Annotated in this window: 78 protein-coding genes and 1 pseudogene (1 of these 79 only partly in view); 32 read left to right on the plus strand and 47 right to left on the minus strand. The window is 71.9% G+C overall.

Features of this window, described 5'->3' with window-relative positions; genetic code table 11:
- Together ACYQ77_RS39335 and ACYQ77_RS39340 are read right to left on the minus strand one after the other, a co-directional pair.
- Positions 1 to 3,204, minus strand: the 5' portion of a protein-coding gene (locus ACYQ77_RS39335; RefSeq protein WP_459721473.1) for a Pls/PosA family non-ribosomal peptide synthetase. It extends 597 nt beyond the left edge of the window; the window shows 3,204 of its 3,801 coding nt (coding positions 1-3,204); the start codon lies at positions 3,202 to 3,204; its stop codon lies beyond the left edge, outside the window.
- A gap of 163 nt (positions 3,205 to 3,367) precedes the next feature.
- Positions 3,368 to 3,652 (minus strand): DUF2277 domain-containing protein, encoded by a 285-nt coding sequence (locus ACYQ77_RS39340; RefSeq protein WP_459721476.1) that lies wholly within the window; start codon positions 3,650 to 3,652, stop codon positions 3,368 to 3,370.
- A gap of 166 nt (positions 3,653 to 3,818) precedes the next feature.
- Here ACYQ77_RS39340 and ACYQ77_RS39345 point away from each other — a divergent pair, with 166 nt between their 5' ends.
- Together ACYQ77_RS39345 and ACYQ77_RS39350 are read left to right on the plus strand one after the other, a co-directional pair.
- Positions 3,819 to 4,625 carry an SGNH/GDSL hydrolase family protein gene (locus ACYQ77_RS39345; protein ID WP_459721479.1) on the plus strand — a complete coding sequence of 269 codons (807 nt, stop codon included), beginning with the start codon at positions 3,819 to 3,821 and terminating at the stop codon, positions 4,623 to 4,625.
- A gap of 288 nt (positions 4,626 to 4,913) precedes the next feature.
- Complete coding sequence (locus ACYQ77_RS39350; RefSeq protein ID WP_459721482.1) at positions 4,914 to 5,567, plus strand: response regulator transcription factor; 654 nt, start codon at positions 4,914 to 4,916, stop codon at positions 5,565 to 5,567.
- On the opposite strand, the gene ACYQ77_RS39355 is transcribed toward ACYQ77_RS39350, so the two are convergent.
- From ACYQ77_RS39355 to ACYQ77_RS39375, 5 genes are all read right to left on the minus strand, one after another.
- On the minus strand, positions 5,553 to 7,235 hold the full coding sequence (locus ACYQ77_RS39355; protein WP_459721484.1) for an ATP-binding cassette domain-containing protein: 1,683 nt from the start codon (positions 7,233 to 7,235) through the stop codon (positions 5,553 to 5,555). The two genes, ACYQ77_RS39350 and ACYQ77_RS39355, sit on opposite strands and share 15 nt — an antisense overlap.
- Before the next feature lie 196 nt (positions 7,236 to 7,431).
- Complete coding sequence (locus ACYQ77_RS39360; protein ID WP_459721487.1) at positions 7,432 to 9,042, minus strand: ABC transporter ATP-binding protein; 1,611 nt, start codon at positions 9,040 to 9,042, stop codon at positions 7,432 to 7,434.
- A 105-nt stretch (positions 9,043 to 9,147) separates the two neighbouring features.
- Positions 9,148 to 9,294 carry a SapB/AmfS family lanthipeptide gene (locus ACYQ77_RS39365; RefSeq protein WP_459721490.1) on the minus strand — a complete coding sequence of 49 codons (147 nt, stop codon included), beginning with the start codon at positions 9,292 to 9,294 and terminating at the stop codon, positions 9,148 to 9,150.
- Positions 9,295 to 9,318: 24 nt separating this feature from the next.
- Positions 9,319 to 11,916, minus strand: coding sequence for a class III lanthionine synthetase LanKC (gene lanKC, locus ACYQ77_RS39370; protein WP_459721493.1), 2,598 nt, complete (start codon positions 11,914 to 11,916; stop codon positions 9,319 to 9,321).
- Between the two features lie 205 nt (positions 11,917 to 12,121).
- Entirely contained in the window at positions 12,122 to 13,015 is an 894-nt protein-coding gene (locus tag ACYQ77_RS39375) for a LysR family transcriptional regulator (protein ID WP_459721496.1), read from the minus strand.
- A gap of 80 nt (positions 13,016 to 13,095) precedes the next feature.
- Between ACYQ77_RS39375 and ACYQ77_RS39380 the strand changes: the two genes are divergently transcribed.
- Positions 13,096 to 13,977, plus strand: a complete 882-nt coding sequence (locus tag ACYQ77_RS39380) for a DMT family transporter (protein ID WP_459721498.1) — start codon at positions 13,096 to 13,098, stop codon at positions 13,975 to 13,977.
- On the plus strand, positions 13,974 to 14,630 hold the full coding sequence (locus tag ACYQ77_RS39385) for an NAD(P)H-binding protein (RefSeq protein WP_459721502.1): 657 nt from the start codon (positions 13,974 to 13,976) through the stop codon (positions 14,628 to 14,630). Before ACYQ77_RS39380 ends, ACYQ77_RS39385 begins: the two co-directional genes overlap by 4 nt.
- On the opposite strand, the gene ACYQ77_RS39390 is transcribed toward ACYQ77_RS39385, so the two are convergent.
- Entirely contained in the window at positions 14,620 to 15,702 is a 1,083-nt protein-coding gene (locus ACYQ77_RS39390; protein ID WP_459721505.1) for an FUSC family protein, read from the minus strand. The two genes, ACYQ77_RS39385 and ACYQ77_RS39390, sit on opposite strands and share 11 nt — an antisense overlap.
- A 716-nt stretch (positions 15,703 to 16,418) precedes the next feature.
- Here ACYQ77_RS39390 and ACYQ77_RS39395 point away from each other — a divergent pair.
- Positions 16,419 to 16,859, plus strand: coding sequence for a hypothetical protein (locus ACYQ77_RS39395; protein WP_459721507.1), 441 nt, complete (start codon positions 16,419 to 16,421; stop codon positions 16,857 to 16,859).
- On the opposite strand, the gene ACYQ77_RS39400 is transcribed toward ACYQ77_RS39395, so the two are convergent.
- The 7 genes from ACYQ77_RS39400 to ACYQ77_RS39430 all read right to left on the minus strand — a co-directional run bounded on the left by ACYQ77_RS39400 (position 16,844) and on the right by ACYQ77_RS39430 (position 23,812).
- Complete coding sequence (locus tag ACYQ77_RS39400; protein ID WP_459721510.1) at positions 16,844 to 17,476, minus strand: UdgX family uracil-DNA binding protein; 633 nt, start codon at positions 17,474 to 17,476, stop codon at positions 16,844 to 16,846. The genes ACYQ77_RS39395 and ACYQ77_RS39400 overlap by 16 nt on opposite strands.
- A 35-nt stretch (positions 17,477 to 17,511) precedes the next feature.
- A complete protein-coding gene (locus ACYQ77_RS39405) occupies positions 17,512 to 17,874 on the minus strand; it encodes a DUF1304 domain-containing protein (protein ID WP_459721513.1) in 363 nt (120 codons plus the stop codon).
- 9 nt (positions 17,875 to 17,883) lie between these two features.
- On the minus strand, positions 17,884 to 18,147 hold the full coding sequence (locus tag ACYQ77_RS39410) for a hypothetical protein (RefSeq protein ID WP_459721515.1): 264 nt from the start codon (positions 18,145 to 18,147) through the stop codon (positions 17,884 to 17,886).
- A 10-nt stretch (positions 18,148 to 18,157) separates the two neighbouring features.
- On the minus strand, positions 18,158 to 19,846 hold the full coding sequence (locus ACYQ77_RS39415; RefSeq protein WP_459721517.1) for a sodium:solute symporter family protein: 1,689 nt from the start codon (positions 19,844 to 19,846) through the stop codon (positions 18,158 to 18,160).
- 745 nt (positions 19,847 to 20,591) lie between these two features.
- The gene (locus ACYQ77_RS39420; RefSeq protein WP_459721519.1) at positions 20,592 to 20,924 is read right to left on the minus strand and encodes a hypothetical protein; all 333 of its coding nucleotides are present in this window, start codon (positions 20,922 to 20,924) and stop codon (positions 20,592 to 20,594) included.
- A gap of 393 nt (positions 20,925 to 21,317) precedes the next feature.
- Positions 21,318 to 22,511, minus strand: coding sequence for a DNA polymerase IV (dinB, locus tag ACYQ77_RS39425; RefSeq protein ID WP_459721522.1), 1,194 nt, complete (start codon positions 22,509 to 22,511; stop codon positions 21,318 to 21,320).
- On the minus strand, positions 22,502 to 23,812 hold the full coding sequence (locus ACYQ77_RS39430) for an FAD-binding oxidoreductase (protein ID WP_459721526.1): 1,311 nt from the start codon (positions 23,810 to 23,812) through the stop codon (positions 22,502 to 22,504). The genes dinB and ACYQ77_RS39430 overlap by 10 nt, the downstream gene beginning before the upstream one ends.
- 71 nt (positions 23,813 to 23,883) lie before the next feature.
- Here ACYQ77_RS39430 and ACYQ77_RS39435 point away from each other — a divergent pair, with 71 nt between their 5' ends.
- From ACYQ77_RS39435 to ACYQ77_RS39450, 4 genes are all read left to right on the plus strand, one after another.
- Complete coding sequence (locus tag ACYQ77_RS39435; protein WP_459721529.1) at positions 23,884 to 24,774, plus strand: LysR family transcriptional regulator; 891 nt, start codon at positions 23,884 to 23,886, stop codon at positions 24,772 to 24,774.
- Entirely contained in the window at positions 24,771 to 25,907 is a 1,137-nt protein-coding gene (locus ACYQ77_RS39440) for an epoxide hydrolase family protein (protein WP_459721531.1), read from the plus strand. The genes ACYQ77_RS39435 and ACYQ77_RS39440 overlap by 4 nt, the downstream gene beginning before the upstream one ends.
- A gap of 166 nt (positions 25,908 to 26,073) precedes the next feature.
- Positions 26,074 to 26,808: a hypothetical protein gene (locus ACYQ77_RS39445; RefSeq protein ID WP_459721534.1), complete on the plus strand. Its 735-nt coding sequence runs from the start codon at positions 26,074 to 26,076 to the stop codon at positions 26,806 to 26,808.
- Positions 26,805 to 27,209, plus strand: a complete 405-nt coding sequence (locus ACYQ77_RS39450) for a DUF5313 family protein (protein ID WP_459721537.1) — start codon at positions 26,805 to 26,807, stop codon at positions 27,207 to 27,209. Before ACYQ77_RS39445 ends, ACYQ77_RS39450 begins: the two co-directional genes overlap by 4 nt.
- A gap of 385 nt (positions 27,210 to 27,594) precedes the next feature.
- Here ACYQ77_RS39450 and ACYQ77_RS39455 read toward each other — a convergent pair whose 3' ends face one another.
- The gene (locus tag ACYQ77_RS39455) at positions 27,595 to 28,005 is read right to left on the minus strand and encodes a MarR family winged helix-turn-helix transcriptional regulator (protein ID WP_459721680.1); all 411 of its coding nucleotides are present in this window, start codon (positions 28,003 to 28,005) and stop codon (positions 27,595 to 27,597) included.
- A 121-nt stretch (positions 28,006 to 28,126) separates the two neighbouring features.
- Between ACYQ77_RS39455 and ACYQ77_RS39460 the strand changes: the two genes are divergently transcribed.
- Complete coding sequence (locus tag ACYQ77_RS39460; RefSeq protein ID WP_459721540.1) at positions 28,127 to 28,675, plus strand: carboxymuconolactone decarboxylase family protein; 549 nt, start codon at positions 28,127 to 28,129, stop codon at positions 28,673 to 28,675.
- Here the strand turns inward: ACYQ77_RS39460 and ACYQ77_RS39465 are convergent.
- The 4 genes from ACYQ77_RS39465 to ACYQ77_RS39480 form a co-directional block, all read right to left on the minus strand.
- Positions 28,617 to 29,198, minus strand: a complete 582-nt coding sequence (locus ACYQ77_RS39465) for a GNAT family N-acetyltransferase (RefSeq protein WP_459721543.1) — start codon at positions 29,196 to 29,198, stop codon at positions 28,617 to 28,619. The two genes, ACYQ77_RS39460 and ACYQ77_RS39465, sit on opposite strands and share 59 nt — an antisense overlap.
- A 20-nt stretch (positions 29,199 to 29,218) precedes the next feature.
- A complete protein-coding gene (locus tag ACYQ77_RS39470; protein ID WP_459721546.1) occupies positions 29,219 to 29,728 on the minus strand; it encodes a PepSY domain-containing protein in 510 nt (169 codons plus the stop codon).
- Between the two features lie 73 nt (positions 29,729 to 29,801).
- A complete protein-coding gene (locus ACYQ77_RS39475) occupies positions 29,802 to 31,067 on the minus strand; it encodes a sensor histidine kinase (protein ID WP_459721549.1) in 1,266 nt (421 codons plus the stop codon).
- A 1-nt stretch (position 31,068) separates the two neighbouring features.
- On the minus strand, positions 31,069 to 31,752 hold the full coding sequence (locus ACYQ77_RS39480; protein ID WP_459721552.1) for a response regulator transcription factor: 684 nt from the start codon (positions 31,750 to 31,752) through the stop codon (positions 31,069 to 31,071).
- A 92-nt stretch (positions 31,753 to 31,844) separates the two neighbouring features.
- On the opposite strand from ACYQ77_RS39480, the gene ACYQ77_RS39485 reads away from it, so the two are divergent.
- Entirely contained in the window at positions 31,845 to 32,276 is a 432-nt protein-coding gene (locus tag ACYQ77_RS39485; RefSeq protein ID WP_459721554.1) for a hypothetical protein, read from the plus strand.
- Here ACYQ77_RS39485 and ACYQ77_RS39490 read toward each other — a convergent pair.
- From ACYQ77_RS39490 to ACYQ77_RS39520, 7 genes are all read right to left on the minus strand, one after another.
- Positions 32,264 to 32,890 (minus strand): hypothetical protein, encoded by a 627-nt coding sequence (locus ACYQ77_RS39490; protein ID WP_459721557.1) that lies wholly within the window; start codon positions 32,888 to 32,890, stop codon positions 32,264 to 32,266. The two genes, ACYQ77_RS39485 and ACYQ77_RS39490, sit on opposite strands and share 13 nt — an antisense overlap.
- 3 nt (positions 32,891 to 32,893) lie before the next feature.
- Positions 32,894 to 33,598: a Clp protease N-terminal domain-containing protein gene (locus ACYQ77_RS39495; protein WP_459721559.1), complete on the minus strand. Its 705-nt coding sequence runs from the start codon at positions 33,596 to 33,598 to the stop codon at positions 32,894 to 32,896.
- Between the two features lie 26 nt (positions 33,599 to 33,624).
- Positions 33,625 to 34,707 carry an LLM class flavin-dependent oxidoreductase gene (locus tag ACYQ77_RS39500; RefSeq protein WP_459721561.1) on the minus strand — a complete coding sequence of 361 codons (1,083 nt, stop codon included), beginning with the start codon at positions 34,705 to 34,707 and terminating at the stop codon, positions 33,625 to 33,627.
- On the minus strand, positions 34,704 to 35,702 hold the full coding sequence (locus ACYQ77_RS39505; protein ID WP_459721564.1) for an ABC transporter substrate-binding protein: 999 nt from the start codon (positions 35,700 to 35,702) through the stop codon (positions 34,704 to 34,706). The genes ACYQ77_RS39500 and ACYQ77_RS39505 overlap by 4 nt, the downstream gene beginning before the upstream one ends.
- Positions 35,695 to 36,393, minus strand: a complete 699-nt coding sequence (locus tag ACYQ77_RS39510) for an ABC transporter ATP-binding protein (RefSeq protein WP_459721567.1) — start codon at positions 36,391 to 36,393, stop codon at positions 35,695 to 35,697. Before ACYQ77_RS39510 ends, ACYQ77_RS39505 begins: the two co-directional genes overlap by 8 nt.
- Complete coding sequence (locus ACYQ77_RS39515; RefSeq protein WP_459721570.1) at positions 36,378 to 37,202, minus strand: ABC transporter permease; 825 nt, start codon at positions 37,200 to 37,202, stop codon at positions 36,378 to 36,380. Before ACYQ77_RS39515 ends, ACYQ77_RS39510 begins: the two co-directional genes overlap by 16 nt.
- 211 nt (positions 37,203 to 37,413) lie before the next feature.
- A complete protein-coding gene (locus tag ACYQ77_RS39520; protein ID WP_459721572.1) occupies positions 37,414 to 37,809 on the minus strand; it encodes a MerR family transcriptional regulator in 396 nt (131 codons plus the stop codon).
- A gap of 42 nt (positions 37,810 to 37,851) precedes the next feature.
- Here ACYQ77_RS39520 and ACYQ77_RS39525 point away from each other — a divergent pair, with 42 nt between their 5' ends.
- The 6 genes from ACYQ77_RS39525 to ACYQ77_RS39550 all read left to right on the plus strand — a co-directional run bounded on the left by ACYQ77_RS39525 (position 37,852) and on the right by ACYQ77_RS39550 (position 46,829).
- Positions 37,852 to 38,697: an imine reductase family protein gene (locus ACYQ77_RS39525; RefSeq protein WP_459721575.1), complete on the plus strand. Its 846-nt coding sequence runs from the start codon at positions 37,852 to 37,854 to the stop codon at positions 38,695 to 38,697.
- A 46-nt stretch (positions 38,698 to 38,743) separates the two neighbouring features.
- A complete protein-coding gene (locus ACYQ77_RS39530) occupies positions 38,744 to 40,417 on the plus strand; it encodes an ABC transporter ATP-binding protein (protein WP_459721578.1) in 1,674 nt (557 codons plus the stop codon).
- Positions 40,414 to 42,162, plus strand: a complete 1,749-nt coding sequence (locus ACYQ77_RS39535) for an ABC transporter ATP-binding protein (RefSeq protein WP_459721581.1) — start codon at positions 40,414 to 40,416, stop codon at positions 42,160 to 42,162. Before ACYQ77_RS39530 ends, ACYQ77_RS39535 begins: the two co-directional genes overlap by 4 nt.
- A 160-nt stretch (positions 42,163 to 42,322) precedes the next feature.
- On the plus strand, positions 42,323 to 43,366 hold the full coding sequence (locus tag ACYQ77_RS39540) for a LacI family DNA-binding transcriptional regulator (protein WP_459721584.1): 1,044 nt from the start codon (positions 42,323 to 42,325) through the stop codon (positions 43,364 to 43,366).
- An 86-nt stretch (positions 43,367 to 43,452) separates the two neighbouring features.
- Positions 43,453 to 45,279, plus strand: coding sequence for a GH39 family glycosyl hydrolase (locus ACYQ77_RS39545; RefSeq protein WP_459721587.1), 1,827 nt, complete (start codon positions 43,453 to 43,455; stop codon positions 45,277 to 45,279).
- Between the two features lie 14 nt (positions 45,280 to 45,293).
- Positions 45,294 to 46,829, plus strand: coding sequence for an alpha-amylase family glycosyl hydrolase (locus ACYQ77_RS39550; RefSeq protein WP_459721590.1), 1,536 nt, complete (start codon positions 45,294 to 45,296; stop codon positions 46,827 to 46,829).
- Here ACYQ77_RS39550 and ACYQ77_RS39555 read toward each other — a convergent pair.
- Positions 46,808 to 47,590, minus strand: a complete 783-nt coding sequence (locus ACYQ77_RS39555; RefSeq protein ID WP_459721593.1) for an AraC family transcriptional regulator — start codon at positions 47,588 to 47,590, stop codon at positions 46,808 to 46,810. The two genes, ACYQ77_RS39550 and ACYQ77_RS39555, sit on opposite strands and share 22 nt — an antisense overlap.
- Before the next feature lie 30 nt (positions 47,591 to 47,620).
- Here ACYQ77_RS39555 and ACYQ77_RS39560 point away from each other — a divergent pair, with 30 nt between their 5' ends.
- Positions 47,621 to 48,490, plus strand: coding sequence for an NAD(P)H-binding protein (locus ACYQ77_RS39560; protein WP_459721596.1), 870 nt, complete (start codon positions 47,621 to 47,623; stop codon positions 48,488 to 48,490).
- Between the two features lie 626 nt (positions 48,491 to 49,116).
- On the opposite strand, the gene ACYQ77_RS39565 is transcribed toward ACYQ77_RS39560, so the two are convergent.
- Genes ACYQ77_RS39565 through ACYQ77_RS39580 form a run of 4 tightly spaced genes read right to left on the minus strand, consistent with a single transcriptional unit; the run spans position 49,117 to position 54,475 of the window.
- Positions 49,117 to 50,910, minus strand: a complete 1,794-nt coding sequence (locus ACYQ77_RS39565) for an ABC transporter ATP-binding protein (RefSeq protein WP_459721598.1) — start codon at positions 50,908 to 50,910, stop codon at positions 49,117 to 49,119.
- Between the two features lies 1 nt (position 50,911).
- Positions 50,912 to 51,784: an ABC transporter permease gene (locus tag ACYQ77_RS39570; RefSeq protein WP_459721600.1), complete on the minus strand. Its 873-nt coding sequence runs from the start codon at positions 51,782 to 51,784 to the stop codon at positions 50,912 to 50,914.
- 52 nt (positions 51,785 to 51,836) lie between these two features.
- A complete protein-coding gene (locus ACYQ77_RS39575) occupies positions 51,837 to 52,826 on the minus strand; it encodes an ABC transporter permease (RefSeq protein ID WP_459721601.1) in 990 nt (329 codons plus the stop codon).
- Positions 52,823 to 54,475, minus strand: coding sequence for an ABC transporter substrate-binding protein (locus ACYQ77_RS39580; RefSeq protein ID WP_459721604.1), 1,653 nt, complete (start codon positions 54,473 to 54,475; stop codon positions 52,823 to 52,825). Before ACYQ77_RS39580 ends, ACYQ77_RS39575 begins: the two co-directional genes overlap by 4 nt.
- A gap of 151 nt (positions 54,476 to 54,626) precedes the next feature.
- Between ACYQ77_RS39580 and ACYQ77_RS39585 the strand changes: the two genes are divergently transcribed.
- Positions 54,627 to 56,981 (plus strand): beta-galactosidase, encoded by a 2,355-nt coding sequence (locus ACYQ77_RS39585; protein ID WP_459721607.1) that lies wholly within the window; start codon positions 54,627 to 54,629, stop codon positions 56,979 to 56,981.
- Here ACYQ77_RS39585 and ACYQ77_RS39590 read toward each other — a convergent pair.
- Positions 56,962 to 57,942 carry an RNA polymerase subunit sigma-70 gene (locus ACYQ77_RS39590; protein ID WP_459721609.1) on the minus strand — a complete coding sequence of 327 codons (981 nt, stop codon included), beginning with the start codon at positions 57,940 to 57,942 and terminating at the stop codon, positions 56,962 to 56,964. The two genes, ACYQ77_RS39585 and ACYQ77_RS39590, sit on opposite strands and share 20 nt — an antisense overlap.
- Before the next feature lie 1,522 nt (positions 57,943 to 59,464).
- The gene (locus ACYQ77_RS39595) at positions 59,465 to 61,156 is read right to left on the minus strand and encodes a dihydroxy-acid dehydratase (RefSeq protein WP_459721611.1); all 1,692 of its coding nucleotides are present in this window, start codon (positions 61,154 to 61,156) and stop codon (positions 59,465 to 59,467) included.
- A 345-nt stretch (positions 61,157 to 61,501) separates the two neighbouring features.
- On the opposite strand from ACYQ77_RS39595, the gene ACYQ77_RS39600 reads away from it, so the two are divergent.
- Positions 61,502 to 61,723, plus strand: coding sequence for a hypothetical protein (locus ACYQ77_RS39600; protein WP_459721613.1), 222 nt, complete (start codon positions 61,502 to 61,504; stop codon positions 61,721 to 61,723).
- 289 nt (positions 61,724 to 62,012) lie between these two features.
- Positions 62,013 to 63,509, plus strand: a complete 1,497-nt coding sequence (locus ACYQ77_RS39605) for an FAD-binding oxidoreductase (RefSeq protein ID WP_459721615.1) — start codon at positions 62,013 to 62,015, stop codon at positions 63,507 to 63,509.
- Between the two features lie 63 nt (positions 63,510 to 63,572).
- Here the strand turns inward: ACYQ77_RS39605 and ACYQ77_RS39610 are convergent, their stop codons facing one another.
- From ACYQ77_RS39610 to uraD, 8 genes are all read right to left on the minus strand, one after another.
- Positions 63,573 to 65,633 carry a putative bifunctional diguanylate cyclase/phosphodiesterase gene (locus ACYQ77_RS39610; protein WP_459721618.1) on the minus strand — a complete coding sequence of 687 codons (2,061 nt, stop codon included), beginning with the start codon at positions 65,631 to 65,633 and terminating at the stop codon, positions 63,573 to 63,575.
- 288 nt (positions 65,634 to 65,921) lie between these two features.
- The gene (gene pucD / locus ACYQ77_RS39615) at positions 65,922 to 68,210 is read right to left on the minus strand and encodes a xanthine dehydrogenase subunit D (protein ID WP_459721620.1); all 2,289 of its coding nucleotides are present in this window, start codon (positions 68,208 to 68,210) and stop codon (positions 65,922 to 65,924) included.
- Positions 68,207 to 69,565 (minus strand): 8-oxoguanine deaminase, encoded by a 1,359-nt coding sequence (locus tag ACYQ77_RS39620; protein WP_459721622.1) that lies wholly within the window; start codon positions 69,563 to 69,565, stop codon positions 68,207 to 68,209. Before ACYQ77_RS39620 ends, pucD begins: the two co-directional genes overlap by 4 nt.
- Positions 69,562 to 70,035, minus strand: coding sequence for a (2Fe-2S)-binding protein (locus ACYQ77_RS39625; RefSeq protein WP_459721625.1), 474 nt, complete (start codon positions 70,033 to 70,035; stop codon positions 69,562 to 69,564). The genes ACYQ77_RS39620 and ACYQ77_RS39625 overlap by 4 nt, the downstream gene beginning before the upstream one ends.
- Positions 70,036 to 70,887 carry an FAD binding domain-containing protein gene (locus tag ACYQ77_RS39630; RefSeq protein ID WP_459721628.1) on the minus strand — a complete coding sequence of 284 codons (852 nt, stop codon included), beginning with the start codon at positions 70,885 to 70,887 and terminating at the stop codon, positions 70,036 to 70,038.
- 2 nt (positions 70,888 to 70,889) lie between these two features.
- The gene (gene pucL / locus ACYQ77_RS39635) at positions 70,890 to 71,744 is read right to left on the minus strand and encodes a factor-independent urate hydroxylase (protein ID WP_459721631.1); all 855 of its coding nucleotides are present in this window, start codon (positions 71,742 to 71,744) and stop codon (positions 70,890 to 70,892) included.
- Positions 71,745 to 71,747: 3 nt separating this feature from the next.
- Positions 71,748 to 72,044, minus strand: a complete 297-nt coding sequence (uraH, locus tag ACYQ77_RS39640) for a hydroxyisourate hydrolase (RefSeq protein WP_459721633.1) — start codon at positions 72,042 to 72,044, stop codon at positions 71,748 to 71,750.
- A 151-nt stretch (positions 72,045 to 72,195) separates the two neighbouring features.
- The gene (uraD, locus tag ACYQ77_RS39645) at positions 72,196 to 72,687 is read right to left on the minus strand and encodes a 2-oxo-4-hydroxy-4-carboxy-5-ureidoimidazoline decarboxylase (RefSeq protein ID WP_459721636.1); all 492 of its coding nucleotides are present in this window, start codon (positions 72,685 to 72,687) and stop codon (positions 72,196 to 72,198) included.
- Positions 72,688 to 72,867: 180 nt separating this feature from the next.
- Between uraD and ACYQ77_RS39650 the strand changes: the two genes are divergently transcribed.
- Both ACYQ77_RS39650 and ACYQ77_RS39655 read left to right on the plus strand, forming a co-directional pair.
- Complete coding sequence (locus tag ACYQ77_RS39650) at positions 72,868 to 73,908, plus strand: hypothetical protein (protein WP_459721639.1); 1,041 nt, start codon at positions 72,868 to 72,870, stop codon at positions 73,906 to 73,908.
- A 33-nt stretch (positions 73,909 to 73,941) separates the two neighbouring features.
- Positions 73,942 to 75,057 (plus strand): hypothetical protein, encoded by a 1,116-nt coding sequence (locus tag ACYQ77_RS39655; RefSeq protein ID WP_459721642.1) that lies wholly within the window; start codon positions 73,942 to 73,944, stop codon positions 75,055 to 75,057.
- A gap of 36 nt (positions 75,058 to 75,093) precedes the next feature.
- On the opposite strand, the gene ACYQ77_RS39660 is transcribed toward ACYQ77_RS39655, so the two are convergent.
- The 5 genes from ACYQ77_RS39660 to ACYQ77_RS39680 all read right to left on the minus strand — a co-directional run bounded on the left by ACYQ77_RS39660 (position 75,094) and on the right by ACYQ77_RS39680 (position 78,040).
- A complete protein-coding gene (locus tag ACYQ77_RS39660) occupies positions 75,094 to 75,309 on the minus strand; it encodes a helix-turn-helix domain-containing protein (RefSeq protein WP_459721645.1) in 216 nt (71 codons plus the stop codon).
- Positions 75,309 to 75,791, minus strand: a complete 483-nt coding sequence (locus ACYQ77_RS39665; protein ID WP_459721647.1) for a DUF2975 domain-containing protein — start codon at positions 75,789 to 75,791, stop codon at positions 75,309 to 75,311. Before ACYQ77_RS39665 ends, ACYQ77_RS39660 begins: the two co-directional genes overlap by 1 nt.
- 187 nt (positions 75,792 to 75,978) lie before the next feature.
- A complete protein-coding gene (locus ACYQ77_RS39670; RefSeq protein ID WP_459721650.1) occupies positions 75,979 to 76,359 on the minus strand; it encodes a RidA family protein in 381 nt (126 codons plus the stop codon).
- Positions 76,359 to 77,117: an IclR family transcriptional regulator gene (locus tag ACYQ77_RS39675; protein ID WP_459721652.1), complete on the minus strand. Its 759-nt coding sequence runs from the start codon at positions 77,115 to 77,117 to the stop codon at positions 76,359 to 76,361. Before ACYQ77_RS39675 ends, ACYQ77_RS39670 begins: the two co-directional genes overlap by 1 nt.
- Positions 77,114 to 78,040, minus strand: coding sequence for a sugar kinase (locus ACYQ77_RS39680; protein ID WP_459721682.1), 927 nt, complete (start codon positions 78,038 to 78,040; stop codon positions 77,114 to 77,116). The genes ACYQ77_RS39675 and ACYQ77_RS39680 overlap by 4 nt, the downstream gene beginning before the upstream one ends.
- Before the next feature lie 137 nt (positions 78,041 to 78,177).
- Here ACYQ77_RS39680 and ACYQ77_RS39685 point away from each other — a divergent pair, with 137 nt between their 5' ends.
- The 9 genes and pseudogenes from ACYQ77_RS39685 to ACYQ77_RS39725 all read left to right on the plus strand — a co-directional run.
- Positions 78,178 to 79,491: a type III PLP-dependent enzyme domain-containing protein gene (locus ACYQ77_RS39685; RefSeq protein ID WP_459721655.1), complete on the plus strand. Its 1,314-nt coding sequence runs from the start codon at positions 78,178 to 78,180 to the stop codon at positions 79,489 to 79,491.
- The gene (locus ACYQ77_RS39690) at positions 79,491 to 81,062 is read left to right on the plus strand and encodes an N-acyl-D-amino-acid deacylase family protein (RefSeq protein WP_459721657.1); all 1,572 of its coding nucleotides are present in this window, start codon (positions 79,491 to 79,493) and stop codon (positions 81,060 to 81,062) included. Before ACYQ77_RS39685 ends, ACYQ77_RS39690 begins: the two co-directional genes overlap by 1 nt.
- A 38-nt stretch (positions 81,063 to 81,100) precedes the next feature.
- Positions 81,101 to 81,718, plus strand: a complete 618-nt coding sequence (locus ACYQ77_RS39695) for a bifunctional 4-hydroxy-2-oxoglutarate aldolase/2-dehydro-3-deoxy-phosphogluconate aldolase (RefSeq protein ID WP_459721660.1) — start codon at positions 81,101 to 81,103, stop codon at positions 81,716 to 81,718.
- Between the two features lie 85 nt (positions 81,719 to 81,803).
- Complete coding sequence (locus tag ACYQ77_RS39700; protein ID WP_459721684.1) at positions 81,804 to 81,992, plus strand: hypothetical protein; 189 nt, start codon at positions 81,804 to 81,806, stop codon at positions 81,990 to 81,992.
- Positions 81,986 to 82,258: pseudogene (locus tag ACYQ77_RS39705) on the plus strand (GntT/GntP/DsdX family permease); the annotation flags it as partial. The gene ACYQ77_RS39700 and the pseudogene ACYQ77_RS39705, both read left to right, overlap by 7 nt.
- Positions 82,259 to 82,340: 82 nt before the next feature.
- Positions 82,341 to 82,646 carry a GntT/GntP/DsdX family permease gene (locus ACYQ77_RS39710; RefSeq protein ID WP_459721663.1) on the plus strand — a complete coding sequence of 102 codons (306 nt, stop codon included), beginning with the start codon at positions 82,341 to 82,343 and terminating at the stop codon, positions 82,644 to 82,646.
- Positions 82,647 to 83,458: 812 nt separating this feature from the next.
- The gene (locus ACYQ77_RS39715; protein WP_459721665.1) at positions 83,459 to 83,785 is read left to right on the plus strand and encodes a hypothetical protein; all 327 of its coding nucleotides are present in this window, start codon (positions 83,459 to 83,461) and stop codon (positions 83,783 to 83,785) included.
- Positions 83,782 to 84,087, plus strand: a complete 306-nt coding sequence (locus ACYQ77_RS39720; protein ID WP_459721666.1) for a hypothetical protein — start codon at positions 83,782 to 83,784, stop codon at positions 84,085 to 84,087. The genes ACYQ77_RS39715 and ACYQ77_RS39720 overlap by 4 nt, the downstream gene beginning before the upstream one ends.
- A 1-nt stretch (position 84,088) precedes the next feature.
- On the plus strand, positions 84,089 to 84,460 hold a 372-nt coding region (locus tag ACYQ77_RS39725; protein WP_459721669.1), incomplete at its 3' end, for an AfsR/SARP family transcriptional regulator.

An 84,460-nucleotide genomic window follows, 5' to 3' on the forward strand; every position in this document is an offset into this window, starting at 1 on the left:
CATCGGCACGACCCGGCACAGCTCGACCAGCGCACGCGCCACGAGCAGGCGGCGGGCCGGCTCGTAGGTGCGCTCGGCGTCGGAGCGCTCGGCGACGCGCGGCAGCTTGATCGGCGGCATGCCCAGGTAGGAGCTGCCCGCCTTGGCCCGCTTCGGCGCCGCCGACAGCACGCCGACGAGCCCGCGCTTGGGCACCGAACGGCCGGGCGCGGCCATGCCGGAGTTGCCGACGAACGCCCGCTTGCCGACCCGCACGGCCGCGATCCGCAGCCAGCCACCGCCGAGCTCGTAGGCGGCGACCATGGTGTCGTCGGCGAGGAACGCGCCGTCGCCGACGGTGGTCATCGCGGGCAGCGCGACGACGGTCGACGCCTCGACGTGCCTGCCGACCCGCATGCCCAGCGCCCGCAGCCACACGGGCGTGAACAGGCTGGCGTACAGGGGGAACAGCAGGCTCCGCGCGGAGTCCATGAGCCGCAGCGTGGTCCACGCCTGCCACGCGATCCGGCCGCGCACGGGGTGGTGGCCCTCGCGCAGCCCGATACCGAGCAGCCGCACGGACAGCAGCGTCAGCAGCGCGTGCGTGCCGAGCCAGGTCACCGTCACGGCGGGCACGGCGGCGAGCGCGGCACCCAGGGTCGGCGTGGCGCCGAGGAACACGGTGAGCACCCACAGCGCGGGCAGCGCGGACACCACCGGCAGCAGGCCGAGCAGTACGGACGTGACGTCGTAGACGGCGAGCCACGTGCGCGGGCGCGCCGGGCGGGCCTTGGGCCAGCGGTGCGCGGCCTTGCCCTCCTTGACCGCGGGCACACCGGACCAGCGCTGGCCGGTCGGCACGGCGCCGAGCACGCCGGAACCGGGCGCGATCTCGGCGCGCTTGCCGATGCGGGCGCCGGGGAACAGGGTGCTGCGGGCGCCGACGGTCGCGCCGGCGCCGATGCGGATCTTGCCGATGTGGACGAGGTCGCCGTCGACCCAGTGGCCGGACAGGTCGACCTCGGGTTCGACCGCCGCGCCGCGGCCGACCTTGAGCATGCCGGTGACCGGCGGCAGCGAGTGCAGGTCGGCGCCCTCGCCGATCCTGGCGCCGAGCGCGCGGGCGTAGTGGGTGAGCCACGAGCCCGCGAGGTCGGTCGCACCGGTCCGCTCGGCGAGCTGCTCGGCCGCCCACAGCCGCAGGTGGACGCTGCCGCCACGCGGGTAGGTGCCCGGTTTGACGCCGCGCAGCAGCAACCGGGCGCCGCCCGCGGCGAGCGCGAGCCGTCCCGGCGGGCTGAACAGCAGCAGCCAGCCCGCGCCGACGAGCCACCACGAGGTGGTGAACGGGAAGCCGAGGACGTTGCCCAGTGCCGCGAGCACGACGGTCCACCGCAGCCCGGCGATCGTCAGCAGCGGGAGCATCGCGAGCGTCTGGACGACCGCGGCGCGCCGCGGCACGGGCGCGATCTCCCGGGTCGACGCCTGTGTGCCCGCCAGCTCGTCGAGCCGCGCGGCCAGCGCGGCGACGGTCGGGTGGTGGTAGACGTCGCTCACCGACACCGACGGGTGGGTTGCCCGGATGAGCGACACGATCCGGGCGGCGGCGAGGCTGCCGCCACCGCACGCGAAGAAGTCGGCGTCCGGCCCGGCGGGCGGCGCGCCCAGCACCTCCGCCCACCGCTCCCCGAGCCACGCCTGGGTGCCGTGCAGCTCGCCCGCCTCCACCTCGCCGAGGTCCAGCGGCCAGGGCAGCGCGTTCCGGTCGACCTTGCCGGACGTGCGGGTGGGCAGCGTGCCGACGACCGCGAGCCGCGGCACGAGCGCGGCGGGCAGCGCTTCGCGCAGGCGCGTAACCGCGGCGTCGGCGTCGAAGCCGGTCGCGACCACGTAGCCGACGAGCAGCTGTGTGCCGCTCGCGGTGGTGCGGACGGCCGCGGCGGCGCCGCTCACGCCCGGCAGCGCCTGCAGCGCGGCGTCGATCTCGCCCAGCTCGATGCGGCGGCCGCCGAGCTTGACCTGCTCGTCGGCGCGGCCGAGGAACACCAGCCCCTCGGGCTCGGCCCGCACGAGGTCACCGCTGCGGTAGGCGCGGGGCCAGCCCAGCGACGGCAGCGGCGCGTACTTCTCGGCGTCCTTCGCGGGGTCGAGGTACCTGGCGAGGCCGACGCCGCCGATGACCAGCTCACCCGTGCCGCCCATGGGCACGACCTCGCCGGCCTGGTCGACGACCGCCAGCTCCCAGCCCGCGAGCGGCAGGCCGATGCGGACCGGGCCCTCGCCGGTCATCCTGGCGCCGCACGCGACGACGGTGGCCTCGGTCGGGCCGTAGGTGTTCCACACCTCGCGACCGTCCTGGGCGAGCCGCGCCGCCAGGTCGGGCGGGCAGGCCTCGCCGCCGAGGATCAGCAGCCGGACGTCCAGCAGTGCCTCGGCGGGCCAGAGCGCGACGAGCGTGGGGACGGTGGAGACGACGGTGATCTCCTGCTCGACCAGCCACGGCCCGAGGTCGGCACCGGTGCGGACGAGCCAGCGCGGCGCGGGCACCAGGCAGGCGCCGTGCCGCCACGCGAGCCACATCTCCTCGCAGGAGGCGTCGAAGGCGACGGACAGCCCTGCGAGCACGCGGTCGTCGGGGCCGATGGGGTCGTCGGCCAGGAACAGGGCGGCCTCGGCGTCCACGAACGCGGCGGCCGAGCGGTGGCTGACGGCGACGCCCTTCGGCTTGCCGGTGGAGCCGGAAGTGAAGATGATCCACGCGTCGTCGTCCAGGCCGGCGGGCCCGCGCCCGGCGGGTGTGTCCCGGATGACGAGCTCGCGGCCCTCGCCCAGCACCGCGCACACCGCGGCCTCGGTGAACACGAGGTCGGCGCGCTCGCCGGGGTCGTCGAAGTCGACCGGCACGTAGGCCGCGCCCGCGGCGAGCACCGCGAGGATCGCGACGTACAGGTCGGCGGTGCCGGACGGCACGCGGATCCCGACCCGGTCACCCGCGCCGATGCCCTCGGCGGCGAGCTTCTGGCGCAGCTCGTCGACGGCCGCGAGCAGCGCGCCGTAGGTGAGCACGGTCGTCCCGTCGTCGAGCGCGGCCGCCGCCGGGTGGCGGGCCGCGGTGTCGGCGAGGACGTCGTTCAGCGTGCGCGGCCGGGCGGCCGTGGCACCGCTGAAGCGGGCGAGCGGGGTGGTGAGCGTGTCGAGCAGGGACTCGGTGCAGACGGCGGTCATCGACCACCCGCCGGGCACAGGCGCAACGCATCCTCCGTCAAGCAGGCGCTGCGTCCGACGGTGCGCGGGGCAGCGAACCCGCCTGACCAGCAGACGGGCGACCCGCGACTCTACCCCGTGTTCACGCTCAGTACCCAATCACGCCACTCGGCCGTGTGAGACGTCACAGACGGTCATGAGCCGCCCGTGCCGCGATCCGGGCGCGGACCTCCGGCCTGCGCAGCGGCGGCACGGTCGCCGGCGGCTGCTTGCGCGGCGGCAGTTCCGTCAGCAACCGGGTCGTGGTCGCCGAGATCTCGGCCACCGCGCGCTCGATCGCCTCCCGGGTCTTGTCGGTGACCGACGAGACGCCCGCGACCTTGCGGACGAACTGCAGCGCAGCCGCCTGGATCTCCTCGTCGGTCGCGGCGGGCTCGAGGCCGCGCAGCGGGGTGATGTTTCGGCACATGCGCACGACTTTAGCCCGCCACACCGACAGCGACAGAAAGTCGCGAACTCTCTCGAACAGCCGAAAACATTTACCGCTTCGGCCGATTGCCGGGCCGCCGCGCGGGCCAGCACGCTGATCATGTCCGGCCTCCCGGACATTCCCCTGCTACGTGTGGAGGCAGCCCATGCGACACGGAATTCGGCTGGTGTTACCGGCCGCGCTCGCCATCCTGCTCAGCGTCGTCGGCATGACCCCGGCCCAGGCGGCCGCGGGCCCGTACACCGCGCTCGGCGACTCGTACTCGTCCGGCGTCGGCACCCGCACCTACTACTCCGACAGCGGTTCCTGCTACCGGGGCCCCAACGCGTACCCGGTGAAGGTCGCCGCCCGGCTCGGCGCCCCGCTGACGTTCGCCGCGTGCTCCGGCGCGCGGGTGCCGGACGTGCTGAACCAGCTGGGCAGCCTGAACGCGAGCACCGCGCTCGTGACCGTGTCGGTCGGCGGCAACGACGCCGGGTTCGCCGACGTGATCACCCAGTGCGCGCTGCCGTGGCCGTGGACCTGCACCACGGACATCAACAACGCCAACAACTACATCCGCAACACGTTGCCCGGGGCGCTGAACAACCTGTACACGCAGATCCGCACGCGTGCGCCGAACGCGCGGGTGGTCGTGGTGGGCTACCCGCGCCTGTTCAACGGTGAGGAGTGCAACCTGGGCGCGCGGATCAGCCCGTCAGAACAGTCAGCGTTGAACGCAACAGCCGATCTGCTGGCGACGACGATCGCCGGGCGCGCGGCGGCACACGGGTTCCGGTTCGTCGACGTGCGGTCGGCGTTCACCGGGCACGCCGTGTGCGACGACGTCGAGTGGCTCAACGGTCTCTCGAACCCGGTCCTCGAGTCCTACCACCCCAACACCGCCGGGCACGCTTACGGCTACACCCCGTTGGTCGCGAACGCCTTGAGCGCGGCCGCGACTCAGGTCTGAACCACCTGTGAGGACGAGTGCACTGGTGCGGATGTCGTAGTGCATCTGCACCAGATGCACCAAAATTCGTAAATTCAACCGAGTGGGTCTTCGCTACCCCATCCGAGAATTTCGAAACCTATTTTCCGTATCATTACCGCGCCGTATCCACCGTATTGTTTCTCTCGTTGCTCCAAGTGAAGGACGATCTGTAACGGGAATTCGATCCGACCGGACCTACCTGTGTGTGGGGGCGGCGATCGGATGGGGGTCGCCGCACCAGGCTGATTACCGTCCCCAGGAGGAGGCATGGCGCGTCGGAGTTCCGACACCTCAGCGGTACAGGAGGAAGGAAGATCCATCCGGGTGTTGCTGGCGGAGGACATGGACCTCCTCCGGACCGCTCTCGTCAGCTTGTTGTCGGTGGAGGACGACATCGAGGTCATCGCCGACCTGAAATGCAACGAGAAGGCCGTCTCCGTAGCCGTCCGGTTACGCCCGGACGTCGCGGTCGTCTCCGCCGACATGCCGGAGAACAAAGGTCTCACCACGGTGCGCGAGCTGCGCAAGCGGCTACCGGAGTGCCAGATTGTGGCGCTGACCGTGAAGCGCCCGGTCGGGCTGCTGAAAAGACTGCTCGCGGCGGACGTCTCCGGACTGATCGACAAGGACGCGCCGGCCACCCGGCTGCTGCACGCCATCCGCGGTGTCGCGCAGGGCGGCACGGTGATCGACGCGAACCTGGTGATCGCGGCACTGTCGGCGGGCAGGAACCCGTTCACGCCGAGGGAACTGGCGGTGCTGCGGCTCGCCGCGGAGGGCGCGAGCGGCCCGGAGATCGCGAAGGAGCTGTCGCTGTCGCCCGGGACCGTGCGCAACTACCTGTCGAACGCGATGAACAAGACCGGCGCGCGGACGCGGATCGACGCGATCCGCATCGCGACCGAGTCAGGCTGGCTGTGAGGCGGGGGTGCGGCCGGCTTCCCAGTGGCCGAGCAGGTCCCGGTAGAGGGGTGAGGTGCGCAGCAGCGTGCCGTGGTCGCCGACCGCCGCGCCCGCCCCGTCGAGCACGAGCACCCGGTCGGCACGCAGCGCCGAGCTGATCCGGTGGGCGATCACGACGAGCGTCCCCCGGGCCGCGAAGGCCTCCTCGGCACGCCGTTCCGCCGGCGGGTCGAGGTGGCACGTGGCCTCGTCGAGCACGACGAGCGGGGCGGGTGAGAGGTAGGCCCGCACGAGCGCGACGAGCTGGCGCTCGCCCGCGGACAGCTCCGAGGGCGACAGCTCGGCGTCGTAGTCGCCGAAGGTGGCGCCGACGGCGGCGGCCGCCGCGTCCAGGTCCTCCGTCGTCGCGGCCGGGTTGAGGTAGGTGAGGTTCTCGCGCAGGGTGCCGGTGAAGACGTAGGCCTCCTGCGGGATCAGCACCCGCGTCAGCTCGGGCCGCGCGAGGTCGGCGGCGGCCACGCCGCCGACGGTGACCCGGCCGTCGTCCGGTCGCAGCAGCCCGCAGAGCAGGCCGACCACCGTGGACTTCCCGATGCCGCTCGGCCCGACCACGGCGAGGTGCTCGCCCTCCTCGACGACGAGGTCGAGGTGGTCGACGACGGGTTCGGCGTGCGGCCCGTACGCGAAGGTGACGCCGTCGAGGCGCACCGCGTGCCCGTCCGGCACCCCGTCCCGGACCGGCTCGGGGGTGACGTCGCTGGCCGCGAGCACCCGCCCGAGCGTGATCACGAACCGCAGCCCGCTGCCGCCGACCCCGGCGACGAAGTTCTGCAACGCGGGCTGCAACCCGAAGAGGACGTACGTGGCCCCGCCCATGATCGCGCCCGCGGTGTGCCCGCCCGCGACGAGCCACGGCCCCGCGGACAGCAGCACGATCAGCGGCAGCCACCCGCCGACGGCGAAACACGCGGTCCGCAGCGCGGCGACCTTCGCGAGCGCCCGCTCGGCGGCGGCCTGCTCGGCGACGGGCGCGGCGACCAGCGCGGCGGCGCTGTCCTCGGTGCCGCACGCGGTGATGTCCCGGACGCCGGAGAAGACCCGGTCGGCCGCGTCGCTGAGCCGCTCGTCGGCGAGCACGGAGTCGCGCTGCCGCGCGGCGGCGACCCCGAGCACCCCGAGGAACGCGACGAGCCCGAGGAAGAACGGCGGCAGGATCAGCAGCGCGATCACAGGCGCGACGGACAACGACCCGACGACCACGCCGACGACGGTGACGAGGAACCCGCGCACGACGATGACGAGCCCCGCGTAGGTGTCCCGCACGATCTCCACCTGGCGGGTGAGCCGGGCGAGCGCCCCGTGGTCGGGCCTGCCGTCGGCGCCGTTGCGCAGCGCACCCCCGACGACGCGGCGGACGAGCTTGTCGCGGAAGGGCTCGGCGAGGTCACCGAGCCGCCGGAAGACCATGCGCGTCCCGACCGCGCCGACGACGGAGACGAACAGGAGGGACGCGAGCCAGAGCAACCCCACGTCCGGCCGCCCGGCGAGGAACCCGCGGTCGACGGCGTTGGCGATGACGATCCCGGACGCGGCGGCGGGCAACGCCTCGGGCAGCGACCAGACGAGCAGCGCCACCGTCGGCCGGGGAACCAGCGACGTGGCCGCGTACCGGAGTTCCCTTTTCACGTCGACACCCGGCCCCGGCCGACCCCGGACGACAGTCCCATTCGCCCGGCCCGGGGCCCCCCGTTGCCGACGCTACCGGCGGGCACCGACAATCCCCGGCGTGCCGCGCACCGAAGGGCCCCGGCCGGTCGATGCAGGGGTCCGTCCTCGACCCACCCGCCACGAAGGGGTCCTCCACCGACCCGCGCCGCCGTTCTCATCCGAACACCTCGCGGTAGTCGCGGTCCGCCCACAGCTCCTCGTGCGTGCCCACCGCGCGCACGCGCCCGTCCTCCAGCCACACCACCAGATCCGCGCGCGCGGCGGTCGACATCCGGTGCGTCACCACCAACCGCGTCCGCCCGCCCGCCTCGATCATCGCGCGGCTGATGCGCAGCTCGGTCACCATGTCCACACTGGACGTCGCGTCGTCGAGCACCAGCAACCGCGACGCGCCCCACGCCCGCGCCAGCCCCAGCCGCTGCAGCTCGCCGCCCGACATCGGCGCCGACGCCAGCGGTGTGTCGTACCCGGACGGCAACCGCGACACGAACTCGTGCGCGTACGCCGCGCGGGCCGCCTCCTCCGGCCGCGGCCCGATCGCCGCGCCCACGGTCGCGCCGACCAGGTGCGGGCGCTCGAACGCGACCCCCACCGCCGACCGCAACTCCTCGTGCGACAACGCGGACAGCGGCACCCCGTCCAGCAGCACCGTCCCGGACGTCGGTTCCCGCAGCCGGGCCGCCACCTGCGCGAGCACCGACTTCCCGGCCCCCGACCGCCCCACCACGGCGGCCGACGACCCGCCCGGCACCGTGAACGTCACGTCCGTCACCAGCTCGTCGACCGACACCCCGCAGAACGCCAGCCGCCCACGCCCCCACGGCAGCGCCTTGGTCCCGTACGCGACGGCGGGCGCGTCGAGCACCGCACCCACCCTGGTCGCGCCGGCCCGCGCCCGCGCGAGCCGGCCGAACACGCTCGTCAAGTTCCCCAGCCCCGCGCCGAGCATCGCGTACTGCCCGGCCGCGAACAGCTCCCCCGCCGTGATCCGGCCCGCCGACAACGCCCATCCCCCGGTCCCCAGCACCGCGACCAGCACCAGCGGTCCCACCACCGCGCCCTGTGCCGCCGACCCGGACAGCACCCGCCAGCTCCGCATGCCCTGCTCGTGCAGTTCGGGCAGCGGCGCCAGCACCCGGCGCTCCTCGCGGTCGACCGTGCCTGCCGCGGCGATCGTGCGCAGCCCGGTGAGCGACTCCGACAGCCGCGCCGCGATCCGGCCCTGCACCGCCAGGTACGAGGTCACCACGGACGCGGTCCGCAGCGTGAACAGCCGCAGCACCACGGCGACCAGCGCGACCCCGGCGAGGAACGCGACCGCGAGCCAGATGTCCAGGTACGCCAGCAAGAAAAGACTGCCCACCGGTGGGAGCACCGACGTCCACACGGTCACCACCGCGGGCCCGGCGTTCGCGGCCTCCGCCGCGTTGCCCGACACCCGGCTCACCAGGTCGCCGGTCGCGAACCCGTGCCGCGGCCCCGCCGCCAGCACGTGCCGCACCACCCGGTTGCGCAGCCACGCGGTCGTGCCCGCCACACAGGCCGTGCCCGCGAACGCGTCGACCAGATCCGTCGCGATGCCCAGCACGACCAGCCCGGCCGCCAGCCAGAACCACACCGGCGGACCGCCGTAGACGATCGCGTCGACGGCCCTGCCGAGGACCACCGGCAACGCCAGCGCACCGACCGTGCCGAGCAGGGCGCTGAACCCGATCAACGGCAGCCAGCGGCCCGCTTTCCGGACGATCTCACCGAAGGCGGTCACGGGTACCCTTTCCCGCAAGGGTCGCGGCCCCGGACAAACGCCAGTTGTCCGGGACCGCGTCCCGCTACGACGTCCGGACGGACGTCATCCGAGTGATGTCGTCACTCAGTGGCAGATCAGCACGCTCAGGCCGGAGCTGCCGCCGCACAGGGTGACCGACAGGTTGGACGGGCAGGACTGCCCGCTGCTGCTGCTGCCACCGGAGGTGGTCTGCGGCGCGGTTTCCATGCCCTGGAGGTCGAGAAGTGCCATTTTCGGCTCCTTTTTCGGGGGTTTTCACTGACCCACGCCTGCTGGCGTGGGGGTCTGTGGGCTGGCCGGCCGGGACAGGGTCAACAGAGGCGCCTGTACCGGCCGGCCGTGCAGTGCGGCGCCGAGCGCGAGCAGCACGCCCGCGGTCCCGGTCGCGAGGTCCATGGACAGGCGCAGCAGTCCGCTCCCGGGGAACGCCATGCCGTCGCCGTACGGCAGCGCGTGCCACGCGAGGTTGCGGACCTGCCGGGCCACGTCCGGGTCATGAGCAGGGTCGTCGGCGCGGCCTGCCAGGTACAGCAGCACACCGGCGCGACCCGTGAGCAGGCCCGGCAGGATGTACATGGGTGACCGCGCGGTGCGGGTCACGGCCGCCGAGAACTCGGCGAACCGGTCGTCGTGCCGCCTGCGCAGGTACTCGTCGAGCACCACGCCGATGCCGATGCTGCCGCCGTCGAGGTAGGGCATGGACCGCCAGCCCTCGTTGACCTCGACGGTGCCGTTGTCCCGCCACACGCACCGCCGCAGGTCGAACCGCAGCGCGTCCGCGGCGCGGTCGAGGTACGCGGTGTCGCCGGTCTCGTCGTACATGCGAATCAGGAACAGCGCCGCGCCGGAGCGCCCGCGGAACAGGCCGGCCCACGGCTGGCCCGAGCCGCTGACCGGGTTCTCCTCCGGGTTCTCCTCCGGCCCCTGCGCGTCGGCGACGAGCTCCGCCGCCCGGTGCGCGGCCACCCGCAACGCGGGCTCGGCCGTCGAGTCGGCCAGGTGCAGCAGGTTCAGCCCGAACCCGGACACACCGCCGAACAGGTCGTGCCCCATCGACTCCCAGTTCTCGCGCAGGCAGATGTCGACGACGTCGAGCGCCTCCTGCCGGTGACCGAGGTGCGCCAGCGTGAACGCGGCGCCGTGCAGGCCGTCGTAGAGGCCGAGCCTGCTGCCGCCGGGCGGGTTCGTCGCGTGCCGCACCAGCCACTGCTCGTACTCCTCGACCCGGCCGCCACCGGTGACGTCGAGCGCGTACAGCACGCCCGCCGCGCCGTAGGCGAGACCGAGGCCGCCGACCGCGAACTGCTGCGGGTCACCGGGGAACAGCCGGTCGTCGCGTTCGGGTGTCGCGCTCGCGAGGATCGACCGGACCAGGTCGGCACGCAGCTCGGGCCACGCCGCGGGGTCCGGTTCGATGCGGGGGTTCGGCACGTCCGGTGTGCCGGGCGGCACGATCGTGTCGACCGCGGGCCGCAGGAACTCCGGCGGCACCGGGAAGTGCTCGGTGATGATGTCCGCGAAGTGCCGCGCCTTCAACCGGTGCAGGCCGAGCAGGTTGGTCATCGGCAGGAACAGCGCGAACTTCAGGCACGCCAGCGCGTAGAGGTCCATGTCGAACCCGTGCACGTCGCGGGGTGGCGCGAAACCGGGGTTGTTCAGGCCTGGCCGGGTGGCGTCCTCGACCGGTGCGGTCACCTCGTAGTCCAGCAACGCGATCGTGTCGTCGGGGCGCACCACGATGTTGAACAGGTGCAGGTCGCCGTAGACGATGCCGCGGGCGTGGATCTGCGCGATGGTCTCGGTGACCTGGTCGTGGATCTTCATGGCCCAGCGGGTGAAGTCCGCGTAGTCCGCCTCCGTCGACGTCGCGTCGACCAGCGGGTAGCGCAGCACGATCGCCTTGCCGAGCACGTCGCCGTCGACGTGGTCCATGACGAGGAACTGGTGCTCGCCCAGGGTGAACAGGTCGTGCACCGCCGGGACGCCGGGGATGCCCGCGAGCCTGGTGAGCGTCTCGTGCTCGCGGACGAGGCGGCGGACCGCGTCGTGGCCGTAGGTGTCGAGACCTGCGTGCGGGCGCGCCTCCTTGAGCACGATCTCCTCACCGGTGCGGGTGTCGCGGCCCGCGTAGATGCCGCCGCCGTTGGAGAAGTGCAGCACCCGCTCGATCTTGTACGGCAGGTCGGTGACGGTCACCGCGTTGCGGGCGGCGAGGTGCGGCTCGAGGAACGTGGGCAGCGTCACCCACGCCGGCACGTGGAACACCGGGTCGCGGCGGTCGGCGACGAGGTTGCCGTCCGGATCGGCGATCGCATCGACCACCACCCCCGTGCTGTCCACTGTGTACCGGTTGGCGAAGGCGCCGTACCGCACGTAGAGCGGGCCGGTGCCCCAGCGCAGGTCGGAGAGGATGTACGGGCTCGGCTCGCCGTCGAGCCGCGCGCCGAGCTCGGTGAGGATCCGCTCGCACGCGGCGTCGTCCTCGGGGTAGATCGTGACGAGCTTGCCCGCGTACCCGCGGGGCGCGTACTTCGACACCCTGGCGAGCAGTGCGGTGGCGGACCGCAGGAACTTGAAGGAGATGCCCCGTGGGACGCAGTAGTCCCACACCGCGTCGAGGACGCGGTCGGCGTTGTCCTGGGTCGCCGAAGCGTGGATCTTCCAGCCCTGCAAGGGAAGTGACTGCCGTACCGGTGGGTTGATGACAAACCAGTCGTCTTGTTCGCGCAACGTCCACCCGTCAGGCAGGGGTCGCGCGGCGGTCGCGAACGACTCACCCGCGGTGGCCTCGGAGTGCATCGCGTCGTAGAACGACGGATCAGCCATGCAGAACGGCTGGTAGTCCTGGTCCATCCCGGTTCGCTCCGCTCGTCGGTAAGTCAGCCGAGAGCAATCGTTGCGCTACGGAGCGCCCCGGATTAGTGCAAACTGTCACAGCCAGACCACGCGATTGTCACATCACGCTCTGTTTATGGAAGCGTTCCACTATACGGGTGAACCTGGCGTGCACAGGAATCTGCACGGGATTCCTGAATATGGTTGGCGGTTTCTTTCCAACCTATTGCACGGCAGCGTCTCGCAAGGCGCTCAGCAGCCCGGCGAGCGCGGGCTGCGCGAGGGAGGTTTCCCTTACCGCCGCGTAGATCCCGCGGAACGGCTCCGGCTTGCGCACCCGCCGCACGACGACCCCCGGGTGGCGTTGCCCGAGCCCCATGCGCGGAATCAACGTCACGCCGAGACCGGCGGCGACAAATCCCTGCGCGGTGGCGTAGTCGTCGCTCTCCACGACGAAATTCGGGCTGAATCCCGCGGCCGCGCACGCGCTCAACATCAGTTCGATGCACGGACCCGCGCTGAGCTCGTTGTTGACCCACGGCTCGTCGGCGAGGTCGGCGAGGTCGAGCACACGTTTCCCCGCCAGGCGGTGTCCTTTGGGCAGCACCGCGTGGTAAGGGTCGTCGAGCAGGTGCACCATCCGGATGCCGTCGCGGACCTGCTCCCTCGGCGACACCACGATCCCGAGGTCGGCGCGCCCCTGCTCCACCTCGACCATCGGGTCCTGCGGGTCGATCAGCTTGAGGTCGACCTGGACGCCGGGGTGCTCGGCACGCAGCTTCGCCAGCGCGGGCGGCACGAGCGCGGCGCCCGCGGTGGCGAAGTAGCGGATCGCGAGCCGGCCGGTGCGCCCCGCACGCAGGTCGGCGAGCGCGGTCTCGGCCTCGGCGACGTGCGTGGCGATGATCGCCGCGTGCTCGGTCAGCAGCCTGCCCGCCGCGGTCGGGCGCACGCCGCGCCCGATCCGTTCCAGGAGCGGCACGCCGGCCTGCCGTTCCAGCGCGGCGACCTGCTGGCTCACCGCGGACGGGGTGTACCCGAGGTTGGTCGCCGCCGCCGTGACCGAGCCGCTGGTGACGACGGCACGCAGCACCTGCATCCTTCGCACGTCGAGCATGTAGCCCACCTTAACGATTGGTGCAAATCATTTCACTTGTCCTGTCGAATCGTCCGGGAGACCGTGGACAGGTGCTGCGAATGGGTGTGCTCGCCCTCCTGTGGGGCTCGGGGTTCCTGTGGATCAAGCTCGCGTTGACGGGCCTGACGCCGGTGCAGGTGACGGTGCTGCGCTGCGCGCTCGGCGCCGGCGTGCTGGTGGTCCTCGCGCTGCTGGCGCGGCAACGCCTCCCCCGGGACCGCGCGACCTGGCGGCGGCTGGTGATCGCGGCGTTCTTCTGCAACACGCTGCCGTTCGCGCTGTTCAGCCTCGGTGAGCAGACAGTGGACTCCGGGGTCGCGGGCGTGCTGAACGCCACGACGCCGCTGTGGTCCATGCTGGTCGGCCTGGCCCTCGGCGAGCGGTACCCGCGGGTGCGGCTGGCGGGCCTGGGCGTCGGGTTCTGCGGGGTGGTGCTGATCTTCGCGCCGTGGCAGCAGCACGGCCTGGCGAGCTGGGGCGCGCTGGCCCTGCTCGCGGCGGCCGCGAGCTACGCGGTGGCGTTCGCGTACATGGGCAGGCACCTGGTCCACGACGGCGACCCGCTGGGCACGTCGGCGGCGCAACTGCTGGTGGCGACCGGCCTCGCGGCGCTCGCCCTGCCGGCGGACGGCCTCGACTGGTCGGGGGCGACGACCGGGGCCTTGCTGGCGGTCGGTGTCCTCGGGGTCGTCGCGACCGGCGTGACGTTCCACCTCAACAACCGGCTGATCGCCACGGAGGGCGCCACCGCGGCGGCGACCGTCGGCTACCTGCTGCCGGTCGTGTCGGTGGCACTGGGCGCGGTGGTCCTCGGCGAGGACGTCGGCGTGCGGGTGCTGGCAGGCATGGCGGTGGTGCTGGCCGGGGTGGCGCTGACCCGCGGGCAGGCGGGTCACGCCGCCGCGACGACCGCCGACCGGGCCGCTACCGTGCGCCCATGAAGGTGGTGGTCTTCGGCGCGACCGGCATGGTCGGCCAGGGTGTGGTCCGCGAATGCCTGCTCGACGAGGGTGTCGAGTCGGTCGTGTCGATCGGCCGCAGGGCGAGCAAGGTGACCGACCCGAAGTTCCGCGAGGTGGTCACGGACGACCTGTTCGACCTGTCCCCGCACGCGGCGGAGCTGGCCGGTGTGGACGCGTGCTTCTTCTGCCTGGGCGTGTCGTCGACGGGCATGCAGGAGGACGCCTACCGCGAGATCACCTACGACCTGACGATGACCGCCGCGGCGGCCGTCGCCGAGCAGAACCCGACGGCGGTGTTCGTGTACGTCTCCGGCGCCGGCGCGGACGCCGCGAGCGGCACCATGTGGGCACGCGTCCGCGGCGAGACCGAGAACGCGCTGCTCGCCACGTCGCTCGACGCGTACGTGCTGCGGCCGGGGTTCATCCAGTCCCGGCACGGCGCCCGGTCCAGGACGCTGCTCTACCGGGTGGCGTACCCGGTGTTCGCGCTGCTGTTCCCGCTGCTGCGGCGGGTGGCGCCGAAGTACGTGACGTCGACCGAGCAGATCGGCCTGGCCATGCTCGGCATCGCCCGGCACGGGGCGCCCGCACGCGTCATGTACAGCGACACGTTCAACGCGATCACCCCATAGAGGGCAGGAAACCGCGTGCCTGTTCGTGGCTGAGCCCGGTGGCCTGCAACAGGTCGACGGCGATCGACCGGAACTGCGCGGTGACGACGGTGGCCGAGAACCCGGTGTGCTCGAGCCCGTCCGCGTCGACGGCCACCGCCGCGTCCCGGATGCGTTCCCGCACGTCACCGAGGTCCGCGTCGGTCCCGAGCGCCTCGGCGAACGCGGTCGCGGCCTCGGCCAGCTTCCGCAGCGCGACGGGCAGCGCAGACGGGAACGACTCGTCGTCGGAGAGCCCGGCCCTGGTCCGGCGCAGGAGCACCCGGCTGTTGCGCAGTGCGAGGTCGACGGGCTCGGCGGCCTTCGTGTACCGCTCGATCATGGTGCGCTGCCGCCGGTGCAGGGGCGAGATCGCCGCGATTTCCCGCGCGGTGCGCAGGGCGTCGCGGTAGTCGTCCCCCGCCTTCTGCGTGCGGGCGCGGCGCAAGGCCTCCTGGGCCACCGCACGGTCCCGCTCGGTGATCGCGTCCGCGGCGGCGGTGAGCGCGGCACCCAGCTCACCGAGCAGTTCCTGCCCCCGCCGCCGCACGATCTCCGGTGGGTCGCCGGGCAGGAGCGCGATGGCGGCGAGCCCGAGCAGCCCTCCGATCAGCGCGTCGAGCATCCGGTCCAGCCCACCGGTCCCGCCGGGCGGCAACAGGGTGGCGACGAGGATCGCCGACGACGCGGACTGCAACGTGACCAGCGTGCCGCCACCCAGCAGCACGGAGGTCGTCATGGCGAGCCCCAGCACGAGCGCGAGCTGCCACCACCCGGCGCCGATGGCCGAGATCAGCAGGTCCCCGACCCCGATCCCGACGCTCACCCCCACGACCAGCTCGACCACGCGCCGCAACCGCTGCTGCCCGAACCCGACCCCGATGCAGATGACGACCGCGATGGGCGCGAAGAACGGCCGCCCGTGCCCGAACACCTCGGTCGCCACGAGCCACGCCAGCGCGGCGGCGACCGAGCACTGCAGGATGGGCAGCCCCATCAACCGCAGCGCGTGACCGCGCCGTCGCACCGTCGCTCGCACCCTGCTCAGCCGCACGCGGATCACGCTAAGGGACGGCCTGCCGGACCGCATCCATCCTGGGCCGGCGAACGCTCCACCGAGTGCCGTCAGCCGAGCCCTCCCGATCCGCAGGGTGCCGTCACTTTTCTGGGCTTGCCTTGCCTGGAGCTTTCCCTCCGGGGGGTCCTCGCCGGACGGGCTGGTCTCCGGGATGGCGGCGGGTCTTGCACGGGGCTGGGTTGGCAAGGACTGGTGTCCGTGGTGGTGCCTGCCATCCCATCGACCTCCCACGGGCTATCACACCGCGTCAAGGGGGCCCGGCAGCGTGGGCACGGGGTTGCGTCGGGCTTCGGGCCCCCTTGACCCGGTGCGATCGGGCTTCGCCAGGTCGACGGGATGGCAGGCACCCCTCACGGGGTTGATGGGGGCTTCGCCCCGCTTCGCGGGGCCGGGCGCGCAGCGCCCGGAATGCCGGGATCGGCATCCTCATTCCGGGCTCGGGATTCCTCATGCCGGGGGCGGCGTCCTGGGGTCGGCTCACACCGCTCGCGCGCGCGATGGCAACCCCCACCCGATCCCGGGGGCCACCCGCCATGCCAGTCTACCGGTACCCACCGACATTTTTCGGGGTTTGCCGCGAGCTGTGGACAACTGCCCCCGCTGTGGACAACTTCGTCCGTGTTTCGGGGGCGGTGGGGCTGGGTAGCTCAATGGTGGTTGCTGTCATCGGGGACCGACGAGAGGTCAATCCCATGAATTACCCAGTGGATCCGGACAGAACTCGCCTCGATCTCAACCCTGCTGAGGGACCACCGCCGCCCGTCGCGGAGCCGGTGGCCGAGGAGGAGATCGCCGACGCCGACCACTCGCGCAGGCGCACTGTCACCATCGTGAACACGATCATCAACGTCGTGTGCGCGATCTTCGCCGTTGTGCTGGCCGTGCACATCGTGCTGGTCATCGGTGAGGCGAACCAGGGCAACGGGTTCGCCGCGATGATCAACGACTGGTCCAGTGCCGTGTCGCTCGGCCTGCGTGACCTGTTCGTGCCGGACAACCTGAAGCTGCGCACGTTCCTCAACGACGGCCTCGCCGCGATCGTGTGGCTCGTCATCGGCGCGCTGCTCACCTACCTGATCCGCAGGCTGGCGCTGCCCGGTCCGCGCCGCGTGCGGCGCTACCTCGTGCGCTGACGTCCACTGAGGACCGAGGCGGCGGCCCGGAGATCTGCCACCAGGTCCCGGTACGCCGCCTCCCGGTCGTCGGACCGCAGCACCGACGACGGGTGCACGGTGGCGACCGCGCGCTCCGGCCGGTCCGGGATCGCCAGCACCTCACCGCGCTGCTGGGTCACCTTGAACGTGGTGCCCAGCAACGACTGCGCCGCGGTCGCGCCGAGGAACACCACCAGGTCGGGACGCACCGAGTCCAGCTCGGCGAGCAGCCACGGCCGGCACGCCACGACCTCGGTGCGGCCCGGCTTCTGGTGGATCCGCCGCTTGCCGCGCTCGGCGGGCTTGAACTTGAAGTGCTTGACCGCGTTGGTGACGTACACCTGCGTGCGGTCGATGCCCGCCTCGACGAGCGCCTTGTCGAGCAGCTTCCCGGCGGGTCCCACGAACGGGTGACCCTGCCGGTCCTCCTGGTCGCCTGGCACCTCGCCGATCACCAGCACCGACGCGTCCGCGGGCCCCTCCCCGAACACGGCCTGCGTGGCGTCCTTGTACAGGTCGCAGCCCCGGCAGTCGTGGACGGCCTTCCGGAGCTCGTCGATGTCCGCCTTGTCCGGTACGTACTCCTCGGCACCCATGACCGACGGCTACCCGCCGTACGACAGCCGAAAACTCAGTGTGCGACGAGCGTGAGCACCAGCGCGACGGCGGCGGGCAGTGCCTGCACGACGATGATCCGCTTGTTCGCGGTGGCCGCGCCGTAGATCCCGGCGACGATCACGCACGCCAGGAAGAACACGGTCACCGGGAAGCCGACCGCACCGCCGGCCACGATGCCGAAGACGAGACCCGCCGCGAGGAACCCGTTGTAGAGGCCCTGGTTCGCGGCCAGCACCGCGGTCTGCTCGGCCAGCTCCGGCGTCGTGCCGAAGGCCTTGCGCGCCCTCGGGGTACGCCACAGGAACATCTCGAGCACGAGGATGTACACGTGGATCAGCGCCACGAGGGCGACGAAAACCTTGGCGACGACGTCCATCGCCGCACTCTACTGTGGAGTGCCCGCTTCCTCCTCCTCGTGGTGGACCGGGACGCGCAGCGGACGCAGCCGGGTCCACAGCGCGAACAGGAGCGCTACGACCAGCAGCGCGAGACCGGTCCACAGGTTGATGTTCACGCCCGCCGACTTGTCGATCTCCGCGTCCGAGGTGACGAACAGCCCGAGGAACGTCAGCACCAGCCCGTACACCCCGGCGAGCAGGGCGATGATCAGCCGGATGTCGAACGCGGACGTGCGTGTCTGGGTACTCATCGGCCCTCCCTCAGAAGATGATGTTCAGCGCGATCGTGATGACCAGGACGATCCCGGCGAGCAGGCCGGGGTTGCGGTACCAGCCCGCGTCCTCGCCGGTCGCGTCGTGGGTCCGGGTCTCCTTCGGCGTCAACGAGTAGACGAGCCCGGTCAGCTCGGACGCCGGTTTCGGCTGGGTCACCATGGTCACCGCGACGCTCACCGCGATGTCGACCACGAACGCCGCACCCGCGCCGACGAACGCGCCACCCTGCCCCGGCAGGTTCCAGACGCCGCTCTCGGTGAGCACGAACACGGTGATCGCGGACAGCGTGCCCGCCACCAGACCGGTCCAGCCCGCGGTCGGCGTCATGCGGCGCCAGAACATGCCGAGGATGAACGTGGCGAACAGCGGCGCGTTGAAGAACGAGAACAGCTGCTGCAGGTAGTCCATCAGGTTCGCGTAGGTGGACGCGATGAACGCGGTGCCGATGGCCAGGACCGTCGCGATCGCCGTCACGACCCGGCCCACGGTCAGGTAATAGCCGTCCGGCCGGTCCTTGCGCAGGTACGTCTGCCAGATGTCGTAGGTGAAGACCGTGTTGAACGAGCTGAGGTTGGCCGCCATGCCCGCCATGAACGACGCGAGCAGACCGGCGATCGCGATGCCGAGCATGCCGTTGGGCAGCAGGTCACGCATGAGCAGCAGCAAGGCCTGGTTGAACGTCGCCCCGCTGGGCGCGTCGTCCCCGGCCATGAGCGCCGCCTTGTTGTCGCCCTGCAGTTCGGTGACCGCGACCCCGGCGACCATGCCCGGGATGATCACGATGAACGGGATCAGCATCTTCGGGAACGCACCGATGATCGGCGTGCGCCGCGCCGCGGACATGCTCCGGGCCGCCATGGCCCGCTGCACCTCGACGAAGTTCGTCGTCCAGTAGCCGAACGACAGCACGAACCCGAGCCCGAACACCAGGCCGAGCACCGAGAGGAAGTTGTCGGTGAACCCGGTCAGCTGGTTGCCGGGCCAGCTGTCGAGCTGCTCCGGCCCACCCGGCCCGCCCGACACCTTGTCGACGAGCCCCTGCCAGCCACCGACCTTGTACAGGCCGACGATCGTCAACGGCAGCAGAGCGGCGACGATGACGACGAACTGCAGCACCTCGTTGTAGATGGCCGCGGAGAGCCCGCCCAGCGCGGTGTAGCTGAGCACGATCGCCGCCGCGACGATCACCGACACCCAGATCGGCCAGCCGAGCAGCAGGTTCACGACGGAGGCGAGGAGGAACAGGTTCGCGCCCGCGATCAGCACCTGCGCCACGGCGAAGCTGATGCCGTTGACCAGGTGCGCGGGTTTGCCGAAGCGGCGGAGCATGAACTCCGGGACGCTGCGCACCTTCGAGCCGTAGTAGAACGGCATCATCACGACACCGAGGAACAGCATGGCCGGAACGGCGCCGATCCAGAAGTAGTGCGCCGTCGGCATGCCGTACTGGGCGCCGTTGGCGGACATGCCCATGACCTCGATCGCACCGAGGTTCGCCGAGATGAACGCGAGCCCGGTGACCCACGCCGGCAGCGACCGGCCGGAGAGGAAGAAGTCGATGCTCGACGACACATGTCGTCTGGCCATGTACCCGATGCCCAGCACGAGCGCGAAGTAGATCGCCAGCAGAACGTAGTCGACCGCGTTGGCGTCCAGGCGCAGATCCGCCGCCACTGCCTGCAATCCAGTCACCTCCCGATATCGCTGTGTAAAGCAAACACCACAAGTGATCTCCCCGCTTGACGAGCGATTCCCCGGCCCTGACCGGCGCCGACGGCGGCCACCGCCGCGGTGCCGCTCGACGAGCGAACGCCCGACGACGGCCGTCGAGGATCACCGGAAGCGGGCAAGGGTTGTCCGGCGCCGCTGATCTGCCGATCCGGCTCCGGCGGCGAGACGGGAGCTGCGCACGATCGAGCAGGCGTGCGCGGACGTCGGTGATCGCCTGGGTGTGGGTGGCGCCGGCGTTGCCCCAGCCTGCGCGGTCCGGTCCGCCGCCGTTGTGGCGCAGTCGGCAGGTCGACGGGATCCGGTGGCGGGTGCGCACGGGTCGCCGTGGCGGGGTGTGCCGTGGGCTGCGTGCGGGCTGTTCCGGCGGTGGCAGAGGGACAGCATTCCCACCGAGGCCGACCTGGACGCCAACCGTCACCCGCCTTCGACCGCGAGACCTGCAAGCAACGTCACGCCGCCTGGTCAGGCGTGTGATGGGTGGTTGGCCTGTGGTGGCGGAGCGCGGTCGGTGCGGGTGTCGCGTCGCGTGTGGGAGCCGTGGCAGGAGCCGTTGTCGGACAGGACGCGTTCGACGGGGACGCCGTGGTCGGTGATCCAGGTCGGAGCGCGGCGCAGGACGTCGATCGCGGTCGCGGCGGTGGCTGGGCGCTTGTTGCGTGTGCATTGGCACGGGCCCACGTAGCGATGGTCACCACTGTCGGGGGGCCGAACCGGTGGTGATCTGGACAAGCCCCAGCTGCTGCCGCCACCGCAACTTCACGATCCGTCGTGCCACCAGCTCTGCAGTCTTGTTCGGGATGTGGTGCGGACAGGAGCTGCGATCCTTCCTCGCCTCCGCGACCGGCCGGTCCTCCTCGACGCGGCCGCACGCCGGGTGGTGGCGGCGCGGCGGGTCGCGGGTGCGTTGGCGCGGGCCCACGTAGCGGGGGTCGCCGCTGTCGCGGGATGTTGCCGAACCGGTGGTGATCTGGACAAGCCCCAGCTGCTGCCGCCACCGCAACTTCACGATCCGTCGTGCCACCGGCTCCGCCGTCTTGTTCCGGATGTGGTGCGGACGGGAGCTGCGATCCCTTCGCCGCCTCCACGACCGGCCCGTCCTCCTCGACAACCACTGCCGCACGCCGGGCGGTGGCGGCGCGGCGGGGGGTGCGTTGGCACGGGCCCACGTAGCAGTGGTCACCACTGTCGGGGGGCCGAACCGGTGGCGATCTGGACAAGCCCCAGCACCTGCCGCCACCGCAATCCCACGATCCGCCGTGCCACCAGCTCCGCAGTCTTGCTCGGGATGTGGTGCGGACGGGGAGCTGCGATCCTTCGCCGCCTCCACGACCGGCCCGTCCTCCTCGACAACCACTGCCGCACGTCGGGCGGTGGTGGTGTGGCGCGGCGGGTCGCGGGTGCGTTGTCGCGGTGGTCAGTCGGGTAGTAGTGGTACTGACAGGCCCGGGTCTCTGCCCAGCAGGACGGCCCGGGTCACCGCTGCTGTGCCGAAGCGGTCTCGGACGCCGTCCAGCGCGGCGTCCAGTGCGCCCGGTGTCACCTCGTCGAAGGGCAGCATCAGTTGCACGGCGTCCTCATTGTCCAGATTGGCCAGTGACACGCCCACCAGCGTGCAGCCTCGGTCGAACACCATGGGCAGTGCCGCGTGCAGCAGGCCGCGCGCGGTCATCAGCAGCACCTCCGTGTCCACCGTCGGGTGGGGCAGCGTGTGCGATCGCGTCGCGCGCGCGAAGTCCGCGAATCGCAGGCGCAGCACCACCGTCCGGCAGGACCGCTTCGCCGCGCGCAGGCGGCGGGCGACCCGGTCGATCAACTGCGCGAGCGTCGCCTCCAGGTCCTCGACCGGGCGTGGTCTGCTCCCGAGCGCGCGCTGCGCCCCGATGGATCCCCTGCGCCTGCCCACCCGCACCGGCCGGGGGTCCTGGTTGTGGGCCAGCGCGTGCAGGTGCCTGCCCGACGCCTTGCCGAGCATCGCGGTCAGCGTCGACTCGCTCAGCTTCGCCACCTGGCCGACCGTGGTGATGCCGCGGTCGCGCAGCTTCGCCGACGTCACCTTCCCGACGCCCCACAACCGTTCGACCGGCAACGGGTGCAGGAACTCCAACTCCTTGGCAGGCGGCACGACGAGCAGCCCGTCCGGCTTCGCCACCCCGCTGGCCACCTTCGCGAGGAACTTCGTGCGTGCGACACCGACGGTGATCGGGAGCCCCACCCGTTCCAGCACCGCCTGGCGTAATCGCGCGGCGATCACCTCCGGCGGTCCCGCGATCTTCCGCAGACCCGCGACGTCCAGGAAGGCCTCGTCGATCGACAGGCCCTCCACGAGCGGCGTCGTGTCGCGGAACACCTCGAACACGGCCTTGCTCGCCGCCGAGTAGGCCGACATCCTCGGCGGCACCACGACCGCGTGCGGGCACAACCGCAACGCCCGCGCACCACCCATGGCGGTGCGCACCCCGAACCGCTTCGCCTCGTAGCTCGCCGCCAGGACCACGCCGCCGCCCACGATCACCGGACGACCGCGCAGGCCGGGGTTGTCCCGCTGCTCGACCGACGCGTAGAACGCGTCCAGATCGGCGTGGAGGATCGTCGCCGCTGTCACGAACATATGTTCGCATCGTCCACCGACAAAAACACGCCTCGCGGATCGAACTGGGCTTTGACCTGCGCCAACCGCGCCGCCGTCGCCGGGTCGGACAGCGGCGGCAGCGACAGGTCACCGCTCACCGGGCCGTAGCCGAACGTCGCCGCCCGCCCGATCACGTACGGCGCCGCGGCCGCGAACACCCGGTTGTGGACCTCCCGCGCCGCCGCGACATCCCCCGCGGGCGACAGGACCCGCAGGATGTAGGCGGCCTCCCGGAAGGGCACGGCGTTCGGCACCGACGGCGGTCGCGCCATCGCCCCGCCCAGCTGCCGGATGTCGACGACGCAGGGCACGTCCGCGCCTGGTCCGGCGATCGTGCGCACGGCGTCCAGCACGTCCACGGGTAACGAGTCGAGGAGCACGTTGTCGCCGACGTACGCGTGCGGGAAGTCGGGATCGCCGTAGATCGAGCCGACGTCGGCGGCCGCCACCGCGCCCACCCGGTCGGTCAGTGGCCCGATCGCCCGCAGCGGCGCCAGCACGGCCGGGTCGATCGGCACCGTGCTCGCGAGCCGGACGTGCAGGACATGCCTGCCGCGCAACGGTTCGGGGATCGCGTCGACCGGCGGCAGGCCGACCATGCCGACGGACGAGGTCAGGGTTTCCGGCGCCGCCGCCGTCAGCGCACGGAACGCCGCGAGCACGTCTTCCGCGTGCACGGCGTCGAAGTGCAGACCGCCGCCGTACACGACCGGCACCGGCACCAGCCCGATCGTCATCCCCGTCACGACACCGACCGGCGCCCGCCCGCCGCGCAACGCCCAGAACAGGTCCGGCTCCGACTCGTGCGTCACGTGGCGCTGCCGTCCGTCCGCGGTCACGACGTCGAGCGCGGTGACGTGATCGGCGGCGTAACCATAGGTTCGGCCCAGTAATCCGACACCGCCCCCGAGGGTGTACCCGACGGCACCGACGCCCGGCGACGACCCGGCAAGCGGCGCGAGCCCGTGCCGCGCTGCCTGCTCGATGACCGCGGACCAGCGCACGCCGGCCTCGACCGACGCGGTCCGCGCCACCGGGTCGATCCGCACCCCCGCCATGCGCCCGGTCGTGATCAGCACCCCGTCGGCGGGCACGCGCGCACCATGACCGGTCGCCTGCACGGCCACCGTCAGCCCCTTGTCGCGCGCGAGCGCCACCGCGTCGACGACGTCACGCGCGGACGAGGCCGCGACCACGACCTCCGGCCGGTGCCGCACGGCGGTCTGGAACCCGGCGATCTCCTGGTCGTACCCCTGTTCACCTGCGAAGAGCTGCTTCATGACAACCATCATGCGCGCAGGTGTTCGATAAGTCAAAGCACTGGACACGATCGTGTGTATAATCAGTTGTTATGGAGATCCGCCAGCTGCGCTACCTCGTCACGATCGTCGAGACGGGCGGCTTCACGCGTGCGGCGGAACGCGTGCACGTCGCCCAACCCGGCGTGAGCGCGCAGATCCGCCTGCTCGAGCGCGAGCTGGGACAGGAACTGCTCGACCGGTCCGGCCGCTCCGTCCGCCTCACCGACGCGGGCGCTGCCGTGCTGCCGCACGCGCAGGCGGTGTTGCGCGCCATCGACGACCTGCGGGACGCGGCCGACCAGATGGCAGGGCTGGTGCGCGGCCGGATCCGTCTCGGCATGGTGACGTCGTGCGGCGTGCCGGACATGCCCGCCCTGCTCGAACGGTTCCACCGCGCCCACCCGGGCATCGACATCAGCCTGGTGGAGGACAACTCGCACGCCTTGATGGACCAGGTGCGCGACGGCACCCTCGACGTGGCGCTGGTGGCGTTCGGGATACGGGACCCGGAGGGCCTTACGTTGTCGGTGATCGCGGACGAGGAACTCGTCGCGGCGGTGGCCCACGGCACGCCGCTGAGCGAACAGGACACGATCGGCCTCGGTGTGCTGGTGGACCACACGCTGATCACCATGCCCGCGGGCAGCGGCATCCGCGGTGTGCTGGACGAACTGTGCACGGCGGCGGGGGTGAAACCACGCATCCCCTTGGAAGCGACGAACCCGGCGATGATCGCGGACCTGGCCGCCCGCGGCCTTGGCGTGGCGATCCTGCCGGCGTCGACGGCACGCGAGCACGCGGACAAGCTGCACGCGTTGCGGATCCTCCGGCCGTCGATCCGGGGCCGATTAGCCATGGCGTGGCGCACCGAAGGCCAGCGCAGCGCGGCGGCGCGCGCGCTGGTCGACATGATCGAACGGCAACCCGGAGCACGGCTGTGATCCCGTTTCGCATCGACGTCCCCGAGACAGAACTGACCGACCTGCGCGATCGCCTGCGGCGCACGAGGTGGCCGGACGAGGAGCCCGTCGCCGACTGGTCCCAGGGCGTGCCGCTCGCGTACGTGCGTGAGCTGTGCGAGTACTGGGCCACCGAGTACGACTGGCGAGCGACAGAACGGCGGCTGAACGCGTTACCGCAGTTCCGCACGGAGATCGACGGCGTGGGCATCCACTTCCTGCACGTCCGCTCCCCGCACGAGAACGCGCTGCCGCTGATCATGAGCCACGGCTGGCCGGGGTCGGTGCTGGAGTTCGAGAAGGCCATCCCGTTGCTGACCGAACCCGACGACCCGGCGGACGCGTTCCACGTGGTGGTGCCGTCGCTGCCGGGCTACGGCTTCAGCGACCGGCCTGCCGTGCCGGGCTGGGGTGTGCGGCGCATCGCGGCGGCGTGGCGGGAACTGATGGCGCGGCTGGGCTACGAGCGGTACGGGGCGCAGGGAAGTGACTGGGGCACCAGCATCACCACGAGCATGGGCCAGCAGGACACCGGCCGGCTGGCGGGGATCCACGTGATGCCGCCGATCGCCGCGCCGGACCCGGCCACGTTCGACGACCTGACACCGGCGGAGGAGGCGGCACTCGCCGACCTGCGCCACGCGGAGGCGCACGAGTCCGGCTACGCGGAGCAGATGACGACGAAGCCGCAGACGGTGGGCTACGCGTTGACCGACTCACCGGCGGGGTTGTGCGCGTGGGTGGTGGAGAAGTTCGCGTCGTGGACGGACAGCGGCGGCGCACCGGAAACAGTGCTGACGCGCGACGGGATGCTGGACGACATCACGTTGTACTGGCTGACCCGCACGGCGACGTCGTCGGCGCGTCTGTACTGGGAGAGCTTCCGGGAGGTCGGCGAGTGGTTCAGCAAGGCGACGGTCGACACGGTGGCCGTGCCGACGGGGTGCTCGATCTTCCCGAAGGAGATGCCCCGCCCGTCGCGGCGGTGGGCGGCCAAGCGGTACACGGACATCCGGTGGTGGGGTGAGCCGTCCCGGGGTGGGCACTTCGCCGCCTGGGAGCAGCCCGGGTTGTTCGCTGAGGAGTTGCGGGGGTTCTTCCGGTTGGTCCGCTGAGGCGAGGTCGCTCGGCCGGACGGGCCGCCGGGATGTGAGACGCGGCGCGATGTGGTGACGTGCCTGGGGTTTGCACGGGTAAAGTCAGGCGGTGGACATCGATCCCCGCACCAATGTTGTGGTGTTTCAGTTGCGGAGGGGGAAGGAGAGGCACCTCGTCGAGCGGGTGCCCACCCTCGCTGAGGACGGGGTTCGGCAGGCCTGGGACGCGGTGGGGCAGGCGCACCAAGTCCGGGCCAAGCACGTCGTGGGGCTGCACGCCGAGTGGGAGCCCACGCCTGCCGACGCGGAGTTCATCGCCGCGACGTTCCCGGGAGTGGCGGCCACCCACCACTTCGTTCGACCTGGGCCTGGCGGGTGGGATCAGGCGTTCGCTGCTGCCCGGCTCGCGCTCGAGGCTGAGTTGCGGCCCGTGCTCTGGAGTGCGTCCTCGCCGGTTGCCTCGCAGCTCGTCGACGTGCCGCACTGGCCGGTTTCCGGTGGGCGGCTGCACCTCGCCCTTGCCGTGGTCACTCCGTCCGGCACTCATCACGTCAGCCACTCGCAGCTCGGGGACGCCGTGTTCGACGACCTCATGGCGGACGCGTGTCTTCGGGTGGTCGAGGAGCTGTCCGTCGACACCCGGGACGACGGGGTGCTGACCTTGTCCGGGCGGCACGTCGCCGCCGTTGCTTGTTTACCTGACTTCTTCCGGCAGCTGTCCGCCGCGACCGGTGCCGCGCGGTTGGTGGTGGGGCTGCCTTCGTCGGACGTGGTCCTTGTCGCCGCCGCCGGGACCGAGCTCGCCGCCGTGGTCGAGCGGGAGGTGCTTGCTTCCGAGGCTCCGGACGCCGAGTTGGTGCCCTGTGTGCTGTCGGTGGCGGGGGACCTCGTCGACGTTCTTGCTGAGCGTGCCGGGTGACCAGGCCAGACCCCATCCGGTGGTGGCTGTTCCAGTACGGGGTCCGGCTCCCGCCTCGCTACCGCGCCTGGGTGCTCCACGACGCCACCTGCCCCACCTGGCTCCCCCGCGTCCTCCTCCGCACCCTCGTCCAGCTCGCGCCGGCGTTCGCGCTCGTCCTCGTCGTCCTGCTGCGGTTCGACGGGGGGTGGGGCATCGCGCTCGGGGCGCTGCTGCTCGGCGTCCTGGTCAGCTTGCGGCTCACGCTCGCCAACGCCGCCGAGAGCGTGGACGCCCGGCTCGTCCGCTACGGCTTCCCTCCCGGGTACGGCACCGCGCTGCGCACGCAGGCCCACGCGGCCGCGCACGCAGCGGAAGAAAAGCGGTACCGGGACAAGTGGCAGCGGCCGGAATCCACCTGAACGATACCCGCCGCTAGGCCGTTCTCGCGAATCGCGTACGCGACGGGGGCGACTTCGGCCACGCCTGGCTACCCATCTCCAACCGGACCGGGGAAAGACATCGCGACGTGTTGATCGCTAACGTCGTAGGCACTTTCGCAACTGCGAGAGAAACCGCCGAAGGTGGAGGAATACATGATCATCGTGGGTCTTGGCCTCGGAATCTCCCTCTGTTGCGCGTGGTGGTACTGCCACTGACGCCTGCCGTCGAACGTTTCTTCTGATTGCGAAAAGGCGTCCGGGTCGATTGCCCTCGTCGGACCCGGGCGCCCAAAAACCGCATATTCTCCAGCCGCGCGCGGGATAATTCGGGCGCGGCCCTCGTCTTTTTCGCGCGAGCCGAAACTCACTCGGCCGTGAACCACCCGAGGGCGTCCACGCGCAGGCCCGGCGGCACGACCGCGCGCAGCGCCGCCTCGACGGCCGCCACCTGCTCGGACCCCAGCGTCCGCACCCACTCCGCCCGCAGCTCGTCGAAGATCGCCGCCGAGCGGTTCAGCAGGTCCACGCCCAGCGGCGTCAACCGGACCACCTTGGCGCGGGCGTCGGCCTCGGACGCCACCCGCTCGACGTACCCGAGCCGCACGAGCCGGTCGACCGTCTTGCCCGCCGCCTGCTTCGACACCCCGAGCCGCCTGCCCAGCTCCGACGCCGTCGTGCCGGCGGGCCCCACGGCCTGCAGCGCGAACCCGTGCGCGGGCCGCGCGTCCGGGTGCCCCTGCCGCGCCAGCTCCTCGTGCAGCCGGTCGATCAGCATGCGGAAGCCGCCGAACAGCAGCAAGGGCAGCTCGTAGCCGGGGGTCACGCGGCCTATTGTCAACTTAGACAACCTCGTTTACTATTTGGTCAACCACGTTGTCCATCGTAGAGGGAGACCCTTGTTCGTCGACCACACCGCCGAGACCGCACCGGAGGCCGCGCGCCGCACGCTCGCCGCCACCGAGAAGAAGTTCGGCTACCTGCCCACCGCCGTCGCGCGCCTCGCCGAGTCGCCGCAGCTGCTCGACGGCTTCCTCAAGCTCACGGCCATCTTCGACAGCACCAGCCTCGACCCGCTCGCCCGCGAGACGCTGGTCATGACGATGGCCACGCACAACGCCTGCCACCTGTGCGTGGCCATGCACACCGCCGCCCTGGAGCGGCTCGACGCGGACCCGGCACTGGTCACGGCCCTGCGCGAGGACAAGCCGCTCCCCGACGAGCGGTTGCAGGCACTGCGCGACTTCACGCTCACCGTGCTGGCGCACAAGGGGGACGTGCCGGACGCCGACCTGGCCGCGTTCGTCGCCGCGGGCTTCACCACCCGGCAGGCGCTCGAGGTGGTGCTGGGCATCGGCGCCTACACCCTGTCGACGTTCGCGAACCGGCTCAGCCGCGCGCCACTCGACGAGCCGATGACCCCCTTTGCCTGGGAGCCTGCCAGGTGAACAACACCATCGGGTGGTCTTCGACGTCGAACTCGCACTCCTGCCGCCACCCTTCCTGCCGGTACAGGGTGGCGGCGGGGGCGTCGGGGTGGGTCGCGAGCCAGGCCGCGGGCCAGTCCTCGACGTAACGGGTGAGCAAGGCGCGGCCGATGCCGCGCCGCTGGTGCCGTGGATCGACCATCAGTTCCGCGACCACCAGCGCGGGTGCGACGAGCCGTGCGGCCGTGGCCGGGGTGACGGCGGCGGCCAGCGCGTCGTCGAACGGTGAGCCGGACGCCAGCTCCGGCCCGGCGGGCCAGCCGTAGACCGCGCCGACGAGCCCCTCACCGTCGGTCACGACGACGCCGCCCGCACCGGCGTTGGAGAGGTGCCGTTCGAGCCGTCCCCGGAACCCGGCGAGGCGGTCCTCCGGTTCGAACCACGGGGGCGCGGAGAAGCACTCCCGGTAGAGGCGTTCGAGCTCACCGCTGTAGGTGGCCAGCGCGAACGCGTCCACGGAACGGACGGCGATGTCACGGCTCACCCCGGCAGGTTAACGCGGACTCAGTCGTCCTCGTCGTGATCCCGGTGGTCGTCACGGTCGTCGTCGCCACCGTGGCGGCCGTGCCCACCGTCGTCGTCCCGGTCGTCCCGGTTGTCGTCCCGGTTGTCGTCGTCCTGGTCGACCCTGGTGAGGTCGCCGGTCACCGCGTCGACGCGGACGTCGTAGGTGACGCCGTCGCGTGCGGTGATCTCGACCTTCCACTCCAGCCTGCCGTGCTCGACCTCACGCTCGACCTCGTGCACGGTGCCGCCCATGCGTTCCCGCACCAGGCGGGACGCGTCGTCGGCGGACAGTTCGGCCGGTGCGCTGCTCGTCGACGTCGACGTGGTGCTGGTCGGCGTGCCGGACGACGTGGTGCCGGTCGGCGTACGGGAAGACGTGGTGGTCGAGGTGGTCGTCGGCGCCGCGCTGGACGACGGCTGGTCGTCCTGCGACAGCGCGAGCGCGGTGCCCGCCGTGACGGTCAGCGCGCCGGCCACGACGGCGCCCACGAGGAATTTCCTGGTCATGCCGTTTCCTTCCGTCGCTGTTCTGGTACCGCAACGGTGCCGGGCAACGGCCTATGAGCGCGCTTGCGGACGGTTAACGCGGACCTAAGAGATCGACGACCACCCGCAGACCTCCCATACCAGCACGGTCGAAGCGCACCGAGCCGCCGGTGCGTTCCGCCGCCCGCCGCACGATGTCGAGGCCGAGCCCGCTGGAACCCGAGCCGCTGACCCCACGCAGCAACGCGTGCCCGCCGGGCAGGCCGGGACCGGCGTCGTCGACGGTCAACGTGGCGCCCCCCGGCCGGGGCACGAGTGCCACCTGGAACGCCGTGCCGTGCGGGGTGTGCGCGAAGACGTTGCCGAGCAGGGCGTCCACGCACGCCTCCAGGTCCGCGCGCGGCAGCGCTACCGGCAGCGGCCCGGGCACGACGTCGACGGTGAGCTCGCGTTCGGTGTCCTCGGCGAGCACCGCCCAGAACGCGACCCGGTCGGCGACCACCTCGGCCGCGTCGGCGACGGCAGGCGGGTCGCCGCGGCGGCGGGCGTGGTGGATCACGTCGGTGACCACCCGGTTGACGGCGTCGACGCGGGCGCCGATGCGTTCCGCGGCCTCGGGGTCGGGCAGCGCGTCGGCCTCCATCTTCAGCGAGGTCAGCGGGGTGCGGACGCGGTGGGACAGGTCGGCGATGGTCTCCCGTTCCTCGCGGAGCAGGCCGTCGATGCGTTCCGCGAGCCCGTTCAGGGCGGTCGCGACCACGCCGAGTTCGCCGGGCGCGGACGTGTCGGCGCGTGCGTCCAGCTCACCGCGCCCCAGCCGGTGCGACACCGCCGCGAGGTCCACTGTGGACCGGACGAGCGTGCGGGCGAGCCGGTCGGCGACCAGCAGGCTCACGAGCAACAGCGCGATCCCGAGCCCGCCGAGCAGCAGCCAGGCCCGCGGCACGCCTGCCGCCAGCTCGGCGTCGGACACGAACGTGCGGATCACGGCGGTGGCGGCGGCGCCGCGGTCGACGGCGAACACGATCTCCCGCCCGCCCGCCACCTCGCCGGACTGGCTCAACCCGCCTTCCGCGAGCCGGACCAGCGGCGACCGGTCGGCGGCGGCGCCGTACACCTGCCCGTCGACGAACACGGACACGTCGTAGGGGGAGCTCGCGTCGACCTCCCGGACGCTCGCGGCGAGCGACTGCCGGTCGGCGGTGGCCACGAACGAGGTCAGCGCCTGCGCCTCGACGGTCGCGCGCTGCACGGCCCGGTCGGCGGCGACGTTCTTCACCAGCACCGCGAGCGGCACGACGAACGCGACCAGCACGAGCGTGGTGGTGGCCGCGACCAGCAGCAGGACCCGCCGTCGCACGTCACGCCTCCGGGGCCGCGAGCCGGACGCCGACACCGCGGACCGCGTGCAGGTAGCGCGGCGCCTGCGCGGTCTCCCCGAGCTTGCGGCGCAGCCAGGACAGGTGCACGTCGACGGTCTTGTCGGCGCCGCCGTACGGCAGCCGCCACACCTCGGTGAGCAGTTCCCGCTTCGACACCACCTCGCCCGCGCGCACGGCGAGGTAGTGGAGCAGGTCGAACTCGCGCGGGGTCAGCTCCAGCACGCGCTGGTCGAGCGTGGCGCGGCGGGCACGGGGGTCGACGGACAGCCCGCCGACGGTGACGGCCGGGTCGGCCTGCTCCTCGCCGCCGCGCCGCAGCACGGCGCGGATGCGGGCGTCGAGCTGCGCGACGCCGAACGGCTTGACCACGTAGTCGTCGGCGCCCGCGTCGAGGACGGCGACGATCTCCGTCTCGTCGTCGCGGGCGGTGGCGACGACGACGGGGACGTCGGACACGCCGCGCAGCATCCGCAGCATGGCGGTGCCGTCGAGGTCGGGCAGCCCGAGGTCGAGCACGACGACGTCCGGGCGCGCGCTCACCGCCTGCTCGAGCCCGGCCATGGCGGTCGGGGCGGAGACCACCGCGTGCCCGCGGTCGGTGAGCCCGCGGATGATCGACGACCGGATCGTCGCGTCGTCCTCGACGACGAGTACGTGGGCCATGGGTGCGACCGTAGCCGGTGTCCCGGTCGCGAGCGCGGGTGATAGGGACGCGTTAGGAGTGTCTTAACCATCGGCTGGGCGATACTGGTGGCGTGCGTCTGACGACCGGGTTCGTGCTGTGGGTGGTGGCCGCCGCGGCCGCGACCGCGGTCGGCCTGGCCGCGGTCGCGGCGATCGGGACGGACATCTTCGGCGCCGGGCAGGACCCGCTGAGCCAGTCCGAAGTAGACGAGCTGCTGACGAGCAGGCCGACGTCACGCCCGCCTGCCACGTCGTCCACGACGACACCGCCGCCCCAGGACACGACGACCGTGACCGAGGGCGGCACGGTGATCGCCCGCTGCGAGGGCGCGCTCGTGCGGGTCGTGTCGGCGAGCCCGGCGCAGGGCTACCAGGTGGATCCGGACGACGACGAGGTCGAGGACCACCCTTCGGTCAAGTTCCAGTCGGCTGAGCAGGAGATCGAGGTGCGGCTGCGGTGTGTGAACGGCGTGCCGGACGCCGAGATCCGTTACGACGACTGAAAGTTCGCCGCCAGTTCGTCCGCGATGGACTCGGGGCCGCGGGTACCGTCGACGTCGATGACCGGCAGCCCGGTTTCCCGTGCCTGGCGGCGGATCTCCGCGTCCCACAGCTCGTCCCGCCCGAGCCGGTTCGCCAGCGCGACCGAGGGGTCGAGACTCCCCCAGTTGGCGCGGGCCCGGTCGGGGTCCGCGAAGCGGGTACGCAGTGCGTGTTCCCGGAACTCCTTGGTGGGCAGCAGGAACACGGCGTGTTCCGGCCGGGAGAGCAGCGGTGCGATGTCCCGGGGCGTGATGCCGAACCAGTCGACGAGGATCGGCCGGTCAGCGGGCATGGCGAGGAGGTCCTCGACGACGAACCCGATGGTCTCGCCGTGGAGTGCCCCCATGCCGTGGAACTTCTCCGACGGTGACAGTGCGGCCCGTTCCGCCTTGGTGAGCCGCAGGCCCGCGTACATGTGGGGGTGTTCCTGTTGCGTGACACGGGGAATCCACCCGTGTTCGGCGCGGTCGCCGTCGTAGACGATCGCGCCGAGGCGGCGTTCGAGGAGCCGGGCGACGGTGCTCTTCCCCGCGCCGGTGCCGCCCCCGATCCAGCGGACGTGGCGCACGTTCATCGGCTACCTCAGCCCCGCGTTCTCCTCCAGGCGGTCCAGCCTGCGCAGCACCGGCTCCAGCGCCTTGCCCACCGCGGCGGTGAGCGCGGCCGCGCCGCCCTCGTTGGCCCGCAGGTGCACGTAGCCCGCGAGTGCGGCCGACACCACCTGCCGCACCTGGCGGGATTCCGCACCGCGCTCGCGCAGCGCCTGGCCCGCGGTCCCGTCCGGTTCGGCGAGCAAGCCGAGCAGCAGGTGTTCGCAGCCCACGTAGTTGTGGCCCATCGTCAGGGCCTCGACGACGGTCAGCTCGAGCGCGTTCGCCGCGGTCGTGCCGATGCGGGTCACCTCGGCGGGCTGTGGCGCCGGCTCCGCGCGCAGTTCGCGCAGGAGCGCGCCCGCGTCGATCTCGACCGAGGCCAGGATGCGCACCCCCAGGTTCTCGCCCTCCTCCAGCATGCCCTGCAGCAGGTCGCGGGTGCCCACCTCCGCCGAACCGCGGGTCGCCGCCGCCACGATCGCCCGGGTCAGCACGTCCTTGGACCGCTGCGTGAACGACGTCAGCGCCGCGGTCGGGTCGGCACTCGTCAGGTCGCGCACGGCGCGGATGGCGGTCACGCGCTTCACCGACTGCTCCAGGGCGCGCTGGCAGATGGCCGACACCGGCAGGCCCGTTTCCTTCACGCTCTCGGCGAGGTCGTCGGGGAGGTACACGTTGATTTTGGGCATACCCCTATGTATACCCCCTCGACGGGTTACACGACAAGCAGCGGTCGGACGCCCTCCCCGAACCAGTACGCCTCCTCCAGGTGCGGGTAGCCGGACAGGATGAACTCGTCGATGCCCAGCGCGTGGTACTCCTGGATCCGTTCCGCCACCTCCTTGTGGCTCCCCACCAGCGCGGTCCCGGCTCCCCCGCGGACCAGGCCGACCCCGGCCCACAGGTTCGGGTGGATCTCCAGCGAGTGCGCGTCGCCGTCGTGGCTGCCGCCGTGCAGCGCCACCATCCGGCGCTGCCCCTCGGACTCGCTCGCCGCCAGCTGTTCCTGCGCTTTGCGCACCTGCGCGGGGTCCAGCGCGTCCAGCAGCTTCTGCGCCTCCCGCCACGCCTCCTCCGACGTGTCCCGCGTGATCGTGTGCAGGCGGATGCCGAACCGGACGTCGCGGTCACCCGCGAGCGCACGCACCTTCGCGATCTTCTCCGCGACCTGGGCGGGCGGCTCACCCCACGTGAGGTACACGTCGGCGTGCCGGGCCGCGACCGGCAACGCGGCCGGGGACGACCCGCCGAAGTAGATCCGCGGCAGCGGGTCCGGCGGGGCCAGCGCGGTCGCGCCCTCGACCGACAGGTGCTCGCCGGCGAAGTCGAACGGCTCGCCGCTCCAGACGCCGCGGACGATGGACAGGAACTCGTCGGTGCGGGCGTACCGGGCGTCGTGGTCGTGCCAGTCGCCGAAGCGGCGCTGCTCGACCGCGTCGCCGCCGGTCACGACGTTGAGCAGCAGCCGGCCGCCGGAGATCCGCTGGTACGTGCCCGCCATCTGCGCGGCCAGCGTCGGCGAGATCACCCCGGGGCGGAACGCGACCAGGAACTTCAGCGTGGCCGTCTCGCGGATCAGCGCCGCCGTCGTGAGCCACGCGTCCTCGCACCACGTGCCGGTCGGGGTCAGCACGCCCTCGAAACCGAGTTGTTCGGCCGCCCGCGCGACCTGCGCCAGGTACTCGATGCCCGGCTGTCGTGCCGCGGCCGGGCCGAGGGACCTGTTGGCGTGGAAGCGTTCCACAATGGTGCGGCCGTCACCCGTGGTGGGCAGGAACCAGTGCAGGTGCACGCTCATGACTGTCCCTTCTCGATGTCGCCCGCGAACCGGCGGTCGACGAACTGCCCGAAGTCGACCTTCCCCGGCAGCACGCCGTCCTCGGTGAACGCGTCCGCGAGGTCCTGTTCGGACCGCACGACCGCGTCGTCCAGCGGCACGGGCAGGTCGGGGCCCGCGTCCACGGTCGCGCGGGCGACCTCGATCGACAGGCCGGTCTCCTTCGCCCACGCCTGCGCCCACTCCTCGCGGTGCGTGCCGGCCCAGCGCTCGGCCTTCGCGTGCCGCACGACGTAGTCGCGGAGTGCCGAGTTCACGCCCGCGTCGGACAGCGCGCCCGTGCCCGCGACGAGGAACGAGTAGCCGTTCGCGGTCCTGCTGCCGTCGACGATCACCCGCGCCCCCGACTCGATGCGGGCCTGCGACGTGTACGGGTCCCACACGGCCCACGCGTCGATCTGCCCCTGGTTGAACGCGCCGTAGGCATCGGCGGGCTGCAGGAACGAGAGCGTCACGTCCTTGGTGGACAACCCGTTGGCGCGCAGGTTGTAGAGCACCTGGCCGTGGGCGGAGCTGCCCTTCGCGACGCCGATCGTCTTGCCCTTCAGGTCCTCGACCGACCTGATCGGCGAGTCCGGCAAGACCAGGATGGCGTCGCTCGTGACGTTGCCCTGCGAGCTCGCCACCGCCGCGATCCTCGCCTTGGCCGCGGCCGCGAAGATCGGCGGCGTGTTGCCCACGCGTCCGATGTGGACACCGCCGGCGGACACCGCCTCCAGCAGTGGCGGGCCGGACGTGAACGTCGCCCACTCGATCTCGTAGGGCAGGTCGTCGAGCAGCCCGGCGGCCGTGAGCAGCGACTTCGAGCCGCCCTTCTGGTCGCCGACCTTCAACGTCACCTTCGCCAGCTCGTCGGCGCTCACCGGCGAGGGCACCGCGGCCTTCGGCGTGGCGGGGGACGTGCCGCAGGCCGCCAGTGCCAGGAGGGCGGCGACGAGCGGGATCACCTTACGCATGTTCGGTCACTCCGAGATCGGTCAGCACCCGCGCCCGCACGTCGAGGTGGTCGTCGAGCGCGCGGGGACGCGGATGGGTCAGTTCGTGTTCGGCGACGATGACGCCGCCGTCGAGGATCAGCGCGCGGTCGGCGAGCAGCAGCGCCTCGTCGACGTCGTGCGTGACGAGCAGGACGCTCGGCCGGTGGCGCTGCCACAGGTCGGCCACCAGCGCGTGCATGGCGAGCCGGGTCAGCGCGTCCAGCGCGCCGAACGGTTCGTCGAGCAGGAGCAGGTCCGGTTCGCGGACCAGCGCCCTGGCGAGGTTGAGCCGTTGCGCCTCGCCGCCGGAGAGCGTGCGCGGCCACGCGTCCGCGAGGTCGGCCAGCCGGACCTCGGCGAGCGCCTTCTCCGCGAGCGCCCGGTCGCCGCCCCGGCCGCGCAGCCCGAGCACCACGTTCCGCCAGACCTTCCGCCACGGCAGCAACCTCGGCTGCTGGAACGCGACCGACACGGTGCCCGGCACCGCGACCGTACCGTCCACATCGGAGTCGAGCCCGGCGAGCACCCGCAGCAGCGTCGACTTGCCGGAGCCGCTGCGGCCCAGCAGGGCCACGAACTCCCCCGGTGCGATGTCGAGGTCGAGGCCGGACAGCACGGTCCGCGCCCCGAACCGCTTGGTGAGACCGCGGACGGTCAGCCCTTCCGCCACCGCAGCGCCCTCCTCTCGATCAGCCGCACCAGCGCGTCGGTGACGAGCCCGAGCACGGCGTAGACGATCAGCCCCACGACGATCACGTCGGTGCGCAGGAACTCGCGGGCGTTGTTGATGAGGTAGCCCAGCCCGGCGTCGGCGTTGACGGTCTCGCCGACGATCAGCGCGAGCCACGCGATGCCGAGCGACTGCCGCAGCCCGACGAGCGTCTGCGGCACCGCCGACGGCAGCACCACGTGCCACAGCCGTTCCCACCGCGTGAAGCCGAGCGCGGTGGTGGCCTCGACGAGCTGGTCGTCGACGTTGCGGATGCCGGAGTGCACGTTGAGGTAGAGCGGGAACGCGACACCCAGCGCGACCAGGATGATCTTGGGTTGCTCCCCGATGCCGAACCACAGGATGAACAGCGGGATCAGCCCGAGGAACGGCAGCGTGCGCAGCATCTGCACGGGTGGGTCGATGAGCACGTCGCCCCACTTCGACAGGCCCGCGACGACCCCGAGGAGGACGGCTACGGACGCGCCGATCAGGAAGCCGAGCCCGACCCGGCCGATCGACACGGCGAACGCGTCGCCCAGCTCACCGGACCGGGCCGTCTCGAGCCCCGCCTGGAGCACCGTCCACGGCGAGCTGAGCTTGTCGGGCGGCACGAGCCCGGTCGCCGACGACACCTGCCACAGCGCGATCAGGGCGATGGGGCTGAGCCATCGCCGCAGGTCGGGTAGCCCGCGGCGGCGCCGGGCCGCGGGTGCCACCGGCGCCGCGACCCGTTCCAGGAGTTCCACAGTGGACACTACGTGCTCCATCCAGGCATGCCGGAACAGCGCGGCAGGACGTTGCCGCGCACGGGGATGGGGGAAGACGGGCTAGCGGGTCACCGGCGACATGCCTGCGCGCAGACCCGGGCGAAGTCGACGTGTCGCCGCTTGGTCAGCGCAGGGCTCATGCCCATCATCGGAACACCCGGCGGGTGCTGCGGTCAACGATGTGGAAGAAGAGTCCACAACGTGGAAAGGATCAGCCGGCGCGCGCGGCGACCCACGCGTCGTACTCGGTGTTGTCCGGCGGCGTGGCGGCGATGACGCCGTCGAGGAGGGTGCGCGCGGTCGACAGCCCGTCGATGGCGACGGTGATGCGGTCGCGTTCCTTCCGCAGGTGCGGCAACAGCTCGGGGCAGCCGGGCGCGAGCCCGTCGCCGGTGTCGACCATGCACGGCAGGACCTCGCGGATGAACGCCGTGTTCAGCCCGGCGGCGAGCAGCATCTGCACGTGCCGCACGACGTCCACATCGGACTCCGCGTACACGCGGTAGCCGGCTGGGGTGCGGGTCGGCGCGAGCAGCCCCTGCTCCTCGTAGTAGCGCAGCGACCGTTCGCTGACCCCGGTCCGCTTCGCGAGCTCCCCGATCCGCATGACTTGACCTTAACACCGGTGTCAGGCTTTAGCGTCGCGCTCATGACCGAAGCAATCACCGTCCTGGGCCTCGGCCCCATGGGACATGCGCTGGCAGCGGCCTTCGCGAAGGCGGGACACCCGACCACGACCTGGACCCGGACCGCGACCAGACCGACCCCGCCCGGCACCACGCGCGCGGCGTCGGTCGCCGAGGCGGTGGCGGCGAGCCCGCTGACCGTGGTGTGCCTGATCGACTACGCCGCGACCCGCGCGGTGCTGGCGCAGGCCACCGACGAGCTGAAGGGCCGCCACCTGGTCGTGCTGACCAGCGGCTCTCCCGAGTCGGCGCGCGCGCTGGCGGCGTGGGCGGCCGACCACGGCATCACCTACACCGACGGCGCGATCATGACCCCGGTCGACTCCATCGGCACCGACGCCGCCGCGGTGCTCCACAGTGGACAGCAGGTGGACATGGCCGCGCTGGGTGGCACGCAGCGGTACCTGGGCGAGGACCCGGGCAGGGCGGCGGGCTACGACGTCGCGCTGCTCGACCTGTTCTGGACGTCGGTCGCCGGGGTGGTGCACGCGTTCGCCATGGCACGCGCGGAGAACATCCCGGCGACCGAGCTGGCGCCGCTGGCCAAGGGCATCGGCACGCTGATCCCGTGGGTGATCGACGAGATCGGCGAGCGCGTCGAGGCGGACCGGCACGACGACGGGTCGTCGAACATCGCCTCCGCCGCGGCGGGCATGGCCCACATCATCGAGACGGCGCAGGCCCGCGGGATCGACGCGAGCGTCATGCGGGCCGCGCACGCGCTGGCCACCCGCGCCATCGAGGCCGGGCACGGCGCCGACGAGGTCTCCCGGCTGACCGTGGAACTGGAGCGGGCAGCGCGTTCGTGACCCGATCCCCTCCCGGTTAGGGTGACCTAACACCTGGAGGGGGATCATGACAGCACTGACCGGCGGAGGGCTGCTCCTCCGCTCGTTCCGGCGGCACCGGGGCAGGCTGGCGGCGTCGACCGCCCTCCTGTGCGGGCACCAGGCCGCCGAGACGCTCGTCCCCGTGCTGATCGGGGTGACGATCGACCAGGCCGTGAGCACCGGCGACACCGGCCGGATCCTGCTGTGGCTGGCGGTGCTGGCCGCCCTCTTCGCCGGTCTGACGCTGTGCTGGCGGTTCGGCGCGCGGCTCGGGGTGGTGGCGCAGCAGCGGGAGACCCACCAGCTCCGCATCGAGGTGGTCGCGCGGGTGCTCGACCCGCGCGGCCACCGCACCGGCCTGCGTGCCGGCGAGATCATGCAGGTCGCGACGTCCGACGCCGAGAAGTCGATGTACGCCATGCACGCGATCGCGCTGGTGCCCGCCGCGATCACCGCGCTCGCCGTGGCCGCCGTGTCACTGCTGACGATCCACGTCCCGCTCGGGCTGGCCGTGCTGATCGGCGTGCCGGTGGTGGTCGCGGCGGTGCAGGTGCTCGGCCCGCTGCTCACCCGCCGGGCCGCGGCCGCGCAGGAGGCCGCGGGGCACACGACCGCGCTCGCGACCGACCTCGTGCGTGGCGTCCGCGCGCTGCGGGGCATCGGCGCGCAGGACAGCGCCGCCGGCGCGTACCGCCGCTCGAGCCGCACCACGCTGCGGGCGAGCCTGCGGGCCGCCACCACGAACGGCGTGTACCAGGGCACGTCGGCCGCGGTCAGCGGGTTGTTCCTCGCCGCGGTGGCGGGGTTCGCGGGCTGGCTCGCGGTCGACGGCACGCTCACCATCGGCGAGCTGATCACGGTCGTCGGGCTGGCGCAGTTCATCGCCGAGCCGGTGCGGCTGCTCGCCACCGCGGGCCAGATGCTCGCGAACGCCCGCGCGTCGGCGAACCGGGTGGCCGCGTTGCTGTCCGCGCCCACGGTGCTGCGGCCCGGCACGGTCGCCGGTCCGCTGCCCGACCGGGGTGTGCGGCTCGACGGCGTCACCTACCGCACGCTGACCGGGCTCGACCTCACCGTCGGGCCCGGCGAGATCGTCGGCGTCGTCGGGTACGAGCAGCGCGACTGCGACGCGCTCGTCGACCTGCTGTCCGGGGTGGTGCCGCCGGAGGACTACGCGGGCACGATCACGGTCGGCGGGGTGCCCGCGCCCGACCTGGACCTCGCGACGGGACGGCGCGAGGTGCTGGTGGAGCACCACGACGTGGCGTTGTTCGAGGGCACGCTGCGGTCGAACCTCATGGCCGGCGACCCGGCGGCGGCGCTGCGCGCGGCCGCGGCGGAGGACATCGTGGCCGCGCACCCCGACGGGCTCGACCACCCGGTCACCGACCGCGGCACGACGTTGTCCGGCGGGCAGCGGCAGCGCATCGGGCTCGCCCGCGCGCTCGCGGCGGCGCCGCCCGTGCTGGTGCTGCGCGACCCGACGACCGCCGTCGACGCGATGACCGAGGAGCGGATCGCCCACGGCATCGCTGAGCTGCGCCGCGACGCGAGCACCGTGCTGATCACGGCCAGCCCGGCGCTGCTGGCGATCGCCGACCGGGTCGTGGTGATCGCGGACGGCCGGGTCGTCACGGCCGGCACGCACGGCACGCTGTCCGAAGTGGACGAACGCTACCGGGAGGCGGTCCTGCGATGACCGACCTGCTCCCGATCGCTTCCGCGCGGCGGACCGCGGCCGCGCTGTGGACCGAGATCCGTGCGCTGCCCGTGCTGAGCGTCGTCACCGCGATCACCGCCGTCGCCGCCGCCGCGGCCGGGCTGGTCGCGCCGTGGGTGCTCGGCGACCTCGTCGACGACATCGCGGCGGGCGCGGACCGCGGCGACGTGCTCACCTCGGCCGCCGTCATCGGCGCCGCCGCGCTGCTGGTCGGCGTGCTGACCGGCCTGTCCGCGACGCTGATCTCCCGGCTGGGCGAGACGGTCCTCGCGCGGCTGCGTGAGCGGGTCCTCGACCGCACGCTGCACCTGCCCGCCGCGACCCTCGACAAGGTCAAGTCCGGTGACCTGCTGTCGCGGGTCGGCGACGACGTGTCGGTGGTCACGACCGCGATCGGCCAGACCGGGCCGACCCTCGCCGCCGCGCTGCTGACCGTCGTGCTCACCGCGGGCGGCATGTTCGCGCTCGACTGGCGGCTCGGGCTCGCCGGGCTCGTGGCCGCGCCGTTCTACGTGCTCGCGGTCCGCTGGTACCTACCGCGCTCGGGTCCCTTCTACGCCGAGGAAAGGGTCGCGATCGGCGACCGCGCGCAGGCCATGGTGTCCGCGCTGCAGGCGGCGCCGACCGTGCGCTCCTACCGGCTCGAGGAGGCGCACACCGGCGCGATCAACGACCGGTCGCGTGCCGCGATGGACCTGTCGATCGGCGTGTTCCGGCTGTTCACCCGGCTCGTGGCGCGGATGAACCGGGCCGAGTTCCTCGGGCTGGCCGCGATCCTCGCGGCCGGGTTCGTCCTGGTGCGCGCGGACCTCGTGACCGTCGGCGCGACGACCGCGGCCGCGCTGTACTTCCACCGGTTGTTCAACCCGGTCGGCGCGCTGATCATGGAGTTCGACGAGGTGCAGGCGGCGGGTGCGAGCCTCGCGCGGCTCGTCGGCGTCGCGGACCTCGACCCGCCGCGGACACCGGAGCGGGTGCGGGAGCCCGCGGACGGGACGCTCGTGCTGACCGGGATCGCCCACCGCTACGACGGTCCGCTCGTGCTGGACGACGTGTCGGTGACCGTGCCCGCCGGGACGCGGCTCGCGGTCGTCGGCGCGAGCGGCGCGGGCAAGACGACGCTCGCCGGCATCGCGGCCGGGTTGCTGGAGCAGGAACGCGGCACGGTCACGCTCGGCGGTGTGCCGGTCACCGAGCTGGACCGGACCCGGCACGTGGCGATGCTGAGCCAGGAGGTGCACGTGTTCTCCGGGCCGCTGGTCGAGGACCTGCGGCTCGCGAAGCCGTCCGCCACGGCGGAGGAGGTGTGGGCCGCGCTCGCGCTGGTCGGCGCCGATGGCTGGGCGCGGGCGCTGGAGTCCGGAGTGGACACCGTGGTCGGCGAGAGCGCGCACGCGCTGACGGCGGCGCAGGCGCAGCAGGTGGCGCTGGCGCGCCTGGTGCTGGCCGACCCGACGGTCGCGATCCTCGACGAGGCCACGGCGGAGGCGGGCAGCGCGGGCGCGCGTGACCTGGAGCGGGCGGCACTCGCGGCGACCGAGGGGCGCACCACGGTGATCGTCGCGCACCGGCTGACGCAGGCGGTGATGGCGGACCGGATACTGGTGCTGGACAACGGGAAGGTGGTCGAGAGCGGGACGCACGACGAGCTGGTCGCCGCGGGCGGCCGGTACGCGGAGCTGTGGCGTTCGTGGCATGTTGCCGACCAGGATGTCCAGCGGTAGCTTGACCCGGTTGAATGCGCTTACACCCGGGAGCGGAGCGACGGAGCGGGCCCCGTCTGGACTGAGGAGCGCGCGCAGGCGCGCCAGCGCCGAGCACGCGACGAGGGAAGACGGGGTCTTAGCGGAGGAGCGAAGCGACCCATTGAATACGGGAGGATACGTGGCGGTACCGACGGTGTACGACGTCGCGGAGAAGGCGAACGTCTCGATCGCGACCGTGTCCCGCGTGTACCGCAACCCCGACACGGTCCGCGAGCAGACGCGGGACCGGGTGCTGGCCGCCGCGCGTGAGCTGGGGTACGTGCCGAGCGGCAACGCCCGCGGCCTCGCGTCCCGCAGCACCGGCGTGCTCGGCCTGTGCTTCCCCGACTACGCCGACCCCGAACTCGAGGACGACGACTCCGAGCAGACCCTCTACGCCGACGAGATCACCCGCGGCATGGAGCGCGCGGCGCGGCGCAACGGGTACGCGCTGCTGATCGCCGCGTCGCTGGCGGGCGGGCCGGAGAGCCTCGTCGCGTCGGTCGCCGGGCGGGTGGACGGGTTCGCGGTGCTCGCGCGGACCGTGGCCACCGAGGACCTGGAGCTGATGTCACGGCGGCTGCCGGTCGTCATGATCGCCGGGCCCCGGGAGATCGACCACCTCGACCACCTGGAGGTCGCGAACCTCGACGGCGAGTTCGAGCTGACCACGCACCTGATCGCCGACCACGGGCTGCGCAGCCTGGCGTTCGTCGGCGGGGGTGACGACTCGCCGGACGCGCGGGCCCGCTTCGCCGGGTTCCAGCGAGCGTTGCGCGCCGCGAAGCTGCCGGTGCCCGGCGAGCCGGACGCCAGGGGCGACTTCACCCAGGCCGGTGGCCGCGAGGCGACCCGCCGCCTGCTCGAACGGGGGGCGCCGCCGCGGGCGCTGGTGTTCGCGAACGACCAGATGGCCATCGGCGGGCTCGACGTGCTGGAGCGGGAGGGCGTGCGGGTGCCGCGGGACATGGCGGTCGTCGGGTTCGACGGCATCCCGCTCGGCCGGGTCGTGCGGCCCAGCCTGACGACCGTGACCCAGCCGATGCGCCGGCTCGGCGAGAAGGCGGTGGAGATGCTGGTCGAGCGCCTGGCCGACCCGGACCGCGAGCCCCGCTCGGAGATGCTGCCGGTCACGCAGACCCGGCGCGCGAGCTGCGGCTGCCCGGAGCCCCCGCCCCGCTGATCTTCCCCGCCACCCTTGCGGGGGTTCTGCGCGCCACCTAGTGTATGCGCTTACAGACAGCGCTTACATCGCCAAGGGGGCCGATCGTGACCGACACGACCGCACGCCAGGACTGGGAGCAGCGCATCGGCCTGCCGAGTGACCAGCCGCTGACCGGCATCGGCGAGCTGCCGCCGCCGTCCGGGCTCACGGCCACCTCCGGCACCGCGCTCGTCCACCTGGAGTGGGCGCCGGTCGACGGCGCGCTCGGCTACCTCGTGCACCGCGCCACCAGCGCGGACGGCCCGTTCACCCCGCTCGACCACCTCGGCGGCGACGTGCTCGCGGTCCCGCACCCGCCGTACGCGGACACCATGGTCGAGCCCGGCACGACGTACCACTACAAGGTCGCCACCTGGAGCGACAGCGGCGCGGGCGCGCTGTCGGACGCCGTCTCCTGCGCGCCGGGCGACGGGACCGGCACGGTCACCGTGTCCGTCGACGCGGCCGCGGAGCCGCGGCCGCTGCCGGACGTGTGGCGCCGCATGATCGGCGCCGAGCACTTCTCGCTGCTGATCTGGGACAAGCCCGGCCCCGGCGGGTCGGACGTCGCGGCCGAGTACGCCGAGGCGCTGCGGATCATGAAGGACGAGCTCGGCGTCCGCTCGGTCCGCGCCCACGGCACGTTCCTGCCCGAGACCGTCACGGTCAACGCCGACGGCAGCTTCGACTTCTCCGGCCTGGACGAGGTGTACGACCGCTTCCTCGCCACCGGGCTGAAGCCGGTCGTCGAGTTGTCCTTCATCCCCAAGGAACTCACCGCGGACCCCGACTACACGGTCTTCGAGTACCGCGCGCAGGTGTCGGTGCCGCGCGAGTGGGAGCGCTGGGGCGACCTGGTGCGCGCGCTGACCGTCCACCTCCGCGAGCGCTACGGCGCCGACGAGGTCGCGACCTGGGAGTTCGAGGTCTGGAACGAGGCCAACCTCGAGGTGTTCTGGAACGGCACGCAGGACGACTACCACCGGCTGTACGAGATCGCGGTGCGTGAGATCAAGGCGGTCGACGAGCGCATCCGCGTCGGCGGCCCGTCGTCGGCCGCGGCGGGCTGGGTCGGCGCGCTGCTGGAGTACTGCCGCGAGCACGACGTGCCGGTCGACTTCGTCTCCACCCACACCTACGGCAACGCCCCGCTGGACATGCGGCCGCTGACCAGGTCGTTCGCGCACGCGACCGGCAAGCCGGAGCCGGAGATCCTGTGGACGGAGTGGGGGGTCACGCCGACGCACTTCCACCGCGTCAGCGACTCGGTGTTCTCCGCGCCGTTCGTGTTGCACGGCATGAAGAGCGCGCTCGCGTCGACCGACTGCCTCGCGTACTGGGTGTGCTCCGACCAGTTCGAGGAGCTGGGCTGGCCGCCGAAGCTGCTGCACGGCGGGTTCGGCCTGCTGACCGTCGGCAACCTGCGCAAGCCGCGGTTCTGGGCGCTGTACCTGCTGTCCCGGCTCGCGGGCGGCCGCGTGCCCGCGACGTGCACCGGTGACGGCGGCGAGTCGCTCGTCGAGGCGCTCGCGACCCGCGGCGAGGACGGCGTGGACGTGCTGGTGTGGAACGGAACCCTCGACCAGTCCAAGGTAGACGGCTCGGCGGACCTGGCCCGCGCGGTGACGGTGACGGTGTCCGGGCTCGAACCCGGGACGTACGCGGTCGAGTCCGCGCGCGTCGACGAGGAGCACGCCAACATCGGTCGCGTGTGGCGGGAACTCTCCGGCGCGGACTGGCCGACCGAGGAGCAGTGGGCCACGTTGCGCTCCTCCGACACCCTCCCGATCGAGTACCTTGCGAAGGTGGCGGTCGGCGACGACGGGGTCGCGTCGGTCGCCGTCGAGCTGCCCATGCCCGGGATCCGGTCGCTGCGACTGACCCGGCAGTGACGCGAGGAGTGTTCATGGCCGTGCCGGCTTGGCTTTCCGACGCCGTGCTGTACCAGATCTACCCGCAGAGCTACGCCGACTCCAACGGCGACGGCATCGGCGACCTGAACGGTGTCGAGTCCAAACTGGACTACCTGGCGTGGCTGGGCGTGAACACGATCTGGCTCAACCCGTGCTTCGCCTCCCCCATGCGCGACGCCGGGTACGACGTGTCCGACTACTACGCGATCGACCCGCGCTACGGCAGCCGCGACGACCTGGCGAAGCTCGTGGACTCCGCGTCCCGCAAGGGCATCCGGGTGCTGCTCGACCTGGTCGCCGGGCACACGTCCGATCAGCACGAGTGGTTCGTCCGGTCGGCGGACGACCCGGCCGACCACCGGTACGTGTGGGCGGACCGGCAGGCGCCGGGTTTCCAGCCCTCACCCGGCCGCCGCGAAGGGTTCTACCTGCCGAACTTCTTCCCCGTGCAGCCCGCGCTGAACTTCGGGTACGGCCGGATGGACCCGGACGAGCCGTGGCGGCAGCCCGTCGACGCGCCGGGGCCGATGGCGAACCGGCAGGCGCTGCGCGACATCATGAACTACTGGCTGCAGACCGGTGTTGCCGGTTTCCGCGTGGACATGGCGTCGTCGCTGGTGAAGGACGACCCGGGCAAGAAGGAGACCGCGGCGCTGTGGCGTGAGCTGCGCGGGTGGCTCGACCACGCGCACCCGGAGGCCGCGTTGTTCAGCGAGTGGGCGCAGCCGCAGGTGTCGGTGCCGGCCGGGTTCCACGCGGACTTCTTCCTGCACTTCGGGTCGAGCCAGGCGTACCGGTCGCTGTTCCACAACGGCGTCGTGTACGACAGCACGTACCGGACGCGGCCGTGCTACTTCGACCCGTCCGGCGCGGGCAGCATCTTCGACTTCCTCGCGGAGTGGGCGACGGCGACGAGCGTGATCGGCGACGGCGGCCACATCGTGCTGCCGACCGCGAACCACGACTTCCCCCGGCTGGTGGCGGGTGTGCGCAACGCGGACCACGCGCGTTCCGCGATGGTGTTCATCCTGACGTGGCCGACGCTGCCCGCGATCTACTACGGCGACGAGATCGGCATGCAGTACCAGCCGGGTCTGCCCGACCTGGAGGGCAGCGTGCTCGGTGGCATCCGCGCCGGGTACAACCGCGCCGGGTCACGCACGCCGATGCAGTGGGAGAAAGCGGATCCCGAGGTGACGTACCTGCCGCCGGACCCGTCCCCGACCCGGCCGAACGTGGCGGACGCCCAGCAGGACCCGGACTCGCTGCTGAACCTGGTGCGTGAGCTGATCGCGTTGCGCAAGTCGGACCCGGCGTTCGGGCCGTCCGGCGACGTGGAGATCCTCAACCCGGGATACCCGTTCGTGTACCGGCGCGGCGGCAAGTACACGGTGGCGGTGAACCCGGCGTTCGAGGCGTTCACCACGGACATCCCGATCCCGGGCACCCAGGTGCTGGGCCGGGGCGTGACCCTCGACGACGGGCGCCTGCGGATCGAGGGCTTCAGCTACGCGGTGTTCGCCGACTGACACGTCGTGCGGCACGCGGTCGGGCTCATGCCGTGGAACCGCTTGAAGGCGGAGCTGAACCCGAACGCGTCCGCGTAACCGACCTGCCGGGCCACCGCGGCGACCGTCGCGGTGGTCCCGGTCAGCAGGTCGGTGGCCAGCGTCATGCGCCAGTCGGTGAGGTAGGTCAGCGGCGGCGTGCCGACGAGCCGCGTGAACCGGGTGGCGAGCGTCGTGCGGGACACCCCGGCGACGCGGGCGAGCGCGGCGAGCGTCCACGGCTTCTCCGGTGACTCGTGCATCGCACGCAGCGCGGGCCCGACCGTCTCGTCGCCCAGGGCGTGGAACCAGCCGGGCGCGTCGGTCCGGTCGAACCACGAGCGCAGCGTGCACACGAGGAGCCAGTCGACGAGCCGGTCGAGCACGACCTGCTTCGCGGGGCCCCGCACGTCGAGGAAGTCGCGCAGGGACGCGCACCCGTCACCGTCGTCGGGCACGACGAGCACGGGTGGGAGGACGCTGAGCAGCCGCCGGGAGACGGTGTCGTAGCTGCCGGTCAGCACCACCGCCGAGGCGTCACCGTCCGCGGTGGCCGCGCCCCGGACGATGGCGGTCTCGCCGACACGCACGGTCGTGTCGCCGACGCGTCCCTCGCCCCGCAGCGGCGCGAACAGCGTCAGCCCGTCGGTGAAGGGCAACGTCCACGGTGGCGACAGCTCGATGCGCTCGAGGCAGGCGCCGTTCGCGCGCACGCCCCGGAGCAGGTCGTCGAACGGGTCCATGACCTTCACGATAACCGCGGACGATCGGACATGACGGACGTACGCCGCGCCATGGCCCGCGTCGGCGCGCGCGGGTTGACTGCCGGTATGACGACGACAGTGGTTCTCGGCGGCACAGGCAAGACGGGGCGACGGCTGGTGGCGGCCTTGCGGGGGACACCGGTGCGGGCGGTGTCACGTTCGACGGAGGTGCGGTTCGACTGGGCTGTGCCGGACACGTGGGCGGATGCCCTGGCGGGTGCGTCTGCCGTGTACCTGGTGGCCCCCGCCGACCCCGGGCCGGTCGAGGTGTTCGTGAAACAGGCGACGGCCGCCGGCGTCCGGCGGTTCGTCGTGCTGTCGGGCCGCGGGATCGACAAGGTCCGGGGGTTCGCCGGCATGCGGGCGGCGGAGGAGGCGGTGCGGGCGTCCGACGCGGAGTGGACGATCCTGCGGGCGAACAACTTCAACCAGAACTTCGACGAGGACCTGTGGCACGCACCGCTGGTGGCGGGCAGGCTGGCGCTGCCGATGGGCGCGGTGCCGGAGCCGTTCGTCGACGTGCAGGACGTCGCCGAGGTGGCCGCGGCCGTGCTCAGGTCCGGCGGGCACCACGGCCGCGTGTACGACCTGTCGGGCCCGCGCCTGACGTTCGGCGAAGCGGTGGCGACGATCGCGGCGGCGGCCGGACGCGAGATCCGGTACGAGGAGCTGACGCCGTCGCAGTACCGCGACGAGCTGCGAGCCGAAGGGCTGCCGGAGGAAGCCGTGGAGGACCTGGACGCGATGTTCGCCGCGATGCGGGCCGGGCATCTGTCGTCGCCCGGGGACGGGGTGCGGCAGGTACTCGGGCGGGACCCGATCGCTTTCGCGGACTACGCGGCCAAGGCGGCCGCGGCGGGTGCGTGGTCGGCCGGCTGAGGCGCGCGGCCGGGAGCTGTCTTGAAAGGCGCGTCAAGGACGCTGCCGGTGTCCTGGAAAGGCGCATTCAAGACGTTCCCGGTGTCCTGGAAAGGCGCGTTCATGTCGCCCAGCGTCCTGAACGCGCCGTTCAGGCGAGCCGACTGTCCTCAACGCGCCTTTCAGGACACCACCGCCGGCCGTGCGTGCCTGGTCCACGCAGCGGTCCGGGCGCGCGCATGACGCCGCGAACTCATCCGCAGCCAACAAGACCGCCAGGGCCGTCCTGTCCTGAAAGGCGCGTTCAGGACACTGCCGATGTCGACTGTCCTCAACGCGCCTTTTAGGACACCACCGTCGGCCGTGCGTGCCTGGTCCACGCAGCGGACCGGGCGCGCGCATGACGCGTCTTGGGCCACCAGGGCCGTCGCGGCTGAAAGCGCGCCTTCCTGAGCGGGCACCTCGCGAAGGGCACGTTCGCCCCGCGGAAGGTCTCAGCCGCCGGGACCCCCGGCGGCCTCCGGCCCCCGGTTTCCAGCGTACGGCAAGGCACCGACAACAATCGCGCGCCGCGGGGTCGTCTGTGGACAACCCGACGACCTGTGGACAACCGCGGGCGCGCGGGGCGAGACTGTCGGTGGTCGGCGTTACGCTGGTGATCGGGGGGCCGGCGGCCGCGCCCCGCCAGGCAGCGCGTCCAGCAGTGTCCTCGTGTACGGGGCCTGTGCGTTGCGGATCACCTCCACCGTGGGCCCGTCCTCCACCACCCTGCCCTCGTTCAGCACCAGCACCTCGTCCGCGAGCAGCCGCGCCGACAGCAGGTCGTGCGTGATGTACAGCATCGCCAGGTCGCGGTCGTGCACCAGCCGGTCCAGCAACTCGACGATCTCCGCGCGGATGGACACGTCCAGCATGGAGATCGGCTCGTCGGCGACGAGGACCGCCGGTTCCGGGGCCAGTGCCCGCGCGACCACCACGCGCTGGCGCTGCCCGCCCGACAGCTGGTGCGGGTACCGGTCCAGGAACGCCGGGGACAGGCCCACGGTGTCCATCAACGCGGGCAGGCGGTCCTGTGCGTCCTTTTCGGACAGTCCGAGGTGGTTGCGCAGCGGGCGGACCAGCGTCTGCCGCACGGTGCGCACCGGGTTCAGCGCCGCGAACGGGTCCTGGAACACCAGCTGCACGTCCTTGCGGTACCGGCGCAACGCGCGGCCACGCAGCCGGTGCACCGCCACCTCGCCGAACATCACCGACCCGCTGTCCGGGCGTTCGATGCCGGTGATCAGCTTCGCGATGGTCGACTTGCCGCTACCGCTCTGACCGACCAGCGCGGTGACCCGGCCGCGGCGCAACGTGAACGACACGTCGTCCACCGCGGCCACCGACGTGCGGCGCCTTGTGTACGTCTTGTGCACGCCGGTCATCGTCAGCGCAGGCGACGCGTCCGCCAGGGGCCGGGCCGAGCGGACGAACGTCGAGTTCGCGAAGTCGGCCTTCGTGCCCGGCACCACGTGGCACGCGACCACCCCGTCGCCCACCGGGCGCAGTGGCGGCGGCTCGGACGCGCACGTGGGCAGCGCCACCGGGCACCGGTCCACGAACAGGCAGCCCTCGTACGACCTCGACAGGTCCGGCGGGCGGCCCGGGATGTACGTGACGTCCACGGTCTCGGCACGCGGGTCGGCGTGGCTGCCCAGCAACCCGCGCGAGTACGGGTGCAGCATCTCCCCCGCGGGCCGCGACTCCACAACGGACCCCGCGTACATCACCATCACGCGGTCCGCGATCTCCATCACCGTGCCGAGGTCGTGGCTGATCAGCAGCACCGCGAAGCCCTGCGCGCGCTGCAACGTCCTGACACTGTCCATGATGGACTTCTGCACCACCACGTCGAGCCCGGTCGTCGGCTCGTCCAGGACCACCAGCTTGGGCCGCAGCGCCAGCGCGAGGGCGAGCGCCACTCGCTGCTTCATGCCACCGGACAGCTCGTGCGGGTGGAACCGCATGTACGACGGGTCGATCAGCACCATCTCCAGCAGCTCCGCCGTGCGGGACCGGATCTCCGCCGCCGACAGCGAAGTGTGCGTGCGGAACATGTCCCGGAACTGCGCCTCGACCGTCAGCACCGGGTTCAGCGAGTTCATGGACGACTGGAACACCGTCGACAGCGCACGCCACCGCAGCGGCCGCAGCGCGTTCTCGTCCAGGGTGGTGATGTCCGTGCCGTCGAAGCGGATCGTGCCGCCCGTGATGTGTGCCGGCGGGTCGAGCAACCGCAGCAGCGCACTGCCCAATGTGGACTTGCCGCAGCCCGACTCGCCGAGCAGGCCGACGCATTCGCCCTCGGCCATCGAGAAGCTCACGTTCCGCACGGCGCGCGTCGGCGGGGTGCGGCTCGTCCGGTACGTCACCGACAGGTCCGAGACCTCCAGCAGGGACACGTCACTCCTCCCGCAGCGCCGGGTTGCTCAGCGCGTCCACGCCGAAGTTGATCAGGGTCATGGCGGTCACGAGCATCGTCAGCGCCAGCCCGGACGCGATGAGCCACGCCCACTGGCCGGTGAGAAGCGCCCCGCTGTTGTCGGCCCAGTACAGCATCGTGCCCCAGCTGATCGTGGTCGGGTCGCCGAGGCCGAGGAACTCCAGCCCCGCCTCGGCGCCGATCGCCGCGGTGGCCGCGCCCATGAAGCCGACCACCACCAGCGAGGTCATGTTGGGCATGATCTCGCGGAACACGATCCGCATCGGGCCGTCGCCCGCGAGCTTCGCCGCGGTCACGTAGTCCCTGGTGCGCAACGTGATGATCTGCGCGCGCTTGATCTTCGCGCCGTACGCCCAGCCGGTCACGCTGATCACGAAGATGATCAGCCACACGCCGCGGACCGGCGCGTACGCGGCCAGCGTGATCATCAGCGGCAGCACCGGGATCACGAGCGCGAGGTTCGTCAGACCGGAGAGGAACTCGTCGACCCAGCCACGCAGGTACCCGGCGGTCATGCCGATCAGCAGCGCGATGATCGTCGAGAACACGCCGGCGACGAGCCCGACCAGCAGCGACGTGCGCGCACCGTGGACCAGCTGCGAGAACACGTCCTGGCCCTGCTGCGTCGTGCCGAGCCAGTGCTCGCCACCCGCCGGGAGCGACGCCGCGAACTCCGTCGACTCCGGGTCGTACGGCGCGAGCACCGGCGCGAACACCGCCGCCAGCACGAACACCGACAGCAGCACCACGCCGACGCGGGACTTCCGGTTGGCCCACAGGATCCGCAACCACTGCGGCACGCGAGAAGGCCGGGTCAGGATCTCCACCGTCATGACGCCCCCTCGCAGGCTCCGGGGCGTCGCAGCGCCCGATGGTTGGCTCCGCTCACGCCGCCTCCTTCCGCACGCGCGGGTCCAGCACGCCGAGCAGGAAGTCCGCCAGCAGGTTGGCGAGCAGCACGCCGATCGTGATGAACAGGAACAGCGCCTGCATCAGCGGGTAGTCGCGCGCGCCGACCGCCTCCATCAGCAGCCGCCCGAGCCCCGGGTAGTCGAAGATCGTCTCGACCAGCACGGTGCCGCCGAGGATGCCGCCCAGCGCGAGCGCGAACCCGGTCACGTTCGGCAGGACCGCGACCCGCGCGCCGTACATCAACGCGACCCGCCGCACCCGCAGCCCCTTCGCCCGCGCGAGCCGCGTGTAGTCCTCGCCGAGCGACTGCACCATGTTGTTGCGCATCCCGATGATCCACCCGGCGGGCGCGGTGACCAGGATGGACAGTGCGGGCAGGATGCCGTGGTAGACGGCGTCCCCGACGAACGCCCACGACCACGACGGCTCCACGTCCATCGAGTAGCCGCCCGCGTTCGGGAACCAGTTCGCCACGAACGCCAGCAGGTACAGCAGCAGCAGCGCGATCCAGAAGAACGGCAGCGAGCCGACGAACTGCGAGCCGAGCGTCACGAACGAGTCGAACCGCGAGTTGCGGCGCCACGCCGCGAACGCGCCCAGCACCGTGCCGATCACGAACCCGAGCACCTGTGTGACGCCGACCAGCACCAGCGTCCACGGCAGCGCCTCGCCGATCATGTGCGTGACCGGGTAGGGGAAGTACGTGTAGCTGACGCCGAAGTCGCCGCGCAGCAGGCTGCCGAGGTAGTCCCAGTACTGCTGCAGCAGGGACTCGTCCGGCACACCGAGCATGAGCCGCACCGCCCGGATCTGGTCCGGGTCGACGGGCCCCTGCCCGGTGAGCTGGCCGACGATGGCCTCCGCCGGGTCCCCCGGCTGCAGCCGGGGGATGACGAAGTTGAGGGTCACCGCCGCCCACAGCGTGACGGCGAAGAACGCCGTGCGGCGGAGGAAGTACCTCATGAGCCCGCGGGACGCAGCCGGGTGATGATCAGCAGGACGTCCGTGGAGCTGGCGTACGGGTCCTCGGCGTTCGGCCACCCGACGACGCGCTTCGTGCGGTACTGGAACCACTTCGCGCCGTACCACAGCGGGATGTTCGGCACCTCGTCGACCATCACCCGCTGCAGCCCGTGCACGGCCTCCTTCTGCGCCTGCTCGTCACCGGCCGACGCGAGCCGGCTCAGCAGCTGGTCGGTCCGCTCGTCGCGCCAGCGCGAGAAGTTCGACACCGCGGGCTTGCCGATGTCGGCGGTCTGGGCGGACGCGAGCGGGTCGGCGAAGTCCTTGTGGATGTTGCAGTCGCCGCCGTACACGCCGAACAGCAGGTCGTAGTTGCCGACCGCGCGGTCCTGGTCGTACGTGGCCTGCTGCGGGGTGGCCACGTCGACCTGGATGCCGAGCTTGCCGAAGTCGGTCTTGACCATCTGCGCGGCCTGGATCCAGTCGCTCCAGCCGGACGGGACCTTGAACTCGAAGGAGAGCGGCTTGCCGTCCCTGCCCAGCCTGCGGTTCTCACCGTCCACCTTGTACCCGGCGTCGTCGAGCGCCTGCTTCGCCTTGTCGACGTCGTAGGCGATCTTGCCGCCGTCGGGGATGTCCGGGTCGAGCCAGTCCTGCTGGTTGGGCAGGATCAGGCCGGTCTGGCTGGCGGTCTCCACGTACCCGAACTGCGCCTTGTCCGCGATGGCCTGGCGGTCGAACGCCGAGGTGAGCGCCCTGCGGAAGGCCACGTCGTCGAACGGGGCCTTGGTGAGGTTCGGGTAGAGGCTGATCACGCCGCCCGGCGCGTACCAGTACTTGTTGTGCTCGGGGTCCTTGGCGACGTAGACCTTCTCGATGTCCGGCACGAACATGGAGTTCATGTCGTACTCGCCGCGCTCCAGCCGCAGCTGGTCGACCTGGCCCTCCGGCGAGTGCGTGAACCGCAGCTCCTTGACCTTGACCTTGTCGGCCTGCCAGTAGTCCGGGTCGCGCTCGAGCACCATCTGCCTGGCGTTGAACGTCTTGACGCGGTACGGGCCGGTGCCGATCGCCTCGTCGTTGGTGAACCGGACCGGGTCGCCCGCCTTCTCCCAGATGTGCTTCGGGACGATCTCGACCTTGGCGACCTTGGAGAACAGCAGCACCGCAGGCGCGGAGAACTCCATGGTGACCGTGTTGCCCTGGCCGGTGACCGACGTCAGGACGGGTCCGACACCCATCAGGTCCAGCGCCGGGTTCGCCTTGATCATCTCGTAGGTGAACACGACGTCGTCGGCCGTGAACGGCTTGCCGTCGTGCCACTTCACGCCCTCGCGCAGCGTGAAGGTCAGTTTCCGCGTGCCCTCCCACTGGTAGGCGGTGGCCAGCCACGGGGTTTCTGCGCAGTTGACACCGTCCACCTGGTACAGCGTCTCGAACGTGAACCCGACGACCGCCTTGTTGGGCGAGAACGGGTTGAAGTTGCGCTGCGGTGACGCGCCGGGCGCGTAGTCACCCAGGTTGATGAAGGGCACCAGGCCGTCCGCCGTGAGCCCTTCCGCCTCGGTCGGACCGGCCGAGCAGGCCGCCGTTCCCACCCCGACCGCGGCGGCCACCACCGCCACGAGAAGACGCCAGCGACGTGCCACGTTGCACCTCCGAGATCGCCTTGTCGCCACCGGTCCCGACCAGTACGGTGACGAATGTAAGCGCATCCTGTATGCGCTTCCATTTGCCGGAGGTTAGCCCTCTACCAGCGACTGCCGCAATAGGCGGGCCCAGCGATCGGGAGCGGAGAGCGTGGTCGACACGGTGCACTACCAGGGCAAGCGAATCGTCGTGGACGGCCGGGACGTCCTGCTGCTGTCCGGCGAGGTCCACTACTTCCGGCTGGCGAGAGACGAGTGGCAGGACCGGCTGGACAAGGCCCGCGCCGCCGGCCTGAACACGATCGCCACCTACATCCCGTGGCTGTGGCACGAGCTGCCCGACGGCACGGTCGACGTGACCGGGCGGACCCGGCCGGAGCGCGACCTCGGCGCGTTCCTGGACCTGTGCCACGAGAACGGTTTCCACGTGATCGCGCGGCCCGGCCCGTTCGTGATGGCGGAGATGAAGAACGAGGGCCTGCCGTACCGCCTCTACCGCGAGCACCCGGAGATCGTGCCGGTCGGGTGGGACGGCACACCGGCGCCGACGCGCACCGTCGACTACCTCGTGCCGGCGTTCCTCGCCGCCGCCCGCGAGTGGTACCGGGCGGTCATGCCGGTGATCGCGGAGCGCCTGCACCACCGCGGCGGCCCGGTCGTCGCGGTGCAGCTGGACAACGAGGTCGGCATGCTCGCGTGGGTCAGCAACTCCCCCGACCTGACCGACCACCTGCTGGCGGACTTCCGCGACTGGCTCGCGAAGCACGACCGCGAGTACCCGTTCACCATGGACTTCCGCGCGCCGGACGACGAGCACGCACCCGCGCTGATGCGGGACCTCGGCGAGTTCATGCGCGACCGGTTCGCCAGGTACTTCCAGGAGTTGCGCTCCTACGCCGAGGAGTGCGGCGTCACCGGCGTGCCGTTCGTGGTGAACATCCACGGCACCGACGGCGGCAAGGCGGAGACGTTCCCCATCGGCATCAGCCAGCTCATGGCGAGCTACGCGGGTGTGCCCGGCATGCTGTCGGGCACCGACCTCTACCTCGGCGAGCTCACCGTCACCAACGCCGCGGACCTGTACCTCGTGAACGCGTTCTGCGACGCCGTGCACGACGGCGACCAGCCGCTCACGTCGATGGAGTTCGAGGCGGGCACCGGCGACTACGGCTCGGACCTGTCCCGCCAGTACGACCCGTCCGCTGTGGACCTGAAGACGCGGATGTGCCTGGCGCAGGGCAACAAACTGCTCAACTACTACCTGTTCGCGGGCGGGGTGAACCCGCCGCTCGACGAGCCCGTCGGCGACGGCAACGACCGGATCGCGTTCACCGGCGAGCGGCACGGGTTCGCGGCGCCGGTCGGCCCGGAGGGTCAGCTGAACCCGGTGTACGGGCCGACGAAACGGGTGCTGCGGGCGGCACGCGCGATCGCGCCGGTGCTCGCGGGCATGTGGGAGGAGCACGACGAGGTCGCGATCGGGTTCGTGCCGGACCACTACCTGACCGAGTACCACTACCCGGGCAGCCGGTCCGTGCGGGCGGTGCTGGACGACGTGGTCGGCACCCGGGGCGCCGGGCCGCGCGGGATCCTCGCGCGGGCCATGCTGCTCGGCGGTTTCCGTTTCGGCGCGGTGAACGTCCAGGGTGGACTCGACCCGGCCACCACCCCGGTGCTGGCCATGGCGGGCACCACGCACCTGCCGGCCGAGGTCCAGCGGACGCTGGCCGCCTACCTCGCCGCGGGCGGCAGGCTGCTGCTCGCGGGGCGGGTCCCGGCACGCGACATGGCAGGGGCGCCGTGCACGGTGCTGCGTGACGCGCTCGGTCTGCGTCCACTCGGGACGGTCCGGGGCACGCCGGAGTTCTTCTCCTCGGTGAGCGCGCACGGCTGGGCGGCGCCGCGGCCGGAGACCCGGGTCGGGTGGGCGGAGCTGTACGAGCCCGCGGCAGGCGACACGGTGCTGCGTGAGCTGTCGACCGGGCACGGCTGCGGGTTCGACGTGCCGATGGGCGCAGGCCGCGCGGTCGTGCTGGCCACCGACTACGAGTGCGACCTCGGCCTGTGGCGGGCGGCGTTCGCGGCGCTCGGCGCGGAACCGGCCCTGCGCCACGACGCGCCGGTCCCCGGCGTCGTGCTGACCACCACCGTGGACGGTGCGGGCGCCCGGATCCTGCACGCGCTCAACGTGTCCGGCTACGACCAGCGCTTCACGGTCACCGAGGCCGGCATGCCGCTGTTCGGCGGCGAGCCGCTGCAGCTGCCCGGCCGCCGCGCCCTGATGCTGCCGCTGGGCGTTGCGGTGGGCGGCATGCGCATCGCGTACGCGACGGCCGAGGTGGTGGCGGCGTCCGACGGCGCGGTCACGTTCCGCACCCCGTCGGGCGAGGCGGTCGTCGCGGTCGACGGCGACATCACGTGCCCCGGCGCGGAGGTGGTGTCCCGCAACGGGGTCACCGTGCTCCGCCACCGGGGCGCGGTCGAGTTCACGGTGCGGAGGAGGTAGCGGCGGCCGCGGGCAGGCGCTCCGGCAACCCGAACCGCGGGAACCGGTCGGCGTGGAAGGTGGTGATCTCGGCGATCGCGCCGCCGGTGACGCGCAGGACGTCGATCGTCAGCGGCAGGTACGCGCCCCGCGGTTCCCGCCGGTGGTAGAAGGCGACGGCGGGCTGCCGGTTCGCGGCGGTGGGCACGGCGCGCAGGTCCTGCATGCCGTCGAAGCCGTCCACGACCCAGCTGCGCACGACCGCGTCACGGCCGACGTACAGGCCCGGCGTCGGCGGCATCGAGGACCGCACGTCGTCGCGCAGCATCGCGGCGAGCACCGGGATGTCGGTGGCCACGCTGGCGTCGGTGTAGCGGCGGACCAGGTCACGCGTCCCGGCGTCCTCCTCGCCGCCTGCCCAGTCCTGCCGTTGTGCCGGCAGGTGCTCCCGCATGCCGGCGCGGGCCCGCTGCAGCGCGCTGTTCACGGAGTTGACGGAGTCCCCGAGCAACTCGGCGACGTCCTTCGCGGGCCAGCCGAGCACGTCACGCAGGATCAGCACGGCACGCGGGCGCGGCGCGAGGTGCTGGACCGCGACCAGGTACGCGAGCTCGATCGTCTCCCGCGCGACGGCGACGGTCTCCGGCGCGTCCGCGTCGCGCGCGGGCAGCTCGTCGAGCAGCCGGTCCGGGTAGGGCTGCAGCCACCGCACCTCGCCGCCGGTCGCGGGCCGCGGGCGGACCTTGGCGAGCAGGTCCAGGCAGGCGTTGGTGGCGATCCGGTACAGCCAGGCCCGGAACGTCGACCGGCCCTCGAAGGTGTCCCGGCGCCGCCACGCGCGCAGGAACGTCTCCTGCACGGTGTCCTCGGCGTCCTCGAACGACCCCAGCATCCGGTAGCAGTGCACGTGCAGCTCCCGCCGGTGCCGCTCCGCCAACGCCGCGAAGCCCGGTTCGTCGACCTCCGCCAACCGCGTGTCCATCACGTCATCCTCCCGGTACGTCGTGTCCTGTCGGAAGGTGAGACGCGCCCGAGCGCGAGAACTCATCACCGGGCGGGTGGCGGTTGTCCACAGGTGGGTCGGTTGTCCACAGGTCGCGGCTGTGCACGGGGTTTTGTCGGTGGGTACCGGTAGACTGGCATGGCGGGTGGCCCCCGGGAATGGGTGGGGGTTCACGTACGTACTGGGCGGGGCGTTTTCGCAGGTCAGCGCCTTGCGTCCGCGCTTTGTGGTGTGCCTTGCCTGGGTTTCCCTCCGGGGGGTCCTCGCCGGACGGGCTGGTCTCCGGGATGGCGGCGGGTCTTGCACGGGGCTGGTTTGGCAAGGACTGGTGTCCGTGGTGGTGCCTGCCATCCCGTCGACCTCCCGGAGGGCTATCACACCGCGTCAAGGGGGCCCGGTGGCTTGGGTGCGTGGTGCTTTGGGTTTCGGGCCCCCTTGACCCGGTGTGATCGGGCTTCGCCAGGTCGACGGGATGGCAGGCACCCCTCAGGGGGTTGATGGGGGGCTTCGCCCGCTTCGCGGGTTCGGGCGCTGCGCGCCCGGCAATGCTGGATCGGTCTCGCCGGACGGGACAGGTTTCCAGGAAGGCTGAGTCGCTCCCGGGCTGGGTTGGCAAGGACTCTGTCGGGTGATGCGCCTGCGTGGGTTCTGGGGCTTCGCCCGCTTCGCGGGGCCGGGCGCTGCGCGCCCGGCAATGCTGGATCGGCCTCGCCGGACGGGACAGGTTTCCAGGATGACTGGGTCGCTCCCGGGCTGGGTTGGCAAGGACTCTGTCGGATGGTGCGCCTGCGTGGGTTCTGGGGCTTCGCCCGCTTCGCGGGGCCGGGCGCTGCGAACCCGGCAATGCCGGATCGGCCTCGCCGGACGGGACAGATTTCCAGGAAAGCTGAGTCGCTCCCGCGCTGGGTTGACAAGGACTCCGTCGGATGGTGCGCCTGCGTGGGTTCTGGGGCTTCGCCCGCTTCGCGGGGCCGGGCGCTGCGAACCCGGCAATGCCGGATCGGCCTCGCCGGACGGGACAGATTTCCAGGAAAGCTGAGTCGCTCCCGCGCTGGGTTGACAAGGACTCCGTCGGGAGGTGCGCCTGCGTGGGTGATAGGGCTTCGCCCGCTTCGCGGGGCCGGGCGCTGCGAACCCGGCAATGCCGGATCGGCCTCGCCGGACGGGACAGATTTCCAGGAAAGCTGAGTCGCTCCCGCGCTGGGTTGACAAGGACTCCGTCGGGAGGTGCGCCTGCGTGGGTGATAGGGCTTCGCCCGCTTCGCGGGGCCGGGCGCTGCGAACCCGGCAATGCCGGATCGGCCTCACCGGACGGGACACGTTTCCAGGAAAGCTGAGTCGCTCCCGCGCTGGGTTGACAAGGACTCCGTCGGGAGGTGCGCCTGCATGGGTGATAGGGCTTCGCCCGCTTCGCGGGGCCGGGCGCTGCGAACCCGGCACGCTGGGGTCGGCGAACCCGGCCGGGAACGCGGTTGTGTCGACCGTCGTCGCTTCGGGTGGTTCAGTGCGACTCGCGCGTTGGGTCTCCCGGGCCGCCGCCGACGAGGAAGTCCAGGTCCACGCCGCGGTCGGCTTGCAGCACGTGGTCGACGTACAGGCGCTGCCAGCCGCGCGCGGGTGCCGCGAACGCCGCCGATGCCTCCGGTGAGACCGGGCGCTCCGACAGGTCCGCCGCCACTTCGAGCCGTCGGTTCGGCACGTCCAGCACCACCTCGTCGCCGGTCCGCACGCGGGCCAGCGGGCCGCCCGCCGCGGCCTCCGGGGCCACGTGCAGCACGACCGTGCCGTACGCGGTGCCGCTCATCCGCGCGTCGCTGATCCGGACCATGTCGCGCACGCCCTTCGCCAGCAGCGGCGCGGGCAGCGGGAAGTTCCCCACCTCCGGCATGCCCGGGTATCCCTTCGGGCCGCAGCCGCGCAGCACCAGGACCGCGTTCTCGTCGTCGACGGTGTCGATGCGTGCGTTGAGGTCCTCGATGGAGTCGAACACGACCGCCGGACCGCGGTGGGTGAGCAGCGCGGGGGTGGCGGCCGCCGGTTTGATCACCGCGCCGGACGGGGCCAGGTTGCCGCGCAGCACGGCGATGCCCGCCGACTCCTGCAGCGGCGCCGACCTGGGGTGGATCACCGACTCGTCCCAGATCTTCGCGGTGTCCAGGTACGAGACCAGGGGCGCGCCGGTGACCGTGATCGGGTCCGGGGACAGCAGGTCCGCCACCTCGCGCAGCACGGCGAGCAGCCCGCCCGCGCGGTGCAGGTCGTCCATCAGGTGCTTGCCCGCCGGCTGCAGGTCGACCAGCAGCGGCACCCCGGAGCCGGTGCGGTCGAAGTCCTCCAACTCGAGGGGCACACCCAGCCGCCCGGCGATCGCCAGCAGGTGCACGACCGCGTTGGTGGACCCGCCGATCGCCGCCAGCGCCACGATCGCGTTGAGGAACGACGCACGCGTCAGCACCGTGCTGGGCCGCCGGTCCGCCTCGACCATGGCCACCGACAGCCTGCCTGACTGGTGCGCCATCTCCAGCAGGCCGCTGTCCGGGGCGGGCGTGCCCGCCAGACCGGGGATCGTCATGCCCAGGGCCTCGGTCACGCACGCCATGGTCGACGCGGTGCCCATGGTGTTGCAGTGCCCGCGGCTGCGGATCATCGACGACTCGGAGCGCAGGAAGTCCTCCCGGGACAGCGTGCCCGCGCGGACCTCTTCGGACAGCCGCCACACGTCCGTGCCGCAGCCGAGCGGCACGCCGCGGAAGTGCCCGGTCAGCATCGGCCCGCCCGGTACGACCAGCGCGGGCAGGTCCACCGAGCACGCGCCCATCAGCAGCGCCGGGATGGTCTTGTCGCACCCGCCGAGCAGCACGACGCCGTCGACCGGGTTGGCGCGCAGCAGCTCCTCGGTCGCCATGGCCGCGAGGTTGCGGAACAGCATGGCGGTGGGCCGCAGCAGCGTCTCGCCCAGCGACACCACCGGCAGGTGCAGCGGCACGCCGCCCGCGGCCCAGATGCCGTCGGCCACCGACTTCGCCACCTCGGTCAGGTGCGCGTTGCACGGGGTGAGGTCGGACGCGGTGTTGGCGATCGCGATGTGCGGCCGCCCGTCGAAGGCGTCCCTCGGCAGGCCGCGCCGCATCCACGCGCGGTGGATGTAGGGGTTGCGGTCGTCCCCGGCGTACCACGCTTGCGAGCGAGCCATGCGGTGCCCCTTCAGCCGAGGAAGATCAACCCCTCGCACCGTATCAACGGACGGCCGCGTCCCGGCGTGTCGCGGACGAGCCGCTCGACCGGTGACCCGGTGGAAACGCTCCGGCGACGGACGACCCCGACGCGTAGCCCTTTCGGGCAGTGGGCGTATCTGGGTGGACGCCGGGTACTCCTTCTTGGTAACAATCCGTGAGGAAGTTCGATGAAACCACATAGGTCCGTCACGCGTCCCACGAATTGTCGGTGCCGAGTGATAGACATGACTCCGCAGGATCACCAAACGCAGGGGAACACGATGTCCGCGCTACCAGAAGGTCTGAACCACAGAGCCCTGTCCATGCTGAGAGCGGTCGTCGCAGGTCGCGCGCAGATCAGCTGCTCCGCCGAGCCTGACCTGTTCATCGACGGTGTGCCCTGCTGTGACCAGTACCTGGCCCACACCCTGGCGCACGACGGCCTGATCGAACCCGCGCACACGGGCACCCGGGGCGAGCTCGTGCCCGCCGCGCTGACCGACGCCGGTGTCGCCGCGCTGAACCCCGCCCCGGCCGCCGCCTGATCTGATTAGCCCGATTGCCAGATCAACCGGGAATACGGGAAAAACTTCTGAGGGGCGCCCCTCAGGCCCCGGCGAATTCCCGCGGTAATCAATCGACCACGACGAGCGGATCTGCTTAGCGGCACTAAGTAACTCGCCGCGACCATCCCGGATCGTGGAATTCTCCCGCCGTTTCACTGTTTCGCCCGCGCGCGCCCGGCTGGGGCCGCAGTCCTCCCGCGCTGGGAAGCCGTCCCGGTTCACCGGGAAGTTTCCGCTGGTCAGCGCGTTTCTCCAGGACACTGGGCGGGTGATCAGACGACGAACGTTCCTCGGGGGCGGGCTCGCGCTCGCCGGCCTCGGTCTCGCCTCGGGTCAGGCGAGCGCCACGGGCCCCGACTGGACGCGCCTGCGTGCCCACCTCACCGGCGACCTCGTGCTCCCCGGTGACGCGGCCTACCCGGTCGCCAAGCAGCTGGACAGCGGCTACTTCGACACGATCAGCCCGCAGGGCGTCGCGTACTGCGCGACCGTCGGCGACGTGCGGACCGTGCTGGCGTTCGCGCAGTACAACGACCTGCACGTGGCGGTGCGCTCCGGCGGCCACAACGCGGCGGGCTGGTCGACAACCACCGGTCTGGTGCTCGACACGTCCCGGCTCAAGGCGCTGAGCGCCGGCGCGTCGACGGTGACCTTCGGCCCCGGCACGCACGGCGTGGACGCGGTCGGCGCGCTGTCGCCGCAGGGCCTCGCCGTGGTCACGGGCAGCTGCCCGACCGTGTGCGCGGGCGGGTACATCCAGGGTGGCGGCTTCGGCCCGCTGTCCCGCAAGCACGGCATGGCGTGCGACCGGCTGGTGTCCGCGCAGGTGGTGCTGGCGGACGGTGCGGTGGTCCGTGCCGACGCGACCACGAACCCGGACCTGTTCTGGGCGATCCGCGGCGGTGGCGGCGGCAACTTCGGTGTGGTGACGCGCTACGAGGTCCGCCCGATCCAGGTGAGCAGGCTGCCGAACTTCCTGCTGACGTTCCCGTTCGACGCGGCACCGGCGGTGCTCGCGGCGTACCAGGACTGGATGGGGGCGGCGCCGGACGACCTCGAGGCGAACGTGACGGTGCTGCAGGCGGGCCCGGCGCCGACGGTCATGCTGAGCGGCACGTGGCAGGGCGGCGACCCGGCCGGCCTCACCCCGTACCTGGACGCGCTCGTCTCGGCGGTCGGCGTGGCGCCCCAGAGCCGCACGGTGACCGACCTGTCCTACCGGGACGCGATGATGCGCACGTTCGGCTGCGCCGACAAGACGACCGAGCAGTGCCACCGCGTCGGCGACACCCCGGAGGCCGTGCTGCCGAGGCACACCTACGGCGTCGGCCGCGGCCGCATGATCGGCTCGCCGCTGTCGGCCACCGCCATCGACGAGGCGCTGACCGCGTTCACCTCCCCCGGCGCGACGGGCCAGTTCAAGGTCCTGAACCTGAGCTGGCTCGCCGGCCGGATCAACCGCGTCCCCCGCACCGCGACGGCGTACGTCCACCGGAACACCCTCGGCATCCTGGGCTTCACGGCCACGCTGCCGACGAACACCCCGACCCCCGAGCAGGAGGCGGCGGTGGCGACGTGGACCGACGCCGGCAAGGCGGTCGCGGACCGGTACGGCAACGGCGAGAACTACCAGAACACCGTGGACTCCCGCCTGTCCGACTGGCGCACCGCCTACTACGCGGAGAACTACCCGCGCCTGCAACGCGTGAAGCACTGCTACGACCCGGCAGGCTTCTTCCGCTTCCCACAGGCGGTCGGCGCCTGACGGCGGCGGCGGGCCAGGTCAGCGATCCGACGGCGGCCTGGCCCGGCGACGGCGATGTGCCGATCAGCTCAGCGGCAGGTCCACCGGCAACCCGGGCAGCCCGACGTGCGCACCCTGCACCTGGTCGGCGCCGACGGCACGCCACCACTCGAACTGCTCCGCACCGTCGACGTCGCCCACGATGACCGACGCGCCGCTCGCGCGGATCAGCGGCACGAGGTCCCGCACGACGCGGGTGAACATCGACGACTCGTCGGACACCCTGGCCACCACGCGCGGCGACATCTTCACCGCGCGGACCGGGAGGTCCTCGAGGCACGCCAGGTCGCCGCTGGTGGTCCCGAACTCGTACAGCACCACCGCGACCCCGATGTCCACCAGCACGTGGAGGTTGTCCTCGGCGAGCCCGTCGAGCATGCACAACGCCTGGACCGGCATGCCCACCTGCAGCTGGTCGGGCGCGAGCCCCTCGTCGGCGAGCACCGCCCGCACGGTCGCCACCAGGTCCGGGTCGCCCGCGAGCGCACGGGTCAGCTCGACGTACAGGACCGGCCGGCCCGGCATGTCCTTGAGGTCGGCGGCGGCCCGGCCGAGCATCCACCGGCCGATCGGCAGCGACAGCCCGGTCTCGGCCAGCACCTGCAGGCAGCGGTCGTGGTGCAGCACGCCGTCCGCGTGGTCCCAGCGCAGCAACGCCTGCACGGCGACGGCCTTGCCCGACTCGTACGACGCCACCGGCTGGTACTCCAGCTGGATCTCGCCGTTCTCCCACGCGCCCGGCATGGAGCCCGCGAGGTTGAAGCGTTCGCGGTCGGCCCTGTTCTGCTGTTCGTCGACCATGCCCCACTGGCGCCTGCCGGTCTGCTTGAGCCTGCGCAGCGTGATGTCGGTGGCACGCAGGACGTCGCCGGGCGTCATCCCGGGCGACGGCTGGTGCAGCACGGCGATGGTGGCGGTGGCGGCGACGCCGTGGTCGCCGATGAACACCGGTTCCGCCAGCTCTTCGTTGATGCGGGAGGCCATGGTGGCGCACGGCGGGGTGGTCGCCGTGTGCTCGACCAGCACGCCGAACTCGTCGCCCTCGAAGCGGGCCACGGTCGCGTGGTCGCCGGGGAAGATCTGGGCGAGGCGGGTGGCGACGGTCTGCAGCAGGCGGTCGCCGACCTCCCGGCCAAGCCCGTCGTTGACGGCGTGGAAACCGTCGAGGTCCAGGTGCAGCACGGTGATCTCGTCGGCCGGGTTCCTGCCGGACATGGCCTCCTCGAGCCTGCCGACGAACCGCTGCCGGTTCGCCAGGCCCGTCAGCGCGTCGTGCGTGGCCTGGAACTGCAGCTGGTTTTCGAGGAAGTGCCGGTCCGACACGTCCTCGACCGTCGTGACGTAATACCTCGGCGCGCCTGCCGGGTCGCGCAGCACCGACGCCGACAGGAAGACGAGCGCCTCCTCGCCGTCGCGCTTCACGAGTCTTCGCCGCTCGCGGAACGGCAGCGAGTCCTCCTCCAGCAGCACCTGGTACCGCAGCCGGAGGTAGTCGGCGTCGTCCGGGTGGAAGATCTCGTCGAGTCGTTGCGTGCCAAGCCTTCCGCGCGGGTGCTCGAGGATGTCGGCGAGCGCGCGGTTGCTGCGGATCACCCCGAGGTCGAGGTCGGTGATGGCCATGCCGACGCTGGAGGTCGAGAAGATCTCCTCGAACCGCGCCTCGCTGTCCCGCAACGCGTTCTCCGCGTTCTCGCGGGCGCGGATCAGCGCGAGCGTCAGCCCCTCCTGCTGCTCGAACAGCCGCTGCCGCATGCCTTCCGCGACGCCCTTCGCGAGTGAGCCGACCAGGTTCGCCATGCGGCCGGGCAGGCCGAGGAGATCCGCGACCCCCGCCAGTTTCGGCATTCGCTCACCCAGCACTTTTACGGTCACCGCAAGACATTCGGAGTCGGCCAGCCCGAGCCGCACCAGCCGCTCCGCCACGCCCAGGACCGCCGCCTCGTCGAGTGGCTCCGCCTGTGCGGCGGCGACGAGGTCGTCGAGGGCCGACGACAACGCCCCCTCGATGTGTTCGCGGGACTGCGCGATGTAGATGACCCGTGCCAGCGCGGCGGCCCATTCGCGCGCAAGCTCAGATCGATCCACCGGAGCCTTCCAGCGGCCATGTCATCGGGGTTTGTCCTTCTCCGGTCAAGCGGGTTGTGACATTACCAGTGAAAGCGCAACCCCTCTGCACCCAAAAGGGGACCGATCACCGCCAACGTGAACACCCTATGTGTTGCGGGCTAGGCTGTTCGGGTGAACTACGGTCGGTAGCGACCCGTCGTGAGCCACGCCCGAACACGGAACGCGATTACCGTGCCCGGATGACGGACGGTAACCCGCTCACTACCTGTTCCCATACATGGTCAGGCGTCACCGTCGCCCGGTTCGTCACGCTCCGACGATGTGCTCCGGCCGCACCGGCACCCGCGGCAGGGCCTTGCCGGTCGCCGCGCGGATGGCGGCCACGATCGCGGGCGTCGACGACAGTGTCGGCGGCTCCCCGACGCCCCGCAACCCGTACGGCGCATGGGGATCCGCCCGCTCGAGCACGTCGATCGCCATCGGCGGCATGTCCAGCACGGTCGGGATGAGGTAGTCGGTGAACGACGGGTTGCGCACCTTCCCGTCCACGACCTGGATCTCCTCCATCACCGCGAGCCCGAGCCCCTGCGCGGAGCCGCCCTGGATCTGGCCGAGCACCGCGTCCGGGTTCATCGCCTTGCCGACGTCCTGCGCGCACGCCAGCTCCACGACCCGCACGAGCCCCAGCTCCACGTCCACGTCCACGACCGCCCGGTGCGCCGCGAACGCGTACTGCACGTGCGCGAACCCTTGCCCCGTCACGGGATCGATGGGATGCGTCGGCCGGTGCCGCCACTCGACGGTCCGCTCGACCACCTCGTCGCCGAGCACGTCGACGAGGTCCGCGAGCACCTCGTTCGTCGCCGAGACGACCTTCCCGCCCGCGAGCCCGGTCGCCGCGAGGCCGCGCGCCGCGGCCAGCTCCAGCACGCCCGCGCGGACCTCCTCGCACGCCGCCTTGACCGCGCCGCCCGTGACGTAACTCTGCCGCGACGCTGAGGAAGATCCAGCGGACCCCACAAAAGTGTTCGACGGCTGGATCTGCACCCGCTGCACACCCAGCTCGGTCCGCGCGATCTGCGCCTTCAACGTGACCAGGCCCTGCCCGACCTCCGCGGCCGCGGTGTGCACGGACACCACCGGCTCGCCCGCGATCACCTCCAGGCGCACGCGCGCGGTCGAGTAGTCGTCGAAACCCTCGGAGAAGCCGACGTTCTTGATGCCGACGCCGTACCCGACCCCGCGCACGACCCCCTCGCCGTGCGTGGTGTTGGAGACGCCGCCCGGCAGCTCACGCAGGTCGCGCGGACCGGTCGGTTCGGCGGGCATCGGCTTGGCACGCACGCGTGCCAGCAGTTCGGCGACCGGCGCGGGCGAGTCGATCACCTGCCCGGTCGGCATGGTCGTGCCGCGTTCGGCCGCGTTGCGGATCCGCAGGTCCACCGGGTCCATGCCGAGCGCGGCGGCGAGCTTGTCCATCTGCGACTCGTACGCGAAGCACGCCTGCACGGCGCCGAACCCGCGCATGGCACCGCACGGCGGGTTGTTCGTGTAGACGCCGTAGCCGTCGATGCGCACGTTCGGCACGCGGTACGGGCCTGCGCCGAGCGTCGTCGCGTTGCCGGTGACCGCCGCGGTGGTCGACGCGTACGCGCCGCCGTCGAGGATGATCTCCGCCTTGATGTAGACGAGGTCCCCGTCGCGGGTGGCGCCGTGCTCGTACCGCATCAGCGCGGGATGGCGGTGCACGTGCCCGAAGAACGACTCCTCGCGCCCGTAGACGATCTTGACGGGCTTGCGGGTGTGCAGCGCGAGCATGCACGCGTGGATCTGCATCGACAGGTCCTCGCGCGCGCCGAACGCGCCGCCGACGCCCGCGAGGTGCAGCCGCACCTTGTCCTCGGGCAGGCCGAGCGCGCCGGTGATCTGCCGCTGGTCGGCGTGCAGCCACTGGGTCGCGATGTAGAGGTCGACGCCGCCGTCCTCCGCGGGCACCGCGAGCCCGGACTCCGGCCCGAGGAACGCCTGGTCCTGCATGCCGACCGTGTACTCGCCGGTCACCACGACGTCGGCCGCCGGGTTCTCCTCGCCGAACCGGATGGGCACGTGCCGGACGACGTTGCCACCCTCGTGGCCAGGGTGCAGGACCGGCGAGTCGGGGCGCATCGCGGCCTCGGCGTCGGTGACCGGGGCCAGCACCTCGTAGTCGACGGCGATGCGGTCGGCGGCGCGGCGGGCGGTCTCCGGGTGGTCGGCCGCGACGATCGCGACCGGTTCGCCCTGGTAGCGCACGACGTCCACGGCGAGCACCGGCTGGTCGGGGTGCTCGAGGCCGTAGCGGTTGTCGCCCGGCACGTCCTCGTGGGTGAGCACGGCGTGCACCCCCGGCAGCTTCAGCGCCTCGGTGATGTCGACGCCCCTGATGCGCGCGTACGGGTGCGGGCTGCGCAGCGTGGCGCCCCACAGCATGTCGTCGGCCCACAGGTCCGACGAGTACGCGAACTCGCCGCGGGTCTTCTGCGCGCCGTCCGGCCGCAGCGGGCTGTCGCCGACGCCGCCGGTGACGGTGGTGACGAGTGGCTGGGTGGTGGTCATGACTTCTCCGCCAGCGCTCGCGACGCCGCGCCCAGCGCGGTCGCCGCCTCGGTCTCGGACACGGTGCGGACCTCGTCGTCCTCGACGATCACGGTGCCGCCCGCGAGGAGCAGTGCCAGCGGCGGCAGGGCGCCGAACACCAGCGCCGCCACCGGGTCGGCGATGCCCGCGTGGTTCATGCCGGTCAGCCGCCACACGGCCAGGTCGGCCTGCTTGCCGACCTCGAGCGAGCCGATCTCGGCCTCGCGGCCCAGGCAGCGGGCGCCGCCGCGGGTGGCGAGCCAGAGCCCGTCGCGGGCGGTGGCCGAGTGCGGGCCCTTCACCTGCCGGGCCAGGTACACCGCCTGCCGCAGCTCGATGCCCAGCCCACCGTCCTCGTTGGACGCGGCGCCGTCGACGCCGAGGCCCACCGGGGCGCCCGCGTGCACGAGGTCCTGCACGCGGGCGATGCCGGCGCCGAGGCGGGAGTTGGACGTCGGGCAGTGCGCGACGCCGGTGCCGGTCGCGCCGAGCCGGGCGACCGCGTCGTCGGAGAAGTGGATGCCGTGCGCGAACCACACGTCGTCGCCGAGCCAGCCGAGGTCGTCGGCCAGTTGCGCGGGCGTGCAGCCGAACTCGTCGAGGCACTGGCGTTCCTCGTCGAGGGTCTCGGCGAGGTGGGTGTGCAGCCGGACCCCCTTGTCCCGCGCCAGTTCGGTGGCCTTGCGCATCAGGTCGGTGCTCACCGAGAACGGCGAGCACGGCCCGACGGCGACCCGCACGAACGAGCCCGGGGACGGGTCGTGGTAGGTGTCGATGGCCGCCGCGGTGCCGGTCAGCGCGCCGTCGAGCGTCTCCACGATGGAGTCCGGCGGCAGGCCGCCCTGCGACTCGCCGCGGTCCATGGACCCGCGCACGCCGTGCAGCCGGATGCCGACCTGGCGGGCGGCGTCGACCGTCGCGCCGAACACGTCACCGCCGTCGCGCGGGACGACGTAGTGGTGGTCGGCGGCGGTCGTGCAACCGGTGCGGGCGAGCCGGGTCAGGCCCGCGACCGCGGCGGCACGCACGATGTCCTCGTCGATGCCCGCCCACACCGGGTACAGCGCGGTCAGCCATTCGAACAGCGTGGCCTCCTGCGCGTAGCCGCGGGTGGCCCACTGGTAGAGGTGGTGGTGGGTGTTGACGAAACCGGGTGTGACGAGGCAGCCGGTGGCGTCGACGCGCCGGTCGGCCTGCCCGTCGGGCGCCGGGCCCTCCCCCACCGCCGCGATCACCCCGTCGTCGACGACGACGTGGCCGCGGCGGTACTCGGTGCCCGCGCCCTCGGATCCGTCGACGGTCGCGATGGCCGCGTTCTCGATGACGATCCTCATGCCCGCTCCCGCACGGTGCGCGCGGCCAGCCGGACGGCGTCCAGGATCTTCTCGTACCCCGTGCAGCGGCACAGGTTCCCGGCCAGCGCCTCCCTGATCTCGGCGTCGCTCGCGTCCGGCTTGCGGTGCACCAGGTCGTGCGCGGCGACGACCAGGCCGGGCGTGCAGAACCCGCACTGCACCGCGCCCGTGCGGACGAACGCCTCCTGCACCGGGTCCAGCTCCTCCTCGCTGCCCAGCCCCTCGACCGTGCGCACCGACCGGCCCTCGGCCTGGCCCGCGGCGACGAGGCACGCGCACACCGGCGTGCCGTCCAGGTACACGGTGCAGGAACCGCATTCCCCTTGCTCACAGGCGTTCTTGGCGCCGGGCAGGCCGAGCCGCTCCCGCAGGACGTACAGCAGGCTCTCGCCCGGCCACACGTCGTCGGCGGTGCGCTGCTCGCCGTTGACCTCCACGTTGACCCGCATCTAGCTGACTACCTCCTGCCAGGCCCAGCCGAGTGCGCGGCGGGCGAGCACGGACAGCGCGTGGCGGCGGTAGGCCGCGGTCCCGCGCACGTCGTCGATGGGCCGCGCGGCGGCGCCGACGAGTTCGCCGAACGCCCGCGCGATGTTGTCCGGCAACGGTTCCCCGGTCCCCCAGGGCAGCTCGGCGGCCGCGAACTCCTCGGCCTGCCGCGCCCGCAGCGGCGTCGGCCCGGCCGACCCGATGCCGGTGCCGACGGTCTTGCCGGTGACGTCCAGGGCGACCGCGAACGAGCAGACGGCGATGACCATCGCGTTGCGCGTGCCGACCTTCGCGAACTGCTGCGGCCCGGCCGCCGTCGGCACCCGGACGGCGACGATCAGCTCGTCGGGTTCGAGCGCGGAGCGCTTGGGGCCGGTGAAGAACTCCCGCGCCGGGATGGTCCTCGTGCCGCGGGTGGACGCGACCTCGACGTCGGCGCCGACCGCGACCAGCGGCGGGTGCGCGTCCCCCGCGGGTGAGGCGGAGCCGAGGTTGCCGCCGACCGTGCCGCGGTTGCGGATCTGCGGCGACCCGACCGTGCGGGACGCCATGGCGAGGCCCGGCAGGACGTCGCCCAGCTCGGTGACGACCCGCGTGTACGGCACGGTCGCGCCGAGCCGGACGTGCCCGTTCTCCCGCGTCCACGCCGACAGCTCGGCGACCCGGCCGAGGTCGAGCAGCGCGGGCGGGCGGCGCACGTCGAAGTTCAGCTCCACCATGACGTCCGTGCCGCCCGCGATGGGCACGGCGTCCGGGTGCGCGGCCTTGGCGGCCAGCGCTTCGTCCAGTGTGGACGGACGGAGGAAGTCCATGCTCACCACCACGCGAGGCCGGGGTCCGGGGCGCCGTCGCGCACGACCGTGCCCTCGATGAGCCCGTACGGCCGGTCGGCGGCGAAGAACACCTCGCCCGGGTTGTCCAGCTCGAACGGCGACAGGTCGACGAGGAAGTGGTGCTTGTTCGGCAGCGAGAGCCGCACCTCCGCCAGCTCCGGCCGCTGCTTCAGCACCTGCTCACCCATCGCGTACAGGGTTTGCTGCAGCGACAACGAATGGGTCTGCGCGAACGCCTCGACCAGGTGACGCGTGGTCTCCCGGTAGGAGTCGTACCAGTCGGTCTCCTCCGCGCTCGCGTGCCGCCAGTCGGCGCGCACGGCGGTGGCGAGGATGCGGTCGTCGGTCTCCTTCAAGGTCGTGTACTCGTCCTTGTGGAAACCGTGGAACTCCGAGCCGGTGGTGTTCATGACGACCAGGTCGTCCACACCGGACACGACGGTGGCCGCGCCGCCGTCGTAGGTGACGGTGGTGGTGCGGGTGCCGGAGCCGCGGACGAACGAGTGGCCGGCGACCCGCTCCCAGCTGTACTGCTCGATCCGCACGCGTGCCCGGTGGATCGTCGGGGTGGTGTCGACGAAGTGGCGCGCGAGCCGCAGCGCGAACGACTCGATCTGCCCCACGCCGTCCCGCGCGAACGCGTACACGGTGTTCTTCTGCGTGTCGGTGGGCAGCACACCGGCGTTGTCGCCGGTCAAGTGCGTGGCGGCGAGATCACCCGACAGTGTGGTCGTGACGTTGAGGTCGGTGACCTCGTGCCGGTCCTCGCCGCGGTCGACCCGCACGAGCCGGGTCTCGGCCTTGCCGTACTGGTTCTGCCCAAGGCGGATGTCCATGTTTCAGCTCCCCCGGTAGGTCGAGTAGCCGTACGGGCTGAGCAGCAGCGGCACGTGGTAGTGGCTGTCGTCGGTGACCCGGAACGCGACGGTGACCTCCGGGTAGAACTCGCCGCGGACCTCGAAGACGAGCCGGTACACGCCGGGTTCGGGGGTGTCCCAGCCGCTGATGCGCCCGTCGTCGTCGGTGTGGCCGTCGGCGATGGTGCGCCAGCCGGCGTCGTGCAGTTCGAGGCGCACGGGCACGCCCGCGGCGGGCCGTCCCTCGCTCGTGTTCAGGACGTGCGTCGACAGGCTCACGACGCCCCCTCGCAGGCTCGGTGCCGCCGCTCGCGGTCGCCCTGTGTTCGATGCTCTGCTCGATGCTCTGCTCGATGCTCTGCTCGATGGTTCGCTCCGCAAGCTCCGCTCACGGCTCCGCAAGCTCCGCTCACGGCTCGGCAAGCTCCGCTCATGAGAAGGCCTTCCCGAGCCGCAGGTCCACGATCTTGCGCAGTTCCTCGCGCACGACCTCCCGCTCTGCCTCGGGAGAGTTGCCGAGCCGGGCGCGGAGCGCGTCGAGCATCTCCGCGCCGGTCAGCCCGGTGGCGCAGATGAGGAAGACGTGCCCGAACCGCTCCTCGTAGGCGACGTTGCCCGCCACGAGCTCGTCGCTGGGCGCGGCCCCGGCCTGCTCCTCACGTGACCAGGCGGCCTCCGGCCCCGGCCCGGTCGCGCGCTCCCCGATCCGCGGGTGCGCGGCGAGCGCGTGTTCGACGTCGGCCCAGTCGAGGGCCCGCAGCACCTGCTCGGAGACGGCACGGAGCTGGGCGAGGTCGTGGTACGGGCGCCGGGCGAGGATCTCGTCGGCCCACCGGCGGGAGGCGCAACAGGCGAGCAGGTCGTGCTCGGCGGCCGCGGGCTCCTCGGCGTTCAGCCGGTCGAGCGGTGAATCATCGGACATCCTCGGCACTGTACCGCCCTGAGGGCGTGCTGACAGTCCCTCCGGCACGGACGCTCCCGATCACCGCGGCGGCCGTGGCTGCCATCGGCGAGTGTCCGTGCGGCTGCCTTCGAGGGCAACCGCGGGAACAAGCCCGTTTGTAGCGTCGTGGACACCAGCTGCCTGGAGGAGATGAGGGCCATGGGTTCCGCCGCGACCGAGACGCTCGAGCACCTGCTGGGCAGGCTGAGCAATCCCACCGAGTTCTTCGAGGCGGTGCACCGGGACTTCCAGGAGCACCGCGACGACTTCGACGGCTTCCGGTCCGCGTTCGAGGGCAGGGGGTTCGGCGCCGCGGCCGAGGAGTTGATCAGGTACCTCGACGACCACGGCAGGCTCGAGCTGCTCGCCGAGCTGACCGAGGAGCGGCCGGACGAGCTCGCCGCCGCCTACCTGCGGCTGGGCGAGGCGGGTGACGAGGCGCCCGGTTCGCCCGGCGGCGACGAGAACGCGCTGTGGCAGGCGGCGATCGACCAGTTCGGCGGGTCCTGGGCCGCCTGGGACGGCACCGAGGAGGGCTGGGCCGAATACCGCGACTGGTTCTACGACGCCACCAACTCCCAGGACCCCGCCATGTACGCCGAGGCCTACGAACGCCTGGACCCGCTCAACGACCTGGACCTCGCCCAGCGGATCGCCCGCATGCGGGACTTCGGCTTCGACGTCTCCGGCACCGACGGGGACGCCGCCGAGCCGGACGGTGACGCCGAGGCCGCGCTGTGGCAGGCGGCGATCGACCAGTTCGGCGGGTCCTGGGCCGCCTGGGACGGCACCGAGGAGGGCTGGGCCGAATACCGCGACTGGTTCTACGACGCCACCAACTCCCAGGACCCCGCCATGTACGCCGAGGCCTACGAACGCCTGAGCCCGCTCGACGACCTCGACCCGGGCGAGCGGATCGCCCGCATGCGCGACTTCGGCTTCGACGTCTCCGGCACCGAGGAGGACGCCGCCGACGGGTTCGAACCGGCGGAGCGGGACGCGGAGCAGGAGCCCACCGAGAGCGAGCGGATGGAGACCTACCGCGCGCTGGCCGAGGACCCCGCCGTCGAGGGCATCAGCCACGAGGTGCTCGACGAACTGCTCGAGGACCCGGACTTCGACGCGAAGATGGCGGCCGCGCGCGCGGCCGTCGACGCCGAGATCGAGGCCGCCCTGGCCGACGAGATGTCCGACGCCTGACCTGTCACGACAACGAAGAGGGTAGGTGGCCCCATGCCAGTCGACGACGCGGCACTGCAGATCGCCAGGGCGCGCAAGCTGTGGAAACTCATGCTCGGCAGTGACGTCCACAAGAGGATCGCGGCCGGAGAACAGTTCATGCTCCTGCCGAAGGACGTGCAGAGCACGGTCCAGAACGAGCCGAGGAGCTGGGGCAGGAAGAAGGACATCCGCGACGAGCACGCCCGCACCGGCAGGCGTGCCCCGCTGATCATCAAGGTGACGATCGCCGGCTCCGGGTGCGACGTGTGGATGACCCGCGCGAACGCGGACGGGAGCGTCGCGGACACCAACCTGGGGCGGCTCGACATCGAGGACGACGGCAGCCAGGTGAACGCGTACGAGCAGGGGGACAACCTCACGGTGTCCGGTCCCGGCGCCAAGAACACGCTCAACAACGCGAGCGACGCGCGCGACAGCCACGGTGGCGTGTTCGACGCCGGTTCGAACAGCATCGCGCGGATCGTCGAGCAGGTTCCCCCGATGGTCAAGGGAGCGATCGACACCCGCCACAGCGGGGACGCGGACGAGCCCATCGTCATCATGATCAAGGCGCACAGCCGGGGCGCGGTGGCGGCGTCCCGCGTCGCCGAGGCGCTGTCGGGTTACAAGGGCGCAGCGGTGGAGCTGATGCAGTCGGACCCGGTGCCCGGCCCCGGGCAGCCGAAGAACCTCACCCAGGTCAACCTCGGCGAGTTCCAGGGGGAGGACGGGCAGGCGAAGGCGGCGCCGGTCGAGTCGACCCTCGTGTACTCCGTCGCGTCCGGCTACAAGTACGGGTTCACGCCGCAGAAGGTGATCGGGGCCAAGCGGATCATCATCTCCCGGCAGGACCACAGCGCCGGTCTCGCCAACGGGTTCGTCTACGAGGGACGGCTCTACAAGGGAAGCAGCCTCAACAGCCTCCCGGAGGGCGTCTTCGTCGACCGGAACAAGACCAACCAGAACAGCTTGCCGCTGGAGAAGGTGGCCACCCGGGACGAGGCCATCGCCGCGTTCAAGTCGGCGCTCGGCGAGGTCCCGCGCGCGGCGCAGGACTGGGCGGAGGTCCCGGGGTGGACCGAGTCCCGGGAGAAGATCATCACCAGTGTGCTGAACTCGTTCGCGTGAGCGGTGGGGCGGCCGCCGGCGCGGCCGCCCGCTCCCTCAGCCGGGTTCCTCCTCCACCCACTCGAGCAGGTCGCCCGGCTGGCACTCCAGCACCCGGCACATGGCCTCCAGCGTGGAGAACCGCACCGCCTTGGCCCGGCCGTTCTTCAGCACCGCGATGTTCGCCGGGGTGAGGCCGACCTTCTCGGCGAACTCGCCGACGCTCATCTTCCGCTTGGCCAGCTCGACGTCGATGCGCACGACGATCGGCATCAGATCACCGATTCCATGTCGGTGCGCAGCGTGGTCGCCTGGCGCAGCAGCGCACGCATCACGATCATCAACAGCCCCAGCACGGTCACCCCCGTCGTCATCAGGAACAGCACGAGCGGCAGCCCGGGGTCGTCCGCGTTGAACCCGACGAACAACAGCACGCCTGCGAGCACCACCCACCCGGCGCCGATCGCCGCGAGGATCACGTTCACCCACCGCATCGCCGCCTCGGTGAAGATCCGGTCCTTCTGGACCATGGTGAGCAGCTGCCACGTCGCCACGATCACCACCTGCACGCACAACACCAGGAACACGGAGATGATCGTCGCGGGCCAGCGCAGCCCGGCGTCCTCGGGGTGCTCCCGCGCCATGTACGCGAACTGCCCAGGCAGCGACATGGTCTGGAAGAGGACCAGCACCCCGAACAACACGACGAGAGACACGCGCAGCGGCAACACCACCGCTCGATGCACAGCGACCATGCACCGATTATCGACACCTATCTATCGAAAGTCAATCGATCCCTATCGTTCCGACCCCAGGACCCCGCGAGTCACGCTCTCACGCACACCGAGTTGCCGGTTTCGTGCACACGGCACCTGCACGAAACCGGCAACTCGTGCTGTTCGAGAGCGTGACTCGCGGGGTTCGGGAGCGGGACTCGTGGGGTCAGTCCAGGACGGCCATGGCGTCGATCTCCACCAGGAGGCCTTCCGGGAGGCCCACGTAGACGGTGGTGCGGGCGGGGAAGGACTCCTCGAAGAACTCGCGGTAGGCGTCGTTCATCTCGCCGAAGTGGGCGGTGTCGGTGAGGTAGACGCGGCACATGACCACGTCGTCGAGGGTGGCGCCGCCCGCCTCCAGGACGCGGCGCACGTTCTGCATGACCTGGCGGGTCTGCTCGGTGACGGTGTCGCCGACGATCTCGTTCGTCGACGGGTCGAAGGCCACCTGGCCGGCCACCTGCAGGATGTTGCCCTTGCGGATGCCGTGCGTGAGCGGCACCGTGGGGATCTTGGTGCCCTCCGGGTGGATCGCGACCTTCGCCATCAGTCTCTCCTCTTCGTTTCCTGGTAACCACACTCGGCGGACGCCGCCGACGCCGCGGCCAGCAGTGCCGGCACCAGCTCCAGCAGGCCGTCCAGGTCGAGCACGACCTGCGGCACCGACAGCGACATCGCCGCGAGCACCTCGCCCCGCGGACCGCGCACCGGCGCGGCGACGCAGTGGATGTGCTCCTCGTGCTCCTCGTCGTCGATCGCGTAGCCCCGCTCCGCCACCCGGTCCAGTTCGGCCAGGTACGCGCGCGGCGTGGTGATCGTGTTCCGCGCCATCTTCTCGTACGTGATCGACGCCGCCACCGCCCTGCGCTCGTCCTCCGGCAACGCCGCGACCAGCACCTTGGCCACGGCCGTGCAGTGCAGCGGCGCGCGCCTGCCGATGCGGGAGTACATCCGCACGTTGTGGCGGCTCTCGTACTTGTCGATGTAGATCACCTCGCCGTCCTCGTAGGACGCGAGGTGCACGGTGTGCCCGGTCTCGGCGTTCAGCGCGCGCAGCGCGGGCTCCACGCTGCGCCGCACGTCCCGCTCGTCGAGCGCCCGGAACGCCAGCTCGAACAGCGAGGTGCCCAGCCGGTAGTACCGGATTCCGACGCGCTGCACGAACCGGTGCGACTCCAGCGTCCGCAGCAGCCGCAGCACGGTCGACTTGTGCACGTCGAGCCGCTCGGCCAGCTGGTCGAGGGTCCGCTGCCCGTTCGCCAGCTCGTCGAGCACGACGAGCGCACGGTCCAGGCTCTGGCTCACAGCTGCTCCCCGGTCAGGTGCGCGGCGGCCCACTCGGCCTCCGACGCGGCCAGCATCGCCGACACGTACGACGCGGGCAGCGACGGCCCCACGTCGTGGTGGGTGCGCAGCGCGGTCGCGGCCCGCAGGTGGCCGGCACGCAGCCGCCGCACCGGTGTCTCCCCCGCGAGCGTCGCCCACAGGAACCCGGCGGCGAACGCGTCCCCGGCGCCGACCGGCTCGACCACGTCGACCTTCAGCGCGGGCTGGAACACCGCCACCTCGCCCTCGACGAGGGTCGCGCCGTCGGCGCCCTGCTTGACCACGAGCGTCGCCGGCTCCGGCAGGAGCGCGCGGATCGCGGCCGGTTCCTCGACGTCCCACACGAGCTTCGCCTCGTCCGCGCCGACGAACACGATGTCCGCGGCGGCGGCGAGGTCGCGCAGCACCGCCGGGTCGCGGTCGGTCCACAGCCGGGGCCGCCAGTTGAGGTCGAACGACAGCGTGAAGGCGCGCGGCATGCGCAGCAGGCGGTCCATCAGCGCGTGGCAGCTGTCCGACAGCGCGGGCGTGATCCCACTGGTGTGCACGACCCGCACGTCGTCGAGCGGCAGCGTGCCGAGCAGCGCCGGCCCCATGCCCGACGCGGCCGACCCGCGCCGGTAGTAGCGGACCGGGCTGCCGGAGGCGTCGCGTTCCTTGACGTACACGCCGGTGGGCCGGTCCGGGTCGACCGCCACGGCGGACACGTCCACCCCGAACGCGGCGACCGAGGACACGACGGCGGCGCCGAGCGCGTCGTCGCCGACCGCGCTCACCCACGCCGACCGCAGTCCGAGCGCGGCGACGTGACAGGCCACATTGGACTCGGCGCCGCCGACGGCCCGGTGCCACGTGGTCGCCTCGGCGGGCGGGCCCGGTTCGGCGGGCACGAACATCGCCATGGTCTCGCCAAGGCACAGCACATCCGTGCGCACGTGCCGCCTCCTCCGACGTTGACTGGCCGGTCGGAGGGATGCTACACACCTTCGTGGCACATAGCGCAATAGCCGTTGCACAATACGCAATATGAGGTGAGCGGATGCCGGAGATCACCCCGGGCCGGATGGACCCGGCCGCACTCGACGCGCTCCTCGACGAGCGGATCGACTGGCGGTTCAAGGGCATCCCGGCCGCGCTGTCCGGGTTGTCCATCCGGGACGCCAGGGAGCGCGGCGTGAACCTCTTCCGCGACGGGTTCCTCCCGCCCGTCACGGTCCTCGACGAGCCCGCGCTCACCCACAACCTCACCACGATGGCGGCCCTGTGCGCACGCCACGGCTTCGCGCACGCCCCGCACGGCAAGACGACGATGGCGCCGCAGCTGTTCGCGCGGCAGTTCGAGCACGGCGTGTGGGGCCAGACCACGGCGAACGCGAGCCAGCTGCGGATCTACCGCGCGTTCGGGATCAACCGGGTGATCCTCGCGAACGAGCTGGTGGACGCGGCCGCGCTGCGCTGGGTCGCGGGTGAGCTGGACCGCGACCCGGACTTCGAGTTCTGGTGCTGGGCCGACACCGAACGCGGCGTCGAGCTGATGACCGAGGCGCTGCGCGCCGCGGCGCCGTCCCGGCCGGTGGACGTGCTCGTCGAGCTGGGCGTGCCCGGCGGCCGGACGGGCTGCCGCGACCGGGCCGCCGCGCTGGCCGTCGCCGAGGCGGTGGCCGCGAGCCCGGTGCTGCGGCTCGCGGGGGTGGCGAGCTACGAGGGCGCGGTCGCCGACGACACGTCCGCGACCGGTCTCGCGACCGTGCGCGCGCACCTGACCGAGCTGCGCGCGCTCGCACTCGACCTGGCGGAACGCCGGCACTTCGCCGGGCTGGAGCAGGTGGTCGTCACCGCGGGCGGCAGCTCGTTCTTCGACCAGGTCGTCGACGTGCTCGGCGCGCCGTGGCCGGACGGGCTGCCTGTGCTGCCGGTGCTGCGCAGCGGCGCGTACCTCACGCACGACGAGGGGTACTACGCACGCAACTCGCCGCTCGGCGCCACTCCCCGCCTCGACGGCACGCCCCTGCGGCCCGCGGTCCGTGCGTGGGCGCAGGTGACCTCGCGGCCGGAGCCGCGGCTCGCGTTCATCACCGCGGGCAAGCGGGACGTGCCGTACGACATCGACCTGCCGCTGCCGGAGCTGCGCCGCGCGAACGGCGTGACCACCGAGCTGACCGGCTGCGTGATCACCAAGGTCAACGACCAGCACGGGTTCGTCCGGCTGGGGGCGGACGCGGCGCTCGAGGTCGGCGACTGGGTGGGGCTCGGGCTCTCGCACCCGTGCACGACGTTCGACAAGGTCCCGCTGCTGCCGGTGGTCGGCGCGGACGGCGCGACCGTCGTCGACCTGATCAGGACGTTCTTCTGATGCTGACCTTCCGCGGCGCGACGGTCGTCGACGGCACGGGCGGCCCGTCGTACCGGGCGGACGTGACCGTCGACAGTGGACGGATCACGGCGATCGGCGACGGTGGCGGCGGTCGCGTGGTGGACGCCGGCGGGCTCGTGCTGGCGCCGGGGTTCATCGACATGCACGCGCACTCCGACGTGCAGATCCTCGTGCACCCGGACCACACGGCGAAGGTCTCGCAGGGCGTCACGCTCGAGGTGCTCGGGCAGGACGGCCTGTCGTACGCGCCGGTCGACGACGACACGCTGGCCGGGCTGCGCGCGCAGCTCGCCGGCTGGAACGACGACCCGCCGGGCTTCGACTGGGACTGGCGGAGCGTCGGCGAGTACCTCGACCGGCTGGACCGCGGGATCGCCGTCAACGCGGCGTACCTGGTGCCGCAGGGGACGGTGCGGATGCTCGTGGTGGGCTGGGACGCGCGGCCGGCCACGCCGTCCGAAGTGGATCGCATGCGGGCGCTGGTGGCGACCGGGCTCGCCGAGGGCGCGGTGGGCATGTCGTCCGGGCTCACGTACACGCCGGGCATGTACGCCGACACCGGCGAACTGGTGGCGCTGTGCGAGGTCGTCGGCAGGGGCGGCGGCTACTACAGCCCTCACCACCGCAGCTACGGGGCGGGCGCGCTCGAGGCGTACGCGGAGATGGTCGAGGTGTCCCGGCGCTCCGGCTGCCCGCTGCACCTCGCGCACGCCACCATGAACTTCCCGGTCAACGAGGGCAGGGCCGGTGCGCTGTTGTCGTTGCTGGACGACGCGATCGCCGAGGGCCGCGACATCTCGCTCGACACCTACCCGTACCTGCCGGGCGCCACGTACCTGTCGGCGCTGCTGCCGAGCTGGGCCTTCGACGGCGGTCTCGACGCGACGCTGGCCCGGCTGTCCGATCAGGACACCCGCGAGCGGATCCGCGCAGACCTCGAGGAGAACGGCTCGGACGGTTGCAGCGGCGTGCCCGTCGACTGGACGACGATCGAGATCAACGGCGTCCGCCGCGGCGAGAACGCCCACCTGGTGGGGAAATCGGTCGCGGCGTCGGCACGGGAAGCCGGTGTGCCACCGGCCGAGCTGTACTTCGACACGCTGATCTCGGAGCGGCTCGGCACGTCGTGCCTCATGCACGTGGGGCACGAGGACAACGTGCGCGCGATCATGCGGCATCCCGCGCACACCGGCGGGAGCGACGGGCTGCTGGTCGGCGAGCGGCCGCACCCCAGGGCGTGGGGCACGTTCCCGCGCTACCTCGCGAGGTACGTGCGCGAGCTGGGGGTGCTGAGCCTCGAGGAGTGCGTCGCGCACCTGACCGGCCGTGCCGCACGGCGGCTGCGGCTGACCGACCGCGGGCTCGTGCGCGAGGGGTACGCCGCCGACCTGGTGCTGTTCGACCCGGCCACCGTGGCCGACACGGCGACGTTCGACGAGCCCCGCTCACCCGCGGCGGGTATCCCGTACGTGCTGGTGAACGGCGTGCCGGTCATCGACGACGGCAGGCACACCGGCGCGCTCGCCGGTCACTCGATCCGCCGGACCTGATCGTTCGCCCCGCACGCCACGCCCAGAGGGAGCCTGACATGGACCTGCTCGCCGAACTGACCGCCAGACGCGCGCTGTGCATCATCCGCGCACCGATCATCCCCGACCCGGTCGGGCTCGCGCGGACGCTCGTCGAGGCGGGCATGCCGATCGTCGAGTTCGCGCTGACCACCCCGGACGCGCCGCGGCTGATCGAGCAGGCGTCGCAAGTGGACGGCCTCATCCTCGGCGCGGGCACCGTGATGTCCGAACAGGACGCCCGCGACGCGATCAACGCGGGCGCCACGTTCCTGCTCGCGCCCGGCCTGCGGCCCGCGGTGGCGGAAGAGGCGGTGCGGCAACAGATCCCCATCGTGCTGGGTGCGATGACGCCGACCGAGGTGGCGACCGCGGTCGACCTCGGTGCGACGGCGGTCAAGGTGTTCCCGGCCGCGCGGCTGGGCCCCGCGTACTTCGCCGACCTGCACGGCCCGTACCCGGACGTGCCGCTCGTCGCGACGGGCGGGCTCAACGCGGAGAACGCGGCCTCGTACCTGGCGGCCGGCGCGATCGCGGTGACCGCGGGCAGCGGCGTGGTGGGACCGGCGCTGGCCGCGGAGTCGCGGCTCGCGGAGATCGGGCAGCGCGCGAAGGAATTCCTCTCGGCCATCGCGTAGGAAGACGAATGTCGGGGTTCGTTGACTGGCTGCGGCACGCCACGCCGGGTTGCTGCTGCTCGCCGCGGCAGGCATCGCGGTCCTGTTGGTACTGATCATCACGCGGAAGGTCGAGCCGTTCATCGCGTTGCTGGTGATCGGCCTGCTGACCGCGCTCGCGGCGGGCCTCCCGGTGCGGGTTCGGCGCAGAAACCAGGCGAGTCGTTGCTGGAGACGGGGTTCGGCGGCATTCTCGGCGCGATCCTCGAGGCGTCCGGCGGCGCGCACGTGCTGACGCGGTCGCTGCTGCGTGCACTGGGCGAGCGGCGCGCGCCGCTCGCGATGGGCCTCGCCGGCCTGATCTTCGGCGTCCCGGTGTGCTTCGACGTCGGCATCTTCGTGCCGGCGCCGCTGGTGTAGATGGCGGCGAAGCAGGGCGGCAGGTCGATCCTCCTGTACTGCCTGCCGCTGCCGGCCGGCCTGTCGGTGACGCACGCGGCCCTGCCGCCGCACCCGGGACCGGTCGCCGCGGCCGGGCTGCTCGGCGTGGCCCTCGGCTGGGTGATCCTGATGGGCGCGGTGTGCGCGATCCCCGCGTGGTACGTCGGCGGCGTGCTCGTCGTGGATCGGCAAGCGGATCGACGTGCCGGTGCCGGAGGAGATGCCGGCGGCGGCGGAGACCGAACGTCCGGACGGCGAGCCGGGTCTCGGTCTCGTGGTCGGCATCATCGCGATCCCGCTGGTGCCGATCCTGGCGGGGACGTTCGGCAGCATCTGGCTGGCGGCGGGCTCGACGGCGACGGGCGTGGCGTCGTTCATCGGGACGCCCGCGGTGGCGCTGACGGTCGCGGCACTGCTGGCGTTCCGGCTGCTGGGTTACCGGCGCGGCATGACGAAGTCGCGGGTGGCGGAGCTGAGCGCGGCGTCCACGACGCGGGCCTGCCGGTGATCGTCGCGGCGTACGTCATCAGCTGCGGCCTGCGCCTCGTCCAGGGCTCCGCCACGGCAGCCATCGCCACGACGGCGGCCATCATCGGCCCGACGCGGCATCTCCGTGAAGGACACGCTGACGACGTGGGCCGTGCTGGAGACCATCCTGTCGGTGGTCGCGTTCGCGGTGGCGGCGATCCTGATGGCGGTGGTCTGATTTGCCGTGGCGTGTCACGGCGATCCCTCATCACCGGTGCACCACTCGGCTTGCCGCGGTCACCTCGCCGCACGGCGCTCGGCCACCTTGACAGCCGCCTTCGTTCATAAGTTGAGAGCCATCGCGCACGCAGGCTGGACGCGCTCGAACTCGGACACACTCATCCCGCCGAGCACGCTCATCAGCCGCACTGCCACACGCATGGCGGCGTACCGGGTCGAATCGGCGCCACCTGCCTTCGCTCACCGCATCAGCTCGCTCAGGCACAACGGAGATCTGTGATCTGTCGTCGTCTACGAGAATGGTGCCTCATACCCCTGGATCAGAACTGGATTGAAACTGCATGCCAGGGTCGGCATGGATCAACGAACTTCGTCGACGGCGTGCACGTGGTGTAGTCACCGTAGACACTTCCAGCGTCCGAGTGCTATCCGAAGGCGGGGGCTTCGGTGCATGCTGTGCATGCCGACACCGTCGGACTTCGCCTGCCCCGGAGGTCGAACCGGGACCGATGAAGGCCCCCGCCCGCCTACCGCTCACCGCATCTTCTGGTCTCGCTCACGACAGCGGCATGGCCCGGTCTCCGGGCCATGCCGCTGCGGAAAGGTCTGACGATGACGTCGTCCCCCCGGCCACCGACCAGTTCGGCGCGCCCCTTCACACAACCCCTCACTCACCGGCTGTCCTTGGCTGACTCGCTGGTCATCGTGGGTGCACTGGGGTTCACCGGCTTCTTGTGCGTCCGCGACATCGCTCCGCACTTTGCTGTGGTGATCGCCGTGACCGCGGTCGCCGCCCTCGCCCTGGCCGTCGTCGTCCCGCGCGGTGTGGTCGAAGCAGTCGGCTTGCTCCGGGAACTCGTCCAGATTCGCGGTGAGCACCTCGACCGTCGAACGAAGGCGGATGACCTCGACGCGACGCCGAGCGGTGACCCGGAGTGACATCAATAACCCCCAACCGCTACTGCCTGCTACCTCCCGGCGTCATCCAGGCAAAGAACGGCCAAGAGTTCCGGACGATACTGCGGAAGGTCCGGGTAGCGGCCGACGTCGATGGTGGACTGCTGGCCATCCGGTCGGGTATCCCGCGCTCGTCGATCTACAGCCTCGGTGACCCGACGCGCAAAGGCCTGCCGAGGAGCCGCGACCAGGTTGCCCGCTACCTGGAGTGCTGCCGCGTGCATCCCGAACAGTCAGAGTTGATCCTGCGCCTGTGGGATGAGCTCAGCAAAGAGCGGAAATAACGTGGATTTCCGTCTGTTCGGTCCGTTCGAGGTGTGGCACGAGGGCGCCTCGGTGGACCCTGGGGACCTGCAACAGCGCTACGTGCTGGTGATCCTGTTGCTCAACGCCAACCGGGCGGTGACGCGGGAATACCTGCAGGAGTACGTGTGGCGCGGCCAGGAACAACCCCGCTCGGACCTGATCACCAGTTACATCGCGCGGCTCCGGAAGGTCTTCAAGGACTCGCCGACCGTGGAGCTCGACAAGACGCCGACGGGCTATCTGTTACGCGTCGACCCGGATCTGATCGACCTGAACCGCTTCCGCCGCCTGCGCGCGGAGGCGGCCAAGGACAGCGACGTCGCGAAGTTCCACGAGGCGCTGGACCTGTGG

It is taken from the genome of Actinophytocola sp. KF-1 (genome assembly GCF_054661535.1).

Coding starts and splice junctions, on each gene's coding strand:
- ACYQ77_RS39340 (WP_459721476.1), bottom strand. CDS start 3,652: ATGTGCCGAAACATCACCCCGCTGCGCGGCCTCGAGCCCGCCGCGACC.
- ACYQ77_RS39345 (WP_459721479.1), top strand. CDS start 3,819: ATGCGACACGGAATTCGGCTGGTGTTACCGGCCGCGCTCGCCATCCTG.
- ACYQ77_RS39350 (WP_459721482.1), top strand. CDS start 4,914: ATGGCGCGTCGGAGTTCCGACACCTCAGCGGTACAGGAGGAAGGAAGA.
- ACYQ77_RS39365 (WP_459721490.1), bottom strand. CDS start 9,294: ATGGCACTTCTCGACCTCCAGGGCATGGAAACCGCGCCGCAGACCACC.
- lanKC (WP_459721493.1), bottom strand. CDS start 11,916: ATGGACCAGGACTACCAGCCGTTCTGCATGGCTGATCCGTCGTTCTAC.
- ACYQ77_RS39375 (WP_459721496.1), bottom strand. CDS start 13,015: ATGCTCGACGTGCGAAGGATGCAGGTGCTGCGTGCCGTCGTCACCAGC.
- ACYQ77_RS39380 (WP_459721498.1), top strand. CDS start 13,096: ATGGGTGTGCTCGCCCTCCTGTGGGGCTCGGGGTTCCTGTGGATCAAG.
- ACYQ77_RS39385 (WP_459721502.1), top strand. CDS start 13,974: ATGAAGGTGGTGGTCTTCGGCGCGACCGGCATGGTCGGCCAGGGTGTG.
- ACYQ77_RS39395 (WP_459721507.1), top strand. CDS start 16,419: ATGAATTACCCAGTGGATCCGGACAGAACTCGCCTCGATCTCAACCCT.
- ACYQ77_RS39400 (WP_459721510.1), bottom strand. CDS start 17,476: ATGGGTGCCGAGGAGTACGTACCGGACAAGGCGGACATCGACGAGCTC.
- ACYQ77_RS39405 (WP_459721513.1), bottom strand. CDS start 17,874: ATGGACGTCGTCGCCAAGGTTTTCGTCGCCCTCGTGGCGCTGATCCAC.
- ACYQ77_RS39410 (WP_459721515.1), bottom strand. CDS start 18,147: ATGAGTACCCAGACACGCACGTCCGCGTTCGACATCCGGCTGATCATC.
- dinB (WP_459721522.1), bottom strand. CDS start 22,511: ATGTTCGTGACAGCGGCGACGATCCTCCACGCCGATCTGGACGCGTTC.
- ACYQ77_RS39430 (WP_459721526.1), bottom strand. CDS start 23,812: ATGAAGCAGCTCTTCGCAGGTGAACAGGGGTACGACCAGGAGATCGCC.
- ACYQ77_RS39435 (WP_459721529.1), top strand. CDS start 23,884: ATGGAGATCCGCCAGCTGCGCTACCTCGTCACGATCGTCGAGACGGGC.
- ACYQ77_RS39455 (WP_459721680.1), bottom strand. CDS start 28,005: ATGCTGATCGACCGGCTGCACGAGGAGCTGGCGCGGCAGGGGCACCCG.
- ACYQ77_RS39470 (WP_459721546.1), bottom strand. CDS start 29,728: ATGACCAGGAAATTCCTCGTGGGCGCCGTCGTGGCCGGCGCGCTGACC.
- ACYQ77_RS39480 (WP_459721552.1), bottom strand. CDS start 31,752: ATGGCCCACGTACTCGTCGTCGAGGACGACGCGACGATCCGGTCGTCG.
- ACYQ77_RS39490 (WP_459721557.1), bottom strand. CDS start 32,890: ATGAACGTGCGCCACGTCCGCTGGATCGGGGGCGGCACCGGCGCGGGG.
- ACYQ77_RS39495 (WP_459721559.1), bottom strand. CDS start 33,598: ATGCCCAAAATCAACGTGTACCTCCCCGACGACCTCGCCGAGAGCGTG.
- ACYQ77_RS39500 (WP_459721561.1), bottom strand. CDS start 34,707: ATGAGCGTGCACCTGCACTGGTTCCTGCCCACCACGGGTGACGGCCGC.
- ACYQ77_RS39505 (WP_459721564.1), bottom strand. CDS start 35,702: ATGCGTAAGGTGATCCCGCTCGTCGCCGCCCTCCTGGCACTGGCGGCC.
- ACYQ77_RS39515 (WP_459721570.1), bottom strand. CDS start 37,202: ATGGAGCACGTAGTGTCCACTGTGGAACTCCTGGAACGGGTCGCGGCG.
- ACYQ77_RS39520 (WP_459721572.1), bottom strand. CDS start 37,809: ATGCGGATCGGGGAGCTCGCGAAGCGGACCGGGGTCAGCGAACGGTCG.
- ACYQ77_RS39525 (WP_459721575.1), top strand. CDS start 37,852: ATGACCGAAGCAATCACCGTCCTGGGCCTCGGCCCCATGGGACATGCG.
- ACYQ77_RS39530 (WP_459721578.1), top strand. CDS start 38,744: ATGACAGCACTGACCGGCGGAGGGCTGCTCCTCCGCTCGTTCCGGCGG.
- ACYQ77_RS39535 (WP_459721581.1), top strand. CDS start 40,414: ATGACCGACCTGCTCCCGATCGCTTCCGCGCGGCGGACCGCGGCCGCG.
- ACYQ77_RS39550 (WP_459721590.1), top strand. CDS start 45,294: ATGGCCGTGCCGGCTTGGCTTTCCGACGCCGTGCTGTACCAGATCTAC.
- ACYQ77_RS39555 (WP_459721593.1), bottom strand. CDS start 47,590: ATGGACCCGTTCGACGACCTGCTCCGGGGCGTGCGCGCGAACGGCGCC.
- ACYQ77_RS39560 (WP_459721596.1), top strand. CDS start 47,621: ATGACGGACGTACGCCGCGCCATGGCCCGCGTCGGCGCGCGCGGGTTG.
- ACYQ77_RS39570 (WP_459721600.1), bottom strand. CDS start 51,784: ATGACGGTGGAGATCCTGACCCGGCCTTCTCGCGTGCCGCAGTGGTTG.
- ACYQ77_RS39575 (WP_459721601.1), bottom strand. CDS start 52,826: ATGAGGTACTTCCTCCGCCGCACGGCGTTCTTCGCCGTCACGCTGTGG.
- ACYQ77_RS39590 (WP_459721609.1), bottom strand. CDS start 57,942: ATGGACACGCGGTTGGCGGAGGTCGACGAACCGGGCTTCGCGGCGTTG.
- ACYQ77_RS39595 (WP_459721611.1), bottom strand. CDS start 61,156: ATGGCTCGCTCGCAAGCGTGGTACGCCGGGGACGACCGCAACCCCTAC.
- ACYQ77_RS39600 (WP_459721613.1), top strand. CDS start 61,502: ATGCTGAGAGCGGTCGTCGCAGGTCGCGCGCAGATCAGCTGCTCCGCC.
- pucD (WP_459721620.1), bottom strand. CDS start 68,210: ATGACCACCACCCAGCCACTCGTCACCACCGTCACCGGCGGCGTCGGC.
- ACYQ77_RS39620 (WP_459721622.1), bottom strand. CDS start 69,565: ATGAGGATCGTCATCGAGAACGCGGCCATCGCGACCGTCGACGGATCC.
- ACYQ77_RS39625 (WP_459721625.1), bottom strand. CDS start 70,035: ATGCGGGTCAACGTGGAGGTCAACGGCGAGCAGCGCACCGCCGACGAC.
- ACYQ77_RS39630 (WP_459721628.1), bottom strand. CDS start 70,887: ATGGACTTCCTCCGTCCGTCCACACTGGACGAAGCGCTGGCCGCCAAG.
- pucL (WP_459721631.1), bottom strand. CDS start 71,744: ATGGACATCCGCCTTGGGCAGAACCAGTACGGCAAGGCCGAGACCCGG.
- uraD (WP_459721636.1), bottom strand. CDS start 72,687: ATGTCCGATGATTCACCGCTCGACCGGCTGAACGCCGAGGAGCCCGCG.
- ACYQ77_RS39650 (WP_459721639.1), top strand. CDS start 72,868: ATGGGTTCCGCCGCGACCGAGACGCTCGAGCACCTGCTGGGCAGGCTG.
- ACYQ77_RS39655 (WP_459721642.1), top strand. CDS start 73,942: ATGCCAGTCGACGACGCGGCACTGCAGATCGCCAGGGCGCGCAAGCTG.
- ACYQ77_RS39660 (WP_459721645.1), bottom strand. CDS start 75,309: ATGCCGATCGTCGTGCGCATCGACGTCGAGCTGGCCAAGCGGAAGATG.
- ACYQ77_RS39665 (WP_459721647.1), bottom strand. CDS start 75,791: ATGGTCGCTGTGCATCGAGCGGTGGTGTTGCCGCTGCGCGTGTCTCTC.
- ACYQ77_RS39670 (WP_459721650.1), bottom strand. CDS start 76,359: ATGGCGAAGGTCGCGATCCACCCGGAGGGCACCAAGATCCCCACGGTG.
- ACYQ77_RS39680 (WP_459721682.1), bottom strand. CDS start 78,040: ATGGCGATGTTCGTGCCCGCCGAACCGGGCCCGCCCGCCGAGGCGACC.
- ACYQ77_RS39685 (WP_459721655.1), top strand. CDS start 78,178: ATGCCGGAGATCACCCCGGGCCGGATGGACCCGGCCGCACTCGACGCG.
- ACYQ77_RS39690 (WP_459721657.1), top strand. CDS start 79,491: ATGCTGACCTTCCGCGGCGCGACGGTCGTCGACGGCACGGGCGGCCCG.
- ACYQ77_RS39695 (WP_459721660.1), top strand. CDS start 81,101: ATGGACCTGCTCGCCGAACTGACCGCCAGACGCGCGCTGTGCATCATC.
- ACYQ77_RS39715 (WP_459721665.1), top strand. CDS start 83,459: ATGACGTCGTCCCCCCGGCCACCGACCAGTTCGGCGCGCCCCTTCACA.